The organism is Rhodococcus sp. UNC363MFTsu5.1, assembly GCF_000686785.1.
GTDB classification, from domain to species: Bacteria; Actinomycetota; Actinomycetes; order Mycobacteriales; family Mycobacteriaceae; genus Rhodococcus_G; species Rhodococcus_G maanshanensis.
In genome coordinates, this window is sequence record NZ_JMLO01000003.1 from 1 (window position 1) to 113,974 (window position 113,974).

The 113,974-nt window shown below is 68.9% G+C and carries 108 protein-coding genes, 2 tRNA genes, 1 other RNA gene and 2 pseudogenes; 51 read left to right on the forward strand and 62 right to left on the reverse strand.

Annotated elements, in window-relative coordinates; genetic code table 11:
- Positions 1-337 precede the first annotated feature (337 nt).
- The 4 genes from BR31_RS31380 to BR31_RS0105440 all read left to right on the forward strand — a co-directional run bounded on the left by BR31_RS31380 (position 338) and on the right by BR31_RS0105440 (position 2,827).
- The gene (locus BR31_RS31380) at positions 338-589 is read left to right on the forward strand and encodes a hypothetical protein (protein WP_156042361.1); all 252 of its coding nucleotides are present in this window, start codon (positions 338-340) and stop codon (positions 587-589) included.
- A gap of 58 nt (positions 590-647) precedes the next feature.
- The gene (locus BR31_RS31385; RefSeq protein ID WP_156042362.1) at positions 648-959 is read left to right on the forward strand and encodes a hypothetical protein; all 312 of its coding nucleotides are present in this window, start codon (positions 648-650) and stop codon (positions 957-959) included.
- Between the two features lie 63 nt (positions 960-1,022).
- The gene (locus tag BR31_RS0105435; protein WP_156042363.1) at positions 1,023-1,508 is read left to right on the forward strand and encodes a hypothetical protein; all 486 of its coding nucleotides are present in this window, start codon (positions 1,023-1,025) and stop codon (positions 1,506-1,508) included.
- A 53-nt stretch (positions 1,509-1,561) separates the two neighbouring features.
- Positions 1,562-2,827: a site-specific integrase gene (locus BR31_RS0105440; RefSeq protein WP_051636993.1), complete on the forward strand. Its 1,266-nt coding sequence runs from the start codon at positions 1,562-1,564 to the stop codon at positions 2,825-2,827.
- A gap of 81 nt (positions 2,828-2,908) precedes the next feature.
- Here the strand turns inward: BR31_RS0105440 and ssrA are convergent.
- Positions 2,909-3,279, reverse strand: a transfer-messenger RNA (tmRNA) gene (gene ssrA, locus BR31_RS30935).
- 160 nt (positions 3,280-3,439) lie between these two features.
- Here ssrA and BR31_RS0105445 point away from each other — a divergent pair.
- Entirely contained in the window at positions 3,440-5,527 is a 2,088-nt protein-coding gene (locus tag BR31_RS0105445; protein ID WP_027500077.1) for a membrane dipeptidase, read from the forward strand.
- 91 nt (positions 5,528-5,618) lie between these two features.
- Positions 5,619-7,664: an elongation factor G-like protein EF-G2 gene (locus BR31_RS0105450; protein ID WP_027500078.1), complete on the forward strand. Its 2,046-nt coding sequence runs from the start codon at positions 5,619-5,621 to the stop codon at positions 7,662-7,664.
- On the opposite strand, the gene smpB is transcribed toward BR31_RS0105450, so the two are convergent.
- From smpB to BR31_RS27520, 7 genes are all read right to left on the reverse strand, one after another.
- Positions 7,661-8,137 carry an SsrA-binding protein SmpB gene (gene smpB, locus BR31_RS0105455; RefSeq protein ID WP_027500079.1) on the reverse strand — a complete coding sequence of 159 codons (477 nt, stop codon included), beginning with the start codon at positions 8,135-8,137 and terminating at the stop codon, positions 7,661-7,663. The genes BR31_RS0105450 and smpB overlap by 4 nt on opposite strands.
- Positions 8,138-8,204: 67 nt before the next feature.
- Positions 8,205-9,110 (reverse strand): permease-like cell division protein FtsX, encoded by a 906-nt coding sequence (gene ftsX / locus BR31_RS0105460; RefSeq protein ID WP_027500080.1) that lies wholly within the window; start codon positions 9,108-9,110, stop codon positions 8,205-8,207.
- Positions 9,111-9,163: 53 nt separating this feature from the next.
- Positions 9,164-9,853, reverse strand: a complete 690-nt coding sequence (ftsE, locus tag BR31_RS0105465) for a cell division ATP-binding protein FtsE (RefSeq protein WP_027500081.1) — start codon at positions 9,851-9,853, stop codon at positions 9,164-9,166.
- A gap of 65 nt (positions 9,854-9,918) precedes the next feature.
- Positions 9,919-10,365, reverse strand: coding sequence for an Rv3103c transmembrane domain-containing protein (locus BR31_RS31390; RefSeq protein ID WP_051636994.1), 447 nt, complete (start codon positions 10,363-10,365; stop codon positions 9,919-9,921).
- The gene (locus BR31_RS0105475) at positions 10,362-11,255 is read right to left on the reverse strand and encodes a mechanosensitive ion channel family protein (RefSeq protein ID WP_231496388.1); all 894 of its coding nucleotides are present in this window, start codon (positions 11,253-11,255) and stop codon (positions 10,362-10,364) included. The genes BR31_RS31390 and BR31_RS0105475 overlap by 4 nt, the downstream gene beginning before the upstream one ends.
- 3 nt (positions 11,256-11,258) lie before the next feature.
- Positions 11,259-12,362: a peptide chain release factor 2 gene (gene prfB, locus BR31_RS0105480; protein ID WP_027500083.1), complete on the reverse strand. Its 1,104-nt coding sequence runs from the start codon at positions 12,360-12,362 to the stop codon at positions 11,259-11,261.
- Between the two features lie 49 nt (positions 12,363-12,411).
- Entirely contained in the window at positions 12,412-13,440 is a 1,029-nt protein-coding gene (locus BR31_RS27520; protein ID WP_231496395.1) for a metallophosphoesterase family protein, read from the reverse strand.
- A gap of 105 nt (positions 13,441-13,545) precedes the next feature.
- Here BR31_RS27520 and hisN point away from each other — a divergent pair, with 105 nt between their 5' ends.
- Together hisN and BR31_RS30945 are read left to right on the forward strand one after the other, a co-directional pair.
- Positions 13,546-14,337: a histidinol-phosphatase gene (gene hisN, locus BR31_RS0105490; RefSeq protein ID WP_027500084.1), complete on the forward strand. Its 792-nt coding sequence runs from the start codon at positions 13,546-13,548 to the stop codon at positions 14,335-14,337.
- Positions 14,338-14,405: 68 nt separating this feature from the next.
- Positions 14,406-15,200, forward strand: coding sequence for an LLM class flavin-dependent oxidoreductase (locus tag BR31_RS30945; RefSeq protein WP_081830337.1), 795 nt, complete (start codon positions 14,406-14,408; stop codon positions 15,198-15,200).
- Positions 15,201-15,320: 120 nt separating this feature from the next.
- Here the strand turns inward: BR31_RS30945 and BR31_RS0105495 are convergent, their stop codons facing one another.
- Entirely contained in the window at positions 15,321-15,689 is a 369-nt protein-coding gene (locus BR31_RS0105495) for a DUF1304 domain-containing protein (protein ID WP_027500085.1), read from the reverse strand.
- 145 nt (positions 15,690-15,834) lie between these two features.
- Here BR31_RS0105495 and BR31_RS27525 point away from each other — a divergent pair, with 145 nt between their 5' ends.
- Together BR31_RS27525 and BR31_RS0105505 are read left to right on the forward strand one after the other, a co-directional pair.
- Complete coding sequence (locus BR31_RS27525; RefSeq protein WP_037175692.1) at positions 15,835-17,379, forward strand: multicopper oxidase family protein; 1,545 nt, start codon at positions 15,835-15,837, stop codon at positions 17,377-17,379.
- Positions 17,380-17,395: 16 nt separating this feature from the next.
- Positions 17,396-17,722: a hypothetical protein gene (locus BR31_RS0105505; RefSeq protein WP_027500086.1), complete on the forward strand. Its 327-nt coding sequence runs from the start codon at positions 17,396-17,398 to the stop codon at positions 17,720-17,722.
- Here the strand turns inward: BR31_RS0105505 and BR31_RS0105510 are convergent.
- From BR31_RS0105510 to BR31_RS27530, 6 genes are all read right to left on the reverse strand, one after another.
- Complete coding sequence (locus BR31_RS0105510) at positions 17,719-19,239, reverse strand: DUF4153 domain-containing protein (RefSeq protein ID WP_081830349.1); 1,521 nt, start codon at positions 19,237-19,239, stop codon at positions 17,719-17,721. The two genes, BR31_RS0105505 and BR31_RS0105510, sit on opposite strands and share 4 nt — an antisense overlap.
- 98 nt (positions 19,240-19,337) lie before the next feature.
- On the reverse strand, positions 19,338-20,327 hold the full coding sequence (locus BR31_RS0105515) for a HAMP domain-containing sensor histidine kinase (protein WP_027500088.1): 990 nt from the start codon (positions 20,325-20,327) through the stop codon (positions 19,338-19,340).
- Complete coding sequence (locus tag BR31_RS0105520) at positions 20,324-21,001, reverse strand: response regulator transcription factor (RefSeq protein ID WP_027500089.1); 678 nt, start codon at positions 20,999-21,001, stop codon at positions 20,324-20,326. The genes BR31_RS0105515 and BR31_RS0105520 overlap by 4 nt, the downstream gene beginning before the upstream one ends.
- An 80-nt stretch (positions 21,002-21,081) precedes the next feature.
- Positions 21,082-21,714, reverse strand: coding sequence for a response regulator (locus BR31_RS0105525; protein WP_027500090.1), 633 nt, complete (start codon positions 21,712-21,714; stop codon positions 21,082-21,084).
- Positions 21,711-22,892, reverse strand: a complete 1,182-nt coding sequence (locus BR31_RS0105530) for a sensor histidine kinase (protein ID WP_037175754.1) — start codon at positions 22,890-22,892, stop codon at positions 21,711-21,713. Before BR31_RS0105530 ends, BR31_RS0105525 begins: the two co-directional genes overlap by 4 nt.
- A 36-nt stretch (positions 22,893-22,928) precedes the next feature.
- Positions 22,929-23,813 carry an amidohydrolase family protein gene (locus BR31_RS27530; protein WP_051636996.1) on the reverse strand — a complete coding sequence of 295 codons (885 nt, stop codon included), beginning with the start codon at positions 23,811-23,813 and terminating at the stop codon, positions 22,929-22,931.
- Positions 23,814-23,972: 159 nt separating this feature from the next.
- Here BR31_RS27530 and BR31_RS0105540 point away from each other — a divergent pair, with 159 nt between their 5' ends.
- Positions 23,973-25,385, forward strand: a complete 1,413-nt coding sequence (locus tag BR31_RS0105540) for an acyl-CoA dehydrogenase family protein (RefSeq protein ID WP_027500092.1) — start codon at positions 23,973-23,975, stop codon at positions 25,383-25,385.
- A 28-nt stretch (positions 25,386-25,413) separates the two neighbouring features.
- Positions 25,414-26,622, forward strand: a complete 1,209-nt coding sequence (locus tag BR31_RS0105545; RefSeq protein WP_027500093.1) for an acyl-CoA dehydrogenase family protein — start codon at positions 25,414-25,416, stop codon at positions 26,620-26,622.
- On the opposite strand, the pseudogene BR31_RS0105550 reads toward BR31_RS0105545, so the two are convergent.
- Positions 26,615-26,968, reverse strand: a pseudogene (locus BR31_RS0105550) (tyrosine-type recombinase/integrase); the annotation flags it as partial. The gene BR31_RS0105545 and the pseudogene BR31_RS0105550 sit on opposite strands and share 8 nt — an antisense overlap.
- Positions 26,969-27,323: 355 nt before the next feature.
- Here BR31_RS0105550 and BR31_RS0105555 point away from each other — a divergent pair.
- Complete coding sequence (locus tag BR31_RS0105555; RefSeq protein ID WP_156042364.1) at positions 27,324-27,911, forward strand: hypothetical protein; 588 nt, start codon at positions 27,324-27,326, stop codon at positions 27,909-27,911.
- A gap of 283 nt (positions 27,912-28,194) precedes the next feature.
- Here BR31_RS0105555 and BR31_RS0105560 read toward each other — a convergent pair whose 3' ends face one another.
- Positions 28,195-28,533 carry a hypothetical protein gene (locus BR31_RS0105560; RefSeq protein WP_156042365.1) on the reverse strand — a complete coding sequence of 113 codons (339 nt, stop codon included), beginning with the start codon at positions 28,531-28,533 and terminating at the stop codon, positions 28,195-28,197.
- A 241-nt stretch (positions 28,534-28,774) separates the two neighbouring features.
- A pseudogene (locus BR31_RS27535) lies at positions 28,775-29,705 on the reverse strand (RtcB family protein); the annotation flags it as partial.
- A 185-nt stretch (positions 29,706-29,890) separates the two neighbouring features.
- Here BR31_RS27535 and BR31_RS30465 point away from each other — a divergent pair.
- Both BR31_RS30465 and BR31_RS0105580 read left to right on the forward strand, forming a co-directional pair.
- On the forward strand, positions 29,891-30,955 hold the full coding sequence (locus BR31_RS30465; protein WP_156042366.1) for a hypothetical protein: 1,065 nt from the start codon (positions 29,891-29,893) through the stop codon (positions 30,953-30,955).
- Between the two features lie 357 nt (positions 30,956-31,312).
- A complete protein-coding gene (locus BR31_RS0105580) occupies positions 31,313-32,359 on the forward strand; it encodes an IS110 family RNA-guided transposase (protein WP_027500099.1) in 1,047 nt (348 codons plus the stop codon).
- Between the two features lie 185 nt (positions 32,360-32,544).
- Here BR31_RS0105580 and BR31_RS0105585 read toward each other — a convergent pair whose 3' ends face one another.
- Positions 32,545-33,036 (reverse strand): MarR family winged helix-turn-helix transcriptional regulator, encoded by a 492-nt coding sequence (locus tag BR31_RS0105585; RefSeq protein ID WP_197023560.1) that lies wholly within the window; start codon positions 33,034-33,036, stop codon positions 32,545-32,547.
- Positions 33,037-33,110: 74 nt separating this feature from the next.
- Here BR31_RS0105585 and BR31_RS0105590 point away from each other — a divergent pair, with 74 nt between their 5' ends.
- On the forward strand, positions 33,111-34,019 hold the full coding sequence (locus BR31_RS0105590; protein ID WP_231496390.1) for a quinone oxidoreductase family protein: 909 nt from the start codon (positions 33,111-33,113) through the stop codon (positions 34,017-34,019).
- A 577-nt stretch (positions 34,020-34,596) separates the two neighbouring features.
- Here the strand turns inward: BR31_RS0105590 and BR31_RS0105595 are convergent.
- Positions 34,597-35,220, reverse strand: coding sequence for a hypothetical protein (locus BR31_RS0105595; protein WP_156042367.1), 624 nt, complete (start codon positions 35,218-35,220; stop codon positions 34,597-34,599).
- Positions 35,221-35,731: 511 nt separating this feature from the next.
- On the opposite strand from BR31_RS0105595, the gene BR31_RS0105600 reads away from it, so the two are divergent.
- Positions 35,732-36,295 (forward strand): hemerythrin domain-containing protein, encoded by a 564-nt coding sequence (locus BR31_RS0105600; protein ID WP_027500103.1) that lies wholly within the window; start codon positions 35,732-35,734, stop codon positions 36,293-36,295.
- A 545-nt stretch (positions 36,296-36,840) separates the two neighbouring features.
- On the opposite strand, the gene BR31_RS0105605 is transcribed toward BR31_RS0105600, so the two are convergent.
- The 6 genes from BR31_RS0105605 to BR31_RS0105635 all read right to left on the reverse strand — a co-directional run bounded on the left by BR31_RS0105605 (position 36,841) and on the right by BR31_RS0105635 (position 41,692).
- Entirely contained in the window at positions 36,841-37,074 is a 234-nt protein-coding gene (locus BR31_RS0105605) for a hypothetical protein (protein WP_156042368.1), read from the reverse strand.
- A 44-nt stretch (positions 37,075-37,118) separates the two neighbouring features.
- A complete protein-coding gene (locus BR31_RS0105610) occupies positions 37,119-37,313 on the reverse strand; it encodes a helix-turn-helix transcriptional regulator (RefSeq protein ID WP_027500105.1) in 195 nt (64 codons plus the stop codon).
- Entirely contained in the window at positions 37,306-37,455 is a 150-nt protein-coding gene (locus tag BR31_RS31395) for a hypothetical protein (RefSeq protein WP_156042369.1), read from the reverse strand. Before BR31_RS31395 ends, BR31_RS0105610 begins: the two co-directional genes overlap by 8 nt.
- Before the next feature lie 227 nt (positions 37,456-37,682).
- Complete coding sequence (locus BR31_RS0105620) at positions 37,683-40,004, reverse strand: arylsulfatase (RefSeq protein WP_231496391.1); 2,322 nt, start codon at positions 40,002-40,004, stop codon at positions 37,683-37,685.
- Between the two features lie 391 nt (positions 40,005-40,395).
- Positions 40,396-40,620 carry a hypothetical protein gene (locus BR31_RS0105625; protein WP_027500107.1) on the reverse strand — a complete coding sequence of 75 codons (225 nt, stop codon included), beginning with the start codon at positions 40,618-40,620 and terminating at the stop codon, positions 40,396-40,398.
- Positions 40,621-41,053: 433 nt separating this feature from the next.
- Entirely contained in the window at positions 41,054-41,692 is a 639-nt protein-coding gene (locus BR31_RS0105635) for a hypothetical protein (RefSeq protein WP_156042370.1), read from the reverse strand.
- A gap of 73 nt (positions 41,693-41,765) precedes the next feature.
- Here BR31_RS0105635 and BR31_RS0105640 point away from each other — a divergent pair, with 73 nt between their 5' ends.
- Entirely contained in the window at positions 41,766-43,391 is a 1,626-nt protein-coding gene (locus BR31_RS0105640; protein WP_027500109.1) for an acyl-CoA synthetase, read from the forward strand.
- On the opposite strand, the gene BR31_RS0105645 is transcribed toward BR31_RS0105640, so the two are convergent.
- The 4 genes from BR31_RS0105645 to BR31_RS0105660 form a co-directional block, all read right to left on the reverse strand.
- Complete coding sequence (locus BR31_RS0105645) at positions 43,388-44,047, reverse strand: type 1 glutamine amidotransferase (RefSeq protein WP_027500110.1); 660 nt, start codon at positions 44,045-44,047, stop codon at positions 43,388-43,390. The genes BR31_RS0105640 and BR31_RS0105645 overlap by 4 nt on opposite strands.
- A 75-nt stretch (positions 44,048-44,122) precedes the next feature.
- Positions 44,123-44,199 (reverse strand) — tRNA-Met (locus BR31_RS0105650).
- 14 nt (positions 44,200-44,213) lie between these two features.
- On the reverse strand, positions 44,214-44,552 hold the full coding sequence (locus BR31_RS0105655; protein ID WP_027500111.1) for a hypothetical protein: 339 nt from the start codon (positions 44,550-44,552) through the stop codon (positions 44,214-44,216).
- A gap of 161 nt (positions 44,553-44,713) precedes the next feature.
- Positions 44,714-44,790 (reverse strand) — tRNA-Met (locus BR31_RS0105660).
- A 445-nt stretch (positions 44,791-45,235) separates the two neighbouring features.
- Here BR31_RS0105660 and BR31_RS0105665 point away from each other — a divergent pair.
- Positions 45,236-45,823 (forward strand): transglycosylase family protein, encoded by a 588-nt coding sequence (locus tag BR31_RS0105665; RefSeq protein ID WP_027500112.1) that lies wholly within the window; start codon positions 45,236-45,238, stop codon positions 45,821-45,823.
- Positions 45,824-45,890: 67 nt separating this feature from the next.
- Here BR31_RS0105665 and BR31_RS0105670 read toward each other — a convergent pair whose 3' ends face one another.
- On the reverse strand, positions 45,891-48,815 hold the full coding sequence (locus BR31_RS0105670) for a UPF0182 family protein (protein WP_027500113.1): 2,925 nt from the start codon (positions 48,813-48,815) through the stop codon (positions 45,891-45,893).
- 82 nt (positions 48,816-48,897) lie between these two features.
- Between BR31_RS0105670 and BR31_RS0105675 the strand changes: the two genes are divergently transcribed.
- Entirely contained in the window at positions 48,898-49,515 is a 618-nt protein-coding gene (locus BR31_RS0105675; protein ID WP_269321307.1) for a PPA1309 family protein, read from the forward strand.
- Between the two features lie 21 nt (positions 49,516-49,536).
- Here BR31_RS0105675 and BR31_RS0105680 read toward each other — a convergent pair whose 3' ends face one another.
- Positions 49,537-50,559, reverse strand: a complete 1,023-nt coding sequence (locus BR31_RS0105680) for a YlbL family protein (protein ID WP_027500115.1) — start codon at positions 50,557-50,559, stop codon at positions 49,537-49,539.
- A gap of 126 nt (positions 50,560-50,685) precedes the next feature.
- Between BR31_RS0105680 and BR31_RS0105685 the strand changes: the two genes are divergently transcribed.
- The 4 genes from BR31_RS0105685 (at position 50,686) to BR31_RS0105700 (ending at position 55,324) form a co-directional block, all read left to right on the forward strand.
- Positions 50,686-52,059, forward strand: coding sequence for a zinc-dependent metalloprotease (locus BR31_RS0105685; protein WP_027500116.1), 1,374 nt, complete (start codon positions 50,686-50,688; stop codon positions 52,057-52,059).
- A 98-nt stretch (positions 52,060-52,157) separates the two neighbouring features.
- Complete coding sequence (locus BR31_RS0105690) at positions 52,158-53,048, forward strand: hypothetical protein (protein WP_027500117.1); 891 nt, start codon at positions 52,158-52,160, stop codon at positions 53,046-53,048.
- A complete protein-coding gene (locus BR31_RS0105695; RefSeq protein WP_027500118.1) occupies positions 53,045-54,385 on the forward strand; it encodes an ABC1 kinase family protein in 1,341 nt (446 codons plus the stop codon). The genes BR31_RS0105690 and BR31_RS0105695 overlap by 4 nt, the downstream gene beginning before the upstream one ends.
- A gap of 24 nt (positions 54,386-54,409) precedes the next feature.
- Positions 54,410-55,324, forward strand: a complete 915-nt coding sequence (locus BR31_RS0105700) for an exodeoxyribonuclease III (RefSeq protein ID WP_027500119.1) — start codon at positions 54,410-54,412, stop codon at positions 55,322-55,324.
- 22 nt (positions 55,325-55,346) lie between these two features.
- On the opposite strand, the gene BR31_RS0105705 is transcribed toward BR31_RS0105700, so the two are convergent.
- Complete coding sequence (locus BR31_RS0105705) at positions 55,347-55,625, reverse strand: WhiB family transcriptional regulator (RefSeq protein ID WP_051636997.1); 279 nt, start codon at positions 55,623-55,625, stop codon at positions 55,347-55,349.
- A gap of 506 nt (positions 55,626-56,131) precedes the next feature.
- A complete protein-coding gene (locus tag BR31_RS0105710) occupies positions 56,132-58,276 on the reverse strand; it encodes an ATP-dependent DNA helicase UvrD2 (protein WP_027500121.1) in 2,145 nt (714 codons plus the stop codon).
- Between the two features lie 88 nt (positions 58,277-58,364).
- Here BR31_RS0105710 and BR31_RS0105715 point away from each other — a divergent pair, with 88 nt between their 5' ends.
- Positions 58,365-58,622 carry a mycoredoxin gene (locus BR31_RS0105715; RefSeq protein WP_027500122.1) on the forward strand — a complete coding sequence of 86 codons (258 nt, stop codon included), beginning with the start codon at positions 58,365-58,367 and terminating at the stop codon, positions 58,620-58,622.
- A 15-nt stretch (positions 58,623-58,637) separates the two neighbouring features.
- Here BR31_RS0105715 and nudC read toward each other — a convergent pair whose 3' ends face one another.
- Positions 58,638-59,522, reverse strand: coding sequence for an NAD(+) diphosphatase (nudC, locus tag BR31_RS0105720; protein WP_037175762.1), 885 nt, complete (start codon positions 59,520-59,522; stop codon positions 58,638-58,640).
- 38 nt (positions 59,523-59,560) lie between these two features.
- Positions 59,561-60,628, reverse strand: a complete 1,068-nt coding sequence (locus BR31_RS0105725; protein WP_027500124.1) for a potassium channel family protein — start codon at positions 60,626-60,628, stop codon at positions 59,561-59,563.
- 120 nt (positions 60,629-60,748) lie between these two features.
- On the opposite strand from BR31_RS0105725, the gene BR31_RS0105730 reads away from it, so the two are divergent.
- Complete coding sequence (locus tag BR31_RS0105730; protein WP_027500125.1) at positions 60,749-61,129, forward strand: DoxX family protein; 381 nt, start codon at positions 60,749-60,751, stop codon at positions 61,127-61,129.
- Between the two features lie 30 nt (positions 61,130-61,159).
- Here BR31_RS0105730 and BR31_RS0105735 read toward each other — a convergent pair whose 3' ends face one another.
- Together BR31_RS0105735 and BR31_RS0105740 are read right to left on the reverse strand one after the other, a co-directional pair.
- The gene (locus BR31_RS0105735; RefSeq protein WP_027500126.1) at positions 61,160-64,534 is read right to left on the reverse strand and encodes an ATP-dependent helicase; all 3,375 of its coding nucleotides are present in this window, start codon (positions 64,532-64,534) and stop codon (positions 61,160-61,162) included.
- Positions 64,531-67,833, reverse strand: a complete 3,303-nt coding sequence (locus tag BR31_RS0105740; protein WP_156042371.1) for an ATP-dependent helicase — start codon at positions 67,831-67,833, stop codon at positions 64,531-64,533. Before BR31_RS0105740 ends, BR31_RS0105735 begins: the two co-directional genes overlap by 4 nt.
- 80 nt (positions 67,834-67,913) lie before the next feature.
- Here BR31_RS0105740 and BR31_RS0105745 point away from each other — a divergent pair, with 80 nt between their 5' ends.
- From BR31_RS0105745 to BR31_RS0105755, 3 genes are read left to right on the forward strand one after another with little or no spacing between them, the layout of a single operon-like run.
- A complete protein-coding gene (locus BR31_RS0105745; RefSeq protein ID WP_027500128.1) occupies positions 67,914-68,699 on the forward strand; it encodes an alpha/beta fold hydrolase in 786 nt (261 codons plus the stop codon).
- Positions 68,700-68,996 (forward strand): MGMT family protein, encoded by a 297-nt coding sequence (locus BR31_RS0105750; protein ID WP_027500129.1) that lies wholly within the window; start codon positions 68,700-68,702, stop codon positions 68,994-68,996.
- 12 nt (positions 68,997-69,008) lie between these two features.
- Positions 69,009-69,410, forward strand: coding sequence for an ACT domain-containing protein (locus BR31_RS0105755; protein WP_027500130.1), 402 nt, complete (start codon positions 69,009-69,011; stop codon positions 69,408-69,410).
- A 3-nt stretch (positions 69,411-69,413) separates the two neighbouring features.
- Here BR31_RS0105755 and BR31_RS0105760 read toward each other — a convergent pair whose 3' ends face one another.
- Genes BR31_RS0105760 through BR31_RS0105770 form a run of 3 tightly spaced genes read right to left on the reverse strand, consistent with a single transcriptional unit; the run spans position 69,414 to position 72,537 of the window.
- Positions 69,414-70,655, reverse strand: a complete 1,242-nt coding sequence (locus tag BR31_RS0105760; protein ID WP_027500131.1) for a kynureninase — start codon at positions 70,653-70,655, stop codon at positions 69,414-69,416.
- On the reverse strand, positions 70,652-71,662 hold the full coding sequence (locus tag BR31_RS27550; protein ID WP_051636998.1) for an amidohydrolase family protein: 1,011 nt from the start codon (positions 71,660-71,662) through the stop codon (positions 70,652-70,654). The genes BR31_RS0105760 and BR31_RS27550 overlap by 4 nt, the downstream gene beginning before the upstream one ends.
- Before the next feature lie 11 nt (positions 71,663-71,673).
- Entirely contained in the window at positions 71,674-72,537 is an 864-nt protein-coding gene (locus BR31_RS0105770) for a tryptophan 2,3-dioxygenase (RefSeq protein ID WP_027500132.1), read from the reverse strand.
- A gap of 129 nt (positions 72,538-72,666) precedes the next feature.
- Between BR31_RS0105770 and BR31_RS0105775 the strand changes: the two genes are divergently transcribed.
- Both BR31_RS0105775 and BR31_RS0105780 read left to right on the forward strand, forming a co-directional pair.
- Positions 72,667-73,896: an NAD(P)/FAD-dependent oxidoreductase gene (locus BR31_RS0105775; RefSeq protein WP_027500133.1), complete on the forward strand. Its 1,230-nt coding sequence runs from the start codon at positions 72,667-72,669 to the stop codon at positions 73,894-73,896.
- 9 nt (positions 73,897-73,905) lie between these two features.
- The gene (locus tag BR31_RS0105780) at positions 73,906-74,250 is read left to right on the forward strand and encodes a zinc ribbon domain-containing protein YjdM (protein WP_027500134.1); all 345 of its coding nucleotides are present in this window, start codon (positions 73,906-73,908) and stop codon (positions 74,248-74,250) included.
- Positions 74,251-74,256: 6 nt separating this feature from the next.
- Here BR31_RS0105780 and BR31_RS0105785 read toward each other — a convergent pair whose 3' ends face one another.
- Positions 74,257-74,760, reverse strand: a complete 504-nt coding sequence (locus tag BR31_RS0105785; RefSeq protein ID WP_027500135.1) for a VOC family protein — start codon at positions 74,758-74,760, stop codon at positions 74,257-74,259.
- 79 nt (positions 74,761-74,839) lie between these two features.
- Between BR31_RS0105785 and BR31_RS0105790 the strand changes: the two genes are divergently transcribed.
- Positions 74,840-76,609 carry an NTP transferase domain-containing protein gene (locus BR31_RS0105790; RefSeq protein ID WP_027500136.1) on the forward strand — a complete coding sequence of 590 codons (1,770 nt, stop codon included), beginning with the start codon at positions 74,840-74,842 and terminating at the stop codon, positions 76,607-76,609.
- On the opposite strand, the gene BR31_RS0105795 is transcribed toward BR31_RS0105790, so the two are convergent.
- The 8 genes from BR31_RS0105795 to BR31_RS0105830 all read right to left on the reverse strand — a co-directional run bounded on the left by BR31_RS0105795 (position 76,551) and on the right by BR31_RS0105830 (position 87,956).
- Positions 76,551-77,294 (reverse strand): sirohydrochlorin chelatase, encoded by a 744-nt coding sequence (locus BR31_RS0105795; RefSeq protein ID WP_027500137.1) that lies wholly within the window; start codon positions 77,292-77,294, stop codon positions 76,551-76,553. The two genes, BR31_RS0105790 and BR31_RS0105795, sit on opposite strands and share 59 nt — an antisense overlap.
- Positions 77,294-78,454, reverse strand: a complete 1,161-nt coding sequence (locus BR31_RS0105800) for a uroporphyrinogen-III synthase (protein ID WP_051636999.1) — start codon at positions 78,452-78,454, stop codon at positions 77,294-77,296. Before BR31_RS0105800 ends, BR31_RS0105795 begins: the two co-directional genes overlap by 1 nt.
- Positions 78,451-78,870: a nitrite reductase small subunit NirD gene (nirD, locus tag BR31_RS0105805; RefSeq protein WP_027500139.1), complete on the reverse strand. Its 420-nt coding sequence runs from the start codon at positions 78,868-78,870 to the stop codon at positions 78,451-78,453. The genes BR31_RS0105800 and nirD overlap by 4 nt, the downstream gene beginning before the upstream one ends.
- A 108-nt stretch (positions 78,871-78,978) precedes the next feature.
- Positions 78,979-81,489 (reverse strand): nitrite reductase large subunit NirB, encoded by a 2,511-nt coding sequence (nirB, locus tag BR31_RS0105810; RefSeq protein WP_027500140.1) that lies wholly within the window; start codon positions 81,487-81,489, stop codon positions 78,979-78,981.
- Positions 81,486-83,006 carry an FAD-dependent oxidoreductase gene (locus BR31_RS27555; RefSeq protein ID WP_051637000.1) on the reverse strand — a complete coding sequence of 507 codons (1,521 nt, stop codon included), beginning with the start codon at positions 83,004-83,006 and terminating at the stop codon, positions 81,486-81,488. Before BR31_RS27555 ends, nirB begins: the two co-directional genes overlap by 4 nt.
- On the reverse strand, positions 83,003-85,144 hold the full coding sequence (locus BR31_RS0105820) for a molybdopterin oxidoreductase family protein (protein ID WP_037175706.1): 2,142 nt from the start codon (positions 85,142-85,144) through the stop codon (positions 83,003-83,005). The genes BR31_RS27555 and BR31_RS0105820 overlap by 4 nt, the downstream gene beginning before the upstream one ends.
- Positions 85,141-86,520 (reverse strand): MFS transporter, encoded by a 1,380-nt coding sequence (locus BR31_RS0105825; protein ID WP_027500142.1) that lies wholly within the window; start codon positions 86,518-86,520, stop codon positions 85,141-85,143. Before BR31_RS0105825 ends, BR31_RS0105820 begins: the two co-directional genes overlap by 4 nt.
- A gap of 263 nt (positions 86,521-86,783) precedes the next feature.
- Positions 86,784-87,956, reverse strand: a complete 1,173-nt coding sequence (locus BR31_RS0105830) for an MFS transporter (RefSeq protein WP_051637023.1) — start codon at positions 87,954-87,956, stop codon at positions 86,784-86,786.
- Positions 87,957-88,129: 173 nt separating this feature from the next.
- Between BR31_RS0105830 and BR31_RS0105835 the strand changes: the two genes are divergently transcribed.
- Positions 88,130-88,807, forward strand: coding sequence for a FadR/GntR family transcriptional regulator (locus tag BR31_RS0105835; protein WP_027500144.1), 678 nt, complete (start codon positions 88,130-88,132; stop codon positions 88,805-88,807).
- Positions 88,808-88,811: 4 nt separating this feature from the next.
- Here the strand turns inward: BR31_RS0105835 and BR31_RS0105840 are convergent, their stop codons facing one another.
- Both BR31_RS0105840 and moeZ read right to left on the reverse strand, forming a co-directional pair.
- Positions 88,812-89,660 (reverse strand): TIGR02569 family protein, encoded by an 849-nt coding sequence (locus BR31_RS0105840; protein WP_027500145.1) that lies wholly within the window; start codon positions 89,658-89,660, stop codon positions 88,812-88,814.
- Between the two features lie 57 nt (positions 89,661-89,717).
- Positions 89,718-90,902 (reverse strand): adenylyltransferase/sulfurtransferase MoeZ, encoded by a 1,185-nt coding sequence (gene moeZ / locus BR31_RS0105845; protein WP_027500146.1) that lies wholly within the window; start codon positions 90,900-90,902, stop codon positions 89,718-89,720.
- A 124-nt stretch (positions 90,903-91,026) separates the two neighbouring features.
- On the opposite strand from moeZ, the gene BR31_RS0105850 reads away from it, so the two are divergent.
- Positions 91,027-91,473: an acyl-CoA thioesterase gene (locus tag BR31_RS0105850; protein WP_027500147.1), complete on the forward strand. Its 447-nt coding sequence runs from the start codon at positions 91,027-91,029 to the stop codon at positions 91,471-91,473.
- A gap of 4 nt (positions 91,474-91,477) precedes the next feature.
- On the opposite strand, the gene BR31_RS0105855 is transcribed toward BR31_RS0105850, so the two are convergent.
- Positions 91,478-92,425 (reverse strand): DUF3152 domain-containing protein, encoded by a 948-nt coding sequence (locus BR31_RS0105855; RefSeq protein WP_231496399.1) that lies wholly within the window; start codon positions 92,423-92,425, stop codon positions 91,478-91,480.
- 433 nt (positions 92,426-92,858) lie between these two features.
- On the opposite strand from BR31_RS0105855, the gene BR31_RS0105860 reads away from it, so the two are divergent.
- Positions 92,859-93,503, forward strand: a complete 645-nt coding sequence (locus tag BR31_RS0105860; protein ID WP_027500149.1) for an HTH-type transcriptional activator FasR — start codon at positions 92,859-92,861, stop codon at positions 93,501-93,503.
- A gap of 97 nt (positions 93,504-93,600) precedes the next feature.
- Here BR31_RS0105860 and BR31_RS0105865 read toward each other — a convergent pair whose 3' ends face one another.
- Entirely contained in the window at positions 93,601-93,834 is a 234-nt protein-coding gene (locus tag BR31_RS0105865; protein WP_027500150.1) for a DUF3107 domain-containing protein, read from the reverse strand.
- 112 nt (positions 93,835-93,946) lie between these two features.
- Positions 93,947-94,627 carry a ferritin-like fold-containing protein gene (locus tag BR31_RS0105870; protein ID WP_027500151.1) on the reverse strand — a complete coding sequence of 227 codons (681 nt, stop codon included), beginning with the start codon at positions 94,625-94,627 and terminating at the stop codon, positions 93,947-93,949.
- 318 nt (positions 94,628-94,945) lie between these two features.
- Between BR31_RS0105870 and BR31_RS0105875 the strand changes: the two genes are divergently transcribed.
- Positions 94,946-96,559 (forward strand): DEAD/DEAH box helicase, encoded by a 1,614-nt coding sequence (locus tag BR31_RS0105875; protein ID WP_027500152.1) that lies wholly within the window; start codon positions 94,946-94,948, stop codon positions 96,557-96,559.
- A 9-nt stretch (positions 96,560-96,568) separates the two neighbouring features.
- Positions 96,569-97,783: an Rv3212 family protein gene (locus BR31_RS0105880; protein WP_027500153.1), complete on the forward strand. Its 1,215-nt coding sequence runs from the start codon at positions 96,569-96,571 to the stop codon at positions 97,781-97,783.
- A gap of 18 nt (positions 97,784-97,801) precedes the next feature.
- On the opposite strand, the gene BR31_RS0105885 is transcribed toward BR31_RS0105880, so the two are convergent.
- Positions 97,802-98,596, reverse strand: coding sequence for a ParA family protein (locus BR31_RS0105885; RefSeq protein ID WP_027500154.1), 795 nt, complete (start codon positions 98,594-98,596; stop codon positions 97,802-97,804).
- Between the two features lie 71 nt (positions 98,597-98,667).
- On the opposite strand from BR31_RS0105885, the gene BR31_RS0105890 reads away from it, so the two are divergent.
- Together BR31_RS0105890 and BR31_RS0105895 are read left to right on the forward strand one after the other, a co-directional pair.
- Positions 98,668-99,255 carry an acid phosphatase gene (locus tag BR31_RS0105890; RefSeq protein WP_027500155.1) on the forward strand — a complete coding sequence of 196 codons (588 nt, stop codon included), beginning with the start codon at positions 98,668-98,670 and terminating at the stop codon, positions 99,253-99,255.
- Positions 99,256-99,277: 22 nt separating this feature from the next.
- Positions 99,278-99,751: a GNAT family N-acetyltransferase gene (locus tag BR31_RS0105895; protein WP_027500156.1), complete on the forward strand. Its 474-nt coding sequence runs from the start codon at positions 99,278-99,280 to the stop codon at positions 99,749-99,751.
- A 3-nt stretch (positions 99,752-99,754) separates the two neighbouring features.
- Here the strand turns inward: BR31_RS0105895 and BR31_RS0105900 are convergent, their stop codons facing one another.
- Positions 99,755-100,117 (reverse strand): hypothetical protein, encoded by a 363-nt coding sequence (locus BR31_RS0105900; protein ID WP_051637001.1) that lies wholly within the window; start codon positions 100,115-100,117, stop codon positions 99,755-99,757.
- A gap of 100 nt (positions 100,118-100,217) precedes the next feature.
- On the opposite strand from BR31_RS0105900, the gene BR31_RS0105905 reads away from it, so the two are divergent.
- Positions 100,218-101,174, forward strand: coding sequence for a diacylglycerol/lipid kinase family protein (locus BR31_RS0105905; RefSeq protein WP_027500158.1), 957 nt, complete (start codon positions 100,218-100,220; stop codon positions 101,172-101,174).
- 292 nt (positions 101,175-101,466) lie between these two features.
- Positions 101,467-101,721: a WhiB family transcriptional regulator gene (locus BR31_RS0105910; RefSeq protein WP_027500159.1), complete on the forward strand. Its 255-nt coding sequence runs from the start codon at positions 101,467-101,469 to the stop codon at positions 101,719-101,721.
- 76 nt (positions 101,722-101,797) lie between these two features.
- On the opposite strand, the gene BR31_RS0105915 is transcribed toward BR31_RS0105910, so the two are convergent.
- Both BR31_RS0105915 and BR31_RS0105920 read right to left on the reverse strand, forming a co-directional pair.
- The gene (locus BR31_RS0105915; protein WP_027500160.1) at positions 101,798-103,309 is read right to left on the reverse strand and encodes a sensor histidine kinase; all 1,512 of its coding nucleotides are present in this window, start codon (positions 103,307-103,309) and stop codon (positions 101,798-101,800) included.
- Positions 103,310-103,324: 15 nt separating this feature from the next.
- Positions 103,325-103,540: a biotin/lipoyl-binding carrier protein gene (locus tag BR31_RS0105920; RefSeq protein ID WP_027500161.1), complete on the reverse strand. Its 216-nt coding sequence runs from the start codon at positions 103,538-103,540 to the stop codon at positions 103,325-103,327.
- A gap of 95 nt (positions 103,541-103,635) precedes the next feature.
- On the opposite strand from BR31_RS0105920, the gene BR31_RS32570 reads away from it, so the two are divergent.
- From BR31_RS32570 to BR31_RS0105945, 6 genes are all read left to right on the forward strand, one after another.
- Positions 103,636-103,710, forward strand: coding sequence for a 50S ribosomal protein bL37 (locus BR31_RS32570; protein WP_115967926.1), 75 nt, complete (start codon positions 103,636-103,638; stop codon positions 103,708-103,710).
- A gap of 234 nt (positions 103,711-103,944) precedes the next feature.
- On the forward strand, positions 103,945-104,691 hold the full coding sequence (locus BR31_RS0105925) for a hypothetical protein (protein ID WP_027500162.1): 747 nt from the start codon (positions 103,945-103,947) through the stop codon (positions 104,689-104,691).
- 226 nt (positions 104,692-104,917) lie between these two features.
- A complete protein-coding gene (locus BR31_RS0105930) occupies positions 104,918-105,646 on the forward strand; it encodes a hypothetical protein (protein WP_027500163.1) in 729 nt (242 codons plus the stop codon).
- Between the two features lie 50 nt (positions 105,647-105,696).
- On the forward strand, positions 105,697-106,362 hold the full coding sequence (locus BR31_RS0105935) for a hypothetical protein (protein WP_037175713.1): 666 nt from the start codon (positions 105,697-105,699) through the stop codon (positions 106,360-106,362).
- Positions 106,363-106,450: 88 nt separating this feature from the next.
- Positions 106,451-107,152 (forward strand): hypothetical protein, encoded by a 702-nt coding sequence (locus tag BR31_RS0105940; RefSeq protein ID WP_027500165.1) that lies wholly within the window; start codon positions 106,451-106,453, stop codon positions 107,150-107,152.
- 49 nt (positions 107,153-107,201) lie between these two features.
- Entirely contained in the window at positions 107,202-107,912 is a 711-nt protein-coding gene (locus BR31_RS0105945; RefSeq protein ID WP_027500166.1) for a hypothetical protein, read from the forward strand.
- Positions 107,913-107,966: 54 nt separating this feature from the next.
- On the opposite strand, the gene rsrA is transcribed toward BR31_RS0105945, so the two are convergent.
- Together rsrA and BR31_RS0105955 are read right to left on the reverse strand one after the other, a co-directional pair.
- Positions 107,967-108,248, reverse strand: coding sequence for a mycothiol system anti-sigma-R factor (rsrA, locus tag BR31_RS0105950; protein ID WP_027500167.1), 282 nt, complete (start codon positions 108,246-108,248; stop codon positions 107,967-107,969).
- Entirely contained in the window at positions 108,245-108,919 is a 675-nt protein-coding gene (locus BR31_RS0105955) for a sigma-70 family RNA polymerase sigma factor (RefSeq protein WP_027500168.1), read from the reverse strand. Before BR31_RS0105955 ends, rsrA begins: the two co-directional genes overlap by 4 nt.
- Positions 108,920-109,100: 181 nt before the next feature.
- On the opposite strand from BR31_RS0105955, the gene ybaK reads away from it, so the two are divergent.
- Positions 109,101-109,595 carry a Cys-tRNA(Pro) deacylase gene (gene ybaK / locus BR31_RS0105960; protein WP_027500169.1) on the forward strand — a complete coding sequence of 165 codons (495 nt, stop codon included), beginning with the start codon at positions 109,101-109,103 and terminating at the stop codon, positions 109,593-109,595.
- Between the two features lie 127 nt (positions 109,596-109,722).
- Entirely contained in the window at positions 109,723-110,736 is a 1,014-nt protein-coding gene (locus BR31_RS0105965; protein ID WP_027500170.1) for an LLM class flavin-dependent oxidoreductase, read from the forward strand.
- Here the strand turns inward: BR31_RS0105965 and BR31_RS0105970 are convergent.
- The gene (locus BR31_RS0105970; protein ID WP_027500171.1) at positions 110,704-111,489 is read right to left on the reverse strand and encodes an SOS response-associated peptidase; all 786 of its coding nucleotides are present in this window, start codon (positions 111,487-111,489) and stop codon (positions 110,704-110,706) included. The two genes, BR31_RS0105965 and BR31_RS0105970, sit on opposite strands and share 33 nt — an antisense overlap.
- 38 nt (positions 111,490-111,527) lie before the next feature.
- Between BR31_RS0105970 and aroA the strand changes: the two genes are divergently transcribed.
- The gene (aroA, locus tag BR31_RS0105975; protein WP_027500172.1) at positions 111,528-112,832 is read left to right on the forward strand and encodes a 3-phosphoshikimate 1-carboxyvinyltransferase; all 1,305 of its coding nucleotides are present in this window, start codon (positions 111,528-111,530) and stop codon (positions 112,830-112,832) included.
- 101 nt (positions 112,833-112,933) lie between these two features.
- Entirely contained in the window at positions 112,934-113,839 is a 906-nt protein-coding gene (gene rsgA, locus BR31_RS0105980; RefSeq protein WP_027500173.1) for a ribosome small subunit-dependent GTPase A, read from the forward strand.
- Positions 113,840-113,974 lie beyond the last annotated feature (135 nt).

Here is a 113,974-nt window from a genome sequence, read left to right on the forward strand (position 1 = left end):
CATGCGTGGGTGCACACGCTCACCGTGCGCGCACAGAAATTTTTCACTATCTGGAATCTCAACTCGGCATTTGGGATATCCGCTGCTCTACCTGGGAAACAACAAGCGTGTAAGTCAAGTGCCTGCTACTCGTGTGCACACGCACACCGTGTTGCCCCAGCGTTTGGCGCGTTATCGTGGCCAAATGACGCAGTTTTCAGACTGGGTAGACCGACTGTCACGAGAGCGCGGCTACGAGTCCGACTTAGCAGCCGCACAAGCAATCGGCGTATCTCATGCAGTACTTGCACGATGGAGAACCGCCAAGGAGCCGCCATCGGGCGGCAGCGTGAGGAAAGTGGCAACAGCATTCAAAGTGCCGATGCAGGAGGCGCTCGTCAAGGCCGGATACATGGAGCCTGAAGAAGCCGGCGTCGTCGCCGGCACACCGCGAGTCGAGTCACTCACGAACCGTGAACTGCTCGCAGAGTTGGCGCGCCGCCTCGGGGAAGGCGAGGGCGACGATGTTGTGATGGCTATGGGGTCAGCTGCACCGTTTGATCCGGCTGCACTGGATCGTGAGCCGCCGATGCCAAGACCTCGGCACTGATGTGGTCGGCGGGGATGGATATCCATCGAGTCCATCGGTCGATGCCGTTGACCATGGAATGTCGCCAACCGAGCATTTCGGCGTGTGGGGTGAACGCGGCGGCTTCGGCAGCGCCAGCGAGGTGGGCGCGTTCGCGTTGAGTGGTGCCGCAGCATGGAAATGCGTGGATAGTGTCGTCGATGGCGACAAGGCAGCCGATTTCGGCTCGGAGGTGTCCGCGGTGAAGGCGGTAGGCGATTTCTCCGTAGTCGTCTTCGATGGTGACGCCGAGGGCGGCAAGCTCAAGCTCAGCGGCGTGGATCGCGGGGCACCGGAAGTGCACCCTGGCAGTGTTTGGCAATCGTTCCCCCAACCTTGTTGTAGTGCTTAACGATTCAAACGAGCGATTCGGAAGCTATCACGTGACGCAGACAACAGATGTAAAGGATTGACAATGAAACGGTTCCTACTCGCGGGTACGGTCGCTGTCTTGGCATTCGGCGCTGTAGCCTGCGGCGACGATTCCGCCCAGCCTGAGGCGGCTGCCCTGTCAGTCGAACAGACGACAATAGCCAGACCTGTCGAACCAGTGCAGCGACCGGCGCCAGCGGCCGCAGCGAAGACCGCCGACCCCATTGCTGACGCTCCCGAGTTCTGGCTGCGGATGGACCGCCCAGGACCGCCCGCGTACGCCACCGTCAATGTCCGAACGACGCTGTCTGCCACAGAACTCGACAAAATCATGCAGGCCGTCAAGAAGCTCCACTCGAGCAAAGGTGGCGGGTTGTTCATCACAATCGCATGCGGCCAGAGCCGGCAGGACAACGGTGGACCAATTCAGGCTCGCGGAAAGATCGCTCTCGACAACCTTGGGGCCGCACAGACCGGCCTTGCCGTCGGCAAATACGAGGTCGAGCCATCAGGCTTGGCCTGTAGCTAGGGCCATTCGAGTGCCGCGCCGAGCGACCTGCGAACTGAGTTAGGAGGAAACTGATGGCTAGGCCCCCGCTGCCGGTTGGAGTGAATGGCCGGATCTCCACAACCCGAATCGCTGATGGCCCGAAGGGTGAAGTGCGGTTCGAGGCAATCACCCGCATTCGCGACGCGGACGGGGTGACGCGACGTGTGAAGCGCGTGACGCCTGATGGGGTGAGTGACAACAAGGACGGCGACCGCGCCGCAACCGCCCTGAAGGTGGCTCTGCGTGACCGCCCGTCTGTCGTCGCCGAGGCGGGCGCCTTGTCATCCGAGACGAGGGTGGCGGAGTTGTGGGCGCGGTATCGGGCTCAGCTCGTGGATGGTGGCCGCTCCTCGCTGACGTTGCGGGACTACGACCGGCAGGCCAAGCGGATCGTTGCCGGCCTCGGCGGACTCCAAGTCCGTGAGATGACGGTCGCCCGGATCGACGCGCACCTGCGGGAGGTTGCCGCACACAACGGGGTCGCTTCCGCGAAGAAAGTCCGAACGATCCTGTCGGGGATGCTCGGCGTCGCGGTACGGCTAGGGGCGTTGCCTACGAACCCAGTGCGCGAAGCGGGCGATCTGACCGGAAAACGGAAGAAGCGAGCTCAGGCACTGAGCGCTGAGAACCTGGGCCAGCTGCTGAGTGACATACGCCACTCGTCGGCGCCATGCCCAGTCGTTCTTTCAGAGGCGCAGATCAAGAAGGGCATCAAGACGACGTCCAAGCCAGGCCAGGTCCCGACGGTCGCCGAGTTCGCCGCGAAGTCGGACCTGGCTGATGTGGTGACATTGTTCGCGGCCACGGGTTGTCGCATTGGCGAGCTGCTCGCGATCCGCTGGAAAGACGTCGATCTCGATGCGCGGACAGTTGAGGTGTCCGGAAAGGTCATCCGCATCATCGGCAAGGGCCTCGTTCGTGAGGACGTGACGAAGACGGCTGCGGGCGAGCGGACGTTGCCACTCCCCCAGTTCGCGGTGACGATGCTCAAGCAGAGGGAGCGTGGGGGCCTGATGGTGTTTGAGTCGCGGGATGGAACCGTTCGGGACCCGGACACGGTGCAGGGGCAGTGGCGTCAGGTGCGGTCGGCGCTCGGGCTGGATTGGGTCACCTCGCACACGTTCCGGAAGTCGGTGGCGACGATCCTTGACGAGGAGGGTCTATCGGCTCGAGTGGCGGCGGATCAGCTCGGGCACGCGCAGGTGTCCATGACGCAGGACGTCTACCTGGGCCGCGGTCGGACGCACTCAGCGGTGGCCGATGCGCTTGATGCGGCGGTCACTGGGCGTAGCGAATGAGTCCCGTAAACGTCCCTTTGTCCGTGTGCGCAAACACGAAAAAGCCCGGCCAGGCTATCGAACGATAGTCTGACCGGGCCTTTGTGGAGCTGCCGGGAATCGAACCCGGGTCCTCCGCCGAATCGCTAGGGCTTCTCCGTGTGCAGTTCGCTAAGCCTCTACTCGGATCTCCCGGTCTCGCGAACAAGCCGTGATGACGATCCCAGTCACTGTTTGATGTCCCGAACGACTCCGTGACCGAGCCGACCGGTAAAGCCCTCTAGCTGATGCCAGTACCCGACCCGAGGGCGAGATCGGACTGACAGACACGCTTCGCTACTTAGGCAGCGAGAGCGTAGTCGCGCTGATTGGAATCGGCGCTTATAGGTTTGCAGCGACGCTTACGGTGGTCTCTTGCCTGCACCGACACGCTTCCCCTAACTCAACGTACAAAGTCGAAACCGTTCAGCCCCGTACGTACCCAGCACCGTGCTGGGACCACATACTGTAACGCCCTCGCGTCGCGAAATCATCCCAATAAGTTCTCGGGCGTTTCACCTGGACGTTCGTCCAAAATCCACTACCCTTCTCAGCGAAATCATTCAGCGGATTCACCGGGGAAGTCGAAGGCACATGACACATCAACCAGGGCGTTCACGCCGCCGATGGGTAAACGCACTGGCCGCCACGCTGGCACTGGTCCTGGCCGGCGGTGGGATCGCGGCGTCGCAGCCCTCGTCCGACCCGATCGGCCCCGGTGACGACCCCGTCTTCGGGCTGGCCAACGGCTGCTACGCACTCAAGTCGGAGCAGAGCGGAAAGTTCATCCGCCGGGCCGACGGCGGCTACCGCGCCGACGCCGACACCGTCGGCGGAGCCGAGGCGTTCCGCACGCACGCCGCACAGCTGGGCCGGTTCATGTTCTACGGCAAGGGCGGCGACATGCTCGCCCACGACGGCAAGCGCGCAATCGTCTCGACCCGCGACGCGCTGCCGACCACCGACTGGACGCTGACGCACACCGACGGCACCTACGCGATCACCGCGACCGACAACGGCAACCAGCTCACCGCCGCCAACGGCGGGATGGAGCTCACCGACCCCGGCGTCAATCCCGCGGGCGGACGATTCGTCCTCACCCCGGCCGAGGGCTGCGCCACCTTCCCCGACTCCGAGGTGAACGCGACCGGCAAGCCGCTCTCCGGCACCGGGCCGAACGGCGAGGTGCGCGGGTTCATCGACGCGCACGTCCACCTCGACGCCAACCTGTTCATCGGCGGCCAGGTGCACTGCGGCACCCCCTTCGATCCGCAGGGCATCACGGTCGCGCTGCGTGACTGCGCCGATCACGGCAAGGACGGGATGCCTGCCCTGCTCGAGAACATCCTCTCGCACGGCACCCCGGTCGCCGAGCACGACACCACCGGCTGGCCCACGTTCAAGGACTGGCCGAGCCACGACTCGCTGACTCACGAGCAGACCTACTACCGGTGGGTCGAGCGCGCCTGGCGCGGCGGACTGCGCGTCTTCACCAATCTGCTGGTGAACAACCGGGTGCTCTGCGACGTCTATCCGCTCAAGAACCGCTCCTGCAACGACATGGACACCATCCGTGCGCAGGCCGAGCAGGTCCGGCAGATGCAGGACTACATCGACGCCCAGTACGGCGGCCCCGGTCGCGGCTGGTTCCGGATCGTCAGGTCTCCTGAAGAGGTCCGCAAGGTGGCGAGCGAGGGCAAGCTCGCGGTCACCATCGGCATCGAGACCTCCGAGCTGTTCGGATGCTCCATCCGCAACGACGTGCCCCAGTGCAACGAGGCCGACATCGACCGCGGCCTCGACGAGGTCTACGCGATGGGTGTGCGGCAGATGGTCGTCACGCACAAGTTCGACAACGCCTTCGGCGGGGTCCGCTTCGACGGCGGCATCCAGGGCATCGCAGTCAACGCGGGCAACTTCCTCGGCACCGGCAAGTTCTGGCAGGCCGAGCCATGCACCACCCCCGAGCACGACAACCCGCTGCTCTCCGTCGGCGACGGCCCGGCCGAGGTGCTCTCGGCGCTGCCGCCGGGTGTCACCACGCCGGTCTACCCGTCCGGACCGCTCTGCAACACCCGTGGACTGACGAAGCTCGGCGAGCACATGATCCGCGGCATGATGGATCGCGGCATGATCGTCGATCTCGACCACATGAGTGTCAAGACCGCGGAGGACACCCTGCGGATCCTCGAAAAGGCCAAGTACTCCGGTGTGGTCTCCACGCACAGCTGGACCGACCCGCTGAACTACAAGCGGATCTACGCGCTGGGTGGCTTCGTCGCCGCCTACGCCTCCGGCCTCGACAGCGACCCGAAGAAGGAGAGCTTCGTCTCCGCGTGGCGCAAGGCCCGCGCGGATCGCGATGAGGACTACTACTTCGGCTTCGGGTACGGCGCGGACACCAACGGCTTCGGCCCCCAGGCCCAGCCGCGTGCGGACGCCGACACCAACCCGCTGCAGTATCCGTACAAGACCTTCGACGGCGGCACCACGATGGATCGCCAGCGCACCGGCGAGCGCGTCTTCGACGTCAACAAGGACGGCGTCGCCCAGTACGGGCTCATCCCCGACTGGATCGCGGACATGCGGATCGCCGCAGGGAACGACGGCGACAAGATGATCGAGGACATGAGCCGCGGCGCCGAGGCCTACCTGCAGATGTGGGAGCGCGTCGCGAAGTAGCTCATTGCGGTCTCGATAGGTCATTCCTCCGGCCGCGACGGGCCGACCCGCCTAGAATCGGGTCAGCCCGTCGCTGCGGGAGGAGACATCGATGGCCGACCGGATGACGGTTCGCGCGGGCAACGCCCCACCCGCCTCGCGTCCCGAACAGCTGCGCAACGTGGTCCTGATCGGGTGCAGCGGCGCGGGCAAGACCACCCTGGCCGAATCACTCGCGCTGGCGGCCGGGGCCATCGGCCGGGCCGGCCGGATCCCCGACGGCAACACCGTCTCCGATTACGAGGACATCGAGCACAGCCAGCAACGGTCGGTCCAGCTCGCGGTACTGCCGCTGGAGTGGAACGGCTGCAAGGTCAATCTCCTCGACCCGCCTGGCCATCCCGACTTCGGCGCCGAACTGCGGGCAGGCCTGCACGCCGCCGACGCCGCCGTCTTCGTGGTCTCGGCCACCGACCCGGTGACCACGCCCACCAGGGCGCTGTGGCGCGAATGCGCGGCGGCAGGCATCCCCCGGGCCATCGTGGTGGCCAAACTCGACGTCGCCCGTAGCGGCTTCGACGACATCCTCACCGCCTGCCACGACGCCTTCGGCCTCGGCACCGACACGCTGCGGCCGGTCTACCTGCCGGTCTTCGCGGACGGCAGGCCCTGCGGGTCGCTCGGCCTGCTCACCGGCCGCAGCTACGGCGAACCCGGCCCCTGCCCCGAGGCCGAGGCGGCGCGCGAGAGCCTCGTCGAGGCCATCTCCGGCCAGGACGACACCCTCATGGAGCGCTACCTCGCGGGGGAACCGCTCGACGAGGAGGCGCTGACCGAGGGCCTGCGCCGGGAGATCGTCGACTGCGCCCTGCACCCCGCGCTCGCCGTCACCGACGACGGCGTCGGCGCGGCCGAACTGCTCGACCTCATCACCGGCGCGTTCCCCGACCCCACCCACCGCCGCGGACCCGCGCCCGCGGCCGACCCGGACGCACCGCTCGCCGCTCAGGTCATCCGGATCACCGGGGACGCCTACGTCGGCCGCATCAGCCTCGTCCGCGTCTTCTCCGGGACGCTGCTCCCCGACACCCACGTCCACCTCGCAGGCGCGGCGGCCGACTCCGGCGAGCCGACCGACGAGAAGATCACCACCCTCACCGGCCCCTTCGGCAAGCTGCAGCGCCCGGTGCCCGAGGCGGTGGCGGGCGACATCGTGTGCGTCCCCAAGCTCGCCGCGCACATCGGCGACACCATCGGCGACACCGACGAGCAGGCCGTGCTGGAGACCTGGGCACTGCCGGTGCCGCTGCTGCCGATCGGTGTCGAGGCCCACAGCAAGACCGACGAGGACAAGCTCTCCCAGGCGCTGACCCGACTGACCGCCGAGGACCCGGCCCTGCGGCTGGAACAGAACCCGGACACCCACCAACTGGTCCTGTGGTGCACCGGCGACGCGCATGCCGAGGTGGCGCTCGACCGGCTGCGCAACCGGCACGGCGTCCACGTCGACACCGTGCCGTACCAGGTGGCGCTGCGGGAGACGTTCGGCGGCAACGCGTCCGGGCACGGGCGGCTGGTCAAGCAGTCCGGCGGCCACGGCCAGTACGCGATCTGCGACCTCGAGGTCGAACCGCTGCCGACCGGATCGGGATTCGAGTTCCGCGAACACGTGGTGGGCGGCGCGGTCCCGAAGGGCTTCATCCCGTCGGTCGAGAAGGGCGTGCGCGCTCAGCTGGAGAAGGGCGTGGCGACCGGTCACCCGCTCGTGGACGTGCGGGTCACGCTCGTCGACGGCAAGGCCCACTCGGTGGACTCGTCGGACGCCGCCTTTCAGACCGCGGCGAGCCTCGCCCTCCGCGACGCCGCGGGGCACACCTCGATCCGACTGCTCGAACCGGTCGCCGCCGTCGCCGTGACCCTCCCAGACGACTATCTCGGCGCGGTTCTCAGTGACCTGTCGGCCCGGCGTGGCCGGGTCCTCGGGACCGAGGTGAAGGGTCCTGGGCTGTCGCTGCTACGCGCCGAGGTGCCCGAGATCGAGCTCGCCCGCTACCCGGTCGAACTCAACTCACTTGTCCACGGCAACGCCGAGTTCTCCCGCTGCCATCTGCGCTACGAGCTGATGCCGGACGCGCTGGCCGCTCAGGTCGCCCGCTAGCGGCTCATGCCCTTCACGCGGCGCCCGAGCTCGCGGGTGACCTCACGCTCGGCCGTCCGCCGCGCGATGTCCTGACGCTTGTCGTAGTCCTGCTTACCCTTGGCGAGGGCGAGCTCCACCTTGACCTTGCCGTCGGAGAAGTACATCGACAGCGGGACCAGCGTCTGGTTCCCCTCCCTGGTCTTGCCGACCAGGTGCTCGATCTCCCGCTTGTGCAGCAGCAGCTTCCTGGTGCGCCGCGGCGAGTGGTTGGTCCAGCTGCCCTGGGTGTACTCGGGAATGTGCAGCCCGCGCAGCCACACCTCGCCGTCGTCGACGGTGGCGAAGGCGTCGACGAGCGACGCCTTGCCCTCGCGCAGGCTCTTCACCTCGGTGCCGACCAGCGCAACGCCCGCCTCGTAGACGTCGATGATCGAATAGTTGTGTCGCGCCTTGCGGTTGGTCGCGATGACCTTGCGGCCCTTTTCCTTCACGTTCGGGCCCCTTCAGTCCGCGCAGTGATCGAGTTCTGTCCCCAGGATAGGCCCGTGGCGCAACCGATTACTCACGGACGTAGAGCCGCAGCGTGATGTAGGCGGTGATCGCGGCCATGCCGACACCGGTGAGCACCAGGAACGGCGACACCAGGAGCACGTCGCTGTTCGAGATCCGGGCGACGATGTTCGCGTCGTACACGTCGGTGAGCACGTCGTCGATGAACAGATTCTTCGCGGTGAACAATCCGGCGATCGCCAGCACGGCTCCGATCAGCGCGGCGACCACGGCCTCCAACAAGAACGGGAGCTGGGTGTACCAGCGGGTCGCGCCGACGAGCCGCATGATCCCGACCTCGGTACGGCGGGTGAACGCGGCGATCTGCACCATGTTCGCGATCAGCAGGATCGAGGCGATCGCCTGCACGATGGCGATCGCGAAGGCCGCGTTGCGGATCCCGTTCAGCACGCTGAACAGCCGCTCGACCAGATCGCGCTGGTTGAGGACGCTCTGCACGCCGGGCCGGGTACCGAACGAATCGTTGATCACGCCGAACCGCTCCGGGTCGCTGAGCTTGATCTTGAACGAGGCGGGCAGCGAGTCCTCGCTGACCATCGACGCGAGCTCGGGCTGATCCTTGAACACCCGCTCCTTGGCGTCCGCCACCGCGTCCGCCCGGTTGAGGTACTGCACGGACACCACCGACGGGGTGCTCTCGAGATCGCTGCGCAGGGCCGCGCAGATGTCCTGTCGGCAGTCGGGGTCGGAGATCGACACGTCATCGGTGAGGAAGATCTGCACCTCGACCCGATCGAGGAAGATCTGCTGTGTCTTCCCCGCCATCTGGACGACGAGCAGTCCGCCGCCGAACAGGGCGAGTGAGATCGCGGTCGTCAGGATCATCGCGATGGTCATCGTGATGTTGCGGCGCAGGCCGGTGAAAACCTCGCTGAAGATGAAGCTGGCGCGCATCGGAAAGTCTTGTCCTTCGTATGTCGGGGTGAACGGCGAGGGGTGGGAGTTACCTAACGCCCCACGCCGTAGACACCGCGGGCCTCGTCGCGCACCACGCGTCCGAGGTCGAGTTCGACAACCCGGCGCCGCATCGAGTCGACGATGTGGTGATCGTGGGTGGCCATCAGCACGGTGGTTCCGGTGCGGTTGATCCGTTCGAGCAGCAGCATGATGTCGCCGGTGGTGTCCGGGTCGAGGTTTCCGGTCGGCTCGTCGGCGAGCAGCACCAGCGGCCGGTTCACGAACGCCCGCGCGATGGCGACCCGCTGCTGCTCGCCGCCCGAGAGCTCGGTGGGCAGTCGGTCCGCCTTGCCGGACAGGCCGACGAGTTCGAGCACCTCCGGCACGGTGCGATCGATCATGTTGCGCGGCTTGCCGATCACCTCGAGTGCGAAGGCAACGTTCTCCGTCACCGTCTTCTGCTGCAGCAGCCGGAAGTCCTGGAACACGCATCCGATGCTCTGCCGCAGCTTCGGCACCCGGCGCGCGGACAGCCGGTTCACGTGGAAATCGCCGACCCTGATGTCGCCCGAGGTGGGGGTGTCCTCCTTGAGCAGCAGCCGCATGAAGGTGGACTTCCCGGACCCGGACGGGCCGATCAGGAAGACGAACTCGCCCTTGTCCACCGAGACATTCACCTTGTCCAGTGCAGGCCTCGATGAGGTCTTGTAGGACTTGGACACATTCTCCACGCTGATCACGGGGAGCCAGTTTAGCCGTTATCCGACGGTGACCTTGGGTTTCGGCTGACCCGCAGGTCCAGGCCCTACGGGGTGGGTGTCGGCGGTGTGGTCGGCGTCTCCGGGGTGGCCGTCACGACCCCGGACGGCAGCTCCACCCCGGACGGGACGGGCAGCCAGGGCGGCAGCACCACGGCGGGCGCCGGGGTGGTCGTGACGGGCTGCTGCGCCGTGGTCGTCGGTGTCGCGCCGGTGGTGGTGGTCGTGCTGCTGGGCGGCGGCGTGGACGTGGACGGCTCCTGGCGCGCAGGGGCGGGCGACTTGGGCGCCGAGGGCACCGTCGCCACGGGCCCGAATTCATCGGCCTTGGGCGGCTCCGGATTGAGGTACCCGTATAGCATCGCCGTGGCGACGAACCCCACGGAGAGGGCGACCGTCGAGGTCCTGGCGCGGCCGAACAGGTTCTTCGGCACCGACCAGCGCCGCTCGTGCTTGTCGGCCGATTCCGTCTTCTTCGCGCGCTCGGCGGTCATCCGTTACCCCCGATCTGATCGGCTGCCAGGTCCGGGCCGACCAGGATGCCCTCCCGGCGCAGCGCCTCCGCGACCCGCACCCGCAGCTCGCGCCCCACCTGGAACTGCTTGCCGGGCAGGGTGCGCGCGACCATTCGGATGTTGACGGTGTCCAGCTCGAGGCTCTCCACACCCATCACCGACGGCTCGTCCAGGAGCAGCGGCTCCAGATCGAGATCCGCGAACGCCTCCCGGCCCACACCGCGCAGCACGTCGTTGACGTGGTTGATGTCCGCGGTGGCAGGGATGGGCACGTCGACCACCGCCCGCGCCCAGTCCTTGGACAGGTTGACGGCCTTGACGATCTGCCCGTTGGGCACGGTGATGACCTCGCCGTCGGAGGACCGCAGCCGCGTCACCCGCAGGGTGACGTCCTCGACGGTCCCGTAGGCGTCCTCCGACGATCCGGTGATGGCGATCCGCGCGACGTCACCGAAGCCGTACTGCCGCTCGGCGATGATGAAGAAGCCGGCCAGGATGTCCTGCACCACGCGTTGCGCACCGAAGCCCAGCGCGGCGCCGAGCACCGTCGCGGGGGCGACCAGGCTCGCAACCGAGAATCCGAGCCGCTGCAGCACCTCGATGGTCACCAGGGTGTAGACGATGATGATCAGCACCCAGGTGATCACCTGGGCAAGGGCGTGCCGGTGCTTTGTCGCCTCCGAACGGACCAGCGCGTCACCCTGGTGGTAGTTCAGGTCGATCCGATCGGTGATCTTGTTCCCCAACCAGGAGAGGAACCGCCCGACCAGCAGCCCGCCGAGGATGTAGAGCACGATCTCCAGGCCACTGGAGGAGAGCCAGTCACTGAACGTCGTGGTTTCGGGGAACAGCTGGATCGCCGAGAACACCGACTAGACCTGCTCCGCGCTCATCCGCCAGCGGATGCCGGACTCGAGGAAGCCGTCGATGTCGCCGTCGAGCACCGCCGACGGGTTGTTCACCTCGTACTCGGTGCGCAGGTCCTTGACCATCTGATAGGGATGCAGCACATAGGAGCGCATCTGGTTGCCCCAGGAGCTGCCGCCGTCGCCCTTGAGCGCGTCCATCTCGGCGCGCTCCTCCTTGCGCTTGACCTCGAGCAGCTTGGCCTGCAGCACCCGCATCGCTGACACCTTGTTCTGCAGCTGCGACTTCTCGTTCTGGCAGGTGACCACGATGCCGGTCGGGATGTGCGTCAGTCGCACCGCCGAGTCGGTGGTGTTGACGGACTGACCGCCGGGGCCCGAGGAGCGGTAGACGTCCACGCGGACGTCGTTCTCGTTGACGTCGATGTGGTCGGTCGTCTCGACCACCGGCAGCACCTCGACCTCCGCGAAGGAGGTCTGCCTGCGGCCCTGGTTGTCGAACGGGCTGATCCGCACGAGGCGGTGGGTGCCCATCTCCACGGACAGGGTGCCGTAGCTGTACGGCGCCTTCACCGCGAAGGTGGCGCTCTTGATGCCGGCCTCTTCGGCGTAGGAGGTGTCGTAGACCTCGACGCCGTAGCCGTGCTTCTCGGCCCAGCGGATGTACATGCGCATCAGCATCTCGGCCCAGTCTGCGGCGTCGATGCCGCCGGCGCCGGAGCGGATGTTGACCAGCGCGTCGCGCTCGTCGTACTCACCCGAGAGCATGGTCTTGACTTCCATCGCCGCGATGTCTTCGCGCAGCGACGCCCGCTCGGCGTCGGCATCGGCGACGGCGTCGGCACCCTCGTCCTCGGCCAGCTCATAGAGGACCGGCATGTCGTCGAGGCGTCCGCGCAGGCCCTCGACGCGACGCAGCTCGGACTGCGCGTGGGAGAGCTGGCTGGTCACCTGCTGGGCGTGTTCCTGGTTGTTCCACAACTCCGGATCGGCGGCCTGGTGCTCGAGTTCGTCGATGCGCCTGCGCAGCTCCTCGACGTCCAGCACCCGCTCGACGGTGGTCAGGGTGGTGTTGAGCTCGGCCAGGTCTGCGGAAACGTCGGGATGCACAAGAATCAAGGTTACCGGTGCCCGCGGCGGATTGCCGCCGCGGTCGCCCTCAGGTGACCGCGCGGGGCCAGCCCGGCGACGCGACGACCACCGGGCCGGGCCTGCCGTCGACGCGGAACTCCGCCGTCCGGATCACGGCGGACCGCCGGAAGTCGAGCGCGTGGACCCGGACGGTCGGGCCGTCCACCTCGATCCGCAGGCCCTGGTTCTCGTTCCGGTCGACGGGCTCCTCACCGCCGCGGCCGTCCGGACCGAAGCCGGTCTGCACGGCGCCGGTGTTGACCGCCGCGAACCCGTCCCGATGCCCGCCCGGCACGGTCCGCCTGGTCAGCCAGTCCTCGCGGTAGAGGCTCCAATGGGTGTGCCCGCTCATCAGCAGCACGTTGGGGAATCCCCCGAGCAGGTCCAGCAGCTGGTCGGACTCCGCGTAGTCACTGCTGTAGATCTTCGGGGCCTGGGTGAGCGGATCGGTGAACGTCCCCGACACGGTGCGCGGCAGCGCGTGATGGCTCATCACCAGCACCGGGCGCTCGCGCCGGCACGCCTCGAGCGTGTCCCGCAGCCAGTCCAGCTGCGTGCTGCCGAGGATCACGCAGTGCCCGCTCCCCTCGCTGCCGTCGATGGTGCCGAGCCGGAGCACCGGCACCCCGCCGACGTCGTGCGCAGAGAACAGTCCCGGCATCGCCGAGTGCCGCAGGAACCGCTCGACGGACACCTCGCTCGACTCGTCGTTGTAGAACTCGTGGTTGCCGATCGTGTACAGCGCGTCCGGATGCCCGCTGCGGCGCAGCCGGTCGAACAGCTCCTCGTACTCGCGCTCTCGGCCGTTCGGGGTGAGATCCCCGTTGACGAGCAGCGCGTCCGCCCGGCCGAACGCCGCGAGACCGTCGAGCGCCCGGTCGAGGTCGGCGAAGTCGCCCTGGATGTCGGAGATCACGTCGAACCAGACTGCCGTCGACGGCTTCCGCCTCGGCTGGGCGGCCGGGCCGGGCGTGTGCGCGGTCATACCGACGAATTGTGCCGCGGCCAGGCCCGCAAGCGCGCCACCTCCGACGAGAACGCTGCGCCGTGTCAGCATCACGATCCGATCGTCACAGCCGCGGCGAAACGGCCGCCCGACTCGCGCTGAATCCGCGGTGAATCGCCGAGGAAGTCCGGCCCCGGGTCGAGTACCGTCGTCGCCGTGACCGATCTCGAACTCGCACTGCGCATCGCCGATGAGGCCGACTCCATCACCATGGCCCGCTTCGGCGCGCTCGACCTCAAGGTCGACGACAAGCCCGACCTCACCCCGGTCTCGGACGCGGATCTCGCGGTCGAGCGCGCCGTGCGGGCGGTGCTCGCTACCGAGCGTCCTGACGACGCGGTCCTCGGCGAGGAGTTCGGCGGCGACGCGACGTTCGAGGGCAGGCAGTGGGTGGTCGACCCGATCGACGGCACCAAGAACTTCGTCCGCGGGGTCCCGGTGTGGGCCACCCTGATCGCGCTGCTGCAGGACGGGGTTCCCGTGGTCGGCGTCATCAGCGCCCCCGCGCTGACCCGGCGCTGGTGGGCCGCGGAGGGTGCGGGCGCCTTCGCCTCGTTCGACGGCCGTGAGCCCACCCGGATCTCGGTGTCCGCGGTGGACCGGTTGGAATCGGCGAGCCTGAGCTTCGCGAGCCTGAGCGGCTGGCGTGACCGCGGGATCCGCGACCAGTTCATCGCGCTCACCGACGAGGTGTGGCGGGTCCGCGGCTACGGCGACTTCTACTCCTACTGCCTCCTGGCCGAGGGCGCGCTGGAGATCGCCGCCGAACCCGAGGTCTCGCTGTGGGACCTGGCGCCGTTGGACATCCTGGTCCGCGAGGCGGGCGGACGCTTCACCGCGCTCGACGGCAGCGCAGGCCCGCACGGCGGCAGCGCCGTGGCGAGCAACGGCCTGCTGCATGACGCGGTGCTGGAGCGGCTCCGACTGGGGCAGTCGAGTACTGCGTAGTGGCTTGAAGGGTCAGTGAACAGCGCGGACCCATCGAATCTGGGGCGCAGCGGCGCTATGGTTCGACGATGCGTCATGCGATCTACGTGCCGCTCTTCGGCGCACTGGCTGACCCACACGCGATCACCGATATTGCACAGGCCGCTGAGAATTCGGGCTGGGATGGGCTCTTCGTTTGGGATCATGTCCTGAGTCCCATTCCGGGAGAGTGGGAGATCGCGGATCCCTGGGTGGTCTTGGCCGCTGCGGCGGCGGTGACCAACCGGATCAAGTTGGGGCCGATGGTGACACCACTGCCACGGCGGCGGGTGATCAAACTGGCACGAGAGACGGTGACCCTCGACCACCTGAGTCGTGGCCGACTGATCGTGGGATTGGGCGCAGGAAGCGATGCCGGACGGGAGTACTCGGCCTTCGGCGATGTCGCCGATCCTCGTCAGCGTGGCCGAGCGCTCGATGAAGGCGCCGAAGTCTTGGCGGCATTGTGGGCTGGCGAGACCGTCACCCACCGTGGGCTCCTGGTGGCCGAAGAGGTGCACATCCGCCCCCGACCGGTCCAGCAGCCACGGATTCCACTGTGGTTCGGTACCGAGCGCACTGTGGGCCCCCCGATAGAGCGAGCCGGACGGTACGACGGAATATTTCCACTCGAAACAGATGCGGCAGGGGTTGCGCGCATCGTGGAGAGAGTCGAGACCGTACGTGGTTCGTCTGGGACATTCGATATCGCAGTGGTAGCTCGTCCTGGCGTCGACCTCGAGGCGCTCAGCATTGCCGGGGCCACATGGGCGATGCACGCCTTTTGGCCGGGACATACGCCGGAACAAGTACTGCGAGTGATAGATCGAGGCACACCCGGCTGAACCCGCCACCACCAGGCAACGACCGACCGACTCTTCCGCGTCGTCCGACTCGCTGTGCACCCACCACGCCGAACACCAGGCGATCCGCAGCGAACGATTCCGCTACCAACCCCCGCCGTTCTAGAACACCGCCGCGGTGATCAGCGCGAGCAGCGGGGTGATCCCCTGAACCACGGCCGGGCGCAGGTACTTCGCGCCCGTCGAGGCGAGCACCACCGCGGCAGCGACGATGCTCACGCAGCAGAAGACGACGATGGCGTGCCCGGCTGCACCCCCGATGACCAGGCCGACCACGATGCCGATCGCCAGGAAGAGGTTGTAGAAACCCTGGTTGTAGGCGAGCGGCCGCGCAACGTCGGCGTCCTGCTGGCTGGTCAGGCCGAAGCGTTTCCAGACCTCCGGACGCGTCCACCACACGCTCTCCATGGCGAAGATCACGACGTGTAGCGCAGCAGCGAGACCAGCGAATACCTGGGCGATGACCGGCATGACAGAACGATGCCACACCGGCGCCGCCATCGCCGGTTAACACAGCACGACTGTCCGCACAAGGGCCGCCGGGAGGAGCCGAGCCCCGGGAACACCGGCCTCGAGGCGGGCGGCGCGCGGTCCCCCGCCCCGAAGACTCAGGGTCATGAACGTCGTCTCCCGGCGCGCCTTCCTGATGGGGCTCGCCGCCACCCCGATCGCCCTGTCCGCCGGATGCGCCGCCGGGCAACCGAGCCCGGCCGGGGCCTCCTCCCGGCCGCTGCCCATCCCGCCGCTCGCGACCGCCACCACAGATGCCGCGGGCACTCGGCATTTCGCCCTCAGCGCGGGCGCGGGCAGCTCGGAGATCCTGGCGGGCAAGTCCACCGCGACGTGGGGGTTCAACGGTTCGATGCTCGGGCCGACCATCCGCGCCCGCCGCGGGGAGTCGGTCGCGTTCACCATCGACAACGACCTTCCCGAGGCCACGACGGTGCACTGGCACGGGATGCACGTGCCAGCCCGCTTCGACGGCGGACCACACCAGACCATCGAGCCAGGCGCCCGCTGGGAGCCGGGCTGGACGGTGAACCAGCCGGGCGCCACGCTCTGGTACCACCCGCACCCGCACGGCTCCACCGAGAAGCACGTCTACCGCGGCCTGGCCGGGCTGTTCCTGGTCGACGACGACGTCACCGACGCGGTCGACCTGCCCAAGACCTATGGGGTGGACGACATCCCGCTCATCATCCAGGACAAACGCTTCACCACCGACGGGGCCCTCGACGAGTCCGACCCCACCGACATCGGGCTGCTGGGCGACACCATCGTCACCAACGGGATCGCAGGCGCCCACCTGTCGGTCAGCACCGAGAAGGTCCGGCTGCGGATCCTCAACGGCTCCTCGGGGCGGATGTACAACCTCGGATTCTCCGACGATCGTGAGTTCCACCTGGTCGCGAGCGACGGTGGGCTGCTCACGGCGCCGGTGCCGCTCACCCGGGTCCGGCTCAGCCCCGGCGAGCGGGCCGAGATCGTGGTGGACGTGAACGGCTCGAACACGCTACTGCGCGCGATGCCCCACGAGGACAACGCCGGACTCGACCGCGGCGACGCCGCCGCGTTCGGCGTGCAGGACAGCTTCGACATCCTCGAGCTACGAGCAGGCCAGAACCCGGCCGCATCCGCGGCGCTGCCCGCATCGCTCGCGACGATTGCCCGGCTCGACCCGGCGGACGCGGCCGCAGCGCGCAGCTTCGAGCTGCAGTGGTTCATGATCAACGGGGCCCAGATGGACATGAACCGCATCGACTTCTCCCCCACCGTCGACACCACCGAGGTGTGGACGGTGCGCAACGTCGACGACTGGCCGCACAACTTCCACGTGCACGACGTGCAGTTCCAGATCATCGACATCGACGGCAGCCCGCCGCCGCCGGCGCTGGCCGGCTGGAAGGACACCGTCTACACGCCGCCCGGTGTCCGGTTCCGGCTGGCGCTGCGCTTCACCGAGTACAGCGACCCGACCTATCCGTACATGTACCACTGTCATCTGCTGCTGCACGAGGATCAGGGCATGATGGGTCAGTTCCTCGTCCTCGAGCCGGGCCAGCGCCCCACTCCGATGACGATGGACATGAACATGGAGATGAAGACGCCTGCAGCTCCTGCGCCCGCATCCGGCGGGCACGGCGGGGGTCACGGCGGCTAGCGGTTTGGGAGGCCTGATGGATCCGAGCGAGGTCGACTTCGCGCACACCGATGCGGCCGACCGGAAGCGACGCGAGAAGGCAACCGAACTGGCCCGGTTCGCCTGGGACCGGGGCATCACCGGCGCCGAGCTCCTCGAGCTGCCCGACGACCGGCTGCGCAAGCTCGCCAGGGCGGCGGGCGCGAACCCACCGAGCACCGGGGAGACCTGGACGGTGGCGGCGGAACTCCTCGACCAGAAGGCGACCTGGGCCGCCGCGAACCCCGACCACCCGCAGGCCACCCCCGCGCACGCCGACGAGAAGATCATGTGGGTCAAGCGGCCGATCCCGCCCTGGACCTAACCGAGCGAATAACGGGCGGTGCACTCCCCGACCGGCCTCGCCCGCAGGATCTCCCGCGCGCGCGACCGTGCATGGTTGTACTCGTACCACGCCGCGCCGTCGTCGACGTCCATCCCGATCAGCGCGCACGAGCGGGCCGGCTCGGGCAGCCGGTCGAGGGCGGGCACCGCATCGACGGACAGACTGCGCAGGTATTCGACATCGATGTCCCCGGTGTCGGCGTACCGCTGCGCGTTCCGCTCCGCGATGTAGCCGTCCGGGTTGAGCGCGGCGAAACCGAGCAACCCGACGGCCGCCGACGCCAAGACCGCCCGCGGCAGCCACCGCGCCGACAGGCGCACCCCCGCGACGATCAGCAGTACGAAGACCGCGCCCAGCCACAGCTCCGTCGCCATCACGCTCACCCGCAGCCGGGTGAAGCCGAACTCGCTCTCGTACAGCGACATCCGGTGTACCGCCGACGCGACGATCACGAGCGTGAGGACGCAGAGCACTCCCAGGAGCAGCCGGGCGTACAGCCGGTCCCCGGCGGCCTGCCGATCCACCTTCCTGACGGCGGCCGCGATGACGACAAGGGTGAGGACCGTGACCGCGGTGAGCTGCCAGAAGCCCTGCCGCGCATAGTCGGCGTAGGTCAGGTTGTCCGTGTCCTGCACGTGGCCGTCCCCACCGAACAGCACCCTCAGCTGCACCGCGACGAATCCGGCGAAAAGCAGGTCCAGCAGCCCCAGCGGCACCGCCCACTCCCACCGCGCGACCGGGCGACCGGGCCGGGGCGCCATGGCGTCGAACCGCGGGGTCCGCCGCCGCAGGTAGGCCGCCGCGAGTGCCGCGCCCATCACGAGGAATCCGAGGATCAGGCGGCCGACCGGATTCGTCACCCGGACGTCGGGAACCACCGCCCCGAACAGCTCGGCGAACTGCGGGTCGGCGCTGACGAACAGGGAACCGAACACCAGGACCAACACGGCGCTGATGGCCGCAACGGCGGCCACCCGGCCGGGTTTCACGCCCCGCCCGGTCCGCAACCGGGCGCGGCCGCGCCGCACCCACCCGGTCACCCGCACCGGGGTGAACCAGAGCGCGATCGACGCGAGCGCCAGCCCCGTCCACGTCCAGCCGCCGACCAGGGCCACCGATCCGACGAACCAGCTCGCCACCACGCACAACGTGATCAGCCACTCGGCGCCCCGCACCGCCGCCACGGCGAGCAGGGCGAGGGCACCGAGGACCGCACCGATCTGCAGCCGGGTCGGACGCGGACGAACGGTCGCGAACGCGGTCGCCGCCACCGCCGCTCCTGTCAGGAGATAGGCGATGCTCACCACCGTCACCTGCAGGATGAGGGAGGCGATGGCGCCGGCACCGAGCGCGAACGCCAGGGTCGCGCGCGGGGCCACGGATGTGTGGTCCGGCCGCCACATGCCACGCGGCCATTGCCATCTGCGGCCCACCCGCACCGTCTCGGGCCCTGGTCGTGCCGCGGTCGCCGCTGGGTCCATCGTCTCTGCGCTCATCTGGTCCTCCTGATCCGCACCCACCCGGCATCCGGGCAGGCGTCATCACGGGACCGGCCGGGAAGGCCGGACCCCCAAGGGAATTCGTTGCTGTGGTGCTAGGTCTGCGGAATCGACACCCGGATGCAGCAGCCAGGACCCGTGTCGAGGACCTCGATCCGGCCGTCGTGCAGTTCGACCGCCCAGCGGGCGATCGCGAGCCCGAGGCCGGTCCCGCCGTCCTGCGCGCCGCCGCGGGTGAAGCGCTCGAACACGCGGGACCGGTCCGCCACGGGGATGCCGGGACCGTCGTCGTGCACGTCCAGGATCAGCTGGCCTGAGTCCTGGTCGACTCGGACCCGAACCCGCACGGGGGCATCCGGCGAGCCGTGCTGTGCCGCATTGTCGAGGAGGTTGGCGATCACCTGGTGGAGTCGGGCCGTGTCCGCGACCGCGCGTAGCCCCACCGGCGTCACCTCCACCTCGGCAGGCAACGGACCACCGGGGCCGGAGGCCTGGCGGATCACCTCGTCCAGGAAGGGTTCGATCTCGAAGGTGTTGCGCCGCAACGGCACCGCGCCGCCCTCCAGCCTGGACAGATCCAGCAGATCCGCGACCAGGCTGCCCAGCCGTTCGGTCTGCGCGAGCGCCGACCGCATCGTCTGGTGATCGGGGGTCTCGACGCCGTCGACCACGTTCTCCAGCACCGCCTGCAGGGCCGCGATGGGGGTGCGCAGCTCGTGTGAGACGTTGCCGATCAGCTCACGGCGGTACCTGTCGTCGGCCTCGAGGTCCTCTGCCATCTGGTTGAACGCCGTCGCCAGCTGGCCGATCTCGTCCCGTGACGTCGAACGCACCCGTCGCGAATAGTCGCCGGTCGCCATCGCCCGCGCCGCTGCGGTCATCTCCCGCAGCGGCGAGGTCATGCCGTGTGCGAGCACCTGGGTCACCGAGAGTGCGGCGAGGAGGGCCGCGAGCAACGCGAACCGGAACTGCCACTGCGCGGTGATCCAGAAGGTCAGCGACGCGAGGAAGAGCGAGGCGACGACCAGCAGGCCGGTCTTGGCCTTGAAGGATCGCAACGGGTCCAGCGGTCGGGGCCAGTTCACCTCGGCACCTCCAGCGCGTAGCCGACGCCGTGCACGGTGCGGATCATGTCCCCGCCCAGCTTGCGGCGCAACGCCTTCACGTGGCTGTCGACGGTGCGGCTACTGGCCGACTCGCCCCAGCCCCACACCTCTTCGAGCAGCGTCTCGCGGGCGATCGCCGCGCGCGGCCGCAGGGCCAGGTGCGCCAGCAGATCGAACTCGGTCCTGGTCAGGTGAACCTCCTCGGCGCCGAGCCGGACCCGCCGAGCCGTGAGGTCGATCGTCACCGCCCCGACGGCGAGGGTCTCGGGCTGCTCCGGCACGGCGCGCTCGGCCCGGCGGAGCAGCGCGGCCACCCGAGCGACCAGGACCCGCATGCTGAAGGGTTTGCTCAGGTAGTCGTCCGCGCCGACCCCGAGCCCGATCACCATGTCCGTCTCGTCGGCGCGGGCGGTCAGCATCAGCACCGGAACCGGCCGGGCGGCCTGGATGCGCCTGCACACCTCGAGCCCGTCGAAGCCGGGCAGCATGACGTCCAGCACGACCGCGTCCGGGTCGAAGCTCGCGCACGCCGACACCGCACCCGGCCCGTCCGCGGCCGTCTCGACCTCGTATCCCTCCGCGCGCAGCCGCGCGGCGATCGACTCGGAGATCGTGCGTTCGTCGTCGACGACGAGCACTCTTCGCTGGGTCATGCATTCGACTGTATGGGCCGGGTGTGGGGATGCCCGGCAGGAGTTGTGAAGGTTGTGTGCAGGTTTCTCAGCGACTCGGCTCAGCCGCGCTTGTGCGAGTAGACCGCCAGCCGCACCCGGTTGTCGCAGCCGGTCTTGTCCATCAGGTTGGCGATGTGGGTCTTCACGGTCGTCACCCCGAGGTGCAGCCTGTCGGCGATCTCCTGGTTGCTCAGCCCGTCACCGACGAGGGCCAGCACCTCCTGCTCGCGGACCGTCAGCGCGACCCCGGCGTCTCCGGCCGGCTGGGGACCGGTGTCGAGCGCGCGGTCGACCAGGCGTCGCAACAACGCGGGCGAGAACAGCATGTCGCCGTCGACGATCCGGTGGATCGCGCTCAACAGATCGGTTGGCGCGGTGTCCTTGACCAGGAAGCCCGCTGCCCCTGCCGCCAGCGCGGGATAGAGGTGATCGTCGTCGTCGAAGGTGGTGAGCACCAACACCTTCGACTGCGGCCGCGACCCCAGGATCTGGCGGGTCGCCTCGATGCCGTCGAGTCCCGGCATCCGCAGGTCCATCAGGATCAGGTCCGGCGCCAACTCGGCGGCCAGCCGGACCGCCTCCACCCCGTTCGACGCCTCGCCGACCACCTCGAGGTCCTCGGTCGACTCGCACAGCATCCGCAACCCGGCCCTTACCAGGCGCTGGTCGTCGACGATCAGCAGTCGGATCACTTCTCCCCCTCCCCTGCGGTGACCGAGACGCCGGGGAGCCAGGCATCGACCTCCCACCCCCGTTCAGTTGGACCGACGTCGAGGGTGCCGCCGACGAGTTCGACGCGCTCGCCCATCCCGATGATCCCGTGCCCGGCCGGATTCGGCGCGCCCGCGCCGTGGCCGGAATCGGTGACGCGGACCGCGATGCCCGCGCTGCGGCGTGCCACCGTCACCGCGACCGTCCCGCCCGGGTCCACGTGCTTCATGACGTTGGTCAGCGATTCCTGCACCACCCGCAGCAGGGTGAGCCTGCCGATGGCGTCCAGCCCGCCGAGGTCCCTGTCCACCTCCGAGGTCACCGTGAACCCCGCCGCCCTTGTGCGTTCGATCGCGGCCTCGATCTCCGTCGGCACCGCGTCCGACTCGACGAGCGCGACCTCTCCGAGCGCCGGATCCCGCAGCGCCACCAGCAGCCTGCGGATGTCGGCGAGCGCATCGGAGGCCGTCGCGTGCACATCGTCGAGCACGCCGTGCACGCGCGGATCCGCATCCGCGAGCACGTGCCGCGCGACCCCGATTCGCAGCACGATCGATGCCATGTGGTGCGCGACGAGGTCGTGGAGCTCCCTCGCCAGCGCGCTGCGTTCGGCGGCCCTGGCGTGGAGTTCGGCTTCGGCCCTTCGTGATTCGGCCGCCGCGGCCTGCGCCCGGTAGGTCACCGCCAGGTCCCGCTGCGCTCGCAGGTACAGCCCGAGCAGCAGCGGCAGGCCCACGTAGGCCACCGTCGAGACCGCGGTCGCCGGACGCCAGAAGTCCGTATGGCTGTCGGCCCAGATCCCGGCGAGCACCGCCCCGGTCCAGCAGGCGGTCGCCGTGACCACCTGCCAGGTCCGATGCGTGCGCATCGCGACCTCGGCCAGCGACACCGCCCCCAGGTACGGGACCAGCTCGGACAGCCCCCACGCGTCCGCGGCGAACAGCGGGACCGCCAGCGCGGACAGCACCACCGAGACGGGCAGCGGCCATCGGTCGCCCACCACGAAGATCGCGGCCGCGGCGACGGACAGCAGCCAGTAACCGGCCGGCACCTGGTACTCGCCGGGGAAGTCGCTCGCGAACAGCATCAGCGGCACCAGTACCAGGGGCGCACAGCGCACCAGTGGGCGCAGGTCGCGACGCGGTCGGATCTCGATCACCACTCAACGGTAGGTGAGCAGACGGAGGGTGACCTCCTACCTGGGGAGGAGGCCGTACACGCGTCGCGCGTTCGTCTCGAACAGCGCGGACCGGTCGGCGGCATCGAATTGCGCCGCCGCCGCTTGGTACCCGTCGTAGAGCCGGTCGAACTCGCCATACATGCGGTCCACCGGGAAATTGCTCGCGAACATCGCGCGCCCCGGACCGAAGACCTCCAGGCAGCGAAGCACCCACGGTCGCTGGACCGCCCCGTCCAGGGTGTGCAGCGCCATCCCCAGCCCCGAGATCTTGCACCACACGTTCGCGCGCGCACCGAGCAGACCGAGCGCGGCCGACCACTCGCCGAAATCCGATGCGGCGATGGGCCATCCGGCGTGCTCGAGCACCACGACCAGATCCTCGTAGCCGCGCAGCGCCTCGGCCCAGCCCGGCATGGAACGGGGATGCGCCACGAGGTCGAACACCAGTGAGTGTCGCCGCAGGTAATCGAGCAGCGGCGCGGTCACCTCGGAGTCCGGGCGGAGCCCGCGCAGCACCCGGATCCCGCGGAAGAGCGGGCTGCGGCGCTGCGCGTCCAGGTCCGCCCGGATCGACGTCCAGCCCGCGGCGGGGTCGACGGTGCCGATCGCCGCCGCGGGCCAGCCGTCCGCGCGGGCGAGCTCCCCGACCCACTCGAGTTCGACGAGGTGGGTTCCGGTTCGGCTGACGGCGGAGACGTGCACGATCGCGCGCACCTCGTAGCCGGCGGAGTCGACGAGGTAGTCGGCCGCGGTGTAGTCGTGCGCCAACCGGCTCAGGTCACCGAGTGTGGAGGGCCTCGCGCCGTCCCGCTCCTGCATCAACGGATACCAGGGCCTGCTCGACGGCAGCCAGTGATGCACGTGCGGGTCGACGATCGCGGTGGCCGTGTTGTCCGCCATGCCCCCAGCCTGGTCGCGGAGGGTGTCACCGATCAAGCCCGCTCGCCGCGGACCGGGACGCCGGGCGGGTGACCGTGATCACTCTGACGAAATTCTCGACTTACTATCTTACTCCGGAGTAAGATAACGGGTGTCCACGACCGATCCACCGAGAAACTGGTGATCATGAGTAAGCAAGACAGCGTTGTGAGAGCTAACGGCGCCAAGCGTGAGCCCCGCGACACCTCCGCCATAGGCCTGAACCCGGTGAAGCGGGACGCGATGGGAGCAGCCATGCGGGTGCTCACCAAGATCACCGGCTCGGAGCTCGCCGAGAAGTACAACCTCCGCAAGCCGATCGACCGGGTCACCTACGAGGGCACCAAGACCGGTTTCAAGACGCTCGGCGCGGCCACCAGGACGTTCACCAAGGTCGCGGGCGGCGGCCAGCCGAAGCGCCTGCCCGCGGGCGAGGCCAAGCACGCCGACTACTTCGACCTCACCCCCAACGACGAGCAGAAGATGATCGTCGAGACGGTCCGCGAGTTCTCGGACGAGATCCTGCGCCCCGCCGCACACGACGCCGATGCCGCCGCCGCCTCGCCCGCCGACCTGGTCGCGCGCGCCGCGGAGCTCGGCATCACCCTCATCAACGTGCCCGAGGAGCTCGACGGCGCGGCCAGCGAGCGCGGCGCGGTCACCAACTCCCTCGTCGCCGAGGCGCTCGCGCACGGCGACATGGGCCTGGCGTTGCCGATCCTCGCGCCGAGCGGCGTCGCGGTCGCCCTCACCCAGTGGGGCACCGACAGCCAGCAGCAGACCTACCTCCCCGCCTTCACCGGCGAGAAGGTGCCGAACGCGGCCGTCGTGGTCAGCGAGCCCCGCGCCCTGTTCGACCCGTTCGCGTTGCAGACCAAGGCGGTTCGCTCGCCCAGCGGCTACAAGCTCAATGGCGTCAAGTCCTTCGTGCCCGCAGCCGCGGACTCCGAGCTGTTCCTCGTCGCGGCCGAGCTCGACGGCAAGCCGGCCTTCTTCATCGTCGAGTCCGACGCCAAGGGCCTCGTCGTGGAGGCGGACCCCAGCATGGGGCTGCGCGCGGCGGGCCTCGGCCGGCTGATCCTCACCGATGTCGCGGTGCCCGAGTCCGCGATCCTCGGTGACGGCGACGCCGCCCAGCGTGCCACCGACTACGCCAACGCCATCCGCCTCGCCCGCCTCGGCTGGGCCTCGATGGCGGTTGGCACCAGCCAGGCCGTGCTGGACTACGTGATCCCCTACGTCAACGAGCGCGAGGCGTTCGGCGAGCCCATCAGCCATCGCCAGGCGGTGGCCTTCATGGTCGCCAACATCGCGATCGAGCTCGACGGCATGCGCCTGGTCACCCTCCGTGGCGCCTCCCGCGCCGAGCAGGGGCTGTCCTTCGCGCGCGAGTCGGCGCTCGCCCGCAAGCTCGCCTCGGAGAAGGGCATGCAGATCGGCCTGGACGGCGTGCAGCTGCTCGGCGGCCACGGCTTCACCAAGGAGCACCCGGTCGAGCGCTGGTACCGCGACCTGCGAGCCATCGGCGTTGCCGAGGGCATCGTCCTCATCTGACGCCGCTGCTGTCCACTAGGAGACTTTGATGATCAACCTCGAACTTCCCAAGAAGCTCAAAGCCTCTGCGAACCAGGCGCACCAGGTCGCAGCGGAGATCTTCCGGCCCATTTCGCGCAAGTACGATCTGGCCGAGCACGAATACCCCGTGGAACTCGACACCATGGCCGCCATGATCGAGGGCCTCAACGACTCCGGCGGTGACGTCGGCGGCGCCGCCGGGGGCCGGTCGGACGCCTCCACCGAGCTGCTCGGCAACTCCAACGGCGGCAACATGGCCGCGCTGCTGAACGCGCTCGAGACCTCGTGGGGCGACGTCGGACTGATGCTCTCGATCCCCTACCAGGGACTGGGCAACGCGGCGATCGCTGCGGTGTCGACCGATGAGCAGCTCGAGCGCTTCGGCAAGGTCTGGGCCTCGATGGCCATCACCGAGCCCAGCTTCGGCTCCGACTCCGCCGCCGTGACCACCACCGCCGTCCTCGACGGCGACGAGTGGGTCCTCAACGGCGAGAAGATCTTCGTCACCGCGGGCGAACGCTCCACCCACATCGTGGTGTGGGCCTCGGTCGACAAGTCGAAGGGCCGCGCCGCAATCAAGTCGTTCGTGGTGCCTCGGGACGCCCCCGGCCTGTCCGTCGCGCGTCTCGAGCACAAGCTCGGCATCAAGGCGTCGGACACCGCCGTGCTGCTGCTGCAGGACTGCCGGATCCCCAAGGACAACATCCTCGGCAGCCCCGAGGTGAACGTGGAGCAGGGCTTCGCGGGCGTCATGCAGACCTTCGACAACACCCGCCCGCTGGTGGCCGCCATGGCCGTCGGCGTCGGTCGGGCCGCGCTCGAGGAACTGCGCGGCATCCTGGCCGAGGCGGGCGTCGAGGTCTCCTACGACACCCCCGCCTACAACCAGCACGCGGCGGCCGCCGAATTCCTCCGCCTCGAGGCGGACTGGGAGGCGGCCTACCTGCTGTCGCTGCGGGCCGCCTGGATGGCCGACAACAAGAAGCCGAACTCGCTCGAGGCCTCGATGTCCAAGGCGAAGGCGGGCCGCACCGGCACCGACGTCACGCTCAAGGCCGTCGAGTTGGCAGGCACCATCGGCTACTCGCAGCACACGCTCCTGGAGAAGTGGGGCCGCGACTCGAAGATCCTCGACATCTTCGAGGGCACCCAGCAGATCCAGCAGCTGATCGTGGCGCGGCGGGTGCTCGGCAAGTCGTCCGCCGAGCTCAAGTAGTCTGCACCGCAACAAGTTCTGCAGTTTGATCCGTCCCCGTCGCCTCGTCTGCGGCGGGGACGGATTCGTCTGCATCGGGCTCAGATTCTCGTTCGGTCCCGCACTGGTCCCGCATCAGCGCGGAGTCGACCGCCTTGCGGGTCCTTTCGTCCTCGCCTGGCCAGAGGTGGGCGTACACCTGCATCGTCGTCTCGGCGGACTCGTGACCCAGGCGCTCCTGCACCGTCTTGACCGATGCTCCTGAGTGGATCAGCGCGCTCGCGTAGAAGTGCCGGAGGCTGTGCCATGTGAACGCCGGATCCAACCCGATCCGGTTCCGCACGGCCCGGAACGAATGACCAACCGATCGGCGAGATCCTCGGCGTCACCTTTCTGCGAGCGAGCCAGTTGGTCAACTCGTAGATTCACCGTTCAGCGATCAGGAGCGCGTCCCCGCCAGTATGCGGGGGCGCGCTCTGGTGTCTCGTGGGACGAATCTGGGGGCAATTCGAGTAGTCCGTCACTCTATGGCGGCGCCGATCGCACAGAGAGGATGAAACTGCGGAACTCCCGCGAGTCAGTCAGTGCACATTGAGGGAGGTGATCCCATGGACGCCGAGATGGAACCTAGAACTGAGGAAGTTGCGGATTCGGATCCCGCACGGGCCCCGGGCGCTACTCAGGCATCAGCGGGCCGATCTGATGCCGACCTTGAACGAGACGTGAAGGCAGCTACCCGCAACGGTCGATATGCCCTAATTACTGCGTTGTGTGCCGCCGTGGTGTCCAGCGCGGTCGCGGCCGGATCGGCGATCTACAACACGCATAGTGAGCTGGACCGCAATGAAAATGTTGCGGCCGCCCAGGTCTTGCGGGCCGACCGGCAGAAGACCTACGTGGACTTCTACAACGCCGCATACAGCGCCCTTGCAACGTTTGGAGGTCTCAAAGCCGCCCTGATGCTAGATCCGCCCGATCGCGAACTAGTGAGGCGAGCTGCTGTCGAGGTTAATGAGCGGATGCAAGAGGCCGCGCGGGAAATTGGCTCCGTCTATCTGGTAGGTAGCGAGGAAGTGTCACCCACCGTCGCTAGATTCGCTAGTTCAATGAATGCCTTCATCTATGACCACCTGAAGCCGTTCCCCGACCAAGACGCCACCACTGCAGATGGGGTCGGGGGTGCCGACAAGGTGGCGATGCTGATCGACGATCCAACGTTGGTAGGCGCGATCGACCGGTGTACCGAAGAGCTACAAACGTCTTTCGCCGAATTTGTCGTTGTGGCGCGAGACGATCTGGGGGCTGGCTGAATTAGCGGTCTCGTACTGTCGTTGGCGGGCATCGAACCCGAGCTGTGGCTGTGCGCGTTGGTTCCGCTGCCGTCGCGCTCACCCAAGGGGAGCTGCGGTCAGGGTTCAGCGATCCAGGCGCGCCCCTGGACGACGAAACCCGAACCGGCTCGAGGCACAGTTCGGGTACGTCGCCACTCGATCAGGGGAATCACATCAGTGTGATTCGCGTGCCGGCATTGTCAGCCGGTCGGCTATCTCGCGGTCACGCAAGCTGGGGCATTGGCGTGGCAGCTGCACGCAGTCAGCCCTGGAACACCTCGTAGTCCAGCCAGTACTTCGCAGTATCGTCCGACCGGAAGTGCGCTCGGTGCCAGCCCTGCCCGAGTTCGTCCTTCCTGATCGTATGATCACCGAGACGATCATCTGGGTCTGGCGAGTCTTCTTCCATCAGGGTCACGAGGGCCGAATTGCTGCTCGGAAACAGTTTGAAGCAGTCAGTGTTCCTGGTTCGTCCGCCTTTCATTTTCCCGCTCCAGATGCGGTCGTCTCCGTTCCAATACAGGACGCATTCATCTCCATTCGACCCCAAGTCCTCGGTGTCATCGCAATGAAAAAGCGCGAAATGAACTTGAATGGCCACGGCCATCACCTTCTCCATCGACGTCGCAGATTGCTCTGCCCTGCCTGCAAATTATCGACCTGCCGTGAACAGGGCGGCACGCGTAGCTGACTACTCGAATCCGTTCATCTCAGGGTGCCGGGGGCGTTCGCTCGCTGCCCAGCGACTTCGAAGTCGCCGGGGGGGGAGGAGCAGTTCGGGTACGCCGCCACTCTGCCAAGCGAATCACATTATTGTGATTTGGATCCTGGCGTGTCGATCGCTACGTGCCCTTCACGTTGAGGATCTGGCGCAGCTCGTGCATGACCTCCACCAGATCGGCAGCGTCGGCCATCACCTGGTCGATGTCCTTGTATGCGTCCGGGATCTCATCTACCCACTCCTCGCCATGTCGATACTCAATGCCTTCCATCCGGTTGGCGAGATCGTTGGCGGTGAACCTCTTTCGGGCTTCGGTTCGGGAGAACCTGCGGCCAGCGCCGTGCGGGGCCGAGGACAGGCCGGGGCGGCTGCCCTTCCCGGACACGACATAAGACCGGGTGCCCATGCTGCCGGGGATGACGCCGCGGACGCCTTCGTGCGCGTTGATCGCCCCCTTCCTGGTGAGCCACACCTTCTCGCCGTAGTGCTCCTCCTGCTCGGTGTAATTGTGGTGGCAGTTGATCCGCTCGTCCTCCACTCACCTCGATGCCGATCCACTCGCCGAAGACGTGAACGAAGCGGTCCATCATCTCGGCGCGGTTCAGGTAGGCGAACCGCTGCGCCCACCTCAACTCGCGGATGTACTCCCAGAACTCGGGGATGCCCTCCGGGAGGTACGCAAGGTCACGGTTCGGCAGGTCAATATGCCATGTCGTGCACAGCTGCTGGGCAACCTTGATGTGCTTCTGCGCGATCTTGTTCCCGACACCGCGACTGCCCGAGTGCAGGAACAGCCACACCCGGTCGGCTTCGTCCAGGCACAACTCGATGAAGTGGTTTCCACCTCCGAGGGATCCGAGTTGCTCTCGCCACTTAGGGGAGTGGGTGAGGTCGACATTGTCCTTCTCTGCGCGAGCCTCAAGCTCGGCGATCTTCGACTCCGCATACCACTTTCCGAGGGCCTCGGTCAGGTTGTAGTTGCCGGGCGACAGCGGGATCGACTGCTCGATGGTCTGCCGGAGTTCGGCGAGTCCCCGGCCGTTGGCGTCGGCGTCAGCCTCTCAACCTGAGGGCGGGGCCTTTCGTCGTCTCCCCCTGATCCCGTCCGGAGGGTCGCCGCTCGCACCGGGATCGTGGGTTTTCCTGTCCAACAACAACGATGCAAATCGGCCACCTGAAACAAGACCGAACGGTACGTTCCCAGGGATTTGTTCATTCACAGATAGGACACCGTTACATGAAACGCACTACCCGGCTGCTCGCCGGTGCCCTCACCGCCCTGGCTCTGACTGTCGGGCTCACCGCCACGACGACAATGACAGCCGCAGCTGTCGGCACTGACGCAAGCCCGCGTGACTATAAGGCGTATGAACCGGGCCCAGTCCGCACCGCCTATCCCGGCATGTTCATCGATTTCACAGGCGACATGGCCCCTCACCCCACCGCCGCCAATACGTACAAGTACATGGGCAAGTTCTGCACCCTCGGTGTCGTCGGAACCGACGCGGCGGGCCGAAAAGTCGGAATCACCGCTGGCCACTGCAACGAAGCCCGCCTCAATCCCGACGGTACGAGGCCTGGGCAGTTCCTAAATGCAAAAAGGGAACCTTGTGAGAAGGACACGGCGGGCTGCATCCCCTACCCGGACTACCCTAAGCACCCCGGTGCCAACCCCGGAGTCGTCACGAACAACGATCATCCCGTTTTCGACCTGAACGCCGTCGCGTACAGCGCGCAGAACAACAAGCCGTTGGTGAACCCCATCGGATGGGTCCGCTTTGTGGACGAACATGGCCTCGATGCGAACGGCCAACAGAACATGGAGACCAAGACCGACTACATGGTCATCGAGTTCGCCCCGGACGTCCAGTTGTCGAGCCAGGTGAAGAACAAGGACGGCAATGCCGCTCGCCAAGCGGGTGGAGGTCTCTTCAAGGTCAATTCGATCTACAGTGGTGCCGGCGGGGCTCCTGCTCTGCCACCGCTCTCCGGTTTACTCTTTCCTGCCACCTGGATCGAAAACTACGCTGCACGCTCCGACCGCACCCCAAACACCGACTCGGTCGCAGTCAATCGCGGCATGGTGACAAACGTCAATAGTGGCTTGATACATTCCTATGCCGCAATCGACCATGGCGACTCCGGCGGGCCCGTCGTTATGAACGGAACCGGGAAGTGGGTCGGAATCAGCGCGGCTCAGGCGGGGTTCTTGGACTACGTGACCACCTCCGCTAAGAACATCCTCGACGACCTGAACCCGCGGGGCATCGTCGGCAGCGGTTTCACCATCACCAACAACTGACACCAGCCGCCATCAAGAGCCCCGCAGGATCGCACGTTGACCTGCGGGGCTCTTCGGCGCATCGGGAGTCTGGGTCGACTGTCCAACTAGGAGCGGGCCGGAGCTTCCGACTTGTATTGCGGGGCGGCTCGTGTTCGAACCGGCGGGTTCGTAACGTGCCGTAGGAGACCGTGGTGACTGGCTCGTGGGCTTCCTGCCACTCGACCGGCCGGAGGGTTGGCTCAAAGAGGGTTCTGCCTTCGCCACGGTCTCCGTCCGCAGCCTGGCTCAACACAGGAACGTCACCGGACCCGGTGACTGAAAGTCGGAATGCCGGCCGCGGATACCCCCATTCACTCGGCACGGAGGTTCGCATCGGTGATCGTGATCGGAATCGACCCGCACAAGTCCACCCACACCGCCACCGCGGTCGACTCCACAACGAACACCGATCTCGGCTCAATCCGGATCAACGCCTCGTTCGACGACTACGCCCAGCTGATGACGTGGTCGAAACAATGGCCAGACCGCATCTGGGCGGTCGAGAACGCCTCCGGACTCGGACACCACCTCACCCAATGGCTCATCAGCCGGGGAGAGGCCGTCGTTGACGTGCCATCGACCGCGACGGCACGGGTGCGCGAGCTCTCCCGCGGCGGCCGGCGCAAGAACGATCGTATCGACGCAGCCGCCGCCGCGTGTGTCGCGTTCAGCCAGGGCGACTTCCGGCCGGTCGCCCCGGAAGGACACACCGACGTGCTGCGGATCCTCGACGAACGCCGCACCGACCTGATCAAACAGAACGGCCGACTCGTCAACCAACTTCACGCCGTCTTGCGGGAACTGTTCCCCGGCGGGATGGAGCGGGACTTCGAGACCGAGGACGCCGCCACACAGCTCAAGCAACTGCGACCCGAGACCGCAGCAGACGCGATGCGCCAGAAGATCGGACTTGAGATTGTCGGTGACCTGCGACGAATCCGATTCCAGATCGACGACCTCACCACCCGCATCAAGACCGAACTTGCCGCCTGCGGCACCCAGCTACCGAAGATCCCCGGTGTCGGCACCGTGACCGCGGCCCGGATTCTCGCCCGCACCGGCAACCCCACCCGATTTGCCAACGAGGCGGCCTACGCCAGCTACACCGGCACCGCACCCGTCGAGGTCGCGAGCGCAGACAAGCAACGCCACCGGCTCTCACGCAGCGGAGACCGATCCCTGAACGCCGCCATCCACATCGTCGCCGTCACCCAGGCCCGAACACCCAGCAGCCCCGGATACGCCTACCACCAGCGGAAGATGGCCGAAGGCAAGACCTCCCGCGAGGCCATGCGTTGTCTGAAACGGCAGGTGGCAAAACGCCTATGGCGCACAATGTGCGACGACTTGGAACAACGCCTCGCAATGCCGTTGTCCGCGTAGCGACCTGCGTGCAGGAAGGCGGGTGGCCACGCTTGGGCGCACGGGGACTACACCTAGGTCGTGATTCATAAGTCAGTGACGCGGAGCAACTGGTTGATCGCGCCGAGCCGTATTGTGACTATGGCAGAGGATTTGGGTGGCAGGTGTCTTGATGCGATCCGATCAAGTGTCGGGCAGACCTCAGTTCATTCGTGCGGGACGATCCGCGCGACCCGGGTGAGCATGTCCAGGAAGAGCTTCCGCTCCTCTGTGCTCAGCACCTCGAGCAGTTCGTCGTTAGCTTCTCGTCCGAGGTCCGCGCAGCGTTTCACGACCTCGTGACCTTTTGTGGTGACGGACAGGATCTTCTTTCGGCCGTCGGTCGGGTCGGTGGTCCGCGTCACAAGTCGGTTGTCAACGAGGCCGGATACGACGGCGGTAAGGTCCTTGGGATCGAGCGCGACCGCGCGACCGAGTTCCGCCTGAGTGACAGGGCCGAGATCCACGAGCGCAGACAACGCGACGTGCTGCCACATTTTCATGCCCTCGGCGGCAAGTGCCTCGGCGACCAGCGCCCGCCCGCGAGACGCTGCGCGGCCAAGTAACCAGCTCGCCAAACCCACAATGCTGCTCGGTGCCGGCGGTCCTTCCTGCATATGGCCCTCATTCCGAAAAGTCGTTGGGATCCCAATGAACATCTGATATCGTTGGGATCCCAACGATATCAGGAGGCGGCGTGAGGCAGGTACGACATGTCGGGCCGGGAGCAGGCATGTCGGTTCTGGAGGGCGTTCCGATTCCGGCCCCGGGCGACACGGAGATCCTGATCGGCATCGAGGCGGCAGGGGTCACACTTCCTACGGTGCGCAAGACGATCGAAGGTTCCGGACCGGTGACTTTGGGCGGAGAGATCGCGGGCACCGTTCTCGCGATCGGCACGGAGGTAACCGGATTCCGCCGCGGTGACACGGTCACGGGACTCTGCTTCGGTGACTCATATGCCGAGGCGGCCTTGCTCGATGTATCGATGGCCAGTCCGGTCCCAGCTGGAGCCGACGCCGTCGATGCGGTGGCGTTGGTGCGCAGCGGACTCGTTGCCCGTGGAGCGCTGGACAGTGCCCGACTGCTGCCAGGGGATTCAGTATTGGTCACCGCTGCAGCCAGCGGGGTGGGGCACCTCGCGATTCAGCTTGCCAAGGCGAGCGGGGCAGATCACGTGATTGGAGCGGTGTCCCATCGAAGCAAACGCGACTTCGTTCGCGGCCTGGGCGCCGACGAGGTCAGGACATACAACGAACTGCGTGGGGTGAGCGTCGACGTCGTCCTCGATGGAGTCGGTGGCGACCTGCTAACCCCAGCCTTGGCGGCCTTGAATCCTGGTGGTCGATTGGTTGTCTACAGTTCTGGCGGAGGAATAATCTCGGCTTTCGACCTCTTGGTGGATGCGAAGTCGGCGGTCGGGTTCCAACTCGGCTACATTGCGCGTACCGATCCACAACGCTATACCGAGTGGCGAGATGGCTTGTGGACGTTGTTTTTCGATCGAGCTGTCACTCCGGCCGTGACGAAGTTTTCACTAGAGGATGCTCCGCTCGCCCACGAGTGCGTATTGTCGCGCCGCAATCTCGGGAAGGTCGTTATCATCCCCGGTCAATCGGCATCCGATCCCCGCTCAAGGTAGGCGGCGGTGCGGAGGCAGGCTTGAAACACCGGTCCTATAGCACCACCGCGGGCGGCCGCGGCCCGGCGCGCGGCTGCAACGTGACGCCCTGAATCCTCGATACGCAGCATTCGGTAGGGCTCGTTCTCGTGGGCGAGGCCGTCAGTCTCCTAACGCACCGGCGCTGGTGAGAAATGAAGCGACTCCGGCAGCTTACCGGCCCGCACCACGCCACGCAGGCATCGTTCGAACACGCCCGTACTTGACAGACACACAGGAATCCTCCTCCGGCCCGCGTGCCCGACCCTGACAACTATCGAACGGTTGTGCGAATAGTTCTAGGCTGAAAGTATGGCCGTGCACGTCGAGTCCGCGCCGACCCACTGCCCGAACGGGCACCGTCTCGGCCCGCGCCGGTGCCTCGTCGGCTGGGAACAGTGCGCGTGCGCCGACGCGCGCCGTGGTGGGCATCGAACCCACTTCTGCCGCACATGTGGAGTCATCATCCGGACGCCGCCGTGCGCCGGCGCGCAGCCGCAGCGGGATCGATGGGCGGACTAGGGCGTGTCTCCAACCGCAGTAGCAAGATCAAGCACGGTCAACACCAGCAGCCGCCGAACGACGAGGTGTGCTCGTCGGTCTCGATCGACTCCTCGCGCACCACGGTGGACCCGCCCCGCGGGTCGAAGTGCAGCACCGAGCTCACCGGGTCATGCCGGATCCACACGGCCACCGACAGCGGATGCCTCGGGCGGAAAATGTAGGAGACCAACTCGATCTCGCCCGGCTTCCCAAGGCTGCGGACATCGAACACCGCCGCCCGTATCCGCGGCCCCGACAGATCCGCCGCGGCGAACGCCGTCTCGCCCGCATGCAGGTCGGTGATCGAGTCCATGTCCTCCACCTCGCCGTCACGCACCCAGTAGAGGTGAAGCAGACCGTCGGCGGCGACGGCCTCGACGGAGATGAGGTTGGAGTAGACGTCCATTCGCCGAATCGGCAGCCCGCCGAGTTGGGCGCGCACCACGTCCAGTTCCGAGTCCAGTCGCGGCGAGGAGAACAGGTCCTCGAGCGACGTGCCACTCAACGCCCGGCTGATCCGACCCGGCGCGTCGACGGTTACGGCGATCACCGCACTGAACGCGACGGTGATCGCGACAGCAAGGGCCGCGATGTACTTCACCCGATAGGGCGGGCGAGGTGCGCCCGATTCGCATTCCATGCCGCTCACCTTCCGTCTCCCGCGTGTCGAGTCATCGTCTGCCACGGCCCGGTTGGCCGATGAGAAGGCGCTTCACGTCGGCATGAGGAAGGCCTCGCCGCCCGAGGGAGCGGCGAGGCCCTTGCCGCAGCTTGGGAGGTAACGGCGAGGCAGACAATAAGCGGCCCCGGCCGGGGCGCGCTCCGATACTCAGCGAACTCTCAGATAGCGGGTTGCGGGCCGCGAACGCCGATCTCTCCGAACTCCTTGCGGCCGCCGCGAGTGCAGGTGCAGCCTGGTTGCTGGGCCACGCGTGCGCGGCGCTAACCCTTCAGTCGTGCGCGCCTTTCGAGAGGCCGCCGGCGTACGTCACGGGCGTCGACGGCCTCGCCCATGAAACGGGCCCCGTCGATGTCGAGTCCGGCAGCGTGAACTGGTCGGTTGGTCCTGGGCGCGTCCAAAGTTTCGGTCCTCCATTCGGCGGGTAGCCGAGGGGGGTATCAACTGCACTCGACACGGAAGGCATGAATAGATGACTGCCACACCGATCCGATCGACAGATGATGTGATCCAGTTCCTGGTCGGCCAGCATGAACAGATCAAGGACCTATTCGAAGATGTCCTGGCTCGCTCTGGGAAGGCCCGCGAGAAGGCGTTCTTCGACTTGCGACGACTTCTCGCTATCCACGAAACGGCGGAGGAAGAGGTCATCCACCCTCGCGCTCGTCGCGAACTCGACAACGGCGAACCGCTCATCGAAGAGAGGCTGGAGGAGGAACACGAAGCCAAAGTGGCGTTGGCCGAGCTCGAGAAGCTCGACGTCGACTCCGACGAATTCACACGCAAGATCACCGAACTGCACGCCGCGGTCCTCAAGCACGCCGAGCATGAGGAGAACGAAGAGTTCGAACGCCTGCGCAAATCCCTCACCGACGAAGAGCTCGCCCGCATGGTCAGCTCGGTCGAGCTGGCCGAAGAGGTTGCGCCCACTCGGCCGCATCCCGGTGTTGAGTCGAAGGCCGGGAACCTGCTCGTCGGCCCGTTCGCGGCGATGCTCGATCGCGCCCGCGATGCCATCGACAGCCCGCACAAGTGAGTTGCGATGACGCCTCGACGATCGCGCGCCCATCTCGACCAAACCGACGGAGCCGGACCGACGAGCGGATCAGGCCGCGGCGGCACTCTGGGCACACCCACCAGCGACATCCGTGAGCGCCCGCCATCGTCCGATCAGGACGAGAACGAGGTCGTCAGCGGCTGCGGCGCCGCGCGGCCATCCGAGGACGAGGCGAAGCGGTGAACATCAACCTGGTCGAACTGCTACTGCTCCTGGCCGGCGGCTTCACGAGCGTGGTGCTAATACGCTCCCGATCACGCCATCCGAGGTATCGGCGCCCATCCGGAATGAGCTGGGGATAGCGCGCCGCGCCACTTGCGGTCAGGGGCAGCATGGGGCGCAGCCTGTTTCCTGGACCGCGCGTGCACAGCTTGGCCTCACTCCCCTCGCCCGCGCATGCCGGCGAGAGGTCGCCGGCGTGTCAGGACGCCGACGGCCTCGCCGGTAGATCGGGCCTCGAAGCCTGCCGTGCGCTGGGGATGCTGCCGAGCGGGACCGGTCGGCGGACTAGGTATCCGGCGCCCCTAGCCCTGTCGGTCGCCGAGCAGGTGGCCGAACCCCTTGTCATTGAGGCTCTTGGCCAGTTGGGCGGAGGGTTGGTTTGTGCTGAGCCATTCTCGGATTCCCTGCTCCTTCTGCCCGCGTGTCGCGCGCGCCAGGCCGAGCCGGTTGACCAACGTGCTCGCGAACTGCGGTTCGGGTCGCTTCGTACCCGGGGGGGTGAATATCGAGTCGTCCCACAGACGGTCGTTGCTCATCGGTGGCATCTCGAATCGCCTCCACATCGCTCGCACGAATCGGATTAAGACTCCCGTAGATCTGTCCGCGCGCCGCGGCCCGGCCGTTTCGCGTTCCATTCGTCGATCGTCGATGCCCGCCAGCCGCGAGTCTTCCCAATCCACGCATCCGGTTCGGGGAGCTTGTAGTGGCTGGCCGCCGAGCGGTCGATGCCGAGCCGCTCGGCGACCTCCGTGATCGACAGGAACCGTTCAGGCATGCCGAGCCCTGAACGCGACAACCGCAGTCCCGGCGGCCGCGACACCGAGCAGCGCCCAGTACGGCCACGGCTGACGCGTGACCGCCAGGGCGGCTACAGCGATACCGAACACGGTCAGGCTGGTTACGTCCTGCTTCCTCATGGGCTCCATCCTCTCTTGGTTGCGAGACCCTAGGGGTGGAACCGGGGCGCCTTCTACGCCCCGGTTCCGTTCTCTACTTGCGCGCTTTGGTCATCGCCGCAGCGCTGAGTCGTGGCGCTGCTCAGTCTCAGTGACACGAGATAGGCCCCGCCATTCGCTTACCTGATGACGGGGCCTAAGTCGTCTTAGTGCCCGTCATTTCGATGGGCCTGCTGGTGTTGCGTTCGTCAGGTGTATTCGGCCATCACCTTGTCGATGGTGCCGTTGAACGGGAATGGTGCGCGGTCGTAGTAGTCGCGGGATACCGGGGAGCCGAGGCAGGTGCCGATGTCGAGGCAGTCGTTCGCGGTGAACAGCAGCGGTGCGCTGACGGGCACCGTGGTCTTGTCCACGACCTGCCCGTCGACGCACATCCGAATGTTGAGTGGGCCGCCGGGGCGGGCTTCGGCGTACTCGGTGATCACCTCGATGGTGCGTTGGCCCGGCGGAATCGGTGTTGCCGAGCGCATCTTGGTGCGCTGCAAGATGAACAGGTTGTATTCGAAACAGAGGTAGCCCTCGTCGAGGTAGCAGGTCAGGCCCCCGCCCGCGCCGCCAAGTGCGTACAGCACTCCGTTGGCGTCGTCGGGGACGGTCAGCTCGATCGTCACCCGATTGTTCTTGTTCCCCAGTGCGGGGGCGCAGAATTCGGGCATCCGCGTGATGTCGCCGGAGAACTCCCAGCTTGTGTACGGGGTGGTGATCCGCTGCTCTGGGTGTATTGCTACCACCCAGAGACCGCCGCCTACGGGGAGCACGTTGTTCTTGGCTGCCTCGATCGCGAACAACTCTCGCAGCTGTGCGAGCTTGTCCGGGTGTTGTTGCGCGAGGTCTCGGTTCTGGGTCCAGTCCTCATCGAGGTTGTACAGCTCCCAGGTGTCGTCGTCGGGGCTCCAGTCGCGGATGCCGCCGGGCACGCCCTGCAACCAAGGAGCACGCGGTCCGAACGCCGAGGCCATCCAGCCGTCGTGGTAGATCGACCGGCTGCCCATGATCTCGAAGTACTGGGTGAGTTTGCCCGCTTTGGCGTCGCGGTCGACGAGGGTCTTCGCGAAGCTGGCGCCGTCGATCGGGTCCTGGGGGATCCCGTTGACGGTGCGCGGCGGGGTGATGCCGAGCAGGTCGTAGAAGGTGGGTACCAGGTCGTTGCAGTGCAGGAACTGGGTACGGGGTGTGGGGTCGGGGGTGATCTTGGCCGGCCACCGGATGAGCATGGGGTTCCGGGTGCCTCCGAGGTGGGAGGCCAGCAGCTTCATACCCTTGTACGGTGTGCTGCCCGCCCAGGCCCATCCGGCGTGGTACATGTTGTCGGTCTTCGGGGAACCGAGTACGTCGAGTCCGCCGAGTTCGTCGAGGGCGGCGATGTGCTGAGCCGTTGTCGTCGGGATCCCGTTCTGAGCGAGCAGTTCGCTGATGGTGCCGTCCTGGCCCTCTCCGGACGAGCCGTTGTCACCCCAGATGTAGAGGACGAGGGTGTTGTCGCGGTAGCCCAACTCGTCCAGTTCGTCGAACAGCCTGCCGATCTGGACGTCGCAGTGCTCGGCGTACCCGGCGGCGACCTCCATGAGCCTTCGCTGGAACGGCTTCTCTTCGTCGGGGATGTCGTCCCAGGCGGTCATGGTGGGGTCGCGGTCGGTCAGTTCCGCCTCCGGAGGGATCCAGCCCTTGTCCTTGGCCCGGGTGAAGACCCGCTCGCGGTAGGCGTCCCAACCGTCGTCGAACTTGCCCGCGTACTTGTCAGCCCACGGCTTCATGATGTGGTGCGGGCCGTGCATGCAGCCGCTGGCCCAGTACATGAAGAACGGCTTGTCCGCCTCGAACGCCTTGTGCTTGCGCAGCCAACCGATCGCGTCGTCGGCGAGGTCTTCGCTGAGGTGATAGCCCTCCTCGGGAGTCTTCGGGGGCAGCACGACGGTGGTGTTGCGGACCAGGTTCGGTTCGTACTGGGACGCCTCACCGGCGAGGAACCCGTAGAAGTAGTCGAAGCCGACTCCGGTAGGCCAGTTGTCGAACGGCCCGGCGGCAGTGGTCTCCTCGGCCGGAGTGTTGTGCCATTTGCCGAACGCGGCAGTGCTGTACCCGTATTGGCGCAGCACTTCGGCGCCGGTCGCGCTCGACTTCGGGATGTGGCCGGAGTAGCCGTCCCAGTCGTTGGCGAGTTCGGCGATCTGGCCGTTGCCGACGCGGTGATGGTTGCGGCCGGTCAGCAGCGATGCGCGGGTCGGTGAGCACATCGCGGTGGTGTGGAAACGGTTGTAGCCGATCCCTTCACCAATCATCCGGTCGAGAGTCGGGGTGTTCACCTCGCCGCCGAAACCGCTCGGAAGGCCGGGGCCGGCGTCATCAACGAGAACGACGACGATGTTCGGCGCATCGGCGGGAAGACGGCGGGTCTTCGGGCGCGGGCTGTACACCGACTCCTGCATCGTGCGGCCGGCGATGCTCCCCGACGGTGTCGGGGGAAATGGGAGCGTGTCGCCCCCCGGAATCGGATTCGCGATAATGCCCATCAGCTCTGACATCCTTCCCGTGATCTCGGACCAGTTGGTGCGGCGCCGCTCCGAACTCGTGGTGGTCGGGCCCTCATTTCCGATCTCAGCAGATCACGCACAACATGGTGTCGGGGTCACCCTTTGAGGGGGAAATCGAGCGAGGCACTTTCAATCAGCTGAATGGAGCTGTATCGCGCCGGCTGCGAAGCGCAGCATCATCGATGTGGCATTGGGACCACCCTCGTGTAGGTCGCCGGCGTGTCAGGACGCCGACGGCCTCGCCCGTAGAACGGCCGCCGTGCGTCGGGCCGCGGCCGCAAGGCGCGCGGTGAAACGCCCGACTAGTGCTTAGGATCCGTCAACGAGAACGCTGCCGCACGCCGTTACGGCGAGTGCAACAGCCCGCGACTCAGTCCGCGTCACCGCGGTTGAGTCGCCGGGCCAGATTGCGCACCCGCTCGTCTCGCCGTTCTAGGCGGGCCTCGTCGGTCGTGTCGTCTCCAGGCCACTTCACCCACCATGCCGCGGCCATGACAAGCAGGCCGAGGCCCATGATCCACACGCTCTGAGTTGCCGCACCACCGACGAACAGAATCAGGGCGCCGACCATCCCGACGAAGGTCTTTGGCTTCATATCCGTATCACTACCAGATGATCTGGCGCGAAGGCAGGACTGGAGCCTTGACTCACGAAGAACAAGGGATTCGCTTTGTCGGTCGGGCCACGGACAAGACCGCTGAGTGCCGTCACATTCCGCAAGCGCGATCCCGGTTCGGTCCCGCACTGGTCCCGCATCAGCGCCACAAGCGCGCCGAAAACTGCGAAAATCAGTAAGAGCCGAAACCCTCTGAACTGGACAGATACGTTCTGCCACTTCACGAATGAGCCCTCTGAAGATCCTCGACATCTTCGAGGGCACCCAGCAGATCCAGCAGCTGATCGTGGCGCGGCGGGTGCTCGGCAAGTCGTCCGCCGAGCTCAATTAGTCAGCACCGCAACAAGTTCTGCGATTCGATCAGCCCCCGTCGCCTCACGTGCGACGGGGGCGGTTCGGTCTGGGTCGAGCCCTACGTGATGAGCGCGATGCCGACGCTCGGACCGCCGTCCGGCAGCCGCACGAGCGGGCTGTTGGTGAACTTCAGGGGCGTAATGTCCCAGGCCATCAGCGGGAATGCGACGTTCTCCTGCCAGGTCTCGTGCAGGTTGACGATGATCGGACTGGCGAGGGAGCCGGGCATGACCCAGAAGGTGTCCGGTGCGACCGCGCCCACTCCCACGAACTTCGTCGTGGGCGAACTCAGCACGTTGATGTCGTACACCCTGCGATATTCGGTCAGGGAGTACATCCGCTTCGGACCCGTGTATTCCCTCGTCACGACCGCCTCGTAGATCGGGAACCCCGCATTCCTGGCCGCGATCAGAGTCTGAGTCGTCATCCCCTGCGGTGCGGCGATGTCTCCGACAGCGGCACCAGCCGCGAAAGCCGTGACGGGCGTTAGCGGATCTGCCGTTGCTGCCGCCGGCGCCGTCACACCGACACCGATCGCGACCGCGGCAACGGCCCCCATGAACACATGCTTCGACTTGATCATCAGCGAGATCCCCCCCTCAGTTGAAAACCAGAAACCTACCAATCTGTCGGTTTCCCACTCGGGCTTCGTTACAGCGCTGGTTTCACGGCCCCTCGGCGATTCGAAACCAGTCACCGGGCACCCCACCCCGCACTAGGCTGAGGACCATCACTCACCGGATCGATTCTGGGCTCAGGGGGCAATTCCAATGCCGGGTGTTCTGACGAAAATGACCGACACTCTCGGAGCAGCGAGGGTGATGGTGCGCGCGGGACTCGTTCCGTTTCCCCGGGTCGACCACGGTATCGCGGCCATCCTCGCGGTCCGCAAATACGGTCCCTTCGCCGGACCGATCCACGCGCACGCCGAGGCCGGACTCGACGCGGTCGCGATCATCGACGAACGCGGGCAACTGACCTACGCCCAGCTCGAGCAGCAGTCCAACGCCCTGGTGCGGGCATGGGAGGCGAGCGGCATCGCCCCCGGGTCGGTGATGGGCGCCATGTGCCGCAACCACCGCGGCCTGGTCCTCACCATGCTCGCGGCAGCGAAGCTGGGCGCCAAGCTGGTCCTGATGAACACCGGCTTCGCTCCCCCGCAGCTGGTGGATGTCGCGGCCCGCGAACAGGTTCGGGCATTCGTATACGACGAGGAGTTCGCCGCCGTCGCGGCAGCCCTGCCCTCGGACGTGCGACTGTTCCTGTCCTGGGGCGAGGACGCCGCGCGGGGCGCTCGCACGCTCGACGAGCTGATCACCGGACAGCCGACCCACGCCGTACCCCATCCGGCGACCCACGGCAGCTTCGTGCTGCTCACCAGCGGCACCACCGGAACGCCGAAGGGCGCCCCGCGCGAGCGCACCTCACCGCTGGCATCCGCCCAGTTCCTCGACCGGGTCCCGCTGCGCCCCGGCCAGACCATGGTGATGGCGGCCCCCGCGTTCCACGGCACCGGCATGTCCCAGTTCGCGATCGCCCTCGCTCTCGGCCAGACGGTCGTGATGCAGCGCAAATTCGACCCCGAGGGCAGCGTCCGTCTCGTCGCCGAGCAGCGGGCCGACGTGCTCGTCGTGGTGCCGACCATGCTGCAGCGGATCATCGACCTCGGCCCCGAGGTCCTGTCGAAGTACGACACCACCAACCTCAAGATCATCTTCGCCGCGGGATCCGCCATCTCCCCCGACCTGTGCAGGCGCACCACGGGGGCATTCGGTCATGTGCTGCACAACCTGTACGGCTCAACCGAAGTCGCGGTCGCGACGGTCGCCACGCCGGCCGACCTCGCGCGGGCACCCGGCACCGCGGGCCGAGCGCCGGTGACCTGTCACGTCGAGCTCTACGACGACGCCGGGGTTCGGATCACCGAGCCCGACGCGGTGGGCCGGATCTTCGTCTCCAGCGGACTGAGCTTCAGCGGGTACACCGACGGCCGCGACAAGGAACGGATCAACGGGCTGCTCTCCACCGGCGACGTCGGACATTTCGACAAGGACGGGCTGCTCTTCGTCGACGGCCGCGACGACGACATGATCGTCTCGGGCGGCGAGAACGTCTACCCGCTCGAGGTCGAGAACCTGCTCTACGAGCGCCCGGATGTGCTGGAGGTGGCGGTGATCGGCGTCGACGACGCCGAGTTCGGTCACCGACTCAAGGCATTCGTCGTGGCCGCCCCGGACTCCACGCCCGACGATCAGGTGCTCAAGGCCTACGTGAAGGAGCGCCTCGCCCGCTACAAGGTGCCCCGAGAGGTGGTGTTCCTCGAGGAACTGCCCCGCAATGCCACCGGGAAGCTGCTCCGGCGGGTCCTGATCGAGATGGATTCGGCAGAGGACTAGCCGAGGAAGGCTCCGATGATGGTGCGGCCAACGGCCTCGATCTCCGCGAGCTGATCGGCGTCGGGGGCCGTGCCCGCCGGCATGTGCTCGCGCAGCACGGGCAGCTCCGCGGCCGTCAGCTCGACGTGGAACTGCAGACCGTATGCGTTCTCCCCGACCCGGAAGGCCTGGTGCGGGTAGGACGCGCTCCCCGCGAGCAGCACCGCCCCCGCCGGCAGATCGAAGGTGTCGCCGTGCCAATGCACCACCGGCACCTCACCGCCGATTCCACCGAAGACCCTGTCCGACTTGGCCGCATCGGTGAGCGTGACCGTCCCGGCACCGAATTCTCCTGCGGGGCCCTTGAATACGTTCGCCCCGAGCGCCGCGGCGAGGAGCTGGGCGCCCAGGCACACCCCGATCACCGGGACACCGAGATCGAGGCAGTCACGGATGAGCGCGCGTTCGGCCGCCAGGTGCGGGTACCCGGCGTCGTCGAGCGCATTCATCGGACCACCCATGACCACCAGTCCGGCGCACTCGGACGCTTCCGGGAGGCCGTCTCCAGCGAAGGGCTCGCAGACCGAGTAACCGATCCCCCGTGCGCTGAGCTCGGTGCCGATCAGCGCCGGCTCCTCGAAGGCGACATGCTTGATGATCCACCAGGTTTGAGTCACCGGCCAAGACTGGCACAACAGCGACATCACCGAGAAACGACGAAAGCCCGGTCCGAAGACCGGGCTTTCGTTCTTTGGTAGCGGGGACAGGATTTGAACCTGCGACCTCTGGGTTATGAGCCCAGCGAGCTACCGAGCTGCTCCACCCCGCGCTGCACTGATAACTCTACACGAGAATTGAGGCACTCCCGACCACGGCCGCATCCAGCGGATCGGCGGCCCGATCCAGCGCGTCCCAGGCCGACTCGTAGCGCCTGTGCGTCACCTCGTCCGCATCCCGCAGCAGGGCATCCAGGAGCAGCTTCGGATCGCGTCGCCACGCCTCAACGACACCTGCGACCTCCTTGTCGGAGAACACACCCGATCGGGCCACCGCGGAGGTCCACTCCTCGAACACACCGCATCGGATCCGCTCGACCTCGTCGAGATCGAAGCCGCCCTCGACGAAGTCGTACGAGAACATCGCGGCGACGTAGTCACCATGAACCAACTGCTCGGTCTTCATGTGGGTGGATACCTTCCCTGGCGCGGCTGGCGAGACGCTTCACAGCCTCCCGCCTACCGGACCCGAGGGCGACGGGAGTACCACCCGGGGACATACCTGTTTTCGCATAGGGAACCCAGGAAACGACGAAAGCCCGGTCCGAAGACCGGGCTTTCGTTCTTTGGTAGCGGGGACAGGATTTGAACCTGCGACCTCTGGGTTATGAGCCCAGCGAGCTACCGAGCTGCTCCACCCCGCGATGCATGAATGAAGTTACACGAGCGGCGGAACAGAACACAAATCGTGTGCAGCCGGGCCGGAAACCGCCCCGAGCGAGCACGAAAACAGGTGACCCAGGGCACAAATCAGCCGTGATCCCAGCCACATAACGGAGGCGTAACGAACACGCATCCGGTTGACAACGGCGCGTACTCACCTGCGGAAAGACCCGATCCGGCACGAACTTTCGGCCGCGCTCGACGCCGAGGCACCGGGGTGACCGTGTCGAAAATGTTGCGTACGGTCGCCACCGGCCCGAAACAACCGGGCTTAAGCCGACCCGCCGCTGCTCACTCTGCCCCGCGGGATCGGAACCCCGAAACCTTCGAGGGGCAGGGACGCGGCGCCAGTGTTCGTGTGCCGGGCGAGGAGTTCAACTCCGCCCAGGCCGGCCCCGTTCGCAAGCGCGGAGAGGATTCACCCGCATGACCACTCGCAAGATGACCACGCGTGCCCTCGGATGGGTTGCCGCCACCGGCGCACTCGTCGCAGTTCCCTTCGGTCTCGCCACCGGCACCGCCAGCGCAGCCTCCCACAACTGGGACGGCGTCGCGCAGTGCGAGAGCGGCGGCAACTGGGGCACCAACACCGGCAACGGCTACTACGGCGGCCTGCAGTTCTCCCAGAGCACCTGGACCGCCAACGGCGGCAGCGGCTCGCCGCACGGTGCCTCCAAGGCCGAGCAGATCCGCGTCGCGGAGAACACCCTCGCCAGCCAGGGCCCCGGCGCCTGGCCGGTGTGCGGTCAGTACCTGACCACCGGGACCGAGGACGTCGCCCCTGAGCCGGCCCCCGCGCCCGCCCCCGCGCCCGTCGAGGTCCCGGCCGTCATCGCGCCCGCAGTCGTCGCCCCGGCCCTGCCCGCCCTCGAGACCATCCCGGCGCCTGCCGCCGATGAGGTCAAGAAGGCATCCGACGCCGCCGTCGCCCTGGCGAGCCAGCACGGCTTCGGAGATCAGATCCAGCAGCTGATCGCCAACAACGGTGTGGCCCTCGCGAGCCTGACCCGCTGATCCAGCTCCACAGCAGAGGGGCCCTGCCATCCGATCGGATGGCAGGGCCCCTCTGCTGTCGCTCCTGTTACTTGGGCAGTGCCTGGTAGGCGTCGACCGCCTTCTGCAGCCGGTCGAGCGCCGCACCGTAGGCGGCGAAGTCGCCGCTCTGCTGCGCCGACTTCACCGCGCCGAGTGCGGCATCGACCTCGCTGAGCGCGGCGTCGACGTTACCGCTCGGCGCAGGCGGCGGGACAACGGTCGGCCCGCCGGGCGGCGGCGTCTGCTGCTGCTCCCCGTTCGGCGGCGGCGTTCCGCCCGGCGCGGTCGCCACGGCCGCCGCCCCCGAACCGAACACCTGATCCAGCGCCTCCGCCAGCGTCGGCGCGTAGCCGACCCGGATGCCCTTCGTGTCGGTGAAGCTCACCAGCACCGCGGTGAGCTGTGGGAAGGCGTTCGCCGAATTCCGCTGGGTGTACAACGGTTCGACGTAGAGGATGCCGCCCTCGGCGATCGGCAGCGTCAGCAGGTTGCCGTACTGGATCTTGTTCGACTGCTTGATCAGCGACAGCGCGCTGGCCACCGTCTGATTCGACGTCATCGCGGTCTGCGCCTGCTGCGGACCCTGCGTCTGTGTCTCCGTCGGCAGCTGCAGCACGGTGAACTTGCCGTAATCCTTCGGATCCGACGCGACCGAGATGTACGCCGCCAGCAGCTCGCGGTTGTAGCCCTCCATCGGGCTGGTCAGCTTGAACTCCGGCTTCGCCGTCTCCTGGTTGCCGAGCAACACGTAATACGGCGGCTGGTTCTTGTCCGTCTCGACCGTTGGGTCGCTGGGCACAGACCAGAAGTTGTTGTTCGTGAAGAACTCGTTCGGGTCATCGACATGGTACTTGGCGAGCATCTCCCGCTGCACCTTGAACAGGTCCTCGGGGTACCGGAAGTGCGCCCGAAGGTCTTCGGAGACCGCGCTGTTGGGCTGGACGGTGCCGGGGAACACACCCATCCAGGCCTTGAGGACCGGGTCCTTCTCGTCCACCTGGTACAGGGTCACCGTTCCGTCGTAGGCGTCGACGGTGGCCTTGACCGAGTTCCGGATGTACGAGACCTCCTTCTTCGGCAGCAACCGGCCCGTGGCCTGGTCCACACTGTCCTCGACCAGTCCGTCCAGCGACGAACGCTGCGCGTACGGGTAGTTGTCGAGCGTGGTGTACGCGTCGACGATCCACTGCATCCGGCCCTCGACCACCGCGGGATAGATGGTGCCGTCGGTGGTCAGCCACGGCGCGACCTGGTTCACCCGGTCGCGAGGGTCACGGTTGTAGATGATCTTCGAATCGTCGCCGATCGCACCGGAGAAGAGGATGTTGCGCTCGGTGTACTTGGCCGCGAACGCCAGTCGGTTCACCCAGTTGCCGATCCCGACGCCACCGGCGCCGGTGTAGGTGTACTTCGAGTCGTCCGTGTCGTACTCGCGAGGCTCGCCGCCCGCGGCGCCGACGATGGCGTAGTCGGCGTCCGACTTGGCGATCACCTCGCCGTAGTAGATGCGCGGATTATCCACCCGCAGAGCCGGATCCGACGGCTGTGTCTTGAGGTCGCTGACGCTGTAGATCGGGTAGCCGCCGGTGTTGTTCTGGCTGTCCCCCGACACCTTGGTCACCTGGTTGGCAGGCGCGGCGACGAATCCGTTGCCGTGCGTGTACACGGTGTGCTTGTTGATCCAGTCGGTCTGGTTGCCGCTCAGGCTCGCGGGCGAGAGCTCGCGCGCCGCCACCACGAAGTCGCGCAGCTGACCGTTCATCTCGTACCGGTCGATGTTGAGCGCCTTCGGGAAGGCGTAGAAGTTCTTCAACTGCTGCTGCGCGGTGAACGTCGGCGACAGGATGTTCGGGTCCAGCAGCCGCGTGTTCGCGATCGTCGTCACGTCCGCGGGCACGTCCTGCGGCTGCTTCGTCGCGACGCCCGTGTAGTCGACGTACTCGACGTTGTCGTCGGTGATCCCGTACGCCTGCCTGGTCGCCTGGATGTTTCGCTCGATATACGGGCTCTCCTTCTGCGCGGCGTTCGGCTTGACCGAGAACTGCTCGACGACCAAGGGGTACACGGCGCCGATCAGGATCGAGGAGAGCACCAGCAGCGCGGTCGCCATCGCGGGGATCCGGATGTCGCGCAGGAAGATCGCGGCGAAGAAGGCAAGGGCACAGATCACCGCGATGGCCATCAGGATCAGCTTGGCGGGCAGCACCGCGTTGATGTCGGTGTAACTGCCGCCGGTGAAGGTGGGCTCCTTGCGGCTGCTCGAGAGCAGCGAATACCTGTCCAGCCAGTAAGCCACGGCCTTGAGCAGCACGAAGGTGCCCGCCAGCAACGCGAGCTGGACGGTCGCCGCCTTGGTCAGCGCACCGTCCCTGCCGCTGAGCCGGAGCCCGCCGAAGACGTAGTGCGTCACCAGGTTCGCGAAGAAGGCGATGAGGACCGCGACGAACAGCCAGTTCAGCACGAGCCGGTAGAACGGCAGATCGAAGGAGTAGAAGCCGATGTCGAGGCCGAACTGGGGGTCCTTGATTCCGAAGGACTCACCGTGCATGAACAGCTGCACCGTCACCCAGTTCGACTGTGCGACCAGACCGGCGAGCAGACCCATCGCGACCGGGATGCCGATGCCGAACGCCTTCAGCCGTCCCATCACCGAGGTCCGGTACCTGGCGATCGGGTCGTTGGGCCCCGCGACGGGGACGAACACCGGCCGCGAGCGGTAGGCCAGCAGCAGCGCAAGGAACACCGCCCCACCGACGAGCAACGCCACGGCAAGGAACAGGATGAGCCTAGTGACGAGCACCGTGGTGAAGACGGTCCGGAATCCGACCTCGCCGAACCACAACCAATTGGTGTAGGTGTCGATCAGCCGGGGACCGATCAGCAGCAGTGCCGCGGCTACGAGCGCCAGTATCAGCAGCACTCGACTTCGACGGGACAACGACGGTAAGCCGGTGGGGGGCCGCATGCCCACGTGCCACTCTCCAGTGATTCGGGCGGCGCACAGGCGCCGCGGTGGTTGTGACCACTCTACGTGTGGGTGGGAGGATGGGACCGTGAGCGATAGCAATGGCGTGTACTACGGCCACCCGGCCGATTTCTCCGTCGACGCACTCCCCCGGTGCGTGCGCGAGGTGTCGGACTTCGTCGATGCGGGCGGGTGGGGTCAACCGCCGGTGATGTTCGCCCTCGTTCCGACCGCGGTCCTGGCGGCCGCGGAGCCCGACCTCATCGATCAGCTCGAGGACGGCGCCGAGCTGACGCCGGTCGAGCAGGAACCGTTCCCCGAGGACATCGGTGGCGGCACCCCCGCGCTCGACGAGTTCCTGTCCACCACCAGCTGGCCTGCCGAGGTCGTCGGGTGCGTCCTGGTGCAGGAGATCGTGGTACTGCCGCCCACGGCCGAGTCCGACCTCGACAGCGCTGTGGCGCCGGTGGTGACCGACGAGCACGCCGCCGACGAGATCGCCCGCGCCACCGCGAACGCGCATCCCGAACGCCGCGACGCCCGGCTGATCGCCGCGGTGCTGCGGGACGGACCGTCCGTCTGCGTGCTCCAGCTCAAGCCGGAGGACGATGACCTCGACGCCGAACCCGAGCTGCTCACCTACGAGGACCTCGCGCCGAACCTGGTGAACGCGCTGTACGCGACGTTCGACGCGCCCGACGACTGACCCGCGGGGCCGGACCCGGCGCTAGCAGGCCGGCGCGTCGCCGCCGGTGTTCAGCGATTCGAGCGCGGACACCGCACCGTCGAGGTTGTCCACCTTCACCAGGCGCAGGCCCTCGGGCGCGCGCTGCCTCGCCTCGTCGCAGTTCTTCGACGGCACCAGGAAGGTGGTCGCCCCGGCCTCGCGGGCGGCGAGCAGCTTGTACGGGATGCCGCCGATCGGGCCGACCTCGCCGTCCGAGTCGATGGTCCCGGTACCGGCCACGAACCCGCCGCCGCTCAGCTCGCCAGGCGAGAGCTTGTCGATCACCGCAAGGGTGAACATCAGTCCCGCCGAGGGGCCGCCCACCTCGGCCAGGTTGAACTCCACCGTGAACGGCACCTCGGGCTTCTCCTTCGGGGTGATACCCAGGTAGCCGTGGTCCGTGGCTCCCGGCCGCTCGCCGAGCGTGACCGGCACGGTCATCTCCTGGCCGTCCCGCCGCAACAGCACGCTGATCTCGCTGCCCGGGTCGAGCTCGGCGACCGCCCGCTGCACCTCACCGACGGTCTGCACCGGCGTGCCGTTGATCGCAAGCAGCTGGTCGCCCGGCCGCAGCGCGTCCTTGGCCGGTCCGTCCTTCGCGACGTCGACCACCTCCAGCGCGACTGGCAGGTCCAGATAGTGCAGCGCGGCCAGTTCCGCGGAGTCCTCCGACTGCGCGAAGTCGGCCTCGTTCTCCTGCTTGACCTCGTCCTTGCTCTTGTCCGGCGGGTACACCTCGGCGCGCGGCACCAGTCCGTAGCGCCCGCTGATCCAGTTCCCGAAGGCCTCGAAGATGTTGAGTCCGTCACGGACCGAGACGGTGGTCATGTTGAGGTTGCCGGACGTCGGATCGGTCTCGGTCCCCTCGATCTCGACCACGGGCTTGCCGTCGGCCTCCCCGAGGGTGTTGAACGTCGGTCCCGGTCCGAGGGCCACGAACGGCACGGTCACCGCGGTCCCGAGAGTGAAGAGCGCCACCACCGGCACCAGCGCAGCGGCCAGGGTCACCATCCGTCGATTCACCCGGCCCAGCGTAGAGGGCGGCTGACCGTAGCCGTCTGGGGCGCTCCGCGGGCTCCGCGCCCGGTGTTCGCCGTGAGCGTCATCTCCGCCGCCACCAACCCCCACGATGCCTTGTACCGTTGAGCCATGAGCAATCCGCCGTTTGGTTTCTCGAACTCCGACGACGATCCCGACCGAGACAAGAGTCGGGACGGCGAGGGTTCGCCCGGTCCGGGCGGGATCCCGTTCGGCTTCAGCCCCGAGGGCTTCGACCCCACGCAGCTCGGCCAGATGCTCACGCAGTTCGGGCAGATGCTCAGCGGCATGGGCAGCGCGATGGGCACCGGCGGTGGCGGCCCCGTCAACTACGACCTCGCCAAGAAGCTCGCCCTCCAGCAGCTCGGCTCCGTTGCCCCGATCTCGACCGGCACCGGAACCGCGGTCGCCGACGCCGCCCACCTCGCGGAGGTGTGGCTGGACGGCGCCACCACCCTGCCCGCGGGCGCGTCCAAGGCGGTCGCGTGGACGGCGGCCGACTGGCTCGAGAACACCCTCGACACCTGGAAGCGCCTGTGCGACCCGGTGGCCGAACAGATCTCGGGCATGTGGGTGTCCGGTCTCCCCGAGGAGGCCAAGCAGATGGCGGGCCCGATGATGGGCATGCTCGGACAGATGGGCGGGTTGGCCTTCGGCTCGCAGCTGGGTCAGGCGCTCGGTCAGCTCTCCTCGGAGGTGCTGACCTCCACCGACGTCGGACTCCCGCTCGGACCCAGTGGGGTCGCGGCGCTACTGCCGTCGGCAATCGAGAAGTTCAGCGAGGGACTCGAACAGCCCGATCGCGAGATCCTGGTGTTCCTCGCCGCGCGCGAGGCCGCTCACCACCGCCTCTACGTCCACGTGCCCTGGCTCCGGCAGCGACTGCTCGCCACCGTCGAGGAGTACGCACGCGGGATCCGGATGGACTTCTCCGCGATCGAGGAGGCCGCCCAGGGCATCGACCCGAGCGCGCTGACCGATCCGTCGAAGATCGAGGAGATCCTCCAGCAGGGCGCCTTCGAACCGCAGACGACGCCCGAGCAGAAGCAGGCGCTCGAACGCCTCGAGACCATGCTGGCGCTCATCGAGGGCTGGGTGGAGACCGTGGTGTCCGAGGCGCTCGGCGACCGACTGCCGGGGGTGGCCGCGCTCTCCGAGACGCTCCGGCGTCGCCGCGCCACCGGCGGGCCCGCCGAGCAGACCTTCGCCACCCTCGTCGGCCTGGAACTGCGGCCCCGCAAGGTCCGCGAGGCGTCACGGCTGTGGCACCTGCTCACCGAGAGCGCCGGGATCGACGGCCGCGACGCGGTGTGGGCGCATCCCGATCTGCTGCCGGACTCCTCGGACCTGGACAGCCCCGCCGGATTCGTCGACCGCGTGGTCGGCGGCGGCACGAGCGCCTTCGACGACCCCATCGCCCAGCTCGAGGCCACCGAGGCCCGCGAGCGCGAGGAGGGCGGCGGCACCGAGCGGCCGACGGAGTAGCCGGCCGGGACGAAATCCCAGGCCAGCGGCCACGCGGCCCTGTGGATAACCGGGTGCGCCGAGGTCCTCCGGGTCGCCGCGCCTGCAAGGGTCGGGACATGACACCGGCCTCGGCACTGAGCGCGGGCCCGCGGCTCGACCCGCGGATCCCGATCCTGGTTCGACCAAGCGGCAGCGTCCAACTGGGCTGGGACCCCGAGCGAGCCCTGCTCCTCACGGTGCCGACCGGGGTCGCCCCGCACGCGGTGGCCGCGCTGCTGCGGCTGCTCGACGGTCAGCACAGTCGCGACGAGATCCTCTGTCACGCACAGGAAGTCGGACTGTCGACAGCCGATATCACGGCCCTGCTGGCCGAGTTGGCCGCAGCCGCGCTGTTGATGCCCGCGACGCAGGCACCCCGCTGCGTCGCGGCCGTGCACGTGCACGGCCGCGGCCCGCTCTCCGACGGCATCGCACACGCCCTCGCCGACGGCAGGGTGCGGCTGACCCGGTCCGTACCGTTCGGCGGCAGCGGGGCCCCGCGCATCGACCGATCTGCCCTCGTGGTCCTGGCCGACGAGCTGGTTCCCGATCCGGGATTCGTGGCCGAGCTCGTCGGGGCGCGGATGCCACACCTGCAGGTCCGGCTCCGCGACGGGGCAGGCGTCGTCGGGCCGCTGGTACTGCCCGGCCACACGAGCTGCCTGCGCTGCGCCGACCTCACCAGGACCTCTCATGATCACGAGTGGCCGCATCTGGCCGCACAGTTGCTCGGCGCGGTCGGGCACGCGGACCCGGCGGCGATCCTGGCCACCACCGCGCTCGCACTCGCGGAGCTGAACGTGCTGATCGCCGCCCAGCCCGCGCGCTCACCCGCCTGTCTCGACACCACCCTGGAACTGAACCTGACGACGTATCGACTGGTCAGGCGGACGTGGGCGCCCCATCCGCGCTGTGGATGCCGCCGCCGCGCCGGACTTGTGGGCGAACCGGCGGATCGTCAGCCATGATGGTGGGCGTGTCAGACATCCCCCGCAGCAGTTCCGCCCGCACCGCCAAACTGGCGAGCATTCCGCTCGGGATCGCGGGACGCGCGGCGGTCGGGTTCGGCCGCAAGCTCGTCGGCGGCGACCGCGAGGAGATCGACGCCAAGCTGACCCAACAGGCGGCCGAGCAGTTGTTCACTGTGCTCGGTGAACTCAAGGGCGGCGCGATGAAGCTGGGACAGGCACTGAGCGTGATGGAGGCCGCCGTCCCCGAAGAGTTCGCTGAGCCCTACCGGGAGGCGCTGACGAAGCTGCAGGCGGAGGCGCCACCGTTGCCCGCCAAGAAGGTGCACCGGGTGCTGGGCGAGCAGCTCGGCAGCAAGTGGCGTGATCGGTTCGCGTCCTTCGACGACACCCCGACGGCCTCGGCGAGCATCGGGCAGGTGCACCGCGCCGTGTGGTCCGACGGCCGCGAGGTCGCGGTGAAGGTGCAGTACCCGGGCGCGGACGAGGCCCTGCGAGCGGACCTGCGGACGCTCTCGCGCTTCGCCGGGATGTTCAGCTCGGTGATCCCCGGTGCCGACGTCAAGCCCGTCCTCGAGGAGCTCACCGCCCGCACCGAGGACGAGCTGGACTACCGCATCGAGGCGAACAACCAACGAGCCTTCGCCGCCGAATTCGCGGGCGACCCCAGGTTCGCGATCCCGAAGGTGGTCGCGAGTTCGCCGAAAGTGGTGATCACCGAATGGATGTCGGCGACACCGCTGTCGACGATCATCACCAGCGGTACCGCCGAACAACGCAACAGCGCGGGTGCCCTGCTCGCCGAGTTCCACTTCGCCTCGCCCGCCCGGGTCGGACTGCTGCACAGCGATCCACACCCCGGCAATTTCATGATGCTCGAGGACGGCAGGCTCGGGGTCATCGACTACGGCGCATGCGCGCCGATGCCGGGCGGGCTGCCCCCTGTACTCGGCAGGATGGTTCGGCTCGCGCTCGAGGAACGGTTCGACGAGCTGACGGAACTGCTGCGCACCAACGGATTCGTGCTGCCCGGCCGCAACGTCACCGATCAGGAGATCGCCGACTACCTGCGTCCGTTCACCGACCCCATCCACACCGAGTCCTTCCACTTCACCAGAGCCTGGCTGCAGAAGGCGGCAGGGACCGCGACGGACTTCTCCTCCGCGCAGTTCCGGACCGCGCGGGCCCTGAACATGCCAGCCGAGTACGTGATGATCTTCCGGGTGCTGCTCGGCTCGGTCGGCATCTGCGCCCAGCTCGACGCCTACGCGCCCTACATGGAGATCCTCACGAAGTGGCTGCCCGGCTTCACCGAGGACGTGCGGCAGGCCGAGTAGGCCGACTGCCTACACTGGTCGACCGTGCGGATCGCGACCTTCAACATCAACGGTATCCGGGCGGCTCAACGGCGGGGATTCGAGCAGTGGCTGCGCGATCGCGACCCGGATGTAGTGGCGCTGCAGGAGGTGCGGGCCCGTGCGGCCGCGATTCCCCCCGGGGTGTTCGGCGGCTATCACCTCGCCTACGACGAGGGCGTGCACGCCGGCCGCAACGGGGTCGCGATCCTGACCAGGCACGCCCCCGACGCGATTCGGACGTGGAGCGGCACCGCCCTGGTTCGGGGTCCCGGTGAAGTCCACACCGACACAGCCGAACTCGATCCGGTGCCACTGGCCCGCGGGCTCCGCGAGTTCGCCGCCCAGGGCCGGTACGTCGAGGTCGACCTCGCCGACGCACCGATCACCGTCGCGTCGCTGTACCTGCCCAAAGGCGGCCTCCCCGCCCATCTCCAGAAACCGGGGCGGATGCGGGAGGCACCGGACGGCGGCGCCCGCTACGAACGCAAGATGCGCTTCCTGGACGGGTTCGCGCGCCAGTTGACGCGTTCGCGCCGCGACGCCGGGGCGCGCGGGCGGGAACTGCTGCTCATGGGCGACCTCAACATCGCGCACACCCGCCACGACGTGCGGAACTGGCGGCGCAGCAACCAGGTCGAGGGCTACCTCCCCGAGGAGCGCGAGTGGTTCGGCTCGATCCTGTCCCCCCGCACCCTCGTCGACGTCGTCCGCAGCCGGAATCCGGACACCGACGGGCCGTACTCGTGGTGGTCGTGGCTGGGGCAGTCGTTCGCCGACGACACCGGGTGGCGCATCGACTACCACCTCGCCACACCCCGGCTCGCCCGGGCGGCCGTCGCCGCGGGCACCGACCGCGAACCCGCCGCGGACAAGCGGATGAGCGATCACGCCCCGGTCGTTGTCGACTACGAGCTCTGAGCCGGCCGCCCGGCCCACCCGGTCACGCGCAGACGGCCACCTTCCTCGGGCGACCACGGGGACGCTTGCGCGCGATGACGACGCCCTGATCGAGGATCTCGCCACCCCACACGCCCCACGGTTCGGCGCGGTCCAGCGCAGCGCTGAGGCAGCGGGCACGGATCGGGCACTGTGCACAGAGCGTCTTCGCCTGCTCGAGCTCTGCGGGGGTCTCACCGAACCAGAGATCGGGATTGTCGGCTCGGCACGGCAATTCGCGTCGCGCGGGTGCGATCACGGTCGGCTCGCTGATGGCGGTCACGGTCCGGAAATCGTCTCGGCATGTCGCGGTTGACACGTCGTTCTCCTTAAAGCTCTGCGATGGATTCAGGTCGTGGTGCGAACCGAAAACCGGGCTTTGGAGCAACGAGCTCAAAAACAAAGGCCACGGTCCGCTGGTGCGTCCGTGGCCGAGAGGAAGGAGGTCCTACCGAATGGTGGTTCGGCTTCTACTCCGGGGCACGGACGAGAGGGCTGCTGCGTGTGCGCGATGGCGGACGACGCGCTGCGGCGCCACCGCCCACGTAGCTGCGGGCAGGTGAACGGCGCCTGCGACACGAGCGGTCGCCGCGTACGCGTTCGCGCTGCGGTTCCAATCGATCATCTGTCGTTCACCTCCCTTTTCGTTCGTGCGGTCCCGCCGGCGCCGAGGCACCTGCGGGCTTGTCGCGACGGCAAGCCGGAGCTCGCTGCGTCGGAAACCAGGGTATGCGGTCTCCTATAAACCGCACAACCTATTTTTGACCTGCGGTTTCCCGCGTCCGGCCGTCACGGTGCCAGTTCCGGGTCGCCGACCGGGGACTCGCCCCGTACCACCGCGAGGACGTCCGCCCCGTATCGCTCGAGCTTCGCCGCGCCGATCCCGGGGATCGCCACCAGTCCGCGGTCGTCCTGCGGCTGCTGCTCGGCGATCGCGGTGAGCGTCGCATCGCTGAACACCACGTAGGCGGGCACCTTCAGCTCCTTCGACTTCGCGGACCGCCACGCCTTGAGCGAGTCGAACAGCGCGGCGTCGAGGTTCGACGGGCAGGTCTCGCAGCGCCCGAGCATCGTCGCGGCGGTGCCGAGCAGCGGCTTACCGCACACCCGGCAGCGCGGGCGCTTCTTCTGTGTCGCGGCGGGCGCCGCGATCCGGGACGCGGGCGAGTCCTCGGGGATGAGGCCGTGCAGGAATCGAGAACGACGCCTGGACTTTCGTCCCCCCTCGTTGCGGGCGAGAGCCCAGGACAGCTGCAGGTGCTCGCGTGCCCGCGTCACCCCGACGTAGAGCAGCCTGCGTTCCTCCTCGACGGCCGCCTCGTCGTCCGGCGACTTGCTGTCGCCGAGCGCGTGGGCGATCGGCAGGGTGCCGTCCGCGAGTCCGACCAGGAACACCGCGTCCCATTCGAGCCCCTTCGCCGCGTGCAGCGAGGCGAGCGTGACGCCCTGCACCGTCGGTGGGTGTCGGGCCTCGGCACGCGCGGCCAGGTCCCTGAGCAGACCGTCGAGGTCCAGCTCCGGCTCGTGCACCAGCAGGTCCTCCGTGAGCGACACCAGCGCACCGAGCGAGGCCCAGCGCTCGCGGGCCTGGGCACCGACCGGCTCGGCGTCCGTCAGCCCCAGCGGCACCAGGATCGCGCGGACCAGCGTGATCAACTCCCTGCCGCGCCCCGCCTCCTGCGGCAGGTCGTCGCGACCCGCGGCCTGCCGCAGCGCGGACACGGCCTGGCGCACCTCGGGCCGGGTGAAGAAGCCCTCGCCGCCGCGCACCTGGAACGGGATGTCGAGCTCGGTCAGCGCCTGCTCGTGCGCCTCGGACTGCGCGTTGATGCGGTAGAGCACCGCGATCTCCGCGGCCGGGGTGCCGCCCGCGATGAGCTTCTGGATCGCCTTCGCGACCCCCGCTGCCTCGGCTGGCTCGTCGTCGAACTCGACGAACTCGGGCGCCGGGCCCGGCGGGCGCTGCCCGATCAGCTTGAGCCGGGTGCCTGCGATCCGGCCGCGCGCGGCGCCGATGACCTGATTCGCCAGCGACACCACCTCGGGCGTCGAGCGATAGTCGCGTTCGAGGCGGACCACCGCCGCGTCGGGGAACCGTCGGGAGAAGTCCAGCAGGTACCGCGGGGTTGCCCCGGTGAACGAGTAGATGGTCTGGTTCGCGTCGCCGACGACGGTGAGGTCGTCGCGCTCACCCAGCCAGGCGTCGAGCACCCGCTGCTGCAGGGGCGTCACGTCCTGGTACTCGTCGACCACGAAGCAGCGGTACCGGTCGCGGAACTCCTCGGCGACCGTCGAGTGCTCCTCCAGCGCGGCGGCGGTGTGCAGGAGCAGATCGTCGAAGTCGAGGAGCATTGCGCCGTCGCGGACCTTGAGCGCCTCGTAGGCGGCGTAGACGTCGGCGACCTTGGCCGGGTCCGCAGGCGGTTCCCGTCGCGACCGCGCGGCCGCAGCCGGATAGTCCTCTGGCGCGATCAGCGACGCCTTCGACCACTCGATCTCGCCCGCCAGGTCGCGGACGGATTCGGTGCTGGTGGACAGGCCGACCCGGTTGGCCGCCTGCGCGACGATCGCGAACTTGCGGTCGAGCAGGTCCCACTGGGTGTCGCCGACGACCTGCGGCCAGAAGTAGCGGAGCTGACGCAGCGCCGCGGCGTGGAACGTGCGGGCCTGCACCTGGTTGGCGCCGTCGCCGATGCCGAGGGTGCGCAGCCTGCCCCGCATCTCCCCCGCGGCCCGCGCCGTGAACGTGACCGCGAGCACCTGCCCGGCGGAGACGTGCCCGCCCGCGACGAGGTGCGCGATCCGGCGGGTGATCGTCCTGGTCTTGCCCGTGCCCGCGCCGGCCAGCACGCACACCGGTCCCCGAGGCGCGAGCACCGCGGCCGACTGCTGGGGGTCCAGGCCCGTATCGTCCGCTGACATGGCGTCCATCATGGCAGGGCGCACCGACAGCGCCGCATCGAGCCGTCGGGATCACAAACCGGCGTGGAACAGAGCCGACGGCCGTGGTGTTATATCCGCCGTGACCGCTACAGAGACCGCCACCGACCTGACCATCTACTCCACCACCTGGTGCGGGTACTGCCGACGCCTCAAGAAGCAGCTCGACGAGTCCGGCATCAGCTACGTCGAGATCGACATCGAGGACGATCCCGCGTCCGCCGACTTCGTCGGCAGCGTGAACGGCGGCAACCACGTGGTCCCGACCGTGAAGTACGCCGACGGCAGCACGGCAACCAATCCGACGCTGGTCCAGGTCAAGCAGGCGCTGGGTCTCTGAGGTGCGGGCCGCCGGCTAGGCCTTGGCCCACGCCTCGAGCATCCCGCGGGCGATCGAGACGGACCCCGGCAACAGCAGCCGGGCGTCCGTGTCCGCGCTCCAGTCCCCCACCTCGAGGGCGGCCCTGACCTCGTCCCGGCCGAACCAGTGCGCCTCGACGATCTCGCCGTCGGCGAAGGTGATCGGGGCGTCGGGATCGCCGACGGCGGAGAACCCGATCATCACCGACCGGGGGAACGGCCACGGCTGACTGCCCAGGTACCGGACGTCGCTGACCACGAGCCCGACCTCTTCGGCGATCTCCCTGACCACGCAGGCCTCCAGCGACTCGCCCGCCTCGACGAAACCGGCGAGCACCGAGAAGCGTCGCTCGGGCCAGTTCCCGTTCCGCGCCAGCAGCACCCGGTCGGCGCCGTCGTGGACGAGGCAGATCACCGCGGGATCGGTCCGCGGGAACTCCTCGTGACCGGTGCTGGTGCTGTGCCGCGACCAACCGGAGATCGTCGGCATCGTCGCGGCCCCGTCGATGGAGCTGAACCCGGCGCTGTCGTGCCAGTTCAGAATCGCGATGGCTGTCGTCAGCAGACCGGCGCTCGAATCAGCCAACTGCTGCCCGATGAACCTGAGGTCGCCGAGCTCGCCGGTCAGTGCGGCCACCCGGATCGCCCACAGGTGCCTGCCGTCGCGGCGGCCGAGGAAGACCGCGCCGGAGACCGGTTCGGGCCCGAGTTCGGTCGCGGGGTCGAGGACCAACTCGGAACCGTCGAGCCTGGCCTGACCGCGGTGGTTGACCCGGAGCACCAGCGCGCCGGCCCAACCGGCCCGCAACGCCTCACTGTCCGTGCGCAATTCCTCGGCTCGGTCCAGCGCCGACCGCGACAGCAACGGCACGTCGGTCATTTCGAAGTTGGCCACGACCCCAACCCTAGGTGTCGTTGCTAGTTGCTCACCCGGCGGATGTAGAGCAGGCGGTCGTTCTCCTCGACGGCGTCGACCTCGGGGCTACCGACCCGGACCAGGCGGCCCTCGCGCACCACCCCGAGCACGATGTCGGACAGGTGCCGCGGCGACCCACCGATCTCGTCGCGTTCGACCTCGCGCTCGGCGATCGCGAACCCGGCCTCGGGAGTGAGCAGGTCCTCGATCATCTCGACGACGGTCGGGGTGGTCCTGGCGATGCCGAGCAGGCGTCCGGCGGTCTCGGAGGAGACGACCACCGAGTCGGCGCCGGACTGGCGCAGCAGATGCGCGTTGTCGGTCTCGCGGATGGCGGCGACGATCTTGGCCTTCGGCCCGACCTCGCGGGCGGTGAGCGTCACCAGCACCGCGGTGTCGTCGCGGTTGGTGGCCACGATGATCGATGCCGCGTTCTGCACTCCAGCCAATCGCAGTACGTCGGACTTGGTCGCGGAACCGTGGACGGTCACCAGACCGAGGCTCGCGGCGGACTCCAGCACGGTCTGGTCGGTGTCGACGACCACGATCTCGGACGGGGCGATGCCATCGCCGAGCATCGCGTCGACCGCGGTCCGGCCCTTCGTGCCGTATCCGACGACGACGGTGTGATTGCGCATGGTGTGCCTCCAACGCTGAATCTTGAATGCCTGGCGCGATCGTTCGGTGAGCGCGGCCATGGTCGTGCTGATGAGGATGATGAGGAACAACACCCGCAAAGGCGTGATCACGATGACGTTGACGAGCCGCGCGCTCGGGGTGAGCGGCGTGATGTCGCCGTATCCGGTCGTGGAGAGCGAGACGGTGGCGTAGTACAGGCAGTCCAGGAAGGACATCTGGTCCTCCTGCACGTCCCGGTAGCCGTCCCGGTCGAGATAAACCACCAGGACCGCGAGCATCAGGACCGCGACGGCCATCATCACGCGACGGAAGATCAACTGGTACGGGCTCCGGACCACCTCCGGGATACGCAGCACCCCGACCAACGCGTAGTCCGGCCGATCGGTCAGTACCTCGTGATTGCGCAGCCTCGCGCGCAACTTACCGGCCATGACGTGTTCTCCAGTTCGCTGACATCGGCTGGCAGCCTAACCCCCGACCCGGCAAAGGGCCCGGCACGACGGCGCGCGGCGCGTCTGGCGCACCCGGTCCCGGTGGGGCAGGCTGGCGGCATGAAGATCTCCCCGGCCACCGGACTCGCCGCCCTCCTGTTGGGTACGGGCACGCTGCATTTCGTCAGCCCCAAACCCTTCGACAGCATCGTCCCGCGCGTGTTGCCGGGCCGTGCCCGGACCTACACCCAGCTCTCCGGTGCGGCCGAGCTGGCGATCGGGGCGGCCATCGCGGTGCCCCGGACGAGGCGGCTCGGCGGCGGGCTGGCAGCGGCACTGTTCGTCGCGGTCTTCCCCGCGAACGTGCAGATGGCCGCGGACTGGCTCGGCCGCAGCTCGACGCCGCTGCCGCTCAAGGCGATTGCGGTCGGTCGCCTGCCACTGCAGATCCCGCTGATCCTCGCGGCCATGAAGGTCCGCAAGGGCGACACGGCCGCCTGACCCATTCTGCAGAGATCCGGTGCCCGCCGCTCATCCGGATTGGGCGCTGGCCCCCGCAGAGTCGATCAGTCGGGCGAGCGCGTCGCCGTCGGGCAGCTCGGTCGGCGCGATGGTCCGGCCGGTGCGCACATAGTGGAACGCCGCGCGAACCTTGCCGAGCGGCACCGGCGGGCCGCCCCGTGCGGCGGACCGTGCCGACATCAGCTCCGACCACGCCAGCCGATAGGCCGCGAGCTGCATCACCACCGCCCGCTCGTTGGCCGCCGACGGCTCGGCACCGGTCTTCCAGTCGATCACGGTCCAACCGCCGTCCGGGTCGGCGAAGACCGCGTCGATGCGCCCCCTGATCACCGTACCCGCGATCGACGTCTCGAACGGGACCTCCACCTCGACCGGGCTGCGGTTCGCCCAATCCGAGCGCAGGAACGCCTCCTGCAGCCCTTCCAGGTCGGCGTCGCCGACGGCCCCGGTGTCCGCGGCGCCCGGCAGCTCGTCCAGATCCAGCAGCCGGGTGGCACCGAACCTGCGCTCGATCCAGGCGTGAAAAGCGGTTCCCCTGCGCGCCAGCGGATTCGGCGGATACGGCAACGGACGGCGCAGCCGGGCCGCGAGCTCGTCCGGTGCGGCGGCCAGTTCCACCAGCTGACTCACCGACAACTGCGCGGGCAGCGCGACCTCGGCGCGGGTCAGCGCCCGCTGCCTGCGCTCGGCCAGCAGCACGTCCACATCGGCCGCCCAGCCCTCCGGGTCCGCCTCGTCGTCGGCGCCGTCCTCGTCCTCGTCCTCGGGGCCGAGCGCGATGAGCTCGGCCAGGACCAACTCGGCGCCGCGCTGCACCGGATCACGCCTGTTCCCCAGCGGATCGCTCGGCCACTGCGCGGTCACCGGCTCGGCGGTGAGCGGGTTCTCCGCGTCCTCGTCCGGCGCCTGCGCCCACAGCTCCACCGTCCCGATCGATTCCGCCGCGTCGGCGCCGTCGACCAATTCACGCATCTCCAGCAGGAACTCCGACGGGCCCCTCGGCGCGCTGCCCGATTCCGACCAGTGATGGCCGGACAGGTACAGCGCCCGCTCGGTACGGGTCAGCGCCACATAGAACAGACGCCTGTCCTCGTCGAGCCTGCGCCGACCCAGCGCGGCCTTGTGATCGGCGAGGGCGTCCTCGAGGTCCTTGCGGTTGAACAGGTCCTCGAGATCGAGCACCGGGACACCGTCGGCGCCATCGCCGTCGCGGGCCCGGTCGCCGCGCAGCGCGGGCGGCAACTCCCCTACGGCGCCCAGCCAGCTGCCGGAGGCGGTCTTCGACGGGAAGACGCCCTCCACCAGGTGGGGCACCGCCACGACCTGCCACTCGAGCCCCTTCGCGGAGTGCACCGTCAGGACCTGCACCCGATCCGGCGCGACCTCGACCTCGCCGGGGGCCAGGCCCTTCTCGATCGTCTCGGCGGCCGACAGGAAGGCCAGCAGCCCGGTCAACGTCGCCGTGGAATTGCGCGAGTACCCGGCGACCGCGTCCGCGAAGGCGTCGAGATGCTCGCGGCCCGCCCCGCCGTCGCCGGTGAAGCGCAGCCGGGCCTGCGCCTCGATCCCGACCCCCAGCACCCGCTCCACCTCGGCCACCAGCTCCGTGAGCGGCTGACCGATGCGTTCGCGCAGCGAGACCAGCTCGGCGGCCAACGCCCCGATCCGGGCGTAGCCGAGGGGTGAATAGCGCTGCGGCCCACCGGGGTCCGCGATCGCGTCGGCCAGCCCCGCGAGCTCGGCATGCTCACCCGGAAGCGCGGCCTCGAGCGCCTGGTCGAGGCTGGCCGCGTCGGTCACCGCGCCACCGGTGCCGTGTGTCGACCCGATCGCCAGCTCGCGCGCCCGGCGCCACAGCGCGGCCAGGTCCGCGGCCCCGATCTGCCACCGGGCCCCGGTGAGGATCCGCATCGCCGCGCTTCCTGCCAACGGGTCGGCGACCATCCGCAGCATGGCGATCACGTCCGCCACCTCTGGTGTGTGCAGCAGTCCGCCGAGCCCGACCACCTCCACCGGCAGGCCGTGACGGCGCAGCGCGGCCGCGATCGGCGCGGCGTCGGCGTTGCGGCGGACCAGCACGGCCGCGGTGGGCGGGGCCTGGCCGGAGGCGGCCGCGGCGGCGTACTCGTCGGCGATCCGGGCCGCGAGCCAGTCCCGCTCGCTCTCGACGTCCTCGGTGAGCGCGAGGCGGATGTCGCCCGCGACCGCACCGGGTCGCGGGCGCAGCTGCTGCACGGGAACCCCCCGCTCGCGCAGCGACTCCGAGGCCGCATTCGCGAGGGTCAGCGCCTCGGGTGGGTTCCGCCAGCTGGTGAGGAGCTCGAGGCGCGGCGCGGGATCGCCTCCCGGCAGCGGGAAGTCGGTGGCGAACCGGGGCAGGTTGGCCGCCGAGGCGCCCCGCCAGCCGTAGATGGACTGCATCGGGTCGCCGACGGCGGTCAGCGCGAGGTCGCCGTCCTCGCCGCCGCCGAACAGCGAGGACAGCAGCACCCGCTGGGCGTGCCCGGTGTCCTGGTACTCGTCGAGCAGCACCACCCGGAAACGCTGCCGCTCCGAGCGCCCCACCTCGGGATGCTCGGCTGCGACCCGGGCCGCCAGCGACATCTGGCTGCCGAAATCGAGCGCGCCCTCCCGCCTGAGCACCTCGGAGACCCGCTGCACCAGCGGCAACAGGGCGACCCGCTCGTGCTGGGTCTCGAGGATGTCGAGCAGTTCCTTCTTCGGTCCGCCGCGCTGCTTCGGGCCTGCGGGCAGCGTGTGGATCAGCTTGTCCAGCTCGGTGTGCGCCTCGCGCAGGTCCTCCGGCTCCACGAGGTGCTCGGACAGCTGCCCGGACAGTGCGAGCACCGCCTCGGTGAGGGAGGTGGGGGTGCGGTCCGTCTCCAGGTCGCCGTCCCAGGAACTGACCACCCGGTGGGCGAGCTGCCACAGTTCGGTCTCCGACAGCAGTTCGGCGGACGGTTCGATGGGCAGCAGCAGCCCGTGCTCGGACAGCAGCCGGCCGGCGTACGAGTGATAGGTGCTCACCTCCGGCTCGCCGCCGAGGATCCGTCCGCGCAGGTCCCCGCTCGGGTCGAGTTTGCGCAACAGGGCCGAACCGGCAAGGCGCGCAAGGCGTTGCCGGATCCGGGTGGTGAGCTGCTGGGCGGCCTTGCGGGTGAAGGTGAGGCCGAGGACCTGCTCGGGGTCGACAAGGCCGTTGGCCACCAGCCAGACCACGCGGGCCGCCATCGTCTCGGTCTTGCCGGCGCCGGCGCCGGCGACCACCAGGGTCGGCCCGAGCGGTGCCGCGATCACCGCGGCCTGCTCGGCGGTCGGCGGGTGCTGGCCGAGCGCGACCGCCAGGTCGGCCGGGCTCACCCTGACCACGACATCGCGGCTCATCCCTCGGTCACCTGCCGTCCGGTTTCCTGTGCCGGGCAGCTCGACCGGGCCGGGCAGTGCCTGCACCCGTCGTTCGGCTGTGCCCGGAAGCCTGGGCCCTTGGTGGCCGCGGCCGCGTCGTGCACCACGGTGAGCCACTCCTGTTCGCCGTCCTCGCCGAGCGGGGCCTGCAGGCGCTGGGTGGCGCCCTCCTTCTTGTTCGGCTTCGCCACGAACACCAGGCGCGCCCCGCCTGGCTCCGAGGGCGGCTCACCCTCGATCGCGCCCGCCAGTGCCGCCACCTGATAGGTCGCCAGCTGCGCATGCTGCTGCGCGGCCTCCTTGCTGACCGGGTTACGCGCGGTCTTCACATCCACGATCACCGGCCTGCCCTCGGCGTCACGCTCGAGGCGGTCGATCCGGCCGCGCAGCCGGATCTCGGGTCCGCCCTCCTCCCGTGGCTCGAGCACGCCGTCGACCTCGACCTCGACGCCGACCTCCGTCAGCTCGCCGCGCGAGAGCCGCAGCCACTCGGAGAAGCTGTCGAGCATCTGCCCGGTGCGGTCCATCTCCCGTCGGGAGTACCACTGCGAGCCGAGATCGACCGCGTCCCATGCGGTGGCGAGCGCCCGGCGTACCTGGTCCGGTGGCAGCTTGCCCGCCACGGCCTGGACCAGGGTGTGCACCAGGGTCCCGGTCACCGCATGGGTGTTGTCGCCGTCGGTGCCGCCGTTGCGTTCGAGCGCCCACCGCAACGGGCACGCGCTCAGCTGTTCGATCGTCGACGGCGACAGCGGGACGGGACCGTCGTCCGGTTCCCACAGCGGTGCGTCGGTGCTCATCCCGCCCACACCCCACCAATTCTGCGGATGCGCGCCGCGCACCCCGTCCCTGGCCAGCCGGGCCAGTTGCCGAGCCGCCCTGGCCTGCCGCTGCGGATCGTGCTCGGCGAGGTCCGGATCGCACACCGCCCTACGGAGCTCCGCGACCAGCGATGGCAGCGACAGCACCCGCCCCGCGGGCACCGGCTGTTCCACCACTGCCTCACCGGGCCCGTCGTCGCCCTCGACCCGGCCGATGAGCTCGTCCACGAACCGCGACGGCACCAGATCCGATTCCCCCGTCGCCGACTCGACCGCGGTGATCAGGAGGGACCGGCGGGCCCGACTGCAGGCGAGCAGGAACAGTCGCCGCTCCTCGGCCAGCAGCGGGGCGGTCCGCGAGAGCTGCGACTCGCTCGCAGGGGAGGCGTCGCCGACGCCCGCGGTGAGATCGACCAGAACCTCGGTTCCCAGCAGCGTGCCGCGGGCGCGCAGGCCCGGCCACAGCCCCTCCTGGACCCCGGCGACGGCCACCACATCCCATTCCCGGCCGGCCGCGGAGTGCGCGCTGAGCACCGTCACCGCTTCTCCCGGGATCGCCGCGCCTGACCTCGAGTCGCTCGAGATCTGTTGTTCGGAGAGATATTCCACGAACCCGGCGAGGGTGGCACGCGGCAACCGGTCGACATAGCTCGCGGCGGCGTCGAAGAGCGCGACCACGGCGTCCAGGTCCCGGTCCGCCTGCGCGCCGATCGGCCCGCCGCGCAAGGAGGCCGCGGCCCACCGCTTCTCCAGTCCGGTCGCCTGCCAGCTCGCCCAGAGCACGCCCTCGACGCCGCGCCCCTTCCGCTGGGCGGCCCTGGCCTGACCGAGGATCGACAGGACCCGACGCAGGGCGGCGGACTCCCCGTCGCTGAGCTTGGCGATCAGCCCCCTGTGCTCGTCCTCACCGTCGACGATCAACGACCGCAACAGGTCCGCGGAGTCACGCTGACCGCCTGCGGCGAGCTCCACCCGGCGCAGGCCGCGCCGCAACCGCCGCAGCGTCACCGGATCGGATCCGCCGATCGGTCCGGACACCAGCGCCAGTGCATCCTCGCCGGTGAATTCGACGCCCGCGACCGCGCGCAGCACCAGCAGCAGGCCGCCGACCGAATACTGCCGGGCGAGTGGGAGTTCCGAGGCCGATGTGGTGACGGGGACGCCCGCGGCCAGTAGGGCGCGGCGCAGCGGGGCGAGCACGAGCGGAACCGATCGGACCACCACCGCCATCCGCGACCACGGCACGCCGTCGTGCAGGTGTGCGCGGCGCAGGGTGTCCGCGATCAACGCGGCCTCCTTGCCCTGGGTGCCGAGCACCTGCACCTGGGCCCGGCCCGGTTCCTCGGTCGCCGCCGCGGCACCCCGATGCGGCGGCCTGCCGGGCAGGCGGCCCGCGATCGCCGCCGTGACCGCCGAGATCCGTTCCGCGCTGCGATGATCGGTGTCGAGGATCAGCTGATTCTCCGCGCCGGCCTCGGCGAGGTCCATCAGGAACCGCGAGTCGGCCCCCCGGAATCCGAAGACGGCCTGGTCCGGATCGCCCGCCACGACCGCCAGATCGGTACCAGCGCCGATCAACCGGACCAACTCGGCCGCCTGCGGGTCCAGGTGCTGGGCGTCGTCGACGAGCAGGTACCGGATCCGGGAGCGCTCCTGCTGCAGCAGCTCCGGGTCGGTGGCGAACGCGGTCAGCGCGGCGCCGACGAGTTCGGCCGCGTCGAGCGCGGGCGCCGTGGCCTCGGGGGCCTCCACCCCGACGGCACCGCGCAACAGCATCACGTGCTCGTAGTGGGCGGCGAAGCGTCCGGCCGCCACCCACTCCGGCCGCGAGTGTGTCCGGCCGAGCGCGATGAGGTCCTCCGGGCCGAGGCCACGCTCGCCCGCCCGCAGCATCAGGTCGCGCAGCTCGACCGCGAAGCCGGTCATCGACAGCGCGGGGCGCAGCCGCTCCGGCCAGTGGTGGGCACCGTCCGCGACGTCACCGCGCAGCATCTCGCGCAGCACCGCGTCCTGCTCGGCCCCGGTGATCAGCCGCGGCGGCGGGTTGGAATGAACGGCGGCCTGCAGGCGGAGCACCGCGAACGCGTACGAGTGCACGGTCCTGACCAGCGGCTCACGGGTGGCCCGCAGCGCGTCGGGACCGGCGGACCCGAGCAGACCCGCGGTGATCGCCTCCCTGACCACGGTGCCGGCGCGGCGTGAGTGCGTCAGCACGAGAATCGATTCCGGGTCGCAGCCACCGTCCGCTATCCGCGAGACCGCCAGATCGACCAACAGCGACGTCTTGCCCGTGCCAGGTCCGCCGAGCACCTGCCATGGCCGTCGCCCCCGGCCCGCCCGCGGTTCGGCGATCAGCCGCTGCGCCGCGGGACCCCACACCCGGCGCGGGCCTGCCTCCGTCGACCGACGGACCAGCGTGGCGGTGGCCCGCCGCGACTGCTCCCGATCGACCGACATGGGTGGCATTCCATCACGGCGGGCCGACACCCACCGCCGCGCATCCGCCGCGTCGGCCGCGATCGCCGGGATCCGGCAAGATGTCCGGCATGGGCGAGATTCACATCCACCGCTTCGGTCCCCCGGCCGGCCTCCCGGTCCTGGCGCTGCACGGCCTCACCGGCCACGGCCGACGCTGGCAGCACCTGGCGGAGGGGTACCTACCCGAGGCCAGGGTGATCGCGCCCGACCTGCGGGGCCACGGCCGCTCGACGTGGTCGCCGCCGTGGGGCATCGCCGACCACGTCGACGACCTGGTCCGGGTCCTGGAGTCCGAGACCACCGAGCCGGTCGTGCTGGTCGGCCACTCGTACGGCGGCGCCATCGCCGTGCACCTGGCCCGCCGGGTGCCGGAACGGGTGCGTGCCCTGGTTCTCCTCGACCCCGCGCTCGGGCTCGAACCGGCAATGATGGCTGAGGTCGCCGACCTGACCGTCCGGTTCCCGGACTACACCGACGCCGCGGAGGCGCGTTCGGAGAAGGTGCACGGGGCGTGGGCGGACGTGGCGGCCGAGGTGCTCGACGCCGAGCTCGCCGAGCACCTGATCGACCGCGAGGGCGGCCGGGTCGGCTGGCGGATGTCGATCCCCGCGATCGTGGCGTCCTGGGGCGAACTGGCCCGGCCGTTCGCGCTGCCGCCCGCGGACCTGCCCACGATCCTGGTCCAGGCGATGCGGGTGCAGCCGCCCTACGTCACCCCCGCGTTCCTGACCGCGCTCGCGGCGCACCTCGGCGATCGCCTCACCCTGGTCGAGATGGACGTCGATCACATGGTCGGGCAGGCCAGGCCGGCGGATGTCGCGGAACTGATCGGGAAGCTGCTGTAGGTGCCCGCCACCACGGAGGCGCAGATCGAGCGGGTCCGCGAGCTGGTCGCGGCGATCCCGCCCGGCAAGGTGGCGACCTACGGCGACATCGCGGCGGCCGCGGGACTGTCGAGCCCGAGGACCGTCGGCTGGATCATGCGCACCGACGCGGCCGACCTGCCCTGGCACCGGGTGCTCGGCGCGAGCGGCAGACCGGCGGCCCACCTCGCGCGCCGGCAGATCTCGAAGCTGGCACTCGAAGGCGTACCGATCCGCGACGGCCGGGTCGACCTGGCCGCCGCGCGGCACGAATTCTGAGAGGGTCGAGCGGTGAGCGGCGAACGCGACCTCGAGGTCCTGATCTCATCGATGAACCCGGTCCGCCGACCGGGCACCTTCGTGTTCGTCTCGGTGCCGGAAGCTGCGGCCACCGGTATCCGGGCGGCCGCGACGATCACGGAGGACGAGGGAGTCACCCTCGTGATCACCAGGGCGGAGGCGGACGCCCGCGGCTGGCGGTACGACTTCGAGGCGGCATGGCTCACGCTGCGGGTGCACTCCGCACTGGATGCGGTCGGCCTGACCGCGGCGGTGAGCGCACGGCTCGCCGCGGTCGGCATCAGCTGCAACGTCATCGCCGGCTACCACCACGACCATCTGCTGGTACCCGTCGATGACGCATCGCGCGCCGTCGCCGAGTTGACGGCGCTCGCCGCCGACGGTCGGGGCTGAGTATCAGCTCCCGGCCGCCAGCTCGGCCCTGATCGCCTCGACACCGACGGCCACCTCGGCGAAGCTCGTGCTCAACGGGCTCAGCCCCAGCCGAAGTCCCTCGGGCGCACGGAAATCGGGGATCACCCCGCGCGCCCACAGCGCCGGGGTCGCGGCACGGAAGTGCGGATGATCGATGGTGACGTGGCCGCCGCGCAGAGCCGGGTCGACCGGCGACGCGACCGTCACCCCCAGCGGCACCAGCGACTCGGCGACGAGTTCGAGCGCGAATTCGGTGAGCAGCACCGATTTCTCCCTGATCGCGCGGATCCCGGCCCGGTCGATGAGCTCGAGGGTGTCGCGCATCGCGATCATCCCGAGCACCGCGGGCGTGCCGCTGAGGATCCGCCGGATACCCCGCGCCGGCCGGTAGCCGGGCGCCATCTCGAAGCAGTCCTCTCGGCCCATCCACCCCCAGATCGGCTGCACGAACTCCTCCAGCAGTCCCGCGCGCACGTAGGCGAACGCGGGCGAGCCGGGCCCTCCGTTGAGGTACTTGTAGGTGCAGCCGACCGCGAGGTCGACGCCCCACTCGTCCAGTTCGATCGGTACCGACCCGGCCGAGTGGCACAGGTCCCACAGCATGAGCGCGCCCGCACCGTGAGCGATCCGCGTGATCGAGGCGACGTCGGCGAGGTACCCCGACCGATACGCGACGTGACTGAGCACCACCAGCGCGGTCCGGTCCCCGACCACCGCGGCGACCTCGTCCGCGTGCACCCCACTGCGCGGATCCGACTCGATCCACCGCAGGGTCATCCCGAGCTCGGACGCGACCGCCTCGAGGACGTAGCGATCGGTGGGGAAATTGTCCGTGTCCAGGACGATCTCGTCGCGCCCTTGCCGCAGCGCGACGGCACCCCTCGCCAGCTTGTAGAGCAGCACGCTGGTGGAGTCGCCCACCGCAGTCTGGCCCGCGTCCGCCCCGAGCACCACCCGGCCCAGGTCGTCGCCGACCGTCAGCGGCAGGTCGAACCACTCCTCGTCCCATCCACGGATCAACCGGCCGCCCCAGGACTCGGCGACGAAACGGGCCACCCGCTCGGCCCCCGCCTTCGTCGGCCGACCGAGCGAGTTCCCGTCCAGGTAGGACACGACGGACGGGGCATCGACGAACAGGTCCCTGTACGAGCTCAGCGGATCGGCGTCGTCGAGTTCGGCGGCACGCACCGAGAATCTTTGTGGGACAGGGCTGGACACGCTCATCCGAACTGCTCCTTGATCTGCGCGGGGTCGAGGTTGCGGGTGGAGGCGAGCCACGCGGCCCAGTGTCTCTCGTCGGCAGGCGGGGTGCCCGGCGTCCACGCGAGCCGTGTCGAGGTGCCCGACGGCCACGGGATCGTGATCGACTCCAGCACCGCCGCCCGATCGAGACCGGCGTCGAGCAGGGCGTCGAGTTCACGGGGGTTGAGTCCGACCGGCTGGGGGCCGTTGCCCTGGTCGGTTCCGTACATCACGACCCCGCCACCCGCACGGAACCGGCGAAGATTGTCGGTGGCGACGTCGAATTCGCTTCCGCGGCCATGGATGTCGAGCGTGCTGATCCACCGCATCGACGACGCCATCGCCGCGAGCAGCTCATCGGGCAGGCGCTCGCTCCACGGGGTGTGCGCGAGTCGATCCACTCCGGACTCGAACGCGCGCGCGGCCTGGCCCTGGCCCTCCGCGTGTGCGACGACGGGAAGCCCGACCGCATGCGCGGCACCGACCAGTGCGTCGAGCGTCGCGTCGTCGAACACGGGGCCCGCCACGCTGTTCAACATGACCTTGACGAAGGACGCTCCCGCTCCGATCTGCGCGTCGACAGCGCTCGCGGCCTCCTGCGGCCCGTCGACCGCGCACACCGACCCGGCCGCCGCCCATGACCGGTCGGTGGGGTACCCGCCGGGGGCGGTGAGGAACTGACCCGCAAAGCTCACCTCGGGTAGTCCGACGTGCGCCGCTGCGTCCGCGAACGGCTCGAGGACCGACGGCGGCGACCCGAGGTCGTGCACCACGGCCAGCCCACCCGCGAAGAGGGCATGGGCGTCGACCAGCCCGAGGTGCACGTGGGCGTCCCGCAGACCCGCGAACACCACGCCGGGGATCTCGAGGCCGGCGCATCCGTCCATCGCGCTCCTCCGCCGAGCCGAGACCAGCAGATCCCCGTGCACCGTCAGTCGGCAGCGCCCCAGCCACGCCCCGGACCACAGATTCGCGACGTCGACGTCCATCTCGCGGCCCGTCAGTTCCCCAGCTCGGTGCGCACCGCGAACAGCTCGGGAAAGAAGCTGAGTTCGAGCGCGCGCTGCAGGTACCCGGCGCCACCGGAGGAGCCGCCGGTGCCGGTCTTCATCCCGATCACCCTGAGCACTGTCCGCAGGTGGCGAAACCGCCAGACCTGGAAGCTCTCCTCCAGGTCGACGAGCTCCTCGAAGGACTCGTACGCGGGCCAGCAGTCCCCCGGATGCTCGTAGACGTGCTTGACCAGCGGCATCAGATCGGGGTTGAGCACATAGGCCCCGCTCACCTCGCGGTCCAGCGCGGAACCGGGCACGTCGTAGCCTGCGCGGGCGAGGCAGCGCCAGAACTCGTCGTACAGGGTCGGCTCGCCCAGGAGATCGTCGAGGACGGCATGCGACGACGGGTCCGCCTCGAACACCCTGAGCAGGTCCGCGTTCTTGTTGCCGAGGATGAACTCGACGGCGCGGTACTGGTACGACTGGAACCCGGATGCGCTGCCGAGGAAGCCACGGAACTCGGCGTACTCGGTCGGAGTCAGCGTCGCCAGGATCGACCACTGCTCGGTCATCGACTTCTGGATGTGCTTGACGCGGGCGATGCACTTGAGCGCGACCCCGATGGAGTCCTCGGCGAAGGCCGCGCGGGCCGCCCGGATCTCGTGCAGGACGAGTTTGAGCCAGAGCTCGGTGGTCTGGTGCGCGATGATGAAGAGCATCTCGTCGTGGTGCTGCGGCTCGCTGACCGGGTTCTGCGCGTTGAGCAGCGTGCCGAGGTCGAGGTAGGAGCCGTAGCTCATCCTGGCGCTGAAGTCCGTGACGATGCCGGGCTCGAGTTCACGGAAGTTCGGTCCACCGCCACGCGTCATGCGTGTGATTGTCGGCCGACCTGCGGATACCTTCCGGGTCCGTGGCCGAATCGTTGTGTTTACATCCGCACCGGGCAGCTGCGAGACTGAGAAGCGGCGTAAATCCACGACCGAATCGCGGTGAGCGATATGGGCGACGAGTACGACGTCGCGATCGTGGGATCGAGCCTGGCCGGGTGCACGGCCGCGATCCTGCTCGGACGCCGAGGTCTGCGGGTGGCATTGCTGGAGGCGAATCGCAATCCGTCGGCGTACAAGCGGATGTGCACGCACTTCATCCAGTCGAGCGCCCTGCCCACACTCGAGCGGCTCGGTCTCGACTCCGAACTCGAGGCCGCCGGAGCGGTGCGGAACCACGGCAACGCCTGGAGCCGATTCGGCTGGGTCGAGGAACCGGAGCCGACGAACCGCCCATCGCACGGCTACAACCTCCGGCGGGAGATCCTCGATCCGCTGATGCGCAGGGCCGCCGCCGAGGCGCCCGGCGTCGATCTGATGTTGGGCGCGAAGCTCCGCGAGCTGACCCGACGTCCGGACGGGCGCGTCGACGGCGTTGTCGCCGACCACGCTGGACGGATCTCCTGCCGACTGGTCATCGGCGCGGACGGTCGGTCCTCGAAGGTGGCGCGGCTGGCCGGTCTCCCTGGCAGGGAATCCCGGAACGACCGCTTCGGCTACTTCGCCTCCTTCCGAAACGTCACGATCCCCGATGGGCAATCGGTCCAGCTGTGGCTGCTCGAACCCGACGCTGCCTATATGTTCCGAAACGATGCCGAAGTGACCGTCCTCGCCGCCATGCCCGGCAAGGGCAGGCTGCCGGAGTTCGAGGACGACCGCGAGTCCGCCCTGCTCCGCACATTCGAGGACCTGCCGGACGCCCCCGACCTGGCGGGCGCGGAGCGCGTGTCCGATATCGTCGGCACCCGCGACTATCCGAGCATCACCCGGCGCCGCATCGCCTCGCCCGGCGTCGCACTCGTCGGGGACGCCGCCCTTGTGCTCGACCCGCTCTGGGGTGCAGGGTGCGGCTGGGCGCTGCAGACCGCAGAGTGGTTGAGCGATGTCGTCGCCACACCACTCATGACCGGCACCGACCGAGAGATCGACCACGCGGCGCGGCGCTACCAGCGCCGACACCGGATGCGACTGTGGCCACACCAGTACCTCGCGATCGACTTCAGCCAGCGCCCCCGATTCAATCGGCTGCAGCGCCTGATGTTCGCCGGCGCCGCCCAGGATCCGTGGGTGGCGGACCGGTTCTACGCGTACGGCACCCGCAACCGCTCGCCCTTCGTCATGTTCTCGCCACGAATGCTGGCCCGCGCAGCGCGAGCCAGGCGCGCGGGCCGGTGCGAATAGGATTGCGCGGTGGATCAGACCCTGCCCCCGTGCCCCCAGTGCTCCTGCGAGTTCACCTACGAGATGGGCTCGCTCCTGGTCTGCCCCGAATGCGCACACGAGTGGGCGCCGGGCGCGGTCGACGACGAGGGCACCGACGTGATCCGTGACGCCGTCGGCAACGTGCTCGCCGACGGCGACACCGTCACGGTGATCAAGACGCTCAAGGTCAAGGGCAGTCCGACCGGTATCAAGTCGGGCACCAAGGTGCGCAACATCCGTCTGGTCAAGGGCGTCGGCGACCACGACATCGACTGCAAGGTCGACGGCATCGGTCCGATGCAGCTCAAGTCGAGCGTGGTCAAGAAGGCCTGACCAGGGTTACGTCGACGGTTGCACGAGTGGGGCGCCCGCGACATATTCCATCGCGGCCACGAATTCCGGCTGCTGCGAACGGATCTCGAGCTCCTCGGGCGTCAGGTCCACCACGCGGGTCTGAATCCACCACAGGTTGCCCAGCGGGTCGCGGACCCGCCCGACGCGGTCCCCGAAGAAGAGTTCGGTCACCTCCGTGACCGGCGTCGCCCCTGCCGCGAGTGCCTGCAGGAAGGTGGCATCGGCGTCCTCGACGTACAGCCGCAGGAAGCCAGGCGTGTCCGGCCAGTCCGGGCGACCGTCGAACATCATCACCACCGAGTCACCGATCCGCACCTCGGCGTGTCCGATCGCGCCCCCGTACTCGACGCGGGCCAGTTCCTCGGCGTCGAAGGCATCCCGCACGAAGTCGAGCAGCCGCGCGGTGTCCCGGGAGATGATCCAGGGCGTGACGGTGGCGTAGCCCTCGGGGACGGGCAGGACCGGTGTGGATTTCGTCGTCTTTTCCATGCTGCCGACGCTAGGGAGGATCTAGGACAACGAGCGTCCTCGATTCGAAACACCTGCAGATCAATGGGAGAATCTGTCGATGACCACCGGCGCTCCCTCGGCATACGACGCAGTGATTCTCGCCGGCGGATCCGCCACGAGGATGGGTGGCGTCGACAAGCCCGCGATCGTCATCGCGGGCCGATCCATGCTGTGCACTGCCCTCGACGCCGTCGCAGGGGCGGAGCGGGTGGTCGTGGTCGGACCGCATCGCGACGACCTCGCCGCCTCGATCGCCCAGACCCAGGAATCACCCGCGGGCGGCGGCCCGGTCCTCGCGATGGACGCGGGCCTGCTCGAGCTGGGCGGCGGTACCGCACCCGTGGTGGTGCTCGCAGCCGACCTGCCGTTCCTGTCCGCGGCAGCGATCGAGAGCCTCGTCTCGGCACTCGACCGCGAGCCGAGTGCGCCCGCGGCCTATGCGCTCGACGAATCCGGTCGGGTGCAGTTCCTCCTCGGCGTGTGGCGCAGGGATGCGCTGTCCGCTGGGCTCGACGGACTCGGGCGCGCCGATCTGGCCAACAGGCCGATGAAGACACTGATCCCGGCCGGGTATGCGACCGTTCCCATGACCGGGATCTCCGACTGCGACACCGAGGCCGATGTCGCCGCCGCCCGCGCGCGCAGCTCCTCCCCCGCCGTCGACCTCGACGAGGCCAGGCGGGCCGTCCGCGAGGCCGTCACGACCCTGCCCACTCGCACGGCGGCACCGCTCGCCGCGATCGGCGGGGTGCTGGCGCGACCGATGCTCGCCGCCGACGCGCTGCCCCGGATCGACATCTCGGCGATGGACGGCTACGCCGTATCCGGCGACGGCCCATGGCAACTCGACACCGCCATCCGCTACGCCGGCTCCGAGGACGAGGTCGAACTCGAACCCGGGCACGCCGTGCGCATCGCCACCGGCGCCCACGTGCCGTCCGGAGCCACCGCCGTCGTCCGCGACGAGCACGTCGAACTCGCGAACACCACGCTGAGCAGGCGCCAGGAGGCGCCGGTCCGCGACGACACCCGCAGGCGCGGTGAGAACTGGCAGCCGGGCGCACGGCTCGCGGAGGCGGGCGAACCGGTGACCCCCGCCGTGGTCTCGGTGGCACTGAGCGGCGAGGTCCCCGAGCTGCTGGTCCGCGGGCCCGTCACGGCCCACATCGTGGTGACCGGGGACGAGATCCGCCGCGATGGCCCGCTGCGCACCGGGCAGACCCGCGACAGCCTCGGGCCCGTGATGCCGCACTTCCTGTCCTGGTGCGGCATCCGCACGGCCGCCGAGTCGCACCTACGCGACACCCCCGGCGGCTTCGATGAGCTACTGGCGCAGCCGGTTTCCGAAACGGACACCCGACCCGACCTGATCGTCATCGTCGGCGCCACCGGGGGCGGCGCCGCCGATCACCTGCGGATGGCGCTCACGCGCTGCGGCGCCCGTCTCGTGGTGGGGCGGGTGCGATGCCGGCCGGGTGGATCGCAGGTGGTCGCGGTGCTGCCGGACGGCCGCATCGTGCTCGGGTTGCCCGGCAACCCCTTTGCGGCGGTCGCCACGCTGCTCATGACGGCGCCTGCCGTTGTCGCCGCGCTCACCGGTGCACCCGCCCCGACCCCACCGCGTGCGCCGATCGAGAACGCCGCGGAACTCGCCTCCGACGCCCCTCGGGTCGTCACGGCCACCCGACGGTCAGACGGTCGCTGGTACGCGGCCGCGCCGGTGGGGACGGCTCACCTCGCCGCGTTGATCGGGGCCGACGCCCTCGCGATCATCGAACCGGCAACGCCTGACGGTGGCTCCGCGGAACTGCTGCCGTTGCCTCGCTGACGGACGCGATGTCCGCGCAGCCGGCCCGATAGCGGTCGGCCAGCAGCCGAACCAATGCCGGGTGCACGCCCAGGGGCTCGGCCACCCCGTCCGATCCGGCATCGACCAGCCTTCGATGGAACAGGCCGTGCGCCAACAGATACGAGGCGATGAACACACGACGGTGACCCGCCACCCGCAGTCCCTCGACCACCTCGGGCACCCGCGGCTCCGCGGTCGCGACGTAGCCGATGTGTACCGAGCTCCCGACCAGTTCCGCGAGCATCATGGCGCCGCGGCGCACATCGGCCAGTGCGCGCGGATCCGAGGACCCGGCCGCCGCCAGTACCACCGCATCGCCCTGCCGCCAGCCCGCCTCGCGCAGGCGCTCGAACAGCACCGTGGCCAGCACCGGGTCCGGCCCGAGCGCCCTGGTCACGGTCACGTCGGGGTGCCCGGAGTCCGCGACCTCGCGCGGGACGTCGGTGTGCACGTGGTACCCCGAGGCCAGGAACGCGGGCACCACGACGGCGGGGCCGTCGAGGTCGCGGAGCACCTCCGAGGGCGACGGACCGAGCACGTCCACGAAGGCGACGCGGGTCGTGCCCACCTCGTCCGCGACCGCGTCGGCGAGCGCCGCGACCATGTCGACACCGCGCGGGCTCCTGGTGCCGTGCGCGACGAGCACCAGCGCGGGCCCGCTCACTAGTCGTCCCCGCAATCGACCGGGTCGAGCGCGAGGCGGTAGCCACGCTTGACCACCGTCTGCACGATCTTGGGGGCACCGAGACAGGTCCGCAGCCGCGCGATGGCTGTCTCAACGGCATGGGTGTCCTCGCCGCCGCCGGGGAGCACGGAGAGCAGCTCCTCCCGAGAGACGACACGTCCGGGTCGATGCGCCAGTGTTCGCATCAAAGCCATTGCCGCAGGGGCGAGTTGACGAACCTCGCCGTCCACGACGACACATCCGCCACGCACGCTCACGTCGTGACCCGCCGCGCGCAGGCGCATCGAACGCCGCGGCAGCTCCTCGGCGATGTGCCTGGCGAGCGACCCGAGCCTGGCCCGCCCCGGCATGGTGCTCGGCACGCCGAGCGCCTCGAGCGGCGCCGCGGTGACCGGGCCGACGCACACCGCGAGCACCCTGGTGCGCAACGAGTTCAGCAGTGGGTCGACGAGGCCGATCTCCTTGGCGCGGATCAGCATCGACGCCACCGCTGGCGCGCTGGTGAAACTCAGCGCGTCCAGGCCCCCGCTGACGGTCAGCTCGATGAGGCGGTCCATCGCGGTCGGGTCGTCGGGCTGGGTCCAGCGGTACACCGGCACCGGAACGACCTCGGCCCCGGCAACCCGGAGCACCTCACAGAAGTCGGGAAGCGGCTCCCATTCGGTGGTGGCGCCGTGCAGCTGCACGGCGATCCGCTTGCCCTCGACGCCCTCGGCGAGCAGGTGATCGATCACCTCGGCCGAGGACTCGGAGACCGGCGACCACTCCTCACGCAGGTCCGCGGCGCGGATCGCCCCCTTCGCCTTCGGACCGCGGGCCAGCAGCCGCGCCTTCGACAGCGCCTCGCCCAGTTGCTCGGCGAGCCCCCACCCGTCGGCGGCCTCCATCCAGCCGCGAAAGCCGATTCCGGTGGTCGCGACCGCGATCTCGGGTGGGTTCTCGATCAGTTCCCTTGTCACCCGTTCCAGCTCGGCATCGTCGACGAGCGGGATGATCCGGATCGCGGCCGCGTGCACGACGGTGGCGCCGCGCCGGGTCAGCAGGGTGGTGAACTCCTCCGACCGCCTGGCCGCGGTGACCCCGACGGTGAAACCGGACAGCGGCTCACCGACCTGCGGCACCGCCCTCCCCTCGCTCACGCGCTGTCCGCCGCGGCAGCCGAGGTGCTGTGGACCTGGACCATGCCGGCCCAGACCCGCACGTCGTACACCGGCAGACGAACGGACTCGTCGTCGAGGCAGCGCCCGTCGACGAGCGAGAACACCTGCTTGAGCAGGGGCGAGACCACGATGGGCTCGCCCGCCCTGTCCCCGACCAGGCCGCGCGACATCACCGCCGCGCGACCGAAGGGGTCGATGTTCCCCACCGCGTAGAGCGAGCCGTCCTCCATGAGGAACAGGGCTGCCTGCTCGCCCCCCCGAATCAGCACCGCGACACCGAGCCCCGGGATGAGGTGGCTGAGCGGGCAGGCCGAGGTCCATTCGAGTCGTCCGTCGTTGACGCTCTCGCGTCCGGGTCCGGTCACGTTGTGCGCCTTCATCTCGATAACGGTCATCATCGCGGTCCTCCTGTAATGCAGGCTTACTTTCTACTTATCCGGTGTTTCCTGGGCGTTAAGCCGCGATTCCCTCGGGGTAAGCAGATGCTGAGCGGTCCCCACCCGCTACTGGGAGGTCGTGGCCGGCATCGGCGGCATCCCCATCAGAACCGGGATCTTGCGATCACCGGACTCGTCGAACACCACGGTCGGGTCGGCCTCCTCCGGCGCATTGACGAAGGACACGAAGCGCGAGAGCTTCTCCGGGTCGTCGAGCACGCCTGCCCACTCGTCCTGGTAGCCCTCGACGTGCTTGGCCATGGCCGCCTCGAGCTCGGCGGCGATACCGAGGCTGTCCTCGCAGACCACGGCCTTGAGGTGATCGAGGCCGCCCTCCATCGCCTCCACCCACGGCGCGGTGCGCTGCAACCGGTCGGCGGTGCGGACGTAGAACATCAGGTACCGGTCGATGTAGCGGATCAGCGTCTCGTCGTCGAGACCGCCTGCCAGCAGCTGCGCGTGCTTGGGCGACTGCCCGCCGTTGCCGCCGACGTAGAGGTTCCAGCCGTTCTCGGTGGCGATGACGCCGACGTCCTTGCCGCGGGCCTCCGCGCACTCACGCGCGCAACCGGAGACACCGAACTTGATCTTGTGAGGGGAACGCAAACCGCGGTAACGGTTCTCGAGTCCGACGGCCATGCCAACGGAGTCCTGGACGCCGTATCGGCACCAGGTGGATCCGACACAGCTCTTCACCGTGCGCAGCGACTTGCCGTATGCCTGACCGGATTCCATGCCTGCATCGACCAGACGCTTCCAGATCGCGGGCAGCTGCTCGACGCGGGCACCGAACAGGTCGATGCGCTGGCCACCGGTGACCTTGGTGTACAGACCGAAATCCCGTGCCACCTCACCGATCACGATCAGCTGCTCGGGGGTGCACTCGCCGCCGGGCATCCGCGGCACCACCGAGTAGGTGCCGTTCTTCTGGATGTTGGCCAGGAAGTGGTCGTTGGTGTCCTGCAGCGAGGCCTGGTTCCGGTGCAGGATGTGATCCGAATCGGTCGAGGCCAGGATCGAGGCGACCACCGGCTTGCAGATGTCGCATCCGCTTCCCGTGCCGAACTTGGTGATCAACGCGGAGAACGTCCGGGTTCCCGTCGCCATCACGATCTCGAACAGCTCCGCCCGCGACTGCTCGAAGTGCTCGCAGAGCGCCTTCGACATCACCACGCCGGACGAGGCCAGCAGCTGCTTGATCGTTGGCAGGCAGCCGCCGCAGGTTGTTCCCGCGTTGGTGCAGCTCTTCACGGAGGCGATGTCGCAGGCGCCCTCGGCGATCGCACCGCAGATGGCGCCCTTCGTGACGCCGTTGCACGAGCACACCTCGGCATCGTCGGGCAGCGATCCGGCACCGGGCTTCTCGCCCGCGGGCGAGATCAGCGACGCCGGGTCACCCGGGAGCTCGCGGCCGACCAGGGGGCGTAGCGACGCGTATGCGGACGCGTCGCCGACGAGGATGCCGCCGAGCAGGGTCTTGGCGTCATCGGACACCACGAGCTTGGCGTAGGTGCCCTTGGCCGCGTCGCTGAGGACCACCTCTAGGGCACCGGGCGTCTGGGCGTGCGCATCACCGAAACTGGCGACGTCCACCCCCATCAGCTTGAGCTTGGTGGACAGGTCCGCGCCAGGGAACTCGGCTGCGCCACCGAGCAGTCGATCGGCCACGATCTCGGCGGTGGTGTAGCCGGGCGCGACCAGGCCGTAGGCGACGCCCTCGACGGCCGCGCACTCACCGACGGCGAAGACGGCCTCGTCCGAGGTCCGGCAGCCGAGGTCGGTGAGGATGCCGCCGCGTTCGCCGATCTCGAGCCCGGCCGCACGGGCCAGCTGATCCTGCGGCCGGATGCCCGCCGAGAACACCAGCAACGCCGCCTCGATCACCGATCCGTCCGAGAGTTCGACACTCACGCCGTCCGGGCCCTCTGTGATGGCGGCGGTACCCACGCCCGCGTGCACGGTGACACCGAGGTCGGTGACCAGCCGCGCCAGCAACGCCCCGCCGCCCTCGTCGACCTGCAGCGGCATCAACCGGGGTGCGAACTCGACCACGTGCGGGGTCATGCCCATCAGCCGGAGCGCGTTGGCCGCCTCCAGGCCGAGCAGGCCGCCACCGACGACCACGCCGACCGCCCCCTTGCCCGCCTTCTCCGCGGTGGCACGGATCCCGTCGAGGTCGTCGATGGTGCGGTACACGAAGCACTCGGGGCGGTCGTGGCCCGGGATCGGCGGCACGAACGGGTACGAGCCGGTGGCCATGACGAGGGCGTCGTAGCCGAGGGTCTCGCCGGAACCGGTGGTGACGGTGCGCGCGGCACGGTCGATCGCGACGGCCCGCTCACCGGTCCGCAGCTCGACCAGCGCGTCGCCGACGTAGTCGTTGCCCGCGAGCGCCAGTTCCTTTGCGTCCCAGGACCCGACGTACGAGGACAGGCCGACCCGGTCGTAGGCGGGCAGCGTCTCCTCACACAGGACGGTCACTCGCCACTGGGCGTCCTCGTCGCGCGCGCGCAGCGCCTCGACGAACCGATGGCCGACCATTCCGTGCCCGATCACCACTACCGACTTGTTGTTCATGCTGCGCCCTCTTCTTCGATCGATGGTGTTTCGTGTGCTGGTTGGTCTCGTGGTTCCGGATCCGAGTTGCGTAGCCATTCGCAGATGCCCTGGACGACGGAGCTGCAGCCGCCGCAGCCGGTGGTCGCCCTGGTCTCGGTGGCCATGGCAGCCACGCCGCGCGCGCCCGCCTTCCACGCCGTGGTCAGCTGCGACTTGGTCACCGAGTTACATCGGCAGACCACCGCCGACCCCGGCATGGTGGCGGGACTGGCCACCTCGACGCCCGCTCCCGATCCGCGGCCGATGAGCAGCGACATCCGGTCCACCGGGACCGGCAGCTGCGCATCGAAGAGCTGGGTCAGGGTGCCGACCACGTCGGGGTTTCCCAGCAGCACCGCGCCGACCACCCGGTCCTCGCGCACCACGACCTTCGCGTAGCGCCCACGGGTGGGGTCGGCGAGGGTCAGCACCTCGCTGTGGCTGCAGTGCATCTCGGCGCTGATGTCGCCCATCGAGGCGAGGTCGATGTCGTGGGCCTTGAGCCGGGTCACGTTCGCGGTCCCGTGGTAGGTGGCGAATCGGTTCTCGCCCGCGAGCCGCTCGGCCACCACCGCGGCCTGCTCCCAGCCCGGCTGAACCAGGCCGTACACCTCGCCGCGATGCTGCGCGCACTCCCCGATCGCCGAGACGCGCGGGGCGCTGGTGCGCAACAGGTCGTCGACCACGATGGCCTGATCGACGGCGATGCCAGCGGCCTCGGCCAGCGACACCTCGGGGCGGATCCCCGCGGACAGCACCAGCAGGTCGGCGGGCAGCTCGGTCCCGTCGTCGAGCACCACGGTCCGGTTCTCGGCATCGCGGGCGACCGCCCTGCGTCCGAGCACCATCCGCATGCCGAGCTCGGTGAGCACCCTGGTCAGCACCGCGCCGCCCGCGGGGTCGAGCTGGCGCTCCATCGGAAAGTCCTTGGGATGCACCACCGTGACGTCCATGCCGCGCATCAGCAGCCCGCGGGCCGCCTCGAGCCCGAGCAGGCCGCCGCCGAGGACCACGGCGCTGGATCCGCCGGTGGCCGCGGCGATGATCTGATCGCAGTCGCCGATGGTGCGGAACGCGGCGACGCCGTCGACCAGCGCGCCCGACTCGTCCACCGCGCCCGCGATCGGCGGGATGAACGATCGGCTACCGGTCGCCAGCACCAGCTCGTCGTAGCCGATCTCGTCGTGTCCGGCCCCGGTGCCGTCGTCGCAGCGCACGGTCCGCGTGGCCGTGTCGATGCCGGTCACCCGGACGCCTGACCGGACGTCGATCCCCTGCCGCTCCCACCAGCCGTCCGGCTTGAGGCGGGTGTCACGGCCGGTGATGCTGCCCGCCAGAACATTCGAGAGCAGGATGCGGTTGTACGCGGGATGCGCCTCGGCGCCGATCACCACGATGTCGAGCCGCTCTCCCTCGGGGTCGCGGCGTCGCAATTCCTCCGCCAGTCGCGAGCCGGCCATGCCGTTGCCCACCACCACGATTCGGGTCCTGTTCATGCCACCGCCTCCAGCTTCACCGCACATGCCTTGAACTCCGGCATCCCGCTCGTCGGGTCGAGCGCCGGATTGGTCAACAGGTTCGCCCGGCCGGACCCGGCGAAGTGGAACGGAAGGAACACGGTGTCGAGCCGCATGCTGTCGTCACAGCGCACGATCGCCTCGGTCCGGCCCCGCCTGCTCACCACGACGGCAGGCGCACCCTCGACGAGGCCCATCCGGCGCGCGGTGTCGGGATGCACCTGCACGAACATCTCGCCCGCGGCACGGACCAGTTCGTCGATCCGGCGGGTCTGCGCGCCGGACTGATAGTGGGCGAGGACCCGACCCGTCGTGGCCACCAGCGGGAACTCTGCGTCCATCCCCTCGCTCGGTCCGCGGTGCTCCACCGCGACGAAACGCGCTCGGCCGCTCGGGGTCTCGAATCGATCCAGGAACAAGCGCGGTGTCCCTGGATGCTCGGGCTCGCCTGCGGGCGTTGCCGGGCACGGCCAGTGCAGCGCGGCACCCTCGTCCAGCCGGGCGTAACTGATCCCGGAGTAGTCCGCGACCCCGCCCGCGGAGGCCAACCGGAGCTCCTCGAAGACGGCCTCGGGATCGGTTCCGAACCGCCCAGCAGGCTGGCCGAGTCGGCGGGCCAGCCCGGCGAGCACCTCGAGCTCGGAGCGCGGCCCCTCGGGAGCGGGCACCGCGGCCTTGCGGCGCAGCACCCTGCCCTCGAGGCTGGTCATCGTGCCCTCCTCCTCGGCCCACTGCAGGACCGGCAGGACGACGTCCGCCATTGCGGCGGTCTCCGAGAGCAGGAAGTCGTTGACGACCAACAGCTCGAGCGCGGACAGCCGGTCCACGACATGGCCCGCGTGGGGCGCGGACACCGCGAGGTTCGCCCCGTGCACCATCAGCGCAGTCGGCCCGCCGGGCGTGCCGATCGACTCGAGCAGCTCGTATGCGCTCTTCCCCGGGCCGGGTAGCTCGGCGGGATCGATGCCCCACACCTGCGCGACGTGCACCCGTGCGGCGGGGTCGGTGATCTTGCGGTAGCCGGGCAGCTGATCCGCCTTCTGCCCGTGCTCGCGACCGCCCTGCCCGTTGCCCTGCCCGGTGATGGCGCCGTAACCGCTGCCCCTGCGGCCGGGCAGCCCGAGGGCAAGGGCCAGGTTGATCACCGCCGAGACGGTGTCGGTCCCGGTCGCGTGCTGCTCGGCCCCCCTGGCCGTCAGGATGTAGGCGCCAGCATCGGACTGCTGTGCGCGCCAGAGGATCTCCACCGTGCGGCGCAGCGCGCTCACCGGCACCCCGGTGACCCGCTCGGTGCGCTCGGGCCACCACTGGGCGGCGGCCAGCCAGGCATCGTCGAATCCCTCGGTGCGGGCACCGACGAAGTTGTGGTCGATCCGGCCGTCGAGCACGGCCAGGTGCAGCAGGCCGAGGGCCAGCGGGAGGTCGGTGCCCGGGCTCAGCTGCAGGTGCACCCCACCGCCTGCGAGCGCGCGCTCCACGGTGGCCGTGCGCCGGGGGTCCGCGACGACGAGTCCCCCCGCGTCGGCCGCGGTCGCGAGGTGACCGAGGAACGGCGGCATGGTCTCGGCGACGTTGCCGCCCAGGATCAGGATCGCCCGTGCGGCACCGAGATCGGACACCGGGAAGGGCAGTCCGCGGTCGAGCCCGAAGGCCTTGCCGCCCGCCGCCGCCGCCGACGACATGCAGAACCGGCCGTTGTAATCGATGTTCGAGGTGCCCAGCGCCACCCGGGCGAACTTGCCGAGCTGGTACGCCTTCTCGTTGGTGAGCCCACCGCCTCCGAAGATGGCGACGGCATCGCGCCCACCCTCGGCCTGCGCCGCCGCGAAGCCGTCGGCCACGATGTCGAGCGCGGTGTCCCAGCTCGCGGGGCGCAGTTCCCCGTCCCGGCGCACCAGCGGCGCGGTGAGCCGGTTCGGGTTCCGCAGCAGTTCCGCACTGGTCCAGCCCTTCTGGCACAGCCCGCCCCTGTTGGTGGGGAAGCTCCGGCCCGTGACCGTCGCGGTCAGGGCCTGATCCGCGGCCGAGGAGTCCCGCGCGATGTTCATCGCGCACTGGAGTCCGCAGTACGGGCAGTGGGTGGGGGTGGAAACCAGAGACGGAACTGCGATGGTCATACCAGCACCGACTCCTCGGTCTCGGTGACGTCCCTGGCCGCCGGGCGGCGCAGGAACACCACATAGGTGACGACGATGCAGGCGACGTAGAAGCCGAGGAAGACCCAGAACGCCATGGTCGCGGACTTGGCCGGGCTCAGGTACGAGGCCCGGAGCACCAGGTTGATGCCGACGCCGCCGAGCCCGCCGATGGCGCCTGCGAAGCCGATGAGTGCACCCGACATGTTGCGCGACCAGCTGGCCTTCTCTTCCGCGCTGAGGTGATCGAGTCCCTGAGCCTTGGCCTCGAAGATCGACGGGATGATCTTGTAGACCGAACCGTTGCCGAGTCCGGACAGCAGGAACAGTGCGACGAAGCCGAGGACCAGTGCCACCATGACGCCGGTGCTGGCGGCTCCCGCGGTGCTGTCGTCGATCGTGCTCGCCGTGACCAGGATTCCTGACGCGAGCGTCATCGCGGCGAAGGTGTAGAGCGTGATCTTGCCGCCGCCGATGCGGTCGGCGAGCTTGCCGCCGTACGGGCGGGCGATCGACCCGAGCAGCGGACCGATGAACGCGATCTGTGCGGTGTGCAGGGCGGCCTGGGCGGGGGTGTCGCCGCCTGCGATGAAGTTGATCTGCATGACCTGGCCGAACGCGAAGCTGTAGCCGATGAACGAGCCGAAGGTGCCGATGTACAGGAAGGCGATCACCCACGAGTCGCGGAACGTGAGCGCCGTTCCCATCGCCTTCATGTCGGCCTTCTGGTTGCCCAGGTTGTCCATGAACAGTGCGGCACCGACCGCGGCGACACCACAGAAGACCAGGTAGATGGCACAGACGATCCACGCTTCGGTGTTGCCGACCGTCGCGATGACGATGAGACCGATGAGCTGGATGACCGGCACGCCGATGTTGCCTCCGCCTGCGTTGAGGCCGAGTGCCCAGCCCTTGAGCCGCTGCGGGTAGAAGGCGTTGATGTTCGCCATCGAGGAGGCGAAGTTGCCGCCGCCGACGCCGGCGATCGCCGCGACGAGCAGGAATGTCGTGTACGAGAAGCCGGGGTTGAGCATCAGGTACAGGGTCGCGACCAGCGGCACCATCAGCACCAGCGCGCTGAAGATCGTCCAGTTCCTGCCGCCGAACCGTGCCGTGGCGACGGTGTAGGGGATGCGGAGGACGGCGCCGACGAGGGTCGGGACCGCCACAAGGAAGAACTTGCCCGCCGGGTCGATGCCGTAGACGTCGGTCGGCATGAACAGGACCATCACGGACCAGATGGACCACACCGAGAAGCCGACGTGCTCGGCGATGACCGACCAGACGAGATTCCGCTTGGCGATGTCCTTGCCGCCGGCCTCCCAGGCCTCGACGTCCTCGGCATCCCATTCCGCGATGTAGTGCTTGCGATTCGAGGTCTTGTCCTCGAGCGCGCCGGCTGCTGCCGTGGCTTCGTCCGAACGTGTGGTCACCGGGCCTCCTCTGTGCGTGGGAGACCTAAAGGTACGAGTCGGATGTTGCCGAGGTGATGCAGGCAATGACTCCGGAATGAACTTGCGCTCACGTGCGCGCCATCCCGGCGGTGAGAACGTTTCCGCAGGTAAACGGGGTGTTACGGCATGTGACGGGCAGTCACATGCCAGTCACGATGTGACGGGCGTCACGTCCAGCTGTCCTCGAGGAACCTCGGCTTGCACGCCACGTAGCCCGCCACGAGGATGACCGCGACAGCACCGAGCAACAGGGCGAAGGGCCAGGTCCAGCCGCCGGTCAGGTCGTGCAGGACGCCGAACAGCAGGGGTCCGATGCAGGCCACCGCGTACCCGAGCCCCTGGGTGAAGCCGGACAGCGCGGCCGAGCCTGCCGCGGTCCTGGTGCGCAGGTTGATCAGCGTCAGCGACATGGGGAACGTGCTCGGGCCGAGGCCGACCAGCAGGATCCACAGCACCGGGGCCGCCATGGGAGCGAAGAGCAGGCCGGCGAATCCGGCCAGATAGAACACCGCACAGGCGATCACGACGGGGTACGGGTTGGCGATCCGCGCGCACAGGGTCGGCGCCCCGATCGCAGCGATGAAGCCGACCGCGGAGAACAGCGCGACCATGGCGCCGCCGAATGCCGCGCTCGCGCCTGCCTCGGTCAGGATCTTGGGCACCCAGGTGAACATCGAGTACGTGATCAGCGAGGTCATGCCGAACATCCCGGCCATCCCCCAGGCCACGGGTGATCGCCAGGCCCGACCGCGCTCGCCGCGCTCGGCGTGCGGTTCCGCGGAGGTGTCGACACGGTCTCGACCGCGCCTGCTGATCACGATGCCCACCCACGGCAGCGCCGCGGCGAAGGCCAGCAACGACCACAGGCCGAGCGAGACCCGCCACCCGTACGCGTCCGCGACCGGCACCGCGACGAGCGCCGGAAGGAAGGTGCCCACCTGGACACAGGTGATGTAGATGGTGCTCATCATCGCGACGCGGTCCGAGAAATAGCGCTTGACCAGTGGCGGGATCACCACGTTGCCGATCCCCATGCCGCCGAGAGCAAGCGCGGAGAGCGCGAGCAGGGCCGCGGTGTCGGACACCATCGAGCGGGTCGCGATGCCGATCCCGGTCATCAGCATGGCCCCGAGCGCCACCCGTTCCAGGCCGAACGCCAGGGCCAACCGGGGCGTGAGCAGGCCGAAGACGGCGAACATCGCGGTGGGCAGCATCCCGAAGACACCGACGATGGTGGACCCGAACCCGACCTCCTGGCCGATCTCGTCGAGCAGCGGGGTCAGGGAGGTGACGGCAGTGCGGAGCGTGAGCGCGGAGAGCACGATCGCGACGAGCACCATCAGCCGGCCTGCGACGAGTGCGCGCCGGTCGATCGGGTGTCGATGCCGTTCGGTCGCCTGCACGGACACCGCACACCTCGTTCCCTCAGCAAATGATCGCAAAATCATAGGATGAATGGATGATCCGATGCAACTGAGTATGATGCGCACACGTCTTACCAGAGAGGGATCGCGTGCAACCCGTACGACGGACAAGCCTCATCGCGCAGGTCACCGACCAGCTGCGCGCGGAGATCGTGGCCGGCCGCTGGTCGACCGGCTCGCGGATTCCGACCGAGCCGGAGCTCGCCGAGCTGACCGGGACCGGGCGCAACACCGTGCGCGAGGCCGTCCAGGCGCTCGTGCACGCGGGCATGCTCGAACGACGTCAGGGTTCGGGCACCTACGTGATCGCCACCAGCGACCTCGGCGGGACTCTCGGCAAGTACTTCGCGGCCGCGCACGAACGGGACATCCTCGAGCTGCGTCAGGCCCTCGACGTCACGGCCGCCGCCCTCGCCGCGCGGCGCCGCGACGACACCGACATCGCGACCCTGCGAGACCTGCTCGCCCGCAGGAACCTGCTCTGGTCGCCCGTCGAGGGTGCGGCCGACACGACCGCGGCCGTCGCGGCCGACCTGGCCCTGCATCGCGCGATCGTCGCGGCCAGCCACAACGAGGTGTACCTGGAGTTCTACGACTCGCTACTGCCCGCCATCGAGCAGACCATCCTCCGCCACCGGGTGGCGGCCGAGAACTCCTACGAGCCCGAGCACGACGAGCTCGTGCAGGCCGTCATCGAGGGCGACAGCGAGCGCGCCGCGACCGCGGCGCGCCGGTTCCTGACCGAGCTCCTCGCCCAGCGGACCTGAGGACCTAGAGCATCAACCGGATCAGGTCCGCGGTGCGGACCAGGCCGGGCAGCGCCTCGGCCGTCGAGCGCGGATGCAGGGCGTGGACCGCCAGACGAAACATCAGGGCGCGCAACAGCATCTGCGGCCACTCCGGCAGATCCTCCCACCGGGCGATCAGCTCCGCGTCGGCTCCACCCCATGACAGCGCGTCCACGACGACGACCCCGGCCGCCCAGCCGACGGGCCGCCAGTAGGGGGTGATGTCGGTGATGGCAGGCGCCTCCGAGCCGGAGAACAGCACGGTGCCGAAGAGGTCGCCGTGCACCAGCTGGTCGGGGCTGCGCACCGGCTTGCGCAGCGTCGCCAGCTGACCGATCAGCTCGACGCTGGTCCTGCCGTCGTCGGTGACCGGCTCGAACTGGCCCTTCACCGCCCGCAGGGGAACCTGCTCCCACGCGGCCCGATCGGCCGCGACGAACACGTCGACGTCCGCCCATGGCGCCACCGGTGGCTGTACAAGGAACCGAGGCCGCTCGAGGGCCGCGGTCGCCGCGTGCAACCGCATCGACAGCGAGACCACCTCGTCGTGCCGCGGCTCCGGCGACCCGCCGATGAATGTGTCTGCCCGCCAGCCCGATACGACGTAACGTCCGTCGGTTGCCCGGACCGGACGCGCGATCCGCACCCCGTCCGCGGTCAGCGTCTCGCGCACCTTTGCCGACCACGCGGCGCGGGCGTGGTCGGCCACCGGCGAGAGGACGACATCGCCGCAACGCCAACCGCCGTCCCAGTCGGCTCCGAGCGGAATCGGAACCGTCTCGCGCAGACCGAAGGTGGAGCGCACGTGCTCGGGAGGTTCGACAGAGCTCACGTCACCAACGCTACCGCCGTCGGCCCCCTCGCCGTCCCCTGACGCGCCGGGTCCGCGTCAGTACACCGGCAGTGACTTGTCCACCTGGTTCGCCCAGGCGATGACCCCGCCCTGCAGATGGGTCGCATCGGCGAAGCCCGCCTTCTTCAGCGCGGCCAGCGCCTCGGCAGACCGGATACCGGTCTTGCAGTGCAGCACGATCGGCCTGTCCTGCGGCAGCTCCGCGAGCGCCTCGCCGGACAGGATGCGGTCCTTGGGGATCAGCGTCGCGCCCGGCAGGTGGACGATGTCCCACTCCACCGGTTCGCGGACGTCGACGATCTCGATCTCCTTTCCCGCGGCCAGCATCGCGGCCAGTTCGGGCGCCGTGATCGTCGAATCCGCGGCCGCGGCGACCCCCTCGTCGGACACCACGCCGCAGAACGCGTCGTAGTCGATGAGCTCGGTGATCGGCTCCCTGGCCGGGTCACGGCGCAGCTTGATGGTCCGATAGCTCATCTCGAGGGCGTCGTACACCATGAGCCTGCCGAGCAGCGACTCCCCGATTCCGGTGATCAGCTTGATCGCCTCGGTTGCCATGATCGACCCGATCGAGGCGCAGAGCACGCCGAGCACGCCGCCCTCGGCGCACGACGGCACCATCCCCGGCGGCGGCGCCTCCGGATAGAGGTCGCGGTAGTTCAGCCCGCGTCCGTCCGGGGCGTCCTCCCAGAACACCGACGCCTGCCCCTCGAACCGGTAGATCGAGCCCCAGACGTACGGCTTGCCCGCGAGCACCGCGGCATCGTTGACCAGGTAGCGGGTGGCGAAGTTGTCGGTGCCGTCGAGGATCAGGTCGTACTGCTCGAACAGTTCCACGGCGTTGTCGGGCTCGAGCCGGAACTGGTGCAGCCGCACCTCGACGTTCGAGTTGATCTCGAGGATGGAGTCGCGAGCGCTCTCGGCCTTCGGCCTGCCGACGTCCGCCTGCCCGTGGATGACCTGGCGCTGCAGGTTGGACTCGTCGACCTCGTCGAACTCGACGATGCCGAGGGTCCCGACACCCGCGGCGGCCAGGTAGAGCAGCGCGGGCGACCCGAGCCCACCCGCCCCGATCACCAGCACCTTGGCGTTCTTGAGCCGCTTCTGCCCCACCATGCCGACGTCGGGGATGATCAGGTGCCTGCTGTAGCGCGCCACCTCGGCACGACTCAGCTCGGCCGCGGGTTCGACCAGCGGCGGCAATGAGTTCTTGGACTTCAGGTCAGACACGACGGCTCCTACGGTCTACGCGCTCACGCAGCTACAACGCTCCGCACGAGTCCATTCTTCCCCGGCCGGTTACGGTCGGTCGCCCTGGTACACACGACGTTCGCAAGGAGTCCCGATGAGCACCACCCCGACCCCGGCAACCGATCCGGTCTCCTACCGCGCCGAGGTGCCGGTCCGGTGGTCGGACATGGACGTCTTCCAGCACGTCAACCACGCCCGGATGGTGACCCTGCTCGAGGAGGCCAGGATCGACTGGCTGCGCAGCGTCGGGCCGGAGGCGTCCGAGTTGCTCGGGACCTCGGTGGTGGCACACATCGATGTGCGATACCGGTCCCCGCTCACCCACGCGGACAGCCCGCTATCGGTCACGATGTGGATCGAGCGACTGCGCACCGTCGACGTGACCGTCCGATACGAGGTGCGTGCGGCCTCGGCGCCTGCCGATTCTCGCCCCGCCGTCGAGGCCGTGACCCAGCTGGCCCTCGGCGATCCGCACACCCAGCGGCTACGCCGCCTCACCGCCGACGAACGCGCGCTCCTCGCGACCTGGGTGCGCGGCTAGTCGCTCAGCCGCGCGGGTGCGGCCATGGGTTGAAGCGGCAGGTCTTGCCGTCCATCGGCACCACGCCCTCGGGGTCGAGCTTCGCGATGTCGTTGTTCGAGGTGCCGAAGGTCTGCTGCATCATCACCGGCGCCAGTCCCCCGTCCGACTCGCAGGGCTGGTGGTCCTGGTAGCCGATGGCGTGTCCGACCTCGTGGTTGATCTGGTACTGCCGGTAGGAGCCGATGTCGCCCTGGAAGGCGATGGCGCCGCGGACCCAGCGCGGCTCATTGAGGACCACCCGGTTGATCGACGGGTTGAAGCAGGAGACCTCGAGCTCGATGTCGTATCCGCAGGCCTGACGAACCGTCATCTGGGAGGTCAGCGACACCCGGAAGGTCGGTTCCCCGTTGTCGATCCGGCGGACCGCGAACCTCGGGTCCTTGGTCCAGCTCTTCGGGTTGGCGAGCGTCTGGTCCACCATCCGGCCGAAGGCCTCGTCGCCGCCGAAACCGGATGTGTCGACGCCGTCCTCGACCTCGACCGTGTACGTGAAGACCTGTTCGGTGCCCTGCCCCGCCTGCGCGGTGGTACCGGGGATCACGTGCCATGCGCCTGCGCCCTGGGCGGTGAAGGGCCCGCCGTCCGGGAGCGCGCCGGAGGGGATCGTCCCGGCGAAATTGCCGTCGGCCTGCGGCGGCACGCCGATCACATCGGTGCCGTCGGTGGCGGTGCTGAGCGCGCCGAGGCCAGGACCGTCGCCGGTCTCGGACTCCGGGGAACTGCCGCCGCCGCGGATCGCGTCGACGGCCACGAGCACGGTGACCACCAACAGGATCGGGATCGCGTATGCCCGCCATCCGTACACGGAGACGAACTTGCCCAGCTTGCTCTGCTTTCGGGCCTGACGTTCGGGCCTGGGGGTGCGGGGGCGCCCCGGCTCGCGGCTGGTGGGATCCCACTGCGCTCGCAACGGCTGATGGGATCCGACGGCACCGCCCTCGCGCCGCTCGTAACGCTCGTCGTCGGGGTACCGATCGTCTTGGTAGTCGTCGTCCGGGTGCGGCGCCGGGTAGCGGTCGTCGGGGTAGCCACTGCCGCCTGAGCGACGTGGAGCGTCGCCCCGCAACCGCGGTCCACCTCGATCTGTCACGGAGCCAGAATCTCACAGACCGGCGCAACGGCGATTCGGCGCGCCGAACGTCGCCCCGACCGGGCGCCCGACGGCGACATGCCGACACCGACCGCATCACCTGGAATACTCACCTACACAGCATGCGCCATTGTGAGGGTGGCCCGGCGATCGTCCGGGTATCGTTCGATGACTTTGTGCACTCAGTGCAGTGAGCACCCTCACCGCACCGCACGGGTCAGTGATGGTGGATAGGCAGCAGATTGGGAGCACGATGACAGAACTCGCGGATCGGGCCGCAGCACCCGCAGGCCAGACCACCAAACGCAGCACCCGCCTCCCCCGCGACGCGCGACGGTTGCAGCTGCTCCAGGCCGCGAGCGAGGTCTTTGTCACCAGGGGCTATCACGCTGCGGGCATGGACGAGATCGCCGAGTGCGCGGGCGTCAGCAAGCCCGTGCTCTACCAGCACTTCCCCGGCAAGCTCGACCTCTACCTCGCGGTGTTGCAGAGCTACGTGGACAGCCTGATCTCCGGCGTGCGGCAGGCCCTGCGTTCGACCACCGACAACAGGCAGCGGGTCCGTGCGGCCGTGCAGGCCTTCTTCGATTTCGTCGACAACGACAGCCAGGGCTACCGGCTGGTGTTCGAGTCGGACGTGATGGGTGACCCACAGGTCCTGGCCCGGGTCGACCAGGCCACCGAGGCCTGCGTGGACGCCGTCTTCGACCTGGTCAGCCACGACTCGGGTCTCGATCCCTATCGCGCCCGGATCCTCGCGGTCGGGCTCGTCGGCACCAGCCAGTTCACCGCGCGCTACTGGCTGCAGGCGAACCGGCCGATCCCCAAGGAGGAGGCCGTCGACACCACCGTGGTGCTCGCATGGGGCGGCCTGTCACACGTGCCGCTGCAGCACTGACCTCCGCGACGGGAACCGCGGGGGCACGAAGCAGAGGGGCACCAACGAGAACGGGGCGCGGATGACCGCGCCCCGTTTCTTCGTCTGCTTCAGCAGATCAGCTGCTGGTCGCCGCGAACCCGACCTTGCGGCTGTCCGACGGTCCGATCTCCACGTACGCCACCTTGCTGGCCTGGATCAGGAACTTGCGCCCCTTGTCGTCGACGAGCGCCAGCACACCGCCCTCGCCGCCGAGCGCGCCCGCGACCAGGGCCTCGACCTCTTCGGGTGTCTGTTCGCTGTTCACGATGAGCTCGCGCGGGCTGTCAGAAACACCGATCTTGACCTCCACGGCCAACCTCCGAAATCTCGTGCCATCACTACCGAAGCCCAAGGCTAGTGCAGCTGCTCGCCGCCGCGCCCGCGCTGTACGTGTGCTGAGAGCGAACAGCAGCGGGGCCGCCTCACACGAGTCCCAGCACCGTCATCCGCTCCGAGTGCCGTTCCTGCATCCGGTCGAACATGGCGGCAATGCCGCTGAGGTCGCCACTCGCGGTGATCACCAGCTCGGTCAGGTCCTGGCGCTGAGCCATCACGTATTGCGCCTGGGTGATCGCCTCCCCCAGCAGCCGGCGGCCCCACAGCATCAGCCGGTCCTTCTCCTGCGTGCTCGAGCGGACCGCGGCGCTGACCTCGTGCACCACGAACTCCGAGTGCCCGGTCTCGGCGAGCACCTCACGCACGACCGCGGCCACCGACGGGTCGAGGGAGTCCGCGATCTCCAGGTAGAAGTCCGCGGCGATGCCGTCGCCCACGTACGCCTTGACCAGCGATTCCAGCCAGGTCGACGGGTGCGTGGAGGCGTGGTAGTCGTCCAGCGGCGCCACGAACGGCTTCATCGCGGAGTAGACGTCGTGCCCCCGTGCGGTCAACGCCGACTGGAGGGTCTCGAAGTGGCTCATCTCCGCGGCCGCCATGCTCGCCAGCGCGACCTTCCCCTGCAGGGTCGGCGACATCTGCGCGTCCTCCGCGAGGCGATAGAAAGCCGAGATCTCGCCGTACGCGAGAACGGCGAAGAGCTCACCCACTCCCGGATGATCGGCGGCAATGGCTGGCGTCAAAGAATCCGGCGAATTGGCTCCCATGCGGACAGCCTAGACGTCACGCGGTGCCCGCCGATCGGGGCCGCGCCGGGGCGAAGGCGGTGAGATTGGCCATGCAAATACCGGCTCAGGCGGTCACGCAAGCTACCATGGACGCGGGCAGCCGCCCGTAGCCCGAGCAAATGGGCCGACACGACCACGCGGCTACCCGCAGATAATGTGCGCGCACCTGATCTTGAAGTCCCTTCCCGCGCCGCGTCGAGATCCCACGATTTCCGCGCTCAGGCAGCAGGAAGCGCGACTCACGGACGAGGGCACCGACATCGGCCGACAATCGGCCTGGCCCCACCTCGTGCGCGCGTGCCAACGAGGAAGGCCAGACCCCTGAGCAAGATCACGATCGACCATGAAGACGACGCGACCGAAACAACCCTCTCCGCCCAGCTCGACGAGACCCACACCGCCCCGACCTTCGCCGAACTCGGCGTCCGGGACGAGATCGTCCGGGCCCTCGCCGAGATCGGCATCGACCGCACCTTCGCCATCCAGGAGCTGACGCTGCCGCTCGCGCTCGCGGGCGACGACCTCATCGGCCAGGCCCGAACCGGCATGGGCAAGACCTTCGGGTTCGGCGTCCCGCTGCTGCACCGCATCGCGACCGGCGACACGGGCACCGCGACGCTGGACGGCACCCCCCGAGCCCTGATCATCGTGCCGACGCGCGAGCTGTGCATCCAGGTCACCGAGGACCTTGTCAACGCGAGCAAGTTCCTCAAGGCCGGTGACCGCAAGCTCGAGGTGCTCTCGATCTACGGCGGACGCCCGTACGAGACCCAGATCGCCGCGCTGCAGAAGGGCGTCGACGTCGTCGTCGGCACCCCCGGCCGCCTGCTCGACCTGGCCAAGCAGGGCCACCTAATCCTCGGCAAGGTCGGGGTGCTGGTCCTGGACGAGGCCGACGAGATGCTCGACCTCGGCTTCCTGCCGGACATCGAGCGGATCCTCGGCATGGTCCCCGACAAGCGCCAGACGATGCTGTTCTCGGCCACCATGCCGGGACCGATCATCACCCTCGCCCGCACCTTCCTGACCCAGCCGACGCACATCCGCGCCGAGGAGCCGGAATCGTCGGCGGTGCACGACCGCACCAGCCAGCACATCTACCGGGCGCACGCGCTCGACAAGGCCGAGATGGTCGCCCGCGTCCTGCAGGCCGAGGGTCGCGGCGCCACCATGATCTTCACCCGCACCAAGCGGACCGCACAGAAGGTGGCCGACGATCTCGCCGAGCGCGGGTTCTCGGTTGGCGCCGTGCACGGCGACCTCGGCCAGGTGGCGCGAGAGAAGGGCCTCAAGGCCTTCCGCACCGGCAAGATCGACGTGCTGGTCGCCACCGATGTCGCCGCCCGTGGCATCGACATCGACGACGTCACCCACGTGATCAACTACCAGTGCCCCGAGGACGAGAAGACCTACGTGCACCGCATCGGCCGCACCGGTCGCGCGGGCCGCACCGGCATCGCCGTCACGCTGGTCGACTGGGACGACATCCCCCGCTGGCAGCTCATCGACAAGGCGCTCGGACTCGGCATCCCGGAGCCGGCCGAGACCTACTCCAGCTCCGAGCACCTCTACTCCGAGCTGAACATCCCGACCGACGCCAAGGGCTCGATCAAGCGGGCCAAGCCCGAGCGCGCGACGGAGGCCGGCGGTAACACCGACGACGCCGCCGGTACCGAGCGGGCCGAGAAGTCCGAGCGCCCCGCCCGCACACGCGCCCCCCGCAAGCGCACCCGTGGCGGTCGCAGCACCACCGAAACCAACACCACCGCAGCGGTTTCCGACGCCCCGGCGACGGACACCACCGCACCCTCGGGCGACGGCACCGCGCCTGCGCGTCGTCGTCGGCGTCGGCGCAAGCCCGCGGCAGCGGCAGCGGCCGCAGCACCCTCCGTGGCCGTGGCCTCGGAGTAGCCCGCCGCCGTGGTCGCACCGGAGCGGCGCACCCGCGCCGACCTCATCGCCGCTGCCGCGATCGCGGTCGTCGTGGTGCTCGCCGCCGGTGTGATCTGGCTGCGCAGCGACGCCAGGGGCACCACCGCGATCACCGCGGAAACCCCTGCCACACCGGCAGATACGGCGCTCTCCATCCCGGAGAGCGTCACCGAGATCTGGCGTGCCGACAGCGCGTCGACCGGCCGTCCGGTCATCGCGGGCGGGGCCGTGGTGACCGCCGAGGGCGGTGCGGTCGTCGGTCGCGACCGCGACACCGGCGCGCAGCTGTGGAGCTACTCCAGGGACCTGCCGCTGTGCGGTGTGATCGGGGCGTGGAACTCCGTCGTCTCGGTGTATCGCGACGGTCGCGGCTGCGGAGCCGTCACCGAACTGGCAGGCGCGAACGGCGCCCGGGTCGCCCAACGCACCAGCGATGCCGACGACGCCGTGGTCCTGTCCGAGGACGGCACCTATGTGACCTCGCGGGGAATGCACCGGATGGAGCTGTGGCGTTCCGACCTGGTGCGCACCCTGGAATTCGGCCGCGTCGACGCGCCGGTCAACCCGAACACCCAGCCGCGATCGGGCTGCGAGCTGCGCTCGTCGGCCTCGAGCAGCACCCGGCTCGCGGTGCTCGAGCGCTGCCCGGACGAGCCGGCCGACCGGCTCAGCATCTTGAACCCCGCCCCCAAGGACAACACCGAACCGGACGAGTACGGCTCGAGCGTGCTCGCCGATCTCGACCCCGGCGTCACCGGTGCGAGGGTCCTCGCCGTGGCGGGCGACCGTACCGCCGTCTACCTGCCCGCCGGACCCTCGACGGGGGCACGGGTCGGCGTCTTCGACGGCGCAGGCTCCCCCGTCGCCATGCATCCGGTTCCCGCCGACGTCTCCCCTGATTCCAAGGTGGTCAAGGTCGGTTCGGTGTACTCGTGGTGGACGGGTTCACGGGTGATCGCCCTTGGCGCAACCGATTTCACGCCCCGATGGACCCTCGAGGGCGCCATCGGCCCCGGCGCGCTGATGGCGGGCCAGATCCTGGTCCCCGTCGACGGTGCCATCGCCGTGCACGACCTGTCGACAGGAGCCGAGGTACGCCGGATCGCCGTGGACCGTGCGGGCGAGCAGGCGCCGGTGACCAGCGCGGTCGTCGGCACGGTGCTGCTCGAGCAGCGCGGGGACGAGCTCGTCGCCCTGCGCTGACGGCCCCGGGCCGACGATTCAGGCCGTGGGGCTGAAGGTCACCAGGTCCGCGCCGGTGTCCCAGTGCGCCACCAGCTGCTCGGCCAGCTCGCGGTAGGCGAGCGCGCCCTTGTTGCGCCTGCCCGCGAGCACCGTTGCACCCGAGGCCGTGGCTTCGGCGAACCGCACCGTGCGCGGGATCGGCGGCGCCAGCACGGGCATCTCGTAGCGATCGGCCACGTCGGAGATCACGTCGCGGCTGTGGGTGGTGCGGGCGTCGTAGAGCGTCGGCAGCGCGCCGAGCAGGCGCAGGTCGGGGTTGGTGATCTGCTGCACCTCGCCGACGGTGCGCAGCAGCTGCCCGACGCCGCGGTGCGCCAGCGTCTCGCACTGCAGCGGCACCAGCACCGAATCGGCCGCGGTCAGCCCGTTGAGCGTGAGGACGCCCAGCGACGGCGGGCAGTCGATCAGCACGATGTCGTAGTCGTTGTCCAGCGTCGCCAACGCGCGCTTGAGCGCGAACTCGCGCCCCGGCCGCATCAGCAGCATCGCCTCCGCGCCCGCCAGGTCGATGGTCGCGGGCACCAGCGAGATGCCCTCCTCGGTGTCGAGGATCACCTCGCGCAACGCCGCCTCACCGGTGAGCACCTCGTGCACCGACGATTCGACCCGATCCGGGTTGTGGCCCAACGAGAACGTCAGGCAGCCCTGCGGGTCGAGGTCAACCACCAGCACCTTGCGCCCGAGCGCCGCGAGAGCGGCCCCGAGCGAGGCAACCGTCGTGGTCTTGGCGACCCCACCCTTTTGATTCGCCACAGCGAGCACAGTTGTCACGGGGTGATCTTTGCGCACTTCGTCGGATGTGGCGAGCGGTCGGGCCCAGATCACCCTGGCATCATTGCCGCATGAGCACCGCACGCCCCCGCATCGCCCTGGTCAGACACGGCGCGACGGAGTGGGCACTGAACGGCAGGCACACCGGCAGCACCGACATCCCGCTCACCGCGGAGGGCGAGGAGCAGGCGCGCGAGGCCGGGCACCGGATCGCCAGGCTCGGGCTGCGGGACCCGCTGGTCCTGACCAGCCCGCGCGGCCGGGCCACCAGGACCGCGGAGCTCGCCGGGCTCGCGACCGCGACCGCGTGGGACGCGCTGGCGGAGTGGGACTACGGCCGGTACGAGGGCCTGACCACTCCCGAGATCCGCGAGAGCGTGCCCGGCTGGACCGTGTGGACGCACCCGTGCCCGGGCGGGGAGAGCGCCGAGTCCGTGGCAGCGCGCGCCGACATGGTCCTGTCGACGGCGTTGTCTCGGCTCGACGAACGTGATGTGATCCTCGTCGGCCACGCGCACTTCTCCCGCGCCCTGCTCGCCCGGTGGGCCGAGCTCCCGGTCTCCGAGGGCAGGCGGTTCGCGATGGACCCGGCGGCGATCTCCGTGCTCGGCTTCGATCACGGTGTCCAGCAGATCAATTCGCACAACGTCACCTGGTGACTCGATCCGAGAGAGAGCAATCATGATCCGGCGGGCCACCCCCGACGACGCCGCGGCCATCACCGGCCTGATCTACGACCTGGCCGAGTACGAGAAGGCCAGGCACGAGTGCACCGTGACGGTCGAGCAGATCACCACCGCACTGTTCGGCGAGAACCCGTCGGCCTTCTGCCACGTGGCCGAGGAGGCCGGGACCGTCATCGGAATGGCGCTGTGGTTCCGCAATTTCTCCACCTGGGACGGCGTCCACGGGATCTACCTGGAGGATCTGTTCGTCCTGCCCGAGCGGCGCGGCGCCGGCCACGGCAGGGCCCTGCTGGCCGCACTGGCCAAGGAGTGCGCCGACAACGGCTACAGCAGGCTCAGCTGGTCGGTGCTGAACTGGAACGCCCCCTCGATCGCGTTCTACGAGTCGCTCGACGCGACCGCCCAGGACGAATGGACCACCTACCGCCTGTCCGGCGACGCCCTCCGCAGCCTCGCCAAGCAGGCCTAGCGGCTAGGAGTCCTCGTCGCCGTACTCGTCGGCCATCCACCGCGACGAGGGGCTGCTGAAGAGCAACACCAGCGCGCCGACCACGACCACCGCGAGCAACACCCCGTACGCCGGCTGGTGCGAGTCGGTCAGCAGCGACCAGGACACCGGGAGCAGCAGCAACTGGGCGACGACGGCGATCGTGCGCCCCCAGCGCCTGCCGGTGATCAGCGCGATGCCAGCGGCCAGGACCGCGCCACCGAGGATCGCGAACCACGCCGCGGTGCCGTATCCGCTGGTCGCGGTCTGATCGTGACCGAGGAGGCCGCGGATCAGCAGCACGATCGCGATGCCGACCGCGACGGTGCCCTGGAGGGTCACCAGCATTCCGGCCCAACGGACCGTGGCGGGCGGGCTGGGGCGTGTGGGCTGTTCTGACACCGCGCCAGCCTATAGAACGCGTGGCTCCCCGCTAGGGTGGTGTCCTGTGCGCGCGCTGCTGATCGTCAACCCGAATGCCACCTCGACGACCCCCGCGGCGCGTGATCTGCTCGCGCACGCGGTGTCGAGCCGGGTCCAGGTGCGGGTCGCGCACACCACCCACCGCGGCCACGCGGGCGAGCTCGCCCGGCGCGCTGCCATCGAGGGCATCGGCCTGATCGTCGTGCACGGCGGCGACGGCACCGTGAACGAGGTCATCAACGGACTGCTCGGCGCCCCCCGACCGGATTCGATGAGCGAGGTCGCGATCGGGCCGATCCCGCTCATCGCGGTGGTCCCCGGCGGCTCGGCCAACGTGTTCGCCCGTTCGCTCGGCATCAGCGCGGATCCCGTGGCCGCGACCAATCAGCTCATCGAGCTGCTCGCGCTGCGCCAGCACAGGCGGATCGGGCTGGCCCATTGCGACAACCGCTGGTTCACCTTCAACGCGGGCATGGGCCTCGACGCACAGGTGTGCGAGGCGATCGACGCGAGCCGCGGCAACGGCCACCCGGCGACGCCGTCGCGCTACGTCCGGACCGCCATCCGCGCCTTCTTCCGCAACCGGGGCACCGAACCGACGCTGACCGTCCAGGTGCCCGGCCACGACCCCGTCGAGGGCGTGCACTACGCCTTCGTGTCGAACTCCAGCCCGTGGACCTACCTGAACGACCGTCCCGTCCGGATCAATCCGGAGACCACGTTCAGCACCGGCCTCGGCGTCTTCGCGATGCGGACAATGAGCGTCCCCAAGACCCTGAAGTTGGTCCGACAGCTCCTCACACCCGGCGCACAACCGAAGGCGCGCAACCTTTTTCGGGTAGACGACGTGCCGCGGATCCTGATCCGGTCGAGCACGCCGATCGCCCTGCAGATGGACGGCGACTACATCGGCATGCGCACCGAGGTCGAGTTCGTCTCGGTGCCCGACGCGATCTCCGTCGTGGCGCCGAGCGGCGTCTGACGCGTCGCCCCGCCCCCGCTGTCGCCGCCATGCGCGATCGCCCCGAACATGAGAAAATGCCAAGAAATCTTACGGGACTAGTGCATTCTCGCCGCAACCGGGGTAGAAAGTAGCCCAGACCACATAGGGCAACCTAACAGAGTGAGTTACCCCACGAAGCGGTCTGAATCCATTGACATCCCGCTAGTTCGTGAAAGCATTCACAAGCAACAGCGCGGAAACATTTCCCACAATGCGCATGAACTCAGCGATACGAAACGGTGCAGAACGCACCCGGTTAAGGAGCAGAAGGATGGACTGGCGCCACAACGCAATTTGTCGGGATGAAGACCCGGAATTGTTCTTTCCCGTGGGCAACAGTGGTCCGGCCATCGCCCAGATCGCGGACGCCAAGCTGGTGTGCAACCGCTGCCCCGTTACCGCCGACTGCCTGTCCTGGGCACTCGAGTCCGGCCAGGATGCAGGCGTCTGGGGCGGCATGAGCGAGGACGAGCGCCGCGCCCTCAAGCGTCGCAACGCGCGCACCCGCGCCCGCACCACGGTCTAGTCACACAGCACCGTACGAACGGGCCCGGCACCATGATGGTGCCGGGCCTCAGTCGTTTCCAGGGGTCGATCCGCGACTACACGCGGTTCGCGCGGCGCCCGAGCGGCACCCGCAGCGCGGCGTCCGTTCCGCCACCCTCGGCGGGATGCAGGCCGAGCGAACCGCCCAACTCGGCAGAGACCAGGGTCCGGACGATCTGCAGGCCGAGGCGGTCGGAACGCTCCAGGCTGAAGCCGGCAGGTAGGCCGTTGCCGTCATCGTGGATCACCACATCGAGCCAGCGCGCCGACCGCTCGGCCCGCAGCGTCACGGTGCCGGGCTCCCCCGGCTCGAAGGCGTGCTCGATCGCGTTCTGCACCAGCTCGGTCAGCACCATGACCAGCGGGGTCGCCCGTTCGGCCGGGAACACCCCCAGGCTGCCCTCGCGACGGATCTGGACCGCGCTGCCCACCATCGCGACATCGGCCATGATCGGCACCAGCCGGTCGACCACCTCGTCGAGGTTGACCTCCTCGTCCACCGACATGGACAGGGTGTCGTGGACCAGCGCGATCGAGGTCACCCGGCGCACCGACTCGCTCAGCGCCTGGCGGGCCTCGTCGTTGTTGGTCCGCCTGGCCTGCAACCGCAGCAGCGCGGCGACCGTCTGCAGGTTGTTCTTCACCCGGTGATGGATCTCCCGGATGGTCGCGTCCTTGCTCAGCAGCGCGCGGTCGCGGCGCTTGACCTCCGTGACGTCGCGGATCAGCACCGCCGCGCCTGCAGGCAGTCCGCCCGGCCGCAGCACCAGGGTGCGCAGCAGCACGGTGGCCCCGCGGGCCTCCACCTCCATCCGCTTGCCCGCCTTGCCTGCGAGCGCGGCCCTGATGTCGTTGGCCACGTCCTGGGAGTCGAACGGGTCGGTGACCAGCGTCCTGGTCACCGAGGCCAGGTCGCTGCCCGTCAGTGTCGTCGTCGTCAGGCCCATCCGGTGGTAGGCCGAGAGCGCGTTCGGGCTGGCGTAGACCACGGTCCCGTCGGAGTCGAGCCGGATGAAGCCGTCACCCGCGCGCGGGCTGGAGAGGATCTCGCTGTGCTCCTCGGGCGTCGGGAACGTCCCCTCGCTGATCATCTGGCACAGGTCCGCCGCGCAGTCGAGGTACGCGACCTCGAGCGGGCTGGACTGCCGATGCTGGGTGGGGTTGGTGTCGCGGCTGAGGACGGCGATCACGTCCCCCGCGCACCGCACGGGGATCGCCTCGCGGCGTACCGGCGTCCCCTCGCCGGGCGGTCCGTCCTCGACGCGCACGATCCGCCACTCCGTCAGCGCCTGCCGCACGTGCGGGTGCTCGGCGTCCGAGACGACCGTGCCGACGGCGTCCTCGGCGAACGCGGTGGGGGCGGTGGTCGGCCGGCACTGCGCGACGCAGACCACTTCACCGTGGCCGGAGACCTCCGGGTTGCCGCTGTCCGCGCCCACCCACAGCAGCACGTCGGCGAACGACAGGTCGGCGAGCAGCTGCCACTCCCCGACCACCCGCTGCAGGTGGTCGACGGCGCTGCCCGGCAGGTCGGTGTGTTCGGCGAGCAGATCGCTGAGGGTGGACATCGATCAGGGCGTGGGTCAGGAGATGACGGCGATCAGGTCGCCCTGCTGGATGACGTCGCCGACCGTGACATCTACCGAGGTCACGCGGCCGTTCACCTCGGCGATCACCGGGATCTCCATCTTCATCGACTCCAGGATCACGAGGGTGTCACCCTCCTTGACCTCGTCACCTTCGGCGACAACCACCTGGAAGACGGTGGAAACCATCTCGGCACGCACGTCTTCTGCCATCGAGCACCTCGCTTGTTCTAGACCTGCCAATGGAAGTACAGCCAACCACACATGGAAGAATGTCCCGGAGCGAGATCAGAGGGAAGGAGACAACCATGGGTAAGCGTGGTCGCAAGAAGCGCAGCCGCAAGGGCAACAAGGCCAACCACGGCAAGCGTCCAAACAGCTGACGCGCCGTAGGCGAAGCCTCACGAGGGCCGGGACACACTGTGTCCCGGCCCTCGTTGCGTCTCACGGGCCCAAGGGATCGAACGCTCCGAAATATCGTTATACGCAATAGTTTTCGCATTATCCGGCGGAACCGGTCGGCCGTCCATACGATGACCGCACACGCGGTCGGGGGGCCCACACAGTGTCGACTCCCTCGACACGCGCGCCCAGTCGCCCACCTCGAACGGAGTCCCGTGTCCCGCTCATCGACACCCACCCGCCGCCTCGCCGCGGTCGCCACGACCGCCGCCCTCCTCGCCGCAGGCCTGCTGACCGGCACCGCGAGCGCAGGCGCGACCGGCAGCATCGAAAGCGTGACCGGCAGCAGCGGCGGCAGCGTCGACGTCTCCAACCTCGACCTGGTCGGTTCCACTGAGCGCGTCATCGAAAACGGAAACGACCCCGACCTGCAGCGCTCGGACACCGTCACCGTCGACAACCTGACGGTCACCCGCGAGGTGGTCGGCAAGAATGTGGGCTATGGCGGCCTGCAGGTGACCTTCCGCACCACCTTCTCCGCGACCGGGACCCCGGACCGCCTGATCACCCGGATCGACGACCAAGGGCCCAAATACACCGGGAGCCCCACGGCAAAGATCACCTACACCAAGGCGGACGGCGGCAGGACCACCGAGACGATCGCGTCCACCCTGGATTCCACGGGTGAATACGCGACAGGCGAATACGTGGCATCCGGAACCGGGTGGCCCATCACCGCGGCCGGCGACACCGTCGTCATCGAGGTCACCTACACCTGGTACGGAACCATGCGGCAGGAATACACCGCCTATGTCCAGAACTCCGGCGTCACCGCCGACATCTCCGGGCTCGGCACCCAGAACTTTCCGTCGATGAAGGCCCAGACGCGCTGCGACGGCTGTGTCGGCTACGTCACCTACGTGAGCAGTTCCGACTTCTTCGGGAACCTCCTCGGCAGCTGACCTACCACCTCACAACGAGGGCACCCGAGAATCTCCGGGTTGCCCTCGTTGTGCGCGCCGAGTCAACCCTTACAGGCTCGGAATACCGTTATACGCAACAGTTTTCACTTTCTCCGACGAAACCGGGCAGCCGTCCATCCGATCACGGCATACGCGGTCGGGGGGGACACGCACAGTGTCGACTCCCCCGAGACGTGCCCCAGTCGCCCATCCCGAACGGAGTCCCGTGTCCCGCCCGTCATCACCCACCCGCCGCCTCGCCGCGGTCGCCACCACCGCCACCCTTCTCGCCGCAGGCCTGCTGACCGGCACCGCAACCGCAGGCGCGAACGGCAGCAGCGAAAGCGTGACCGGCCTCAGCGGCGGCAGCGTCAACTTCACCAACTTCGACCCGTTCGGCTCCGGTTCCACCGGCTACGACACCGACCTGCAGCGTTCGGACACCGCCACCGTCGACAACGTGACGATCACGCGGGCGGTGGTCGGCCCGAACGTGACCGGAGTGGGCGAGAAGGTGACCTACCGCACCACCTTCGCCGCGACCGGGGCCCCGGACCGCCTGATCACCCGGATCGACGACGGTGGACCCGGATACTCCAAAGAGACCTCCGCCAAGATCACATACACCGCAGGCGACGGCCGCAGGACCACCGAGGCGATCACATCCACCCCGGGCACGGACAGCCTCTACGTGGCGCCCGGCACCGGATGGCCGATCACCGCAGCCGGCGCGACCGTCGTCCTCGAGGTCACCTACACCTGGACTGGAACCCTGAGGCAGGGTGAGGGAGTAGTCACCGCGGCTTCGGGTGTCACCGCGGACATCTCCGGACTCGGCACCCAGACGTTCTATCCGATGAACGCTCTGGTGACCTGCGACCCCTGCACCGCCGGCGTCGGCAACATCGGCTCTTCGGGCATCCCCGGCATCGACTTTTCCGAGTTCGGCAGCTGATCCGCCTGCGCCGCACCGTCCTCCCACCGCCTCAGAGATTCGGAGATCTTGTGTCCCGCCCAGCAACAACCATGCACCGCGTCGCCGCGGCCGTCGCCGCCACAGCCCTTGCCGTGTCCGGTCTGATCGCCGGCGTCGGCACCGCGGGTGCGGTCGGCTCGTCGGAGTTCGGCATCGGAGCCCCCAGCCATCCCGAACTGATCCCCCGCGCCACGCGCACGGCGGAGAACGTGTCGGTCACCCGAGAGGTCGTCGGCCCGAACGCCGGCTACGCGGGCGACGAGATCACCTTCAGGACCACCATCTCCGCGACGTCGGCGCCGGCGCGGCAGGTCACCAGGATCATCGAACGCGAACAGCTCATGTCGTACGTCCCGAACACGGCGAAACTCACCTACACCGACGCGAACGGCACCCGCACCACCGAGGCCGTCACCCCGATCCTGGTCGCGGCGACCTACGACGGCCTCAACATGACCGACCCGGGCGGTTGGGAGGTCTCGAGCGCCGGGTGGCCGATCGCCGCCGAATCCGGAGCCACGGTCGTCCTCGAGATCACCTACAGGTGGATCGACTTCCGGGGTAGGCCGTCGATGGAGGACGGGGTGGCCTACACCGGCGTCGGCCTGGACGCCTCCGGTCTGGGGACCCTGGACTGGCCCGCGATGACCAGCTCGTACGGCAGCCTCCACGAGACCGGCCCCTTCGGTAGCTGACGGCGCCGAGCGGCTGGGTCCCGAGTCGCTCCTACCAGCCGATCCGTCAGTTCGCCCGCCCGACAATCCATTTCAGCCAGGAGAACCATTGCCCCACAGCACCGGCCGGCGCACCGTCGCCCGCCTCGTCGCCGCCACCGCGACCGCAGCCCTGCTCGCCGCCGGCGTCACCGGCGCCGCCACCGCCCAATCCGCTGACGCATTCGGATCCCACGACGCCTCCGCCACCCGCGCAACGAAGACACACGACAACCTCACCATCACCCACGAGATCATCGGCAGCAACGCCGGCTACCTCGGCGACGAGGTCCACTACCGCACCACCGTCTCCGCCACCGACGGACCGGCGCGCACGATCACCGGAATCGAGGAAGGCATCTCGGATCTGGTGGGTTGCTCCAACTCGTGGACGTTGGCGAAGTCCGGAACCGTGACCTACACGAACACTTCGGGTGCGCAGGTGTCCGAGTCGATGCCCAAGGTCCTCGCCAACGTCATGACCCGCAAATACGAATACCCGGCGGTCGGGTCGTGGACCGTCGACCCCGCGGCCGGTACCACCGTCGTGTACGACAGCGTCCGCGTGCTCCGGAATGCGAGGGGCGGATTCTCCGTGGGTTGCGACTGGGAGGGTAACGCGTCCCCGTCGAACATGAATGCCTACCTGACGGTCCGAGCCGACGGCCTCGCGCTGCTCGATTGGCGCCCGACGGGCGTCACCGCCAGCTGCGCACTCGACTGCTCCCTTCCCCGCCCGACCGGCTCGGGGGGATCTGCGTTCGGGAGCTGATCCGCCCCCACCTTCAGTCCACATACGACCACTCACCCAGGAGCTGCCAGTGCCCCACACCACCCGCCGGCGCGCCTTCACCCGCCTCGCCGTCACCGCCGCATCCGTCGCGCTGCTCGCCGCCGGCGCCACCGGCATCGCCACTGCCCAATCCGCTGACGCGGTCGGATCCGCGGCCACACCCGGCCACGACGCCTCCGCCACCCGCGCGACCACGACTCATGACAACCTCGCCGTCACCCACGAGGTCGTCGGGCCGAACATCGGCTTCACGGGCGACGAAATCCACTACCGCACAACCATCTCCGCAACCAACGGCCCCGCCCGGCAGGTCACCGAGATCGACCAGATCAACGAGACGCTCGACGTGTGCGGCATCCGCCGGTGGCAGATGCCGGTTTCCGGGACCGTGACGTACACCAACCCGACGGGCGAACGCGTCACCGACTCGGCGAGCGCCTGGGGCGCCGCGGGTTCGTGGACCGTCGACCCCGCCGCCGGTTCCACCGTCGTCTACGACACCGTCTACAAGCTCCAGAACCCGCGCCTCGGACCCGCTGTCGGATGCGGTCGAACGGCGGCCCCCGACGCGCGCTCCGGCACCAACGCGTCGGGAGTCAACCTCGACGCCCGCCTGATCGTCAGCGCCGACGGCCTCGACACCCTCGACTGGTCGCCGACAGGCGTCACCGTGAGCTGTGCACTCAGCTGCCAGGCCCCCAGCCCCGCTGGCTCCGCCGAACTGTTCTTCGGGAGCTGAATGCACGGCGAGGGCCGCTCGGGAACTCCCGGGCGGCCCTCGCCGTGCATATGCCTACTGGTCCGGATCGACCCGCGTGATGATCGTGGTGGTGCGCAGCTGGATCTTCAGCCGCTCCCGCAGCCCGTCCGGCGCGTGCTCACCGCCGCACTTGCGGTTCACCAGGGACTTGACCTTCTCCTCGATGCCATAGGCCTCGAAGCAGGAGCCGCAGTCCTCCATGTGCCGCTTCAACCGGGCGCGTGTCGTCTCGTCGCACTCGTTGTCGAGCATCAGCCACACGTCCGCGATCACCGCGGAGCAGTCCAACCGCTCGAACTCGTCCTGCTCGCTCACCGGGTCGCCTCCTGCTCCTGCGCCGCCACCGACGCCGCGGCGCCGCTCCGGTTGAATCCACGCTCTCGTGCCACGTCGGCCAACAGCCCGCGCAGCTGCTTGCGCCCGCGGTGCAGGCGGGACATCACGGTACCGATGGGCGTGCCCATGATCTCCGCGATCTCCTTGTACGGGAAGCCCTCGACGTCGGCGTAGTACACCGCCATCCGGAACTCCTCGGGCAGCTCCTGCAGGGCCGCCTTGATGTCGTCGTCGGGCAGCGTGTCGAGCGCCTCCACCTCGGCGGACCGCAGGCCCTGCGAGGTGTGCTCGGCGGTGGCCGCGAGCTGCCAGTCGGTGATCTCGTCCGTCGGGTACTGCGCGGGCTGACGCTGCTTCTTGCGGTACGAGTTGATGTAGGTGTTGGTCAGGATCCGGTACATCCAGGCCTTGAGGTTGGTGCCCTCCTTGAAGGAGCGGAACGCCGAGTAGGCCTTGATGTAGGTCTCCTGGACCAGGTCCTCCGCATCGGCCGGGTTGCGAGTCATCCGCAGCGCCGCACCGTAGAGCTGATCCAGCAGCGGGAGCGCATCGCGCTCGAACCGCGCGGTCAGATCGCCGCCCGACTCGTCCTTGGGTGGCTGATCGTTCTCGGGCCGGTCGTCAGGCACGCTGATCCCTTCGCTCGCCATAGGGATCAAGGCTACCGCTACCCGGTCGAGGGGACTGCGGTCAGCGGGGCGCTCGAGGCACTGCACCGACACCTACGACTCCTTTCGAGATGGACCAACGTGCTGGGTGCAACGCCGGTCCATCGCGAAGTGTTCCCACGGTCTCGTCACAGCGTGTTTCCGGAGAACTAGAGTCGGCGCCATGGCCGGCACCTCCACTCCCGCGACCCAGGCGCTCACCAAGGGCAAGATCTCGCACCGCGTGCACAGCTACGAGCACGACTCCGCCAGTGCCTCCTACGGCGCCGAGGCGGTGGACGCGCTGGCCGGTCAGCTGGGCCTCGAGCCGGCACAGATCCTCAAGACGCTGGTGATCAAGACCTCCGACGGCAAGCTGGCGGTCGCCGTGCTGCCGGTCCCCGAGAAGCTCTCCCTCAAGGCCGCGGCGGCCGCGCTCGGGTCGAGCAAGGCGGTCATGGCCGAGCAGGCGGAGGCACAGCGGTCCACCGGATACGTGCTCGGCGGCATCTCCCCGCTCGGCCAGCGCAAGCGGCTGCCGACCGTGATCGACGCCTCCGCCGCGAACTGGGATCGGGTGCTGTGCAGCGCGGGCAGGCGCGGGCTGGAGATCGACCTGGCCCCGGCCGACCTGGTCCGGCTGACCGGCGCTGTGCTCGCCCCGATCACCGCTGGCTGACCCGAAAGTCTGTGCACGGGGAATTACCTTTCGGCCACGGACTGTTGCACAACACAACGACTTGTCTCCACGAACGACTTTTGTCATCGAAAAACGACTTTTGTCATCGAAAGAAGGCGGTACCACCGTGACGGTTCCACTCTCCATCCTCGATCTCGCCCACATCGGGGACGGGGAAACGGCCGCCGACAGCTTCCGGTCCAGCGTGCACATGGCGCAGTCCGCCGAGCGGTGGGGCTACCGGCGTATCTGGTACGCCGAGCACCACAACATGCCCTCCATCGCCTCCTCCGCCACCAGCGTGCTGATCGCGCACGTCGCGGCGCACACGCAGCGGATCCGTCTCGGCGCAGGCGGCATCATGCTGCCCAACCACGCGCCGCTGACGATCGCCGAACAGTTCGGCACCCTCGCCGAGCTGCACCCGGGCCGGATCGACCTCGGGCTCGGCCGCGCGCCGGGCAGCGACCAGAAGACCATGCGGGCGCTGCGCCGCGACCCCGCGTCCGCGGAATCGTTCCCGCAGGACGTGCTGGAGCTGCAGGGCTACCTGACCGGTCCGTCGCGCGTCCCGGGAATCGAGGCGACGCCCGGCAAGGGCACGAATGTGCCGCTGTACGTCCTCGGATCGTCCCTGTTCGGCGCCAAACTGGCCGCCGCGCTGGGACTTCCGTACGCCTTCGCATCGCACTTCGCACCGAATGCCCTGCTCGACGCCCTCGCGATCTACCGCCGCGAGTTCCGCCCCTCGGCCCAGCTCGCGCAGCCGTACGTGATCGCCGCCGTCAACGTCATCGCGGCGGACACCCAGGACGAGGCGGACCGGCTGTTCCTCGAGACCAAGCGCAAGCGGGTCGGGCTGTTCGTCGGCCGCGGCCGGACCTTCACCGCCGACGAGGCGGACATGATCCTCGAGTCCCCCGCGGGCCAGCAGGTGCTGCAGATGGTGCGGTACTCGGCCGTCGGCACGCCGACGGTGGTGCGCGAGTACCTGGACCGATTCGGAGCGGAGACCGCCGCCGACGAGCTGATGGTCGTCTCCTCGGCGACCGACCGCGCGGCCTGGCTGCGCTCGCTCGAGCTGGTGGCCGAGGTCAGCGACCTGCCCTCACAGCAGGGTGATCTGCTCGCCGACCGCTGAACCGGGCGCCCCGACCGGTGCGATCAGCTCCGGGCCGTCGTTGCGGACGCTGTTCACCCGGTCCGACACCCGCCGGATCTCGATGCCGGCCGCGACCGCCGCGTCGATCGGATCCAGCAGGTCGTCGGGTGCGGCCGCGTCGGGGTCGAGCCAGCGGTCCCACCGGTCGGGCGTGAGGATCAGCGGCATCCGGTCGTGGATCGACTGCAGCTCGCCGACCGAGTCGGTGGTGAGGATCGTGACGCTGAGCAGCGGCGCGGTGTCGGCCTCGCGGTCCCGCCACACCGACCACAGGCCTGCCGCGTAGAGCCGTGAGCCGTCCGCGGGGGTCATGAAGTACGGCACCTTCGCCGCCTTGCCCGTCGCCGCAGGCTCCGTCAGCCACTCGTACCAGCCGTCCATGGGCACCAGGGCGCGCTTGGTCTTGAGCGCGCTGCGGAAGGCAGGCTTGGTGGCGGCGGTGTCTGCACGCGCATTGAACAGTGGCGCCCCTTTGGCCGGCACGCCCGGCGCCGATGCCTTGGTCCAGGACGGGAGCAGACCCCACCGCATCCGCCGGATCCGGCGGGCGGGAATGTCGTCGGGGTGCTCGTGCGAGTGCCTGCTCACCACGGCGAGCACCGGATCGGTCGGCGCCACGTTGTAGTTCTCGGCCGGCTCCCTGGAGCCCCCTGGGCCGGACGTCTCGTCGAGCGCGTCCAACTCGACCGCAAGCAGCGCCGGGTCGACCGTCGTCGCGTATCTGCCGCACATACGACCATTGTGTCTCCCACCACCGACACTCTGGGAAGATGGTGCACGTGAGTCTGTGGAAGGCGCCCGTCGCCGCATCGCCCGTGCACGCGTCCGTGACCCTGCCCGGGTCCAAGTCGATCACCAACCGGGCGCTGATCCTGGCCGCGCTCGCCTCTGGCCCGTCGACGATCACCGGCGCACTCCGCAGTCGCGACACCGACCTGATGATCGACGCGCTGCGCACCCTCGGCGTGCGGATCGACGGCGACGCCACCACCCTGCGCGTGACCCCAGGCACCCTCGGATCGGCCGCGGTCGACTGCGGCCTGGCCGGCACCGTCATGCGGTTCCTGCCGCCGCTCGCGGCACTTTCCGACGGAACGGTCGAGTTCGACGGCGACGAGCAGGCCCGCACCCGGCCCCTGAACACGATTCTCGACGCGCTCCGCGGACTCGGCGTCGACATCGACGGCGACGGCCTGCCGTTCACCGTGAACGGGCACGGCAAGGTCTCGGGCGGCGTCGTGACCATCGACGCCTCGGGCTCGTCCCAGTTCGTCTCCGGACTCCTGCTCTCCGCCGCGCGTTTCGACGACGGCATCACCGTGCGACACGAGGGGCGCTCGGTGCCCTCGATGCCGCACATCGACATGACGGTGGAGATGCTGCGGGAGGCGGGCGTTCGGGTCCTGACCCCCGGCGACGGCGGCGATCCCGACACCTGGCGGGTGTCCCCCGGGACCGTGGACGCGGTCGACTGGGTGATCGAACCCGACCTGTCGAATGCCACCTCGTTCCTCGCGGCGGCCGCGGTGACCGGCGGCTCGGTCAGCGTGCCGCTGTGGCCCGCCCGCACCACACAGCCGGGCGACGCCATCCGCGGCATCCTCACCGAGATGGGTGCCGAAGTGTCGCTGGCGAATTCGACGCTGACGGTGCGCGGGCCGCGTAGCCTTCGTGGCATCGACGTGGACCTGCACGACATCGGCGAGCTGACCCCCACCGTCGCGGCCCTCGCGGCGCTGGCGGATGGGCCGTCCACGCTGCGCGGGATCGCCCACCTGCGCGGCCACGAGACCGACCGCCTCGCCGCCCTGCGCACCGAGATCAACAACCTCGGCGGCGCCGTCACCGAAACCGACGACGGTCTGCACATCGAGCCGCGAGCGCTGCACGGTGGCGCCTGGCACTCCTACGCCGACCACCGGATGGCGACCGCGGGCGCGATCCTCGGCCTGGTGGTGCCGGGCGTGGAGATCGAGGACATCGGCACAACGGCCAAGACCCTGCCCGGGTTCGAGGCGCTCTGGGAGACGATGCTGAAGCCGAACGGCGCCGACCAGACCGGAGCGCCCTCCTGAGTGCGCGCCGGTACGACGAGTCCGATGTCCGGGTCCGCCCGGGCAAGGGTTCGCGACCGCGCACCAAGACCAGGCCGGAACACAAGAGCGCCGAGACCGCGATGGTCGTCTCGGTCGATCGCGGCCGATGGGGCTGCGTGCTCGGCGACGATCCGGACCGCCTTGTGGTCGCCATGCGCGCCCGCGAGCTCGGCCGCACGCCCATCGTCGTCGGCGACCAGGTAGGCGTGGTCGGCGACGTCTCCGGCCGCACCGACACGCTGGCCCGCATCGTGCGCGTCGAGGAGCGCTCGACGGTGTTGCGGCGGACGGCCGACGATACCGACCCGTTCGAGCGGATCGTGGTGGCCAACGCCTCCCAGCTGCTGATCGTGGTCGCCCTCGCGGACCCGCCGCCCCGCACCGGATTCGTCGAGCGGGCGCTGGTCGCCGCCTACGTCGGCGGGTTGGCGCCGATCCTCTGCCTGACCAAGGGCGATCTGGCCGACCACGCGGAATTCGCCGCCGCCTTCGCCGACCTGGACGTGCCGGTGATACTGGCCGGCCAGGACGATCCGCTCGATCCGGTCCAGGAGGCGCTGGCCGGGAAGGTCACCGCGCTGATCGGCCACTCCGGCGTCGGGAAGTCGACGCTCGTCAATCGCCTTGTGCCCGATGCCGATCGGGCCACCGGCGTGGTCTCCGGCGTCGGCAAGGGACGGCACACCTCGACCCAGTCGGTTGCCCTGCCGCTACCCGACCTGACGGACAGTGGTCGTTCCGGTGGCTGGGTGATCGACACGCCCGGCATCCGGTCGTTCGGCCTTGCGCACATCTCGCCCGACGACGTCCTCGGGGCGTTCACCGACCTGGCCGCGGCCATCGAGGACTGCCCGCGCGGGTGCAGCCACCTCGGTCCGCCCGCCGACCCTGAGTGCGCGCTCGACCGCCTCGAGGGCGAGGCCGCGAGGCGGGTCGCCGCTGTGCGATTGCTGCTGGTGGCCCTCAACTCCAACGAGGCCTGGTAACGGTTTCGTCACCGAACAAGGTCACGGTCGGGTCAACTACGCCGTGAAATCCCATGTTTGTAGTAACCGTGTTTTTACACTGTTTGGGCTCGACCTGATTCGAATCAACTCATGGTCAAGACACACCGGGATCAC

Bases quoted from the DNA above. Each gene is read 5' to 3' on its own strand.
- BR31_RS31385 (WP_156042362.1), top strand. From the start codon at position 648: ATGTCGCCAACCGAGCATTTCGGCGTGTGGGGTGAACGCGGCGGCTTC.
- BR31_RS0105435 (WP_156042363.1), top strand. From the start codon at position 1,023: ATGAAACGGTTCCTACTCGCGGGTACGGTCGCTGTCTTGGCATTCGGC.
- BR31_RS0105440 (WP_051636993.1), top strand. From the start codon at position 1,562: ATGGCTAGGCCCCCGCTGCCGGTTGGAGTGAATGGCCGGATCTCCACA.
- BR31_RS0105445 (WP_027500077.1), top strand. From the start codon at position 3,440: ATGACACATCAACCAGGGCGTTCACGCCGCCGATGGGTAAACGCACTG.
- BR31_RS0105450 (WP_027500078.1), top strand. From the start codon at position 5,619: ATGGCCGACCGGATGACGGTTCGCGCGGGCAACGCCCCACCCGCCTCG.
- ftsX (WP_027500080.1), bottom strand. From the start codon at position 9,110: ATGCGCGCCAGCTTCATCTTCAGCGAGGTTTTCACCGGCCTGCGCCGC.
- BR31_RS31390 (WP_051636994.1), bottom strand. From the start codon at position 10,365: ATGACCGCCGAGCGCGCGAAGAAGACGGAATCGGCCGACAAGCACGAG.
- BR31_RS27520 (WP_231496395.1), bottom strand. From the start codon at position 13,440: ATGCTGACACGGCGCAGCGTTCTCGTCGGAGGTGGCGCGCTTGCGGGC.
- BR31_RS30945 (WP_081830337.1), top strand. From the start codon at position 14,406: ATGCGTCATGCGATCTACGTGCCGCTCTTCGGCGCACTGGCTGACCCA.
- BR31_RS0105495 (WP_027500085.1), bottom strand. From the start codon at position 15,689: ATGCCGGTCATCGCCCAGGTATTCGCTGGTCTCGCTGCTGCGCTACAC.
- BR31_RS27525 (WP_037175692.1), top strand. From the start codon at position 15,835: ATGAACGTCGTCTCCCGGCGCGCCTTCCTGATGGGGCTCGCCGCCACC.
- BR31_RS0105505 (WP_027500086.1), top strand. From the start codon at position 17,396: ATGGATCCGAGCGAGGTCGACTTCGCGCACACCGATGCGGCCGACCGG.
- BR31_RS0105510 (WP_081830349.1), bottom strand. From the start codon at position 19,239: ATGAGCGCAGAGACGATGGACCCAGCGGCGACCGCGGCACGACCAGGG.
- BR31_RS0105520 (WP_027500089.1), bottom strand. From the start codon at position 21,001: ATGACCCAGCGAAGAGTGCTCGTCGTCGACGACGAACGCACGATCTCC.
- BR31_RS27530 (WP_051636996.1), bottom strand. From the start codon at position 23,813: ATGGCGGACAACACGGCCACCGCGATCGTCGACCCGCACGTGCATCAC.
- BR31_RS0105545 (WP_027500093.1), top strand. From the start codon at position 25,414: ATGATCAACCTCGAACTTCCCAAGAAGCTCAAAGCCTCTGCGAACCAG.
- BR31_RS30465 (WP_156042366.1), top strand. From the start codon at position 29,891: ATGAAACGCACTACCCGGCTGCTCGCCGGTGCCCTCACCGCCCTGGCT.
- BR31_RS0105585 (WP_197023560.1), bottom strand. From the start codon at position 33,036: ATGTTCATTGGGATCCCAACGACTTTTCGGAATGAGGGCCATATGCAG.
- BR31_RS0105590 (WP_231496390.1), top strand. From the start codon at position 33,111: ATGTCGGTTCTGGAGGGCGTTCCGATTCCGGCCCCGGGCGACACGGAG.
- BR31_RS0105595 (WP_156042367.1), bottom strand. From the start codon at position 35,220: ATGGAATGCGAATCGGGCGCACCTCGCCCGCCCTATCGGGTGAAGTAC.
- BR31_RS0105600 (WP_027500103.1), top strand. From the start codon at position 35,732: ATGACTGCCACACCGATCCGATCGACAGATGATGTGATCCAGTTCCTG.
- BR31_RS0105605 (WP_156042368.1), bottom strand. From the start codon at position 37,074: ATGAGCAACGACCGTCTGTGGGACGACTCGATATTCACCCCCCCGGGT.
- BR31_RS0105610 (WP_027500105.1), bottom strand. From the start codon at position 37,313: ATGCCTGAACGGTTCCTGTCGATCACGGAGGTCGCCGAGCGGCTCGGC.
- BR31_RS31395 (WP_156042369.1), bottom strand. From the start codon at position 37,455: ATGAGGAAGCAGGACGTAACCAGCCTGACCGTGTTCGGTATCGCTGTA.
- BR31_RS0105620 (WP_231496391.1), bottom strand. From the start codon at position 40,004: ATGGGCATTATCGCGAATCCGATTCCGGGGGGCGACACGCTCCCATTT.
- BR31_RS0105625 (WP_027500107.1), bottom strand. From the start codon at position 40,620: ATGAAGCCAAAGACCTTCGTCGGGATGGTCGGCGCCCTGATTCTGTTC.
- BR31_RS0105640 (WP_027500109.1), top strand. From the start codon at position 41,766: ATGCCGGGTGTTCTGACGAAAATGACCGACACTCTCGGAGCAGCGAGG.
- BR31_RS0105655 (WP_027500111.1), bottom strand. From the start codon at position 44,552: ATGAAGACCGAGCAGTTGGTTCATGGTGACTACGTCGCCGCGATGTTC.
- BR31_RS0105665 (WP_027500112.1), top strand. From the start codon at position 45,236: ATGACCACTCGCAAGATGACCACGCGTGCCCTCGGATGGGTTGCCGCC.
- BR31_RS0105685 (WP_027500116.1), top strand. From the start codon at position 50,686: ATGAGCAATCCGCCGTTTGGTTTCTCGAACTCCGACGACGATCCCGAC.
- BR31_RS0105690 (WP_027500117.1), top strand. From the start codon at position 52,158: ATGACACCGGCCTCGGCACTGAGCGCGGGCCCGCGGCTCGACCCGCGG.
- BR31_RS0105695 (WP_027500118.1), top strand. From the start codon at position 53,045: ATGATGGTGGGCGTGTCAGACATCCCCCGCAGCAGTTCCGCCCGCACC.
- BR31_RS0105710 (WP_027500121.1), bottom strand. From the start codon at position 58,276: ATGATGGACGCCATGTCAGCGGACGATACGGGCCTGGACCCCCAGCAG.
- nudC (WP_037175762.1), bottom strand. From the start codon at position 59,522: ATGACCGACGTGCCGTTGCTGTCGCGGTCGGCGCTGGACCGAGCCGAG.
- BR31_RS0105725 (WP_027500124.1), bottom strand. From the start codon at position 60,628: ATGGCCGGTAAGTTGCGCGCGAGGCTGCGCAATCACGAGGTACTGACC.
- BR31_RS0105730 (WP_027500125.1), top strand. From the start codon at position 60,749: ATGAAGATCTCCCCGGCCACCGGACTCGCCGCCCTCCTGTTGGGTACG.
- BR31_RS0105735 (WP_027500126.1), bottom strand. From the start codon at position 64,534: ATGAGCCGCGATGTCGTGGTCAGGGTGAGCCCGGCCGACCTGGCGGTC.
- BR31_RS0105740 (WP_156042371.1), bottom strand. From the start codon at position 67,833: ATGTCGGTCGATCGGGAGCAGTCGCGGCGGGCCACCGCCACGCTGGTC.
- BR31_RS0105745 (WP_027500128.1), top strand. From the start codon at position 67,914: ATGTCCGGCATGGGCGAGATTCACATCCACCGCTTCGGTCCCCCGGCC.
- BR31_RS0105760 (WP_027500131.1), bottom strand. From the start codon at position 70,655: ATGAGCGTGTCCAGCCCTGTCCCACAAAGATTCTCGGTGCGTGCCGCC.
- BR31_RS27550 (WP_051636998.1), bottom strand. From the start codon at position 71,662: ATGGACGTCGACGTCGCGAATCTGTGGTCCGGGGCGTGGCTGGGGCGC.
- BR31_RS0105770 (WP_027500132.1), bottom strand. From the start codon at position 72,537: ATGACGCGTGGCGGTGGACCGAACTTCCGTGAACTCGAGCCCGGCATC.
- BR31_RS0105775 (WP_027500133.1), top strand. From the start codon at position 72,667: ATGGGCGACGAGTACGACGTCGCGATCGTGGGATCGAGCCTGGCCGGG.
- BR31_RS0105785 (WP_027500135.1), bottom strand. From the start codon at position 74,760: ATGGAAAAGACGACGAAATCCACACCGGTCCTGCCCGTCCCCGAGGGC.
- BR31_RS0105790 (WP_027500136.1), top strand. From the start codon at position 74,840: ATGACCACCGGCGCTCCCTCGGCATACGACGCAGTGATTCTCGCCGGC.
- nirD (WP_027500139.1), bottom strand. From the start codon at position 78,870: ATGACCGTTATCGAGATGAAGGCGCACAACGTGACCGGACCCGGACGC.
- nirB (WP_027500140.1), bottom strand. From the start codon at position 81,489: ATGAACAACAAGTCGGTAGTGGTGATCGGGCACGGAATGGTCGGCCAT.
- BR31_RS27555 (WP_051637000.1), bottom strand. From the start codon at position 83,006: ATGAACAGGACCCGAATCGTGGTGGTGGGCAACGGCATGGCCGGCTCG.
- BR31_RS0105820 (WP_037175706.1), bottom strand. From the start codon at position 85,144: ATGACCATCGCAGTTCCGTCTCTGGTTTCCACCCCCACCCACTGCCCG.
- BR31_RS0105830 (WP_051637023.1), bottom strand. From the start codon at position 87,956: ATGGTGCTCGTCGCGATCGTGCTCTCCGCGCTCACGCTCCGCACTGCC.
- BR31_RS0105850 (WP_027500147.1), top strand. From the start codon at position 91,027: ATGAGCACCACCCCGACCCCGGCAACCGATCCGGTCTCCTACCGCGCC.
- BR31_RS0105860 (WP_027500149.1), top strand. From the start codon at position 92,859: ATGACAGAACTCGCGGATCGGGCCGCAGCACCCGCAGGCCAGACCACC.
- BR31_RS0105870 (WP_027500151.1), bottom strand. From the start codon at position 94,627: ATGGGAGCCAATTCGCCGGATTCTTTGACGCCAGCCATTGCCGCCGAT.
- BR31_RS0105890 (WP_027500155.1), top strand. From the start codon at position 98,668: ATGAGCACCGCACGCCCCCGCATCGCCCTGGTCAGACACGGCGCGACG.
- BR31_RS0105895 (WP_027500156.1), top strand. From the start codon at position 99,278: ATGATCCGGCGGGCCACCCCCGACGACGCCGCGGCCATCACCGGCCTG.
- BR31_RS0105900 (WP_051637001.1), bottom strand. From the start codon at position 100,117: ATGCTGGTGACCCTCCAGGGCACCGTCGCGGTCGGCATCGCGATCGTG.
- BR31_RS0105910 (WP_027500159.1), top strand. From the start codon at position 101,467: ATGGACTGGCGCCACAACGCAATTTGTCGGGATGAAGACCCGGAATTG.
- BR31_RS0105915 (WP_027500160.1), bottom strand. From the start codon at position 103,309: ATGTCCACCCTCAGCGATCTGCTCGCCGAACACACCGACCTGCCGGGC.
- BR31_RS0105920 (WP_027500161.1), bottom strand. From the start codon at position 103,540: ATGGCAGAAGACGTGCGTGCCGAGATGGTTTCCACCGTCTTCCAGGTG.
- BR31_RS0105955 (WP_027500168.1), bottom strand. From the start codon at position 108,919: ATGGCGAGCGAAGGGATCAGCGTGCCTGACGACCGGCCCGAGAACGAT.
- ybaK (WP_027500169.1), top strand. From the start codon at position 109,101: ATGGCCGGCACCTCCACTCCCGCGACCCAGGCGCTCACCAAGGGCAAG.
- BR31_RS0105970 (WP_027500171.1), bottom strand. From the start codon at position 111,489: ATGTGCGGCAGATACGCGACGACGGTCGACCCGGCGCTGCTTGCGGTC.
- aroA (WP_027500172.1), top strand. From the start codon at position 111,528: ATGGTGCACGTGAGTCTGTGGAAGGCGCCCGTCGCCGCATCGCCCGTG.
- rsgA (WP_027500173.1), top strand. From the start codon at position 112,934: ATGGTCGTCTCGGTCGATCGCGGCCGATGGGGCTGCGTGCTCGGCGAC.